The following is a 115,343-nucleotide window of genomic DNA, read 5'->3' as shown; positions in this document are numbered from 1 at the left end:
GTGTGTGGTGCTTGGATGCGTGAGCTTTGGATAGAAATTTATAGATTATTGGCTTGGTGCGTTAGCCTTGGTATTTTTGTTGTGCTATTTAATAGTGCGAAAGTGCAAAATCTCAACTGTCAAAATTTCTTTTACAGTTGTGATTGTGTGGTTTGATAGCGTGATGATGCGGAATGCTTGGACATGCTAGCTTTGGGCGAAATGCGTGGGAATTTGTGGATTGTTTCTCACTTGTGGTTAGGACATTACGAAAAATTACGAGGCAATTTAATATGCCTAGTGGTCTTTGTGTGGGCGTGCTAGCTATGTTGGCTTGGCTGGCGTGTGTGTTGGTTGGTTTGTGTGAGCTGCTTACTAGATCAAAGCTAGCTTAAAATCTTTGATAAAAAAAAAGGGGGGGGGCTATGAACCCATTTGGCCTGCGCCATACAATACTACAGTCACACTAAAAATTTTAAAATTTTTCAAACTTTTTTCATATTGTTGGCGGTTAAAATGGCGATAATATCCAAAAAACGCGCTTTAATCTAATCTGCTTATAAAAAAATAAGTAAAAATTTTCTTTGGGAAGCCAGCCACTTTGCCGCGCTAGCGTTGGAGCTTGCGATCAAGGTGGTTGCGTTAAATTTTTAGTGATCGTAACTAAACGCTCTTGTAGGTGTTTTAGTGGCATCAAAAAAAGATGTTTTTGATAAATTTATAGGGTGTGGCGAGTTCGCCACTTAGTTTTTATGATGTTTTACTTGGATTATAGGTTTGTATGCTGCGTAACCGCTAGCAAAAGAGTATTTGGATAAGCTAGCCTTGGGTCTTGGACTTTTTAGCATAATCATAGGCCATTATCACAAGCAAGATAACTATAGTAACTGCACTTATGGTTAAAATCGCATTCATGTTTGCCCACAATACTAAAAATTTAAAGCACCTTTTAAAATGCTTTAAATTTTTTACAATCTTAAACCCTAGGTGATGAGGCTGCTGACGCCTCAAGAAAGGCCATAATCTCGCTTGTAGAATAAAGTACATTCTTGCGAGTAACTGCGTATTTTCTAAATTTACCATCTCTGACGTAGCGCCACAAGGTTACGGCGTTGCACTTTAGAAGCTCGCAAGCTTGCTTAGTGGTGATAGGGTCTGTTATAGGTAGAAGCGGTGTCATTTTTTATCCTTTAGTTTTTATGGTAGTCTAAAGCCAAGCGCGTAAAGAGGGCTAAAGTCGCTAAAATTTGATAACTTTTCTACTATCTCGGCTCTCGTTGCACGATAATCCGTTTTATGCCAAAAGCCGTCTTCGTCTTTATACTCCCAATACCAAAGGATGTCGTCACAATAGACATAATCGTCTACGTTTCTTTCTCTTTTTATGTATGAGCTTTGGTAAAAATGACTTTTGGGATGTAGTGGCTCGCCTTCGCTTCGTTTCCAGATCATTAAACCGGTGCCCTCTGATTTTTGTATTTTGGGCTTTATACGATAGTCATTAAGCTGCCAATCCCAAGTGGGGGTAATCAATGTTTCCCAAGTAGTTTCTCCAAAAAGTTTAACCTCTATTGTCTCGCCTTTATCGTAAGCTTGCATTACTTCGATCATTTCTTGCGTCGTCATTGTTTATCCTTTAAATGTTTTCAATGTAAAAATAGGCAAGGCTTTGGCTGTCCTCGGCTTCCTTGCGGTATTTCGTATCATAGCTTTTGTTTAAGATGTAGGCTATCTTGTCTTTGTTACAAGCGTAAAACTCAGCTAGGATGGGAGCTAGACGCTGACCTTTGCGGTTGTTTGGTGCAAATCTTAGATAGAGCAGGTCGCAGGCAAGCTGTGGCGCTGTGGTGCTAAAGTCGCTTTTACAGATGCTAGCTTTGTTATCAAGGGCTGTTATCTGAAGATCTATGCGCTCTTTAAAGGCGTGATAGTGCTGCACAATAGGCGACATAATTGTAATCAACTCATCTATAAATTTGCTCGCTTTTTTGTTGATAAATAGCCCCAACTCCTGCGTGCTATCCATCTTTAAAAATGAGTAAGCCATCACAAAGATGGCTGCGTCTTTTAGCTCTGCTGTTGTCATTTGTTTTTTATAACTCCATAGTAGCAAGAATATCGCCTGGATCGTAGATAGTGTAGTCTTTGATAAAGGCATGCCTTATCTCTATGCTGATGCCTTCTGAGCCTAAGATGAGCCCTTTGTCGCAAGTTTTTTCACTTGGGACAAATAAAGCACCACAACTATCAAGCTGTTTTAGGCAGATAGCCATAACCTCGGGGTAGCTTAAATTTCTATAGGCGGAGTTGTTTAAAACTGGGCTAAAAAGCTCATACTTTTCATCGCCGTTAAAATACTCATTGGCTTCTGCTAGGGCTTTGATAGCTACTTCTCTAGCCTTTTTCTTGTCATCTTTAAAGACTGAATAAGGGCTACAAACGTAAATTTTAAAAGTTTTCATGCTAGTCCTTATGATAAGTATTGATAGCTTCTAGAAGAGCTTTTGCTACATCTTTGTCTAAATAGTAGGCTAAATCTCCAAGTGAGATCTCATCTAAAGAATCGATAGCTTTTGCTATATGTATGATTTTTTGCTTTTTTAAATTGCCACTTAGGATATCTAGAAAATCATCTACTTCACTTTCTTCTACATTTATTAAAATTTCCATATCGTCTCCTTAAAATGGTATCTCTTGATCATCTACGTAAAATGTAGTCTCGTCGCTAGGCGGCACATCTTGTTGCTCGTTTCGTCTAGGTGCGTTCCAAACAACGTCATATAGCACGCCCTCTTTGGCGTTTTCGCCAGCCTTAAAAAGAGCTATATATACTTTATAGCCTGGCACTGCTGGCGTCTGTATGTAGCCACTTAAAAAGCTTTTGGTGCCATCTTTGCTTTGTCTGCCCCATAGTGCGCCTATTATCTGTCTGCCACCTTCATAGCCTTTTGGCTTTTGAAGGGCTAGCTGAAAGCCTGGAAAGTCTTTATTTTTCTGTCTATCTTCTGCGCTAGTGCTAAGCATAACTACCTCTATGGGTCTTAAAAATGGAATCATGATAGTCCCGCCTGTGTAGCCGATCTCTTCGCCATCAGCGTTTTTGTAGCTTTTGCGTTTAAAATAGCCTACGTTCATCTTCTCTCCTTTATAAATTTGCTAAATTTTGAAATATCGCTAAAACAAAAACCAAGATAAAAGCCAGTAAAAACCTAAGAGCTAGCTTTTTCATCCTGCACCTCTGCGTCGATAACGTCATCTTCAAACTCGACCTTGACCCCATTTAGGCGAGATAAGAGCTGCTCGGCTGAAACCGCCTCTGGTGGCATGATGGCTAGGCGGTCAAGCATCTTTTCACTTCTGCCAGCTGAGAGGGTAGAGATAAATTTCGCTCTCTCAAAGTCCTCGGCGCTAAGTGTGCCAGTCTCTCTTTGTCTAGCTACGATGCGCTTTGCTTCGCTCTCCATGATCTCATAGCTAGCAGCTAGCAAGACGTTGTTTCGCTCGATATCAACCTTGGTGTTTTTAACTACCATTTGCAGGCTCGATCTTTGAAGTAAATTTCTAGTTTGCTTATCTTCGCTCATAGCTAGAGTTACTTTGTTTTGTAAAGCTTGCGCCCAGTTAAAGTCCTTTTTCCAGCGGTTTATAGAGCTACTTGATCCTTTTAGCCCTAGAGCCTCGAGCTTTGAAGCTAGTTGCTCTTCGCTAATAGGCTTATAATCGCTCTCAAACGTCGCACTTTCAAGGTATATCTCAAAAGCCTTTTGCTGAGTTTCATTCATCTGTTTCATGCTTTTTCCTTTTTTGGCTCACTTGGCTCACAATCACTAAAAAATCGTGAGCCACCCCAAACCCCTAAAAAACGTTATTTTATAAATTCTTTGGCTCATAAGTTTAAACTTCTTGAGCCAGCATCTAAATACGATATTATCGTTATTTAATAGCTTAAGAATTCTCTTTGGCTCACCATTTTTTATATATATAGCTATAAAAAAATTTTTAAAAAGAAAAAAAATAATTTCAAACCAATATAGGGGCAAAAATGGCGAGATTGTGAGCCAACAGCACGCCAAACCCCATAAATACAGCTTTTTGCTGGCTCAAGAAAAATAAAAATCGTGAGCCAGTTATGAGCCACATAGATGTAAAACATCTATCAAACGCCCTAAAATATGACGCTTTGTAGATATTTTTAGCTAAAATCATCGTGAGCCACAAAGAAAGATTAGTTTTCATCGGCTTTTGCTCCGTTTGCTTGGTAGTAACTTATCTGATTTATGATAAGCTCGCCACCATTTTCTATCTTTACGCTATCAAAGTCGAGATTGTCGCTGCTTACTCTAAAGCCAAAGAAGCATCTTGGTCTATCACCTATGCCAGCATAGTTTAGTGTCATCCTCTTTTGACCATAGGAGCAACTTATACCAGCAAGTGTTAGCTCATCACGCAGAGCTTGAGCGAAATTCTTTTGTGTGAGAGGCTTACCGCCTTTGTCGTTCATGTATGCTAGATAAACCTTATAAAGTGGCACTGACGGCACAAAGTAGTCAGGATCTGCAATGATCGCATCTTTAACAAATGTTCGAAGTGGATTTACGCTATCTTTATACTCTTCAAGTTCAGTTTGCATACGTTTAGAGCGAGTAAATTTGTTTTGTTTGATAAGGCGTTTTAACCCGGCAAGCGCCATGTTAAAGATGCCAGCTAGCTCATCATCAAAGCGGTCGCTAAGGCCACGGATCTTTTGGCTATCTTTTACCTCTTTGTCAAAAACGATAAGAAGCATACGTCTAAATACGCCATTATCGATGCCACTTTTTGGCTTTTCGTTGCCTGCAAATGCAAGCTTTGGCTTCTCGTTAGGAAGCAGTGAATAAGGCTCTTCATTTTTTGGGTTTATAGTAATGGCATCTTTTGTGCTGACGATGGCTTTTAAGTTCGCTAGCTGTCCTTTGTCGGTGCCGTTTTTATCGATCTCAGAGCCTATGTTTAAGAGCTTATTTGTAAGTGCGCAAAGCTGGTGTCCTTCAAACTGCTGAAGCTGAAGGGATGAGACGTTGTCTTCGCCAAAAAAGTTTCTGATGGTATCAAGTATAACGCTCTTGCCGTTTGCGCCACTTTTGCCATATAAAAATAAGAAGCTTTCAAACTCATGGCTAGGCAAAAAGCAGTAGCCTATAAACTCCATAAGCGTTTTCATGTCGTCCTCGTCGCTCATGATGTCACGTAAAAATTTATTCCATTTTGGACATTTAGCAGAGGTGTCATAGTTAAATTTTAAGATATTAGTAGCAGCGTCTTTATAGTCGTGCTTATCTTTAAATGTGATGATGCCATTTTTGCTTATAAAGATCGTGCCGTTTAATAAATTTATAACGCGCCGAGGTTCGTGAGATTTCATCTCATCTAAATTTAGAGATAAGCTAGTTAGATCTTCAACTATCTTATTGACATTTTCACGGCTTTGTTTTTTCTTATCTACATATGCAACTACCATCCAGTGCGTATGGATAAATTTAGCTAACGCATTTGTATCTATCTGCATGAAGTGGTTGCTAGCCCAGACGTGCAAATTCTTTTTATATTCGCCTAAGCGATAACCAAGCTTTAAAAAAGTCTGATTTAGACTTGCTACCATGTCTGTAACGTGTGTTTGATGGTAGTTTGTTCGCATAGTTTTGTTTATCTTAAAGGCATCACCAAAGGCTTTTGAGAAACGCTCAAAATTTTTCTCTTCTTCCTCAGTTAGAAGAAAATTTTTTATATAGGCCTTTTTAAACTCCTCGTATCTCTCACCCATTTTTTTCTCTATCTCTTTTGCAGTGTTTAAGACTTCATCGACATACTTGTCATCAAGTTCGCCTTTTACTGGGAAAATGTTTATGAAGTTGCCTTCACTATCTTGTGCCATGATCTCGGCTTTGATCTGGCGGAATTCTTTTATTGGTAAATTTTGTTTAAACTTTTCAAGCTTTGGCGAAAGCTCTGGGAAGTATTCGCAGATCTCGTCTATGATGATATTTGTCGGCTCAAAGCAGCTAAACGCCACCGTCTCAAGTGGGCTAGCGCTTTGAAATTTAAAGGCGTTGTCGTGTAGGTAGTCGCTGATGTCATAGCCTTTTGAAAGGTTTTTGCCTACCATATAAAATAGCACTATGCGAACGCTTCTAGCTACATCTTTGATCTCGTAAAATTTCTTTACTGCATTTTCATATCCAGCCTCATCGTGGTCAAACCAGATAAAGACGTGCTTATCTCTTAAAAGCTCTTTATACTCCTGCCAGCTAGCAGTCACGCCGCCAAGCGTTAGGGCGCAAGTGTTAAAGCACATTAAATTTAGTGCATCCTTTTCGCCCTCGCAGATGACTATGGTGCTGCCTTGATAGTCATTGTAAAAATTTAGCGGAAATGGGCTAGCATGTGCGCCACTCTCGCCTATCCATTTGCCAGACATTCGTTCGCTTGATAGCTCGCCTTTGCTAGCGTCATAGGCAAATTTCTCCCTATACTTGATATTTACCGGCGCGCCGTTAGCGTCTCTAATGATGATGGCTAGGCTTTTATGCTCAAAGCTATATCCTATAAGCTCACGGCTATATGGATCAAAGTTTTTGCCTGGTATCGGAAAGATGGCTGAGATTTGATCTTTGATGAGATCGTAATTTTTAAGCTTGTTTTCTACGAGCTGAGGGGCTATTTTGGCTAGTCTTGCTTTTAGGGCAAGCTCTTTTTTAGCTCTTTGCTCAGCCTCTTTTTTCATACGAGCCTCATTTTCAGCCTTTAAAATAGCTTGATGTGCTTCGTAGGCTGCTTTCTCTTCTTCGCTCATCTCTTTTGCATTGATCGTATTTGGTATACCAAAATGATCGCAAACTTTTTTGGCTGCTTGAAGTGGTGAGATATGCTCTTTTAACTCAACAAATTTTGTTATATCACCACTGGCATTGCATGCAAAGCATTTAAAAAATGCGCCATTAGAGTCAGAATTGATACCAAGACTTGGTGTATTATGATCATGATCATGAAATGGACAAAAAGCATTTCCACTTTTAAACTCTATGCCATAAACACTTTGCACAAAATCTTTAAAATCATGCTTAGATATTGTTTGTTTTATCGTTTGAAAAATGTTATCACTCATCACTTTGCCTATCTAACCAGTTTAAATTGTTTGATGCTAGCTTTTTGAATTTGCTTAAATATCATCTTTATAATATTGACGCTCATCGCATTTCCTGCTTGTTTATAAGTCTGCGTATCGCTCACTACGATTTTAAAGCCCTCAGGAAATCCTTGCAGGCGTAAGCACTCTTTGGGAGTTAGTTTGCGTATGCGCTCGTTCTTTAATAAATTATTGTGTTCAAAACTATTTGAGCTAATCGTAGGGCAAAGCTCAAACTCAGCGCCTTTATTAAAACCTCTAGAGCGCTGTAAAATCTTTGGCTCTCTGCCACCTCCACCCATAGTAGTGAGCGTAGGAGCTAACCCATCCGTATCATAGACGCGTTTTATGCAGTCCGCACCTTTTATATCAAGCTCACCTACAACTTTAATAAATGTATCTGTCCTACGGTGATTTGGTTTTGTAGTGAGAGTGTTGGCGATACTCTCGTTTGCGTTTTTAGGCTCGAATTTTCCGTTAAATTTAGGGTTCTTACTACGGAAATGCGTTAAAGCCTTATCGCTCAAAAAGTATTTTTCATCTACACTCGTATCCAAAAAATCAGCCAGTCGTTTGTAGCCAGTTTTTGGAGCGATGCAGAATGCGTGATACTCTTGCGCATCTAAAAAGCCTACGATATAGAGCCGCTCCCTATTTTGCGGTATGCCGTAGTCTTTGGTGTTTAAAATCTCGGCGTGGCAAAAATAGCCTAGCCCTCGCAAAGCATCTAAAAAACTTTGATAACTTTTGCCGCCATTTATTGACAAAAAGCCTTTGACGTTTTCGTAGATGAATACCTTAGGGTGGGCTTCGCTAACAATTCGGTAAAATTGCCATATTAAGTTGCCTCTCTCGCCATTCTCACCTGCACGTTGCCCTGCTGTTGAAAAGTCTTGACAAGGGCTACCGCCGATCAAAATATCTATTTGCTCAGCGTAAGCTTTGGCATCAAGGTCTCTTATGCCCTCATAAAAAGTTAGCGGAGCATCGTGGTTGGCTAGATAGCTTTTGCGAGCAAATTTGTCTATCTCGCAGGCAAATATCATTTTTACACTATCAAAGACTTTTTTGGCAGCAAATTCTGGTGCGCCTATACCTGAAAAAAGAGTAGCAAGTGATATTTTATGCATCATCCACATCCGCAAAGAGGTTGTTCTCTTTGATAAATTTCTTTAAAACTTCTATGACCTCTTGTGCAAACTCGGGGTTTTTGAAGCGAAAACGCCTAAAGTAAAAGTAGATAGCGGCTTTACTTTTGCCAGTATGTCTTGCGACGTAGTCAGCTATCTCGCTCTCACTTGATGCACATTCAAGGGCTTTATAGTATGTATCTGCCACTTCATCAAAGTGCGGGCAGAGGTAGTTTTGTTTCACAAAAAGGGCGTGCTCGTATATCATAAAGCGATCATGTCTGTCATGCTTGCGGTCTAAATAACTTAAATTTTGTAAATTTTTCTTGCAAGTCTCAAGTATGCTGGCGTGATCTACACGTATATACTCCCTCATCGCACTCATGCTAGCCCCTTTTTTTAAAAAGCAAAGCTAATATGCCAAGTGTCAGCATAGCACCGCCTACAAAAGCACAAACAACCACGGCAATAACGCTTAAGGCAAATTGCTCAGTCATTTTTAATCCTTTTTAATCAAATCACGAAACGAAACCCCAAAGGAGCCAAAACAATGAACGAATACGAAATAGCCCTAGAACTTGTAAAGCTCGCCGCGCAAGAAGGCGCCTTTAAACCGTCCGAAAAAGACGAACTCGCGCGAGATATCGCTAAAGCTTTTAACGATATCAAAGCCGCAATCTTTAAAGACGACGAGCGCGGCAAAACTGCCACTAAGACCGACGCTTAGAATAGTCATCCTCGACGGTAACGAAATACCCGTATAAAGCTAGTACCACGCGTCGGGCATCATAATCTCTAAAGCGCCTTAAGGCTCTGACCGTTTCGTAAAGAACCTGAGAGGGAGACTTCGCGGCCAGTTTTTCGTCCGCTTTTACTTCGTCTTTCGCCGTTTTCGTCTCCGCCTCCGTCGCGGTCTTGCCCGGCGTTTCGTCCGCGCCGTCTAGCTTGTCCATAAACTTTAGTAGCCGCGCTACTACGTCGCTCGGCGGCAATTGGACGTATTTTAACGCGTATTCTAGGAAGACTCTGGCGTCTTTCGTCTCTACGCCCACGACCTCTGGGTAGATAATATGGGCGGTTTGTTTTCGCTCGTTCGCATCCTTTAGCTTGGCTTCTAGGACGCTAATCTCAAACCTATATTTATCCAACTCGGTTTGTAAAAACGACCTTACGGCTTCTTGTTTTTCAAACTCACACATCGCTTCTCCTTTTACTAAAAATTTCACCTTCGCCTTGGTAGATCCAGTTTTGATTGAGGTTGTATTTTTCACTAAGTCTCATCACCCACTCGTAGGGGATGAGCTTGCGGCCGCGTTTGACCTCGTTAAAAAAGTATTTTGTAGTTTCAAGTAGTTCGCAAATTTCCGCGAGATCTAGTCCAAAAATCAGCCTAATGCCCTCGAGCCTTTCACCGACCTCGGTTAGAGAGATGTAATCACTTGCTTTACGCCTCATGAATAGTCCTTTTTTAGCCAAAAATGGCTATAATCTAGGGTTAAAACAAAAGTTTTAATTTTTAGGCTTGTTTTTAAAGCCTCTAAATCAAAAGTTTTTATTTTTAATGAGTGAATTATACTATCAAATAATAGTAAAGTCAAGAGTAATAATATCAAATTTTATCTTAAAAGGATGAAAAAATGGAAAATTTAGAAGCTATTTTGGCGAGAATGCGCGCTGTGCTCGGAGTAAAAACAGATAAGCAGATGTGTGAAATTTTAGAAATTCAATATGGAACACTCGATAATTGGAAAAATAGAAAAAAAATCCCGAGAGGGAGGCTTTTGGAAATCGCCACAAAGCTAAACGTAACGCCTGAATATCTAGAGAGCGGAATAAATATATCAGGTGGCAATAATCAAATCGGCAACTCAAATATACAAAACAATGGTTCAAATGAAAAAGAGAGAGGCGAGATATGGAGCGAGTTTGTAAGGCTCTTTGATGAATACGGCAGTAACGCTATGCTTAGAAAATTTATCGAGCGTCTAGAGGAAGAAAAAGAGAAATTTACTAAAGGAGAGTAAAAATGCTTGAGCAGGATAAATACTGGACAAAAAACATCGGTCTTAGTGTAAATGATAACGAAAATGAAATAAGTGTCTTTGAGGTAAAGGAGCTGATGCTTTTTAGAGAAGATGCTAAGAGTAATGCAGGGTATGGAGATGACAAAATGTTGGCTGCTCAAGAATTTCTAGAATTTTTGGATATAGAATATCATGAAATTTTAGATGCTGATTTTGTTATTAAAGATAAAGATGATCCTGTATGGCTGTGGGTAAAATTTTCTCAAGGAATTGGCAGAAAAAAGAGGGGCGATACAAAAATATATAACATACAAATCCACGGTGGAAACAATCAAATAGGCAACGGAAATACTCAAAATAATAATGGAAGTAAAGCGTGATAGATGAATTTTTAAAAATGCTTTGTGAAGCGATATTTGCCGGGATCGGTCATTGTGCTATTTTAGCTCGTGATGCGATGAATAATCTCTTTTTGTATATACTCTATCATCCAAATCCACAGATCTTATATTATCGCCTTTTCGGGGCTATGATACTTTTTATGATAGTGACTTTTTTGTTTTCAATATATATGAGCAGAAGAAGACGCAGACTGAATAGATCAAAAAAAGATGAACAGCATAAAATTTATGATGAAGATGGACGCACGATCATAATAACTGGTGGAAACAACCAAATCGGCAACGATAATACGCAGAATAATTACAAGATATAGAGATAATGAAAGAAGTGGTTTTACAAAATTTCGGTTTTATTTTACTTGCTTTTTCTGTGTTACTATTTATTTTAATATATCTAGTTTTAATTTTTATTGGTTATAAACCAAGAGAGACAATAAAAACAATATTAGCCACCATATCCTATATTATACTTTATTTGCTAATTGAAGCCATTCTTTGCCGTATTATTTTTGGCAAAGAATATGAGTATTATGTGGGATATTATTTATTTTATTTATTTGCAGCATATATAGACTATAGACCTCGTGACTTAATACGAAGTAGCTGCATAACTATCATTTTATCTATTATACTAGCTATTGGTGGCGACGGGAAAGAATCTTTTTATGAGTTTTTGATGAATTTTACAGTAGGTTTTATATCAATAAATTTTACCTCTATAGTTTTTCTATCATTGCAAAAATTGATAAATTTTACTAAAGAACAATGGATGCAACATAAAATTACAAATAACATAAATGCAAAAACTATATCTATTGACAATGAAAATGATGTTGCAATAGAGAACTCTCGTGTTCTTAATGCAGAAATCAATACTTTAGTAGATACTGGGAATATATCAGAAAGCAGCATTCAAAATAAAATTCCTGATGATTTTACAAAAAATGAAAAAATATAAATTTCAAATTTTAATTAGAATACATATTGGAACTAGGCAAGCAAGTTTAGAGAATAGAAATAAATTATGGCGAATTACAAACATATAAAAAGGAGAGGATATGGGCAATGAAAAACAATCTAATATAGATGTTGTTCAAAAAAGACTTATTTCTGTTTTTAAAGATGAAACAAAAATATCCGCACTGTCTGGATTGTTGGATATGATAGAAAATAACTCTTTTGCTACAGCAGTCTCTAATATTGAGAATTTTTATACTAACTATGGTGATTTTGCTACAAAAAAAGAAGAAATAGACGAAATTTTGGATGACGTAAAAGACTCCCAAGAAAAAATAAATAATGCTTATAGCGAAATTTACGATATAGACGATAGGAGCATAGCACTAAAAGACTCGAGTAGTATTTTAAATAATTTAAGGCAAGCCAATAATGATGCTGTAAAAATAAGAAAAACATATATAAATTTTTATGGACAAAAAGACAGCGAAGGTAACCAGACACAAGGTATTGTTTCTAAACTCGAGTCTGCTTGTAGCGAAATAGAAGAATCGGAATATAAAATAAATGAGCTAAAAGATTTTTATGACGAGGTGTTTAATGGGATTACGGATGATAATGATCCAAAAAACAATAAAAAGTCATGGGTAGACTTTTTGGATGAAAAAAAAGAATATGTAAATAATATGATTGAACATGGGGAAAATGACTTTAAAAATTTAAAGAATAAGATAAATTCATTGCTTCCTGGCGCAACTTCCGCTGGGTTAGCTAGGGCATATATGAGACAAAGAAGAATAACGGAAAAGAAAGTAGAAAAGTGGAATCGTATTTTTAATTGGGCTATAGTAACATTTGCTGTTGCTTTCTTGTTTTATTTTATTTTAGCTATATATTTAAACACTTTTGGTTTTGTTGATTTTTTTAAAAGTTTACCATTGTGGGTATTTAGTGGATTTTTTATTTATTACTCAACACAACAGATTTCTGAATACAAGAAAACAGCCGATGAATATAGGCACAAAGAAGCCTTAGCGTCATCTTATATTGGCTTTGAGCGTCTTATATTGGAATCTGGAAATATAGAATTGAGAGATAAGCTTTTAGAAATAGCTACTGATGCTATCGGTGTTAATCCCAGTGATAGAATAAATTCTAGTGGGCAAATTCCAAGTTTAACATTTTTAGAAAAAATTATAGATTTACTTCCATCTGAAAGTCTGAGGAAACTTTATGACAAAATAGGTAATTCTCTAAATATCGCAAAAAATTAATAACTTTATACATTTTTTAGGAAACTCATAATCTAAACTATCCGCAAAAAAGCGGAGAGTTTAGATGGATAACGATTTAGATTTAATCAGAAAAGCATTTTAGCGAATTTGAAAATCATAAGGCATCACAAACCTTGCAAAAAAGTTTTTCTAAATTTTATCCTATGCAAAATAATACATAATATCTTACGCATTATTTTACTAACTCATCTAAATAATCCGCCCACCACTGCATCAGCATCCTCATATCTGCTAAATTTTGAGCTCTATTGTAAGCTTCTCTTACTTTATCCTTGTCCTTGTGTGCAAGGCATCGTTCGATAATGTCGGCATGGCAACCGTGCTCATTTCTTTTTTCATTGGCCATAGTAGAAAACATCGCACGAAAGCCGTGAGAAACGATCTCATCTTTGCCGTATCCCATGCGCCTTAGTGCTGTGTTTAAGGTGTTTTCGCTCATTGGACGGCTTTTAGATAGTGCGCTAGGGAAAAGATAGCCTTCAGTGCTTCCGCAAATTTTGGCATAGTCTTTTAATAAATTTACTACTTGATCAGCTAAAGGCAGTCTAAAGGCCTCTTTCATTTTCATCTTGTTCGCTTTAATCGTCCAAATTTTAACGGATAGATCAAACTCATCCCACTGGGCGGCTCTAACGTTAAAAGGTCTCATGGCGGTGTAGATCGCAAGCTTTAATGCGACTTTTGTTTTTATGTCGCCATTATACCCATCTACTGACGCAAGTAACGTGCGTATCTCGTTTTCATCTGTGATAGTAGGGAAATTTTTAGGCTTTGCGGTTTTAAAGGCGTATTTGAAATTTATATCGGCTACGACATTGTGAGCGATTATCTCATAGGTGACTGCGTATCTAAAAATTTGATTTAGCAAGATAAATACACGCTTGATGGTTTCTAAATTTCCAGCTTTTTCTATGATCTTTAATACATCTATTATTTCTACTGCTTTTATATTATCCAATGGCCGATCGCCTAAATATGGCGCAATGTGCTTGTTAAAAATCAAATTTTGTTTTTTTAAGTAGTTTGGAGTTATGTTTGCGGATTTTATATCTAGCCATTTTGCAGCGATATCGTTTAGTGTCGTTTTTTCGCTTCTCTTGCTTATGAGCGGATCGACACCCTCTAATATCTGAGCTGCCAACTCTCTGCGCTTTTCTCTAGCGGCTGAGAGGCTAAGGTCTGGGTATCTTCCTAATGCCATGCGACGCATTTTTAATGTAAGCGGGCTTTTATACTCAAATGCAAAAAATTTACGACCACTTGGCTCGACAAATATAAATAAATTTTGTCCGTCGGACTTTTTATAAACTTTATCTTTTGGTTTTAAGGCTCTTATGGCTGTATCCGTTAAGGGAGGGTTGATCTTTGGCATTTTTGTCCTTTAAGTGTCCGCAAGCCCCTAAAAATCAAGCGGCGATTTTTTACGGACATTTTTTTACGGACAACGTTTTATCTTCTAAATTATCCGTAAAAAGTCCTTAAAGGCAATTAAAAAGATTTAAAAATATTGAAAACAATTTAAATAAATAATATATATCAAAGATTGTTCTTATCGTATTTCTTGAAAGGTTTTTAAAAGGATTGAAATGAATTAAAAAGTATAAGATGGTGGAAGCGAGGGGGATCGAACCCCTGTCCAAAAGCAAAATCCGTACAGCCTCTACACGCTTAGCAAAAGTGAAAATTTCATCTAAAAAGGCTCACTTTCCAAAACCAAAATTTAGACTAAGACTAGAATTTCAGCTAGCAAGCAGTCACTTTGCTGGCCTACTCTAGCTAAATTACTCGCTTACATCCTAGCTAGAATGAGACAAAGCGAGGCTCAACTGAACTTACGCAGCTTTAGCGTAAGCAGGAGCGAAATTAACGTTGTTTGCGTTTAAATTTAATTTGAGCTTTTTACGCTTTGCTCAAAGCGACGTGCCACCGTACACACTCTGCTCCTGTCGAAGCCAAGTCGCTCCCATAAAAAATGAAATGGTTTAGTTGGATTGTTTAGTCAAGCTTTGCAGGTACGTCAATGATCTTAGGCTCAAGGACGCTAAAATACTCTAGGTCTTTCTCGACGTCGCCTTTGTATTTATGAAACTGATCGCTAATAAGCAGCAACCAATCTATAAATTTATCATTTGCTGGACCTTTTAAGCTTCTAGCCTCTTGAGTGACCTCTTCAGCTAAAGTCGTTAGTTTCAAGATCGGGTCAAGATGCATAAAACCTGCTGCTGATTTGATATTGTGAAAGATCCTAGAAAGCTCTAAAATGCTCTCCTTATACTTATCAGCTCTTCCTAAATTTATTATCAAAGGCTCTAGTAAATCGCACATCAAAGTGTAGTGGGAGAGAAACTCCTCAACTATATCGTAAGAATAATCGACTTCAAGCCTTTTTAATATACCCATTTTCATGTCCTTAAGAAATTGGCGTAATTGTAGCAAAATTTTGATAAAATTGTTAGCATTATCACAAATTTTACCGGACTTAGCCATGAGAGATGAAAAAATCGCAAAGAAAAAACTCACTATAAATGATATAAAAAACAAAAAAGGCATCGAGCCTATCGTGATGATAACCGCCTACGATGCGCTATTTGCGAAGATTTTTGATGATTATGCTGATGTGATCCTTGTTGGCGATAGCCTAAACATGAGCTTTAATATGAAAGAGAGCACACTAAGTGCTGATATGAGCACCATGCTTTATCACACAAAGGCCGTTTGCGCCGGGGCTAAAAAGAGTTTTATCCTAGCTGATATGCCATTTGGCAGCTACACAAACGAAAAACAAGCGATCAAAAATGCGATGAAATTTTTCAAGCAGACAAATGCCGATGCGGTGAAACTTGAAGTTGGCATGCATCAGGTAAATTTAGTAAAACGCCTCTGCGAAGAGGGCATAAACGTGATGGCTCACATCGGACTAAAGCCGCAGTTTTTTAAATTTGAGGGCGGTTATAAGATAAAAGGCAGAAGCGAGCTTGAGGCAAAAAGGCTAGTTGAAGAGGCTTTGGCGTTTGAGCAAGCTGGTGCGTTTGGCATACTTCTTGAGGGCACGCTTAGCAACGTGGCAAGCGAGATAACAAGGCAGGTTCGTGTGCCAGTTATCGGCATAGGCTCTGGAGCAGACGTCGATGGTCAGGTGCTTGTCTGGTCTGATATGCTGGGATTTTTCGAGGACTTTAAGCCAAAATTTGTCAAGCGCTATCTTGACGGAGCCACTCTTGTGCGAAAAGGCGTGCAAAGCTACGCCAACGAAGTAAAAAACAAAATTTTCCCAAGCGAAGAGTTTTCGTATAAAGGTTAAATTTACATCCCAAATTTATAAAAACTCTGCAAAAAACACTAAGCAAAACCCAGTTCTAGCAACACCAAAGCGCTAGAGCATACTTTTTTATTTTAAAAAAGCTCTTCTGATTCAAGATAGTTTTGCGAGATGTTTCGCTCTTTTTCGTCAGTATTTACATGAAGGACGTAGTAGCCTATCTGAGTGTTGCTAGCATCAAGTAGCGGCACAACGCAAAAATAGTGCGTCTTATATACGTAAAATTCATACTTTTTAAGGTCGATATCGCGCAAAATTCCAACTATATTTAAATTCGCACTGCTTAAATTTTCGATGTAATAATCGCTTAAAATTTGATCACTCGGCACGCTTTTATGTGCTGGCATCTTATCTTTTGATAGGAGCACGAAAAGGTCTATGCCTTGCGTTTTATAAAAATTTCCAAGTGAGTCGTAGTTTAGCAAAACCTCGATGCTACCGATGTTTTTACCCTCATGCATCACATTTGAAACAGCCCTTATATGCACCCCCGCATACCACGCCTCGATGCCAACCATGGGCCTATCTTGCCGCCTTGACTCTTGGACTAAAAACCTGCCACTAGCGATCATATCGCCATATCTATTTAGATCCCAGCTTCTTACGTAGCTTTTTAGATCTTTGTCGTAAAGATGAAGTTTGATGTTGTTATACATCGACGCTGCGCCAAGAGTTTTGGTCAAATTTTCAATGTTTTTTACGCATTCGTCGCGGTTTTGACCTAGCAGGCACATCTGTATAGACTCATTTTGAGCAAGCAGGATCGAGATCGCCATTGATGAAAATTTCTCATCATCGATGCTTTTGTTTAGCTGCTTTACGTGGTAGTCAAAAAAGACACGCATATTGTTTTGCTTTTTTTCAGCCATGTATGAGCTATAAAGAAAATAAAAAAGGCTACCAAGCAGCGCAAAAACGACTAGGACGATATAGATATTAAAATATTTTTTATATTTACTCAAAACTAGACCTTAGTTTTTTTTCTAAAAATTTAGCAAATTCGTCAAATTTAGGCAGCTCAAGCTCGCTTTTTCTTCTGGAGCTAGCCCAAACGCTATCTGGGAAAAAAGCATCGTTTTCAAATCTCGCAATAACGTGAATATGCACGTGTGGCACGTAGTTTCCAAAGCTTGCGATGTTTATCTTAGTTGGTTTATAAAACTCAAGCATAGCCTTTTCAGCCACCAGCATAGCCTCAAAAAGTCTAGCCCTACTCGCCTCATCACAGTCACTTAGCTCCCTATATGGCTTTGCGCTAAAAATTTTCACCCACGGAAGCTCGTTCTTTTCGCGCTCAACTCTTATAAATTTATCTTCATATATCATTTTTGCCCCTATTTTATACGAAATTTCTCTCTCGCAAAAGCGTGTAAAGCTTGATCGTTGAAACAAAAAATGTCACGATCGCAGGTCCAAGTATCACGCCCCAGAAGCCAAACGTCGTGATACCAGCGATCATCGCAAAAAAGATGAGTAGCTCGTTTATCTTTGTTGGTATCTTGACTAATTTTGAGTTTATAAATTTAATAACAAGCGGCTTTAGCAAGGTATCAGCGCCAAACGAGATCACGATAATAGTGTAAAGTGCGATCGTGATAGCGGCTGCTGTGTTGCCATTTGCAAACTCATAGATACTAATAGGCGCCCACGCCAAAAAGCCGCCAACGACTGGGATGAGTGAAGCGAAGCTAAAAAATATGCCAGTTAGCACGCCGTCATAGCCGTAAAAACTGGTGATAATGGCAAACAAAAAGCCCTGAATGATCATATTTGCGATGGTTGAGTAAAAAACGACGCCCATCACGTTGCCAACCTCGCTTAGTATCGACTCAGTGTCCTCTTTTTTAAGGGGAAGCGCCTCTTTTAGGTAGTTTATAAGCTCGTTACCGTAAAGGTTGCAAAAGAAGAAAAAGACTAGGATGATGATCATATCAACACCAAATTTAAGGCTTAGCTTGCCTAAATTTGCAAGATTAGCAGCGACTTGCGAAAATAGCATCTTGATATCAAGCCCACCTATAAATTCCTTTATCTTTGGCTCTAAGAAATTTATCGACTCTGGCAGGCTAAAGTCGTAGTTTTTGATAAACTCGATCGTCTTTGTGACGTTGTTTATGTCAAAGCCAGCTGCGTATTTCGCGATCTCTACGACTGCGTAAAGAAGTGGTGCGATAAACAAACAAAGAAGCGCAAATGTCGTAAGACCTGACGAGAGCGTTTTGCGGTTTTTAGTAAGCGTTAAAAATGCGATCTGCACGTTTGCAACAGCCACCGCGAGCAGCGCTGCGATAAAAATATCAAGTAAAAATGGTTTAAAAAGATAGACCACCAAAGCCAAAGCACAAAACGCAAAAATTCCAAAAAACAGCCTATTATTCATCTTGCTCCCTTAAAATGGGGTAATTATAGCAGATTTATCAAAGCTACTCATTTGCTTGATAAATTTACTAAAACGCTCTGGTGCCAAATTTGCAAAGAGCTGGCTTTTGGCATTTTTAGCCTGCCACCGCTTAATAAATTTAGATAAATTTATGCCTTACGTAAATTTTCTAGCTCGAAAGCTCCTATAAATTTAGCCTTTTACGTGCACTGAAAATTTGCTCCGACAACCTCACACTCATCACAAATTTGCATATAGATCGTGCCCTCGCCGTCTATCAAGCCACCAAAAGGAATTTGCGCTAGATATTTCATCGTTTTACCACATTTTGGGCAGGCTAGATACTCGCTGTCTTGCTGCCACTGCGGATATCCTCCAAGTAAAATTTCACCATCGATCATAGCCGCATAGTGCATACAGACCTCGTTTGCTAGCTCAAATTTTTGCCCGTCAAGCGTTGCCACAGCCTCTCTTACATAGTCTTCGCTCTCACCCTCACCTACTACCTCTGTTTGCACATTATTGCCGTCATTTTGGCAAAAGTACTGCACAAAGCCAACACAGGTCGGGCAAAACTTAAGCACAGCGTCATTTTTAAGCTCCAAACCAAGCCGCTTTAGGCTCTCTTTTTTGATGGTGAGTTCTAGCATCTCGCCGCTACAAAATTTACACTTTTCATCACTTAGTGCTTTAAATTTAACGCTTGCCTCTGCGCTTTGGCTTGGCTGGCAGGTAAAGCACTTATCAAAAACTAGGCTTCTTCTCTTGCCACTGCTATCAAAACTCCAGCCAGCAGTCTGAACATATGCGTCAGTGTCGGCATAAAGCTTCGTCTTCCAAGGCTTTGACGTACCATAAAGCCTAAAAAATAGCTCTCTCACCACCTCATCGCCCTGCCATGCAAGTGCTGATAGGATGTGATTTAGCTTGACTATATTTTCTTCGCTTGAAAGCCTCTTTATAAGCTCATCTCTGATCTTTATTGAAGCCTTTTTGTAAATTTCAGGTGGGTAGTACCCGCTGTTTTTTGTCACTTCTTCGATGATCTGCTCGTCGCAAATGCCATGCAGATAAAAAATATATGTGAGGTCGCTGTAAATTTCATCATATTTATATAGCTCGTCAATGCGAGCGAGGATATCTTTCTGCCTCTTTTTGATCTCATCTTCGCTTAAGCCCTCGTAAAACTCCAGCTTCTCTTTTTGCCTGCACTCATAACAAATCCCGTCAAAGTAAATCGTCCTTTGCTTGCACTTAGGACAAAGATGTGGCTCGCCCATTTTTGCTCCAAATTTAAATTTCGCTACTCAAAAAGCCCTTTTTCGATGTCGATCTTGACGTTAAAGGTCTCAAAGCACTTCGCACTTGCGATCCTGCCCTTTGCTGTGCGCTCTATAAAGCCATTTGCAAGCAGATATGGCTCTATAACGTCCTCAACCGTGCCCTCGTCCTCACTAAGTGCCGCAGCGATCGTGCTAAGCCCCATCGGACGGCGCCTTGCTTGCATCAAAATTTCTAAATACCTAATATCCATCTCATCAAATCCAAGCGAATTTACGCCAAGCGCATTAAGCCCCTCTTTTGCGCGCTCGTGGCTGATGATTTGCTCGTCATTTACCTCGGCAAAGTCGCGGATACGCTTTAGCAGTCTAAGAGCAATCCTTGGCGTGGCACGTGAGCGTTTGGCGATCTCAAGCGAGGCATTTTTATCGCACTCTTTACCAAGCTTAGCTGAGGCGATCTGCACAATACGGCTTAGCTCGCTGCTTGTATAAAACTGCAGCCTAAAATCCATCCCAAAGCGATCTCTTAAAGGCGCTGAGATCATACCAGCACGTGTCGTTGCGCCAATAAGCGTAAATTTTGGCAAGTCTATCTTGATAGTCTGAGCTGCAGGCCCTGAGCCTATGATGATGTCTAGCCTAAAGTCCTCCATCGCAGGGTAAAGCACCTCTTCGATAGCTGGGCTTAGGCGGTGTATCTCATCGATAAAAAGCACGTCGCCCTCTTGTAAATTTGTAAGGATCGCTGCTAGGTCGCCACTCTTTTCTATCATCGGCGCTGCGGTCATTTTGATACTTACGCCCATTTCGTTTGCGATGATGTGAGCAAGGGTGGTTTTACCAAGTCCTGGAGGGCCGTAAAAAAGCACGTGGTCTAGGCACTCATTTCGCTTTTTGGCTGCTTTTATAAAGACGTCTAAATTTTGTTTTATCTTTTCTTGACCGATGTAGTCTTCAAATTTGCTAGGTCTTAGCGAGACTTCAAAGTCGTTTTCAAAGCTTACTTTTTCGATTTCAACGATTCTATCCAAAGTTTTTCCTTCTAAATTTAAGGCTTCATTTTACGCTTTTATGCTTAATCTAAGCTCGTTTAAATTTGTAGTAAAAGGTGCTGCCCTCGCCATAAACGCTATCAACGCCATATAAAATGTCATGTTTTTGGCAAATTTCACTGACGATATTTAGCCCAAGACCAAAACCGCCTTGAATTTCATCCTCTCTCACGTATCTTTTCCAGACCCTTTTGACGTCCTTTATCCCCTTGCCAAAGTCCTGCACGCTAAGCTTTATAAGCTCTGCTTCAAGCTCTAAATTTACTATTATCTCGCTCTCTTTTGAGCTGTATTTTATGGCGTTTGTAATGGTGTTATCGATGATGCGCTGAGCTTCGACCTTGCTTAGCATAGTAAATGCCTCGCTTGCTAAATTTGTCTTTACTACGATGTGCTTGACATCAGCCACGCTTGAGAGAAATTTCACTCGCTCTTTAACATACTCGCCTAAATTTAGCCTCTCAAGTGGAAATTTGATATAGCCACGCTTTATAAAAAACTCGACATCTTCGTAGGTTATTTGCATCTGTTTTAGGGCGTTTTTGATGCGGGTTATATACTTGTTTTCAAGTCCCAGCATCTCAAGGTTCATGCCAGCTACGCCAAGTGGGGTCTTGAGCTCGTGCATAGCGTCGTTAAAGAAGTTGTTCATATATTTTTGAAACTCTTTGTAAGGCTTAACGCTACTTAGATATAAAAAATAGACGATAAAAAGCACTGCCACAAGGATGACAAGCAGCATAAGAGCTGTTAAAAATATGTTCTTTTTGTTATCAAGCTCCTTTTCTACGACGATGTAGTAAGGGGTCTTATCTTTTATAAAAAAGCTCTTGTAAAAGAGATACCCGCTCTCTTCTAGAGTTACAAATTTAAAGCTGCTTGGCTCTTTGGTAAGGGTTGAGATGATGGGTTTAAAATTTACATCATAGATGGCAAATTTATATTTTAATGAGCTAGCTATATTTTCGTTTTTAAGAAATGAATTTTTGATGATGGTTTCATGCTTCATAGCACCAAAAAGGGCTTTTGAGCTGCTGTTTTTCTGGCTTAAATTTAAGATCACAAAGCTTTGAAAGCAAAAAAGCGACATTATGACAAATGTCGCTATGATCTGGATCTTAAAGCTCTTGTGCATCTATCTTGTAGCCTATGCGCCTCTTTGAGATGATAAAGTCGTTTGTTGTCTTGTTTCTTATCTTTAAAACGTGCATTCTTATATCAGCGCCCTCTATATCTTTGTCATTCCAGACAAGATCTCTAAGCTCCTCCATACTGACGTAAGAATTTAAGTGTGAGACTAAACACTCGACCAAAGCGACCTCTTTTGCACTAAGATCAACAGCTTTGTCGTTTTTATATAGCACACGCTTGTTTAGGTTAAAGCTAAACTCGTCATTTATCTTAACTATGTTTTTATCGTCAGTGCCATAGTATTTTCGCATAAGCTCAGCAACTCTAAATTTAAGCTCAGCTAGCTCAAATGGCTTTTTTAGATACTCATTACAGCCAAGCTCGTATCCGATCGCCATATCGTCTATATCGACTAGAGATGTCGTTATCATGATAGGAGCGTTTGGATTTAGACTTCTTATATACTTAATGACCTCGTGACCATTTACTCCAGGCACTTTTATGTCAAGTATAAAAAGGTGATAGAAATTTTTCTCTATCAAGTCGCAAGCCTCTTGACCGTCGCTCACCGCTGTAACTTCATAACCAAGCGTCTGCAAAAACTCACAGACGCTCTCTTGAAACCCCAAATCATCTTCTAAAAGCAAAATCTTCAAAATGCTCTCCTAAAAAACAAACTTTAATAAGATTTTTATCTATTGTAATACTTAATAGGTAAATTTCAAATTAAAATTCTTTTTTAAGTATTAAATAAAAATTTGTCCTGCATAGACTATGTAATATCTTAGCAAAAAGACACCACAAATGACTAAAATAGCGTTTAGCACGGCAAATTCGCGTTTGAAATCATGCACCTTTAAAACACTTAAATCTAAAATGATAGGCACAGCCATACCAAGACCTATGACGCCGATATAAAACATCAGCCCAAGAGAATTTGCGCTAAGTGCGTTTGCTACGGCATCTGCGCCGCTTGCACTTGCACCTTTTACGACCATGAAAAGAGCAACTATCAGCAAAAAATCGACTATTATCGCTAAAAAGTCAAATTTTAATAAAAAGTGTGCAGTTTGGTTTTGCGCTCTCTTTTCATCTTTTAGCACGCCAAGAAGCAGTGTAAATGCACCAGCACAGCTTAAGCCAGAAACTAAGAATAATAGTGGCAAAACTGGTGTGTTCCAAAGTGCGATCTTGTGAGCTGCGCTTAGCAAAAAGCCCGTATATGCGCCAACGCCGATGCCTAAGATGAAAAGCAAAACTCCAAGCAAACCTGAAAGCTTGCTAGCTAAATTTGCAAGCGCGTCAAAAAGAGAAATTTTAAGCGATGCTATCTCATTTTTAAATGCTCCAAGCGCGTATATAACGCTAAGAGGCGTATAAACTAGAAGTAGCGCAACGCCTATTGACATAACTGAGTCAAAGTTATAAAGCAAAAGTATCCAGTAAAAGCTAAGCGGCTTGCCAAGATCAAGCACCAAAAGGGCAAGTCCAAGGATGATCGCCACTGGAGCGATAAGGGCGGCTGCTTTAAAGTAGTAGTTATCCTTGCCAAATTTATTTGAGATAAGCACAGCAACGATGCTAGCACCTGCACTAAGTCCTGCTAAAAATAGATAAAAAGCTATCGGCCAGCCCCAGTAAATTTCTGTGTATTGAGCTAAGCTTCCTGACATGTTATTCATGGTGTGCTCCTTTTGTATTTGCGATCATCGCAAGTGAAGGTTTTGTGTTTAACTCCGCTTTTGGCAAGTAATATTTGCTCTCTTTTAGTTTCTTTGAAATTTTAGAGTTTTCATCATTTACGTCGCCAAAAGTTAGTGCATTTGTAGGGCAGACGCTAACACAAGCTGGGTCTTTGCCCTCTTCTAGCCTGCTCTCATAGCAAAATGTGCATTTGCCTATCTCGCCATCTGGCAAGACGTAGCGAGCGTCGTATGGACAGGCTAGGATGCAGTACTTGCAGCTAACGCAAATTCTATGATCAAGCAGTGTCACGCCATCAGCCGTTTTAAAGCTAGCGCCAGTTGGGCAAACCTCAACACAAGGTGCATCTTCGCACATAACGCAGCTTTGACGTAAAAAGTCAGTCTTTAAATTTGGAAATGTCCCACTCATCTTTGCATGCACCTGAAAGCGGTAAAGTCCCCTTGGCACGTTGTTTGCACTTCTGCAAGCTACCGAGCAGCCTTGACAGCCGATGCATAAATTTTCATCATGTATCATCATATATTTTTTCATTTTCTATCCTTACGCTTTACTTATGCTAACGCCAACATTTGTAACCATAGTCGCAGCCACCGGACCCTCAGCTGGATCAAGAAGCACGCTTGTGTTAAGCCCTACGTGATCTATACTCTTAAGGCCTGGCGTGATGTGTCCAAAGCCGTGATAGATAAAGAGTGTATCTTCTCTAATGCCCTCAGTCACCATAAGCTTGCCCTTTTGCTCGCCAAATTTATTTTTGACTAAAACCGTGTCGCCGTCACGTAAATTTTGCTTTTTAGCGGTGTTTGGATTGATCCAGATAGGGCTATCGCTCATAAGGTCATTTAAAAATGGCACTGCCTGAGTGTGGCCGTTGGTATGGATAGGCGTTTTGCCACAAGTTAAGCAAAGCTCGTGTCCGTCAAATGTGTCCATATCTTTGTCATTTAGCGCGCCATACCCTGCAAACTGTGCCTCGACATCAGGTAAAAATAGCTCTATCTTGCCGCTTTTTGTTTTAAGCTTAGCCATATCGTCCATCAAGCCATTTTCTCCTACAAATTTAGCAGCTGCTGGATATTTAGCGACAAATTTATCGATCAAACCTTTTTCTCTAAACAAAATTCCCGGCTCATCCCACGTGATAAAGCCATCTTTTTCTAGTGCGGCGAGTAAATTTACATCTCCACCAGCTTGTTGCATCCTAAACTCACGTATATCGTTCCAAGTGTAAAGCTCGTCTATCTTCATGCGGCGTGCTAGCTCTCTAAAGATAAACGCCCCGTCCTTCGTGTCGCCAACTGGATCAACGACTTTATTTCTTATCATATAAGCTGGTTTTAGACCTGACTTGTCCTCTATGCCCTCGTCGCGCTCAAGGTAGCTGCTCTCAGGTAAGATGACATCAGCAAAGGTCGCCATATCGTTTAGATAGACATCGCTTACTACGATGAGCTCAAGCTTCTTCATCGCCTCTATGCTCTTCATCGTCTCAGCCACATTTATGAGGTGGTTAAAGCGGATGTTAAACCAACCTTTTATGGCGTAAGGCTTCTCGTTTAAGATAGCGTTATCTATATCCATCAAAACGCCATGTTTTCTGCTTACAAATTTATGCGCTCCAGCCTCGCCAGCGAAGTCTAGTCTAGTGACTTTTGGCACTTTAAATTTCTCATCTGGGTTTTTAAGAACTGGGAATTTATCCTCGCCAACTAGCTTGTTAAAGGTCTTTGCGTTTTTGCCACCAAAAAGACCGCCCTTAACCTCCCAGTTGCCCATCATCGCATTTGCAACCATGATGGCTTTTGTCCTCATGTATTCAGCTCTTGTGGTAGTTGTCTTATGCCCAAAATCAAAAATAACTCTTGGAGCAGCTTTATAAATTTCATCAGCGATGCGTCTAACATCACTTGCTTTTATGCCAGTGATTGTCTCTTGCCATTCAGGCGTTTTGCCCTCTACGCTTTTAACAATCTCATCAAAGCCAGTTGTAAATTTTTCTATAAATTCTTTATCGTAAGTACCATTTTGTATCCAAGTGTTGATAAGCGCTAGCACAAAGGCAAGGTCGGTGCCAGGTTTAACTGGTAACCACTCATCGGCCTTTGAAGCCACAACGCTAAATCTTGGCTCAAGCACAAGTAGCTTTGTATCCTTGCTAGCTGCAAATTTAGCAAGCTTTTTAGCATCAGCTATGACGATACCCTCAAAGAGGTTGTGGCCAAAATTTACAACGTATTTTGCATTTGCAAAGTCTCTTTTTAGCTTAGCTATGCCATACATCTGCTCGCAGACCATTTGATAGGTGATCGGACAGCATGAAAAGTGTGAAAAGCAGTTTGGCGAGCCATAAGCTGAGGCAAAATTTACCATTAGCTTGTGCGTTTGCGAGCTTTTACAGGTAAAGACAAAGCTTTCAGGGCCATACTTTTGCTTGATCTCAAGCATCTTTGAAGCGACATAGTCAAGCGCCTCATCCCAGCTAACCTCACGCCATTTATTTTCGCCTCTCTCGCCAGCTCTGATTAATGGCTTTTTGATCCTATTTTTATCATAGAGCTGACTTAAGCCTGAGCCACCCCTTGCACAAAGAGAGGTTGCTGTACCGCCAGCTTTTGGATTGCCACTTAAAAAACGAACTTTGCCATCAACGACTTTTGCTTCGATAGGACACCTTGAAGAGCACATCTCACAAAAGCTATGAACGTGCTTTTCGCCTCCATTTGCAGCACCTTGCAAAGCACCACCTGATAGAGATGATGCAGCTGCGCTAACTCCTGCACTGAATTTTAAAAATTCTCTTCTATTTAAGCTCATCTTTCTCCCTTTAAAAGAAATTTTACTTTTGTTATTTTATTATTTAAAGATAAAACTAAAATTAAATTTTATTTAATAATTTTTTTTAATTTTAATTTTTTATGATATGTGAGATTAAATATCAAAATAGAGCAAATTTTAAAAATGATAAATTAAGAAGGATTAAATTTTAGTGCGATTTTTGCGTGAATTGTAAAAATTTAAAATTTAAAATTTAAAAAGAGATATTATTTAAGAATTTGATATAAAAATTGAAAATTTAAAGTGTGTTAAAAAGCCGAGAGAGATCTCGGCTTAAGTTTTATATAAGAACTGGAGCTACTATAAATCCAAGGATAACTGATAATGCAACCATTATAGTTCCTGGGATGAAGAATGAGTGGTTAAATACAAATTTACCAACTCTTGTAGTTCCTGTATCGTCCATCGCTATCGCACCTAGTGTTGTAGGATATGTTGGCAATACAAATAGACCAGAAACTGCAGCAAATGAAGCTACAAGTATCCAAATTTGACCTGAATTTTCAGGGCTAGTCATACCAAGAGCAGCAGCAACAGCAGGCATCATAACCTTTGTTGTAGCAGCTTGTGAGTATAGCAAGCAGCTTAAGAAATAAAGCGCAACAGCTAGGATAAATGGATACTGAGTAACGAAGTCTTTTGCAACCTCTTTGATAGCGTCAAGGTGTCCATTAACAAATGTTGTACCAAGCCATGCGATACCAACAACGCAGATGCACGCATTCATACCGCTTTGAAAAGTGCTAGTTGATAGAAGTTTGCCTGTCTCAACCTTGCAAGCTACTGCTATCGTAAAGCCGATAGTTAGCATAAAGCTAATGATAGCTGCATCTCTTGAAAGGATAGGTTTTTCTACTAAATTTAAGCTCTTTGAAATGCATAGCGCATAACAAACAACGATCAAAACGCCAACTGCAAAGATAGCAACTGATCTTTTTGCGTATGGTTTTGGCTCGTGATACTCGACATCCTTAACCTCTGCAACCAAACCTTTTGCAAGTCTATCTTGATAGATAGGATCTTTTGAAAGGTCAAGATCATAAAATTTATTGATAATAAACGCAGTGATAATCATAGCCACAAATGTAGTTGATATACAAATAAATAGCAACACTGGATAGCTAACACCTAGCTTTTCACATAGACCACTCATAGCAACAAACGCAGCTGAGATCGGGCTTGCAGTGATCGCTACTTGAGAAGAGACAACTGAAAGCGCAAGTGGAGCTGAAGGTTTGATATTTTGAGTTTTTGCAACCTCAACGATAACAGGGATCATAGAAAACGCAGTGTGTCCAGTACCTGCAAGGATAGTTAAAAAGTAAGTAACTATCGGAGCAAGAAAGTTGATCTGTTTTGGATTCTTGCGTAAAATTTTAGTTGCTACTTGAACTAAATAATCAAGTCCGCCAGCAACTTGCAAAGCTGTGATCGCTGAGATAACTGAAGCGATGATCAAGATAACATCCATAGGGATGTCTTTCATATCGACTTTCATACCAAGCAAAGCAAGCACAACAACGCCTAGACCACCTGCGTAGCCAACGCCCATACCACCTAGTTTGACACCAAGATAGATGCCGCCAAATAGGACTATAATCTGTAAGATCAGCATTATATCCATCGAAAACTCCTTTATTAAATTTTATTACTAAAATCACCACTTAAGCGTGCCAGAATTTTGGCACGCTTTTAATAATACTTTGCTTAAATTTTTACCTAACCATGCTCGGATTTAGCATATTTTTAGGCTCTAAAATCTTATCGATCTCTTCTTTGCTTAGATAGCCTCTCTCTAGGCAGATATCGCCAACTGCTTTACCTGTTTGAAGGGCTTCTTTAGCGATGCTTGCTGATTTTTCGTAACCGATATATGGGTTAAATGCTGTTACGATACCAACTGAGCCAAGAACTGATTTTAAGCAAGCCTCAGGGTTTGCAGTAAGTTTTTTGATAGCTTTTTCAGCTAATGTTTTCATCGCGTTTTCAAGGATAAATATAGAGTTAAATAGCGCATAAGCGATGCCTGGTTCAAATGCATTTAGCTCAAATTCGCCTCTTTCAGAGCAAAGCATGATAGTTACGTCGTTACCGATAACTTCATAGCAAGCCTCGCCTACAACCTCAGCGATAACTGGATTTACCTTACCTGGCATGATTGAGCTGCCTGGTTGCATTTGAGGTAAATTTATCTCGCCAAGGCCACATCTTGGACCTGAGTTCATTAGTCTTAAGTCATTTGCAATTTTTGAAAGTCTAACAGCAGCAGTTTTAAGCGCGCCACTTACATGGACAAAGTCTGCAGTATCTTGTGTAGCAGCGATGAAGTCATCAGCTTTTTTGAAATCAACGCCAGTGATCTCTTTTAGTTTTTTAACAACTACGTTTTTGTAGTCTGGGTGGCAGTTGATGCCTGTACCTATCGCAGTTGCGCCCATGTTTAGGTATGTCATTGACTCACGAGCTGCTATGATCTTTTCGATGTCACTTTTGATATAGCTTGCAAATGCGTTAAAAGTGTTGCCAAGTGTTGTAGGGACAGCATCTTCAAGCTCTGTTCTACCCATTTTGATGATATCTTTAAAGTCTTTTGCTTTTTTCTCAAGCTCATCTTTTAGCAAATTCATAGCAGCAAGCAAGTCAGTAAGCTTTGCATAAGTTGCTACCTTAATAGAGCTTGGATAAGTGTCATTTGTGCTTTGTCCAAGGTTTGTGTGATCGTTTGGATGAATAAATTGATACTCGCCTTTTTTGTGACCCATGCTCTCAAGTGCGATGTTTGTGATGACCTCATTTGAGTTCATATTTGTACTTGTTCCTGCACCACCTTGAACCATATCAACGACAAATTGATCTAAAAACTCGCCAGCTATTACTCTATCAGCAGCTTTTGCCAAAGCATCAGCTATCTTTGGATCTAAAACGCCAACCTCTTTATTTGCAAGCGCAGCAGCTTTTTTGATCTGCGCAAATGCCTTTACAAAGTATGGATACTCTTTTAATGTTCTACCACTCATGTGGAAGTTCTCAGTAGCCCTAAATGTTTGGACACCATAGTAAAAATCATCAGAAATTTCCAACTCGCCGATGAAATCATGTTCTTTTCTAGTTGCCATAACAGCTTCTCCTTAGTAAAAATTTGTTACCGAGTGAAATTATATAGGTATTTGAGGTTTTAAATATTAATGACTACTTATTTTTTTTAAGCTTTAAGATTTTTAGTTGATAAGACGACGTTTGGAGCAAAATTATATTTCATTTTTAAGCTAATTTTTATGATTTTACTCTTCTAAATTGTTATATTACTAATAATATCACTTTTTTATTATATAAAAAGGGTCAAAATAGCTCAGATTTGTCCTACACTTTAAGTTTAAAAGCCATTTTTGAGAAAATTTAACAAATAATTAATGTAAATTTAAAGTTTAAACAACACAAAAATAAAAAAATTAAGTTAAACTTTAATTATAATATTACTTCGTGACACATTTATATGATGAAAATTTAAAATTTGCGGTTCTGTCTAAATTTACAAACTCGTTATGAATGGTAAATTTAAGGGGATAAATTTAAGTTGCCTCTAGAAATTTCCTAGAGGCAAAGTGAATATTTAGCCTTCAAGTCCTAAATTTGCTCTATACTCTTCGTATGTGCCTTTAAAATCAACGACTTCGCCATTGCCTTTTAGGTGTAAAATTCTATTTGCAAAGGCATCTATCAGCTCCCTGTCGTGGCTTACGCAGATGACTGAGCCATTAAAGTTATAAAATGCCTCGCCAAGTGCGATGATAGCCTCAAGATCGAGGTGGTTGTTTGGCTCATCCATGACAAGTAAATTTGGCCTGTGAAGCATGAGCTGAGCTAGTCTTACTCGGTGTTTTTCGCCACCGCTTAGCGCGCCTACTGCTTTTTCTTGCTCAGCACCGCTAAAGAGCATCCTGCCAAGGCACTTTCTGATCTCGTCTATGTCCTTGTTTTTGGCATCTTGCAAATATTCATATAGCTTTAGCTCTCCATCTATCTTATTTACCGTATCTTGCGCAAAATATCCTAGCTCGATGGTCGCGCCTATATGCACCTCGCCCGCGTCAGGCTTTATCTCGCCCATTATGATCTTACAAAGTGTGCTTTTGCCAACGCCGTTATGACCGATGATGGCTAGCTTGTCGCCCTTTTCGAGCTTAAAGTTAAAGTTTTCAAATATCACTTTATCATCAAATTTCTTACTTACGTTTTTAAGCTCAATTAGCTCGTTTCCTATCTCGCGGTTTGCACGAAATAGAATGCTTGGATCACGCCTGCTTGAGACTGCGATCTCTGCGATATCTAGCTTTTCAAGCTGCTTTGCACGTGAGGTCGCCTGCTTTGCCTTGCTCGCATTTGCTGAAAATCTCGCGATAAATTTCTCCAGCTCCTCTTTCTCTTTTAGCTTCTTATCGCGCTCCATCTCATGCTGCTTTGCGATCAAATTTGCAGCCATATACCAGTCGTCATAGTTGCCTGAAAACTCGCGAATTTTCTTAAAATCCACATCCAAAATATTTGTGCAAACTCTATTTAAAAAGTGCCTGTCGTGACTGATAACCACAAGCGTGCCCTCGTGGCGGTTTAGCTCGTTTTCTAGCCATGCGATCGCGTCTATGTCAAGGTTGTTTGTCGGCTCGTCTAAGAACAAGATGTCTGGCTTTGGAAATAGCACTTGAGCCAGCAAAACTTTAACTTTATCTGAGTTTTCAACCTCGCTCATGAGCTTATCAAATTCATTTAGTCCAAGCGAGCTTAGGATTTTTTCTATCCTAGTCTCATACTCGTAGCTTGGGTCTTCTTCAGCGCTTATCATCTCAAGCTCGCTTAAACGCTCATTTATCTCATCGGTAAATTCCTCGCTCATATAGAGCTTTTCTTTCTCTTTGACAGCGTCATATAGGCGTTTGTTGCCATAAAGCACCGCATCTTTTAGCGTGAAATTTTCAAACGCAAACTGATCTTGTCCAAGCACGCCAACTTTTAGTCCATTTTCTATGATGATCTCGCCGCTAGTTGGCTCGATAGCTCCGCTTAAAATTTTTAAAAATGTCGATTTACCAGCGCCATTTGCACCGATTAGTCCGTATCTGTTGTGGCGATTTAGCTTTAAATTTACATCCTCAAATAGCAAACTGCTTGCAAATCTTTGAGTAAGTCCCCTAACTTCTAACATTATTTTTCCTTGAATTTATTTTTTTGCGATTTTGCCTTAAATTTGATTAAAAAGCCATTTGCTACTTTAGTCTAAAATGCCCCGTGATCTTGTAGCTATAAAGTATGTTTTCTTCTTGCACGCCAGAGCCGATATTGTGGATGACAAGCGGCGTTTGGCCTTCAAATTTATCTGAGATCACGCCGATGTGAGGCAAATTTCCTGGTAGCATCCAAGTGACGATATCGCCTGGCAAAAATTTATCATCACTCACCTCAAAACCTTTTCTTTTTAGATAGGTAGCGATGTTTAAAACACGCCTGTGATCGATGTTTTTATCAGCCTTTTTAAGGCCCCATTTTTTAGGATAGCTTGCGAAATTTCTACTCATATCTTCAAAAATGAGCCTTTGCAGATCCATATCCTGATGACGTAGCGCCCTTACCACAACGTCTGTGCAAACGCCCTTTTTGATATCCACGTCACCCATAGGATAGGCTAGCTTTTCGTAGCTTGGATCGTAGCTTAGCGTCACGTCGATCTGTGACCTAGCGTCATTTACAAATTTACTCGCCGAAAAGGCAAAAATTTGCGTGGCAAAAAGAGCTAAAAGTAGAAATTTTTTCATTTTTACTTTAAAAGCATTGTTTTTAAGATACGTTTTCCTATCTCAACGCCTGGTTGATCGTAGGTGTTGATGCCTAGCATGATACCAGTGGCCGAGGTTAGTAGCTCATAGTAAAAAATGAGCCAGCCAGCGTGAAACTCATCAAGTCTCTCAAGTGTGATCGTATCGACACTTATGCCCTCTTGCACCAGCGCCATAGCCGTCGCATCGCACTGCAAATTTATAAGCTCATTTAGGCTTAGACCCGCCACAAAATCGCACTCTTCAAGCCCTTTTAGGCTTAAATTTGGGATAGTCTTGTCGCTTGCGTGATCTTTTATCTTTATAAATGTCACGCTCTTATCTTTTACACCGTCCATGATAAGCTGCAAAAAGCTGTGCTGATCGCGGCTGCCGACAAGTCCAACTGGCGTAAGTCCGACCCTTTTATAGCCTCTTTTTTTACCAAGGCTCTCCGCCCAAAGCTGCACATACCAGTCGTTAAATTCAAAAAATCTATCGCAATAGCTAAAAATGACATTTATGCTGGCACTTCTGCTAGTGGCGTAGTGGTAGGCCTTAGCGATGATAGAGCTATCTTTTTGCTCGATGTATTGCTTCTTGCAAGCAAGTGCCCCTTCCAAAAGTGCTTTTATATCGTAGCCGCAGATACCAAGAGGCACAAGGCCGATCGCACTTAGCACGCTAAATCTCCCGCCCACATTTTTTGGGATATTAAAAAATTTAATCCCATTTTCTTTGGCGAAATTTTCTAAATTTGTGCCAGGATCTGTGATGATGAGGAAATTTTTGCCCAAATTTTGAGGTTTAAAGTCATCAAGCAAACACTTAAAAATAGTGATCGTCTCGATCGTATTGCCTGATTTTGAGCTTATTATAAAAAGTGTCTCATCAAATTTTAGCCCACTAAGCGTGCTTTTGTAGCTGCAAGGATCGACGTTGTCTAAAAATAAAAGCTCTCTTTTTATCCCCTTTGTGCCTTCAAGCATCGATTTTAGCGCCTTTACGCCAAGACTGCTGCCACCAATACCAACAAGTACTACATTTTTGATATGAGCTAGCCCTTTTTCATACTCTTCGATCTCGCCAAGCAAATTTTGCCCAAGCACTGGCAGGTGGTAGTAGCCTATCTCGCCGCTTTCGTACTCGTCGTTTATGCGTTTGGCGTAGGAGTCAATGACCTCGCTGCTTGCAAAGTTAAATTTAAATGAAGTCTCTATCATTTACTGCGCTCATAAAAGAAATTTGTAGCCTCGACAAAGCCATCGATGCTGCCGCAGTCAAACCTCTTGCCCTTAAATTTATAAGCTAGCACCATGCCATCTTTTGCCTGCGTTTTTAGTGCGTCTGTGATCTGAATTTCGCCGTTTTTGCCCGGTTTTGTTCGCTCTAAGATGTTAAAAATATCTGGCGTTAGGATGTAGCGGCCAATTATCGCTAAATTTGTTGGAGCCTCAGCAGGATCAGGCTTTTCAACCATATCATCAACCATTATGAGATCATCTTCTATAAACCTACCGCTTACGACGCCATAAGACTTGGTCTGCTCTTTTGGCACCTCCATCACTGCAACGACGCTGCAGCGATACTTTTCATAAATTTTAACCATTTGTGAAAGCACGCCCTCGCCATTTTCATTTATGCATAGATCATCTGCCAAAATGACCCCAAAAGCTTCATCTCGAACTAGCGTTTTACCCGTATAAATGGCGTGTCCAAGCCCTTTCATAGCATTTTGCCTAGTAAATGAAAATGTGCATGAGCTCATTAAATTTCTAACTTCGCTTAGTAGTGACTCTTTTGAACTGCCTGCGATCTCTTTTTCTAGCTCGTAGCTGATGTCAAAGTAGTCCTCAAGCGCCCTTTTTCCACGTCCTGTGACAAAGGCCATATTGTCCATGCCAGCCTCAAGCGCCTCATCAACGCCGTAGTGAATGAGCGGTTTTGTAAGGATCGGTAGCATCTCTTTTGGGAGTGATTTTGTAGCTGGTAAAAACCTCGTTCCATATCCAGCCGCTGGAAATAGGCAAGTTTGTATCATTTTAGTCCTTCATGAAAAATTGCAAAATTCTACTATCTTTTCCTTAATAATATAAATTTGTCTGAATTTACAAGGCTTTAATTAGCAAATTGATAAGATTTTTGAAATTTTAAAAAAAGAGCAAATTTGCAGACGATTGATAGGATTTTTAAAGCCCAGCTTGATATAAAAAAGTCAAATTTCTTAGCATTTTTATGCCCGATAAGCTCGTTTAAAAGCTTGCACGAACACCTAAAAGAGGAGCATTTTAAGGCTGTTCACGTAGTTTGGGCGACAAGGGAGCTAAACAAATACGGACAAATCGTTGAAAATCAAAGTGATGACGGCGAGCCAAAGGGCACTAGCGGCCAGCCAAGCCTAAACGCACTAAGAGGGGCGGGGCTTATAAACGTTGGGGTCTTGATAGTTCGCTACTTTGGCGGGATAAAGCTTGGCACCGGAGGGCTTGTTAGAGCCTACTCAGGAGCTGTGAATGAAGCGATAAATGAGGCGATAAAAGATGGTGGCGTGATTAAATTTGAGATAAAAGATGAAGTTAAATTTTTTACGCCATTTTCGCTGATGAGCCGCTTTGAACACTACTTCGCCACTAAAAATTTAAGCGAGTTTGAAAGAGAATTTAATGATCTTGGAGCGATTTGGAGCGTAAATTTAAACGAAGCCGAGTTTGCTGAGCTATTTAAATTTTGTAAAGAATTTGAAGCAAGCGAGTTTAAATTTCTAGCCTTGCCACTTGGCAGCAAAGCGCTGTTTATTTATTAATTGTAAAATCGCACAAATTTAAAAAGAAAGTAAAAAATGGAAATTTGGAACGACATTTATAACCACTTTAACCCAGTCGCCTTTAGCCTCTTTGGCTTTAGCGTGCATTGGTATGGGCTTATGTATATTTTAGCCCTTGTTTTAGCACTTGCCATGGCAAAGTATCTCGTTAAAAAAGATGATATCCCTATATCAAATCAGCTTTTGGACAACTACTTTTTTTGGGTAGAAATAGGCGTCATTTTAGGCGCTAGACTTGGCTGGGTTTTAGTATATTCAGGTGAAGCAAGCTACTATCTAACGCAGCCTTGGCAAATTTTTAATCCAATACACAACGGCGAGTTTATAGGAATTCGCGGCATGAGCTATCACGGCGCTGTGGTTGGCTTTTTGCTAGCTACGATTTTATTTTGCAAAAGATATAAGCAAAACGCTTGGCAGCTACTTGATCTTTGCGCCATCTGCATACCTTTTGGCTACACCTTTGGCAGGATAGGAAATTTCTTAAATCAAGAGCTTTTTGGACGCGTCACAGACGTGCCTTGGGCGATAAATGTCTTTGGTCAGCCAAGACATCCAAGCCAGCTTTACGAGGCATTCTTAGAAGGTTTAGTTATTTTTGTCATTTTATTTTTATATAGAAAATATAAGAAATTTAATGGCGAGCTCATAGCACTTTACGCCATTTTATACACATTTGCAAGATTTATTTGTGAATTTTACAGAGAGCCTGATTCTGGACTTGGATTTATTATTTTTAGTCTATCAATGGGGCAAATTTTATCACTTATTATGTGTGGGTTGGGAATTTTTGTCTATATTAAACTCTATAAGAGATTTACGAAAATTTAATGTCAATATTTAAAATTTATTAAAGTAAAGTTCTGATAACATTAGCTTTATCAATTAATGCTAATGTTTAAATTAGTATTAAGAAATGATAACTTATTTCAAATTTCTTAGGAGGGCTCATGACCGGGCTTATAGAAGGTTTTTTGGGGAAACGGTCGGACGGCAAAAAAAGCCGCACTCCAGCCGCTTGGGATAGATGGCAAAGTATTACAGGATTTATTCTAGCCTGTTTCATATTGTGCCATATGGTTTTTACTTCTACTATACTACTTGGCAAAGACGCATTTAACGCTGTCGTAGGATTTGCAGAGGCTAAATTTTTATTTGGCGAGGCTACTTGGTGGATCACAAATGTTATAGCTGCTGTTATCTTTGTAGTTTTTGTAACTCACGCCTTCTTGGCAATGAGAAAATTTCCTGCAAATTACAGACAATATCTAATGTTTAGAGGCCATAAAGACCGCATGAGGCACCTTGATACCACACTTTGGTGGTTCCAGTTTTTAACAGGCTTTGCTCTATTTTTTGCAGCAAGCGCCCACCTCATCGATATCATCTTTGGCGGACACATCACTGCTGACAAATCAGCTGCTGCTTTTCACAAACTAGAAATTTTCTACTTCGCACTACTTGTTTTCATGGTCGTTCACGCTAGCGTTGGCATGTACCGCTTATATGTCAAATGGGTAAGCATTGATGGCGTAAATAAACACGAAATGTTTGCTAAAAGAAATAAGGCAAAGACAGTTGTATTTGTCATTTATGGCATACTTGCTGTGATCGCTTTGATCGCTGATTTCGTGTGGATCAGCCATTAAAAAGGAGCTAGAAGATGAATGTAAAATATTATGACGCATTGGTAATTGGTGGCGGTCTAGCTGGTCTTAGAGCTGCTGTGGCTGCTGGAGAAAAGGGTTTAAGCACCGTAGTTTTGAGCCTCATCCCTGTAAAACGTTCTCACTCTGCTGCTGCTCAAGGCGGCATGCAAGCAAGCCTTGGTAACTCTAAAATGAGTGAAGGCGATAACGAAGATGTACACTTTGCTGACACAGTAAAAGGTAGCGACTGGGGTTGCGATCAACAAGTTGCACGTATGTTTTGTCAAACTGCTCCAAAAGCTATTAGAGAGCTTGCAGCTTGGGGCGTGCCTTGGACTAGGATCACAAAAGGCGAAAGAAGCGCTATCATCAACGCTCAAAAGACAACTATCGTTGAAAAAGAAGAGGTTCATGGCCTTATCCACTCACGTGACTTTGGTGGTACAAAAAAGTGGAGAACTTGCTACACAGCTGATGCAACTGGTCACACCATGCTTTTTGCTGTTGCAAACGAAGCGCTTAAGCACAATGTAGAAATTCACGACCGCAAAGAGGCGATCGCTTTGATACACCAAAATAACCGCTGCTACGGCGCGATCGTTCGTGACCTAGTAAATGGCGAGATCACAGCCTATGTTTCAAAAGGCACACTTATAGCAACTGGCGGTTATGGTAGAGTTTATAAACACACTACAAACGCTGTTGTTTGCGAAGGTATCGGCGCTGCGATCGCACTTGAGACTGGCGTAGCTCAGCTTGGTAATATGGAAGCTGTTCAGTTTCACCCAACTCCGATCGTCCCATCTGGCATTCTTTTAACAGAAGGTTGCCGCGGTGATGGCGGAATTTTACGTGACGTTGATGGATACCGCTTTATGCCTGATTATGAACCAGAGAAAAAAGAGCTAGCTAGCCGCGACGTCGTTAGCCGCCGTATCATGGAGCACATCCGTGCAGGCAAAGGTGTGCCTAGCCCTTATGGCTATCACGTTTGGCTTGATATCTCTATCCTTGGACGCGAGCACATCGAGAAAAATTTACGTGACGTTCAAGAAATTTGCGAAATTTTTAACGGCATCGATCCTGCTGACACTGAAGTATATACTGACGAGACAGGACATCAACGTGGCAAAGGCTGGGCGCCGATCCTACCTATGCAGCACTACTCAATGGGCGGCATCAAGACAAAACCAACTGGCGAGAGCCCAACACTAGCTGGTCTATTTAGCGCTGGCGAGGCTGCTTGCTGGGATATGCACGGCTTTAACCGCCTTGGTGGTAACTCAGTTTCTGAGACAGTCGTCGCTGGTATGATCGTTGGTGATTATTTTGCAGATTATTGCGCTAGCCACGAGATCGAGATAAACACAGCTGATATCGAGAAATTTGTTAAAAAACAAGAAGACTATCTAAATAGCCTCGTCACAAAAGATGGTAAATTTAACGTCTTTGATATCAAAAACAAGATGAAAGAGGTAATGTGGGAGCACGTTGCGATATTTAGAACAGGCAAAGGCCTAGAGCTTGCTGTTAAAGAGCTTGAAGCACTCTACAAAGAGTCACTTGATGTAAAAGTAAGCAACAAAGCACTATTTGGCAACCCAGAGCTTGAAGAGGCTTACCGCGTGCCAAAGATGCTAAAACTAGCACTTTGTATCGCAAAAGGTGCGCTTGATAGAACAGAGAGCCGTGGTGCTCACTGCCGTGAAGACTATCCAAAGAGAGATGACCTTAACTGGCTAAACAGAACGCTTACAAGCTGGAAAGAAGGCGACACTATGCCAACTATCACTTATGAGCCACTTGATATCATGAAGATGGAGATGCCGCCAGCATTTAGAGGTTATGGTGCAAAAGGAAATATCATCGAGCATCCAAACAGCGCTATCCGCCAAAAAGAGGTAGATGAAATTCGCGAGAAAATGCAAGCAGAAGGCAAGAGCAGACAAGAAATTCAAGAGGCTTTGATGCACTATGACCTTCAACCAAAATATAAAGCACCAAATGAAAGAGCAGGTATAGGAAATGAGTAGAAAAATAACCATAAAAGCTTTTAAATACAATCCTTTAAGCAAAGTTTCAAAGCCTCATTTTGCGACTTATGAGCTTGAAGAGACTGATGGTATGACGCTATTTATCGCGTTAAATCAAATTCGTGAGAAATTTGATCCAGATCTTAGCTTTGACTTTGTTTGTCGTGCGGGAATTTGCGGAAGTTGTGGCATGCTAGTAAATGGCAAACCAAGCCTAGCTTGCAGAACCCTAACAAAAGACTTTGAAAGCGGTGTCATCGAGCTTATGCCTTTGCCAGTCTTTAAACTACTAAAAGATCTAAGCGTAGATACTGGCAACTGGATGAACGCTATGAGTAAGCGTGTCGAGAGCTGGATACACACAGATCATGAGACTGATATCTCTAAGCTTGAAGAGAAAGTTGAGCCAGAAGTCGCTCAAGAAGTTTTTGAGCTTGATCGCTGTATAGAGTGCGGAATTTGCGTCGCATCTTGTGGAACAGCTATCATGAGACCTGATTTCATCGGCGCTGTTGGTCTAAACAGGGTTGCTAGATTTAAGATAGACGCACTTGATAAGAGAACTGATGAGGACTTTTACGAGCTAATCGGCGATGATGATGGCGTATTTGGTTGTATGACTTTGCTTGGCTGCGAAGACAACTGCCCAAAACACCTACCACTTCAAAGCCGCATAGCTTATATGCGTAGAAAAATGGCTGCTATAAAGTAGCAAAGGGGCTGTAAAAAGCCCCAAATTTATTTAAAAACTCTAAAAACAGAGACCAAGATACAGATACAAATATCTAGCGCTGCAAATAAGAAAAATACAAATATTAAAAGCGGAAACGACAAGACTATGCCCATTATATAGCCAAGCGGCAAGGTAATAAAAAACAAAAGACCAAACCCAGCACTAATGCAAAAAAATATCGCAAACAACGAAGCGATCACGTTCATAAATAAATTGATATTATCAGAGAAAAACTCTGTTAGGCTTACGTATTTCATGCGGTGATTATATCCATAAAAATATAAAAAACAAGAAATTTTTTGGTAAAAAATTTATATAATTTGACATCAAGCAACTTCATTTTTTAGGATATTAAATGATACCAAGCTATAAAGAGATGATGCTACCCATTTTAGAATTTGTAGCACAAAATAACAATACAAACAGAAGTGAAATTTACAAATTTATAATAAATCAGTTTAAGCTAAACGATGAAGACCTTTTGCAAAGGATAAAAAGAGGGACACCTACTTATATAAACCGTGCCGACTGGGCTCTAACGTATCTGGCAACCACTGCACAGGTAAAAGCAAAACCAAAGATGAAGCCTCTTGAGAAAGTTGGCAAAAGTCTGTTTTCTATAACAAATTTTGGCAAAGAGCTGATAAGTAGTAAGGATGCAAAAGAGAAATTTATATCTTGGTATGATGAAATTTACAAACAAGAGATCAAAAAAGAAAAGAAAGAAGCAGTAGAAAATACACCAGACGACAGCCTAAAAGATGCATATGAAAGGATAAAAGAAGAGCTAAAAAGTGAAATTTTATCCAGCATTTTAGAAAAAGAGCCTAGATTTTTCGAGCATCTAGTAACAGAGCTTTTAGAAAGGATGGATTATGGAACTGGAAGCCTTACAAACAAAGGTCCAGACGGTGGTATAGATGGCATAATAGACGAAGATGAGCTAGGACTTTCTAAAATTTACATCCAAGCAAAGAGATATAAAGATGGTAGCAACATAGGTAGGCAAGAGATACAGCAGTTCATCGGTGCTATCTCAAATAAAAATACCAAAAAGGGCGTCTTTATTACAACGGCAAAATTTACAAAAGAGGCCCAAATGTTTGCTAATGATAGTCAAAACTTTAGCGTAGTCTTGATAGATGGCGACAGACTGGCTGAGCTAATGATAAAGTATAAAGTAGGCGTTCAAACAAGCCAGATATATGAAATTTGCAAGATCGATACCGACTTTTTTGAGGAAAATAATTTTTAAAAATGCTAGCGAATTTAAAATTTGCAAGGCACTCACACATGCAGTTTGAGTTCAAATTTCATTTTAATATCACCGAACTCTCTTGCAGTTTTTCTAGCTTTAAAATTTGCTCTTTTGGCTTTGCCTTTAGGCGCTCAAGCATCGCTATTTTTTGGGCGTAAATTTCATTAAATTCGGTCTTTATATCAAGCAAAGTTTTATTTAAAAAAGAGTTATTTGAGCACATAAGATCGTCAAATTCATAAAGGCTAAAGGCGTTTAGCATGCGCTCAAAAACCTCTTTTGCGCTTGGGATGTAGAGTGGCGTGCTCATTTGCAGGTGCGAATTTAGCGAGTTTTCGATCTTTTGCTTTAGAAAATAAACCGCAAGTTTAAGCGCATTTTCGTAGTTTGATGCGACCTTTACATCAAGCTTTTCAAAAAAGAGCGATATCTTTTGCGTTGCCTTAAATTTGGCATTTTCATACTCTCTTAAAAAATTCTCATAGGTCCTGCCAGCGTAGGTATTTATCGATTTTGTCTCGTAGTTTGAGGCAAACTCATCAAATGGATTAAAGCTCTCATAGCGAGATTTGTAGATGAAAAGCTCATCTTCTAGGCTTTTATAAAGCTCATCAAAAGCCGATATGATCTCATTTTCAAGCTCTTTTAGATCTCTTTTGTAGCGTTTAAAAAATTTAGAAAAGACGATATCTTCGTAGATGAGCTTTGAAAAGACCTCGTCCGTGTCAAGGCTTATCATTTCAAAATTTTCTCGCTTATAAATTTCTTTGTTTAAAAGCGTCTTTGCTGGGTTAAATTTTGTCCTAGAAAATGGCTTAAGCAGCTTAAAAACTTCATCACTTGCAAGCTTGATAGCCTCGCTCATATCGCTGTATCTCAGAGCGATTTTAGGTTTAAACTCCTCTTTTATCGCCTCTAGTTTTTCTTCAAGAGTGGCATTAAATTTATCCAAAATTTCATCAGCTGCGCTATAAACTTTTAGGCGATTTTCTTGCTCGCTAATTAAAAAATTTACCATCTTTTTCGCCCTTGCTTTTATGAAATTTTCTTTAAAGCTCGCGTTTAAAAACGCCTCTTTTACAGCGCTTAGTGCTTTAGCGAAATTTGAGCTTTCTAGCTCGCTCTTGTTTTCATTTGTGATGCCATGGAGCGCTTGCTTTGACGAGATGGCGATGATATCTTCAAAAAGCTCGCCGTAAGTTTGCCTAGCGTGCTTTAGCAAGCTTTCAAGCTCATCCTCGCTTAGCTTATCCTTTTGGTTGATGAAGCAAAGAGCCTTTAGATCGTTTGTTCTTAAAATTTCTTCTACGCTTTCAAGCTCGCTAGCCTTTGCAGCGTTGTTTGCGAGGCTTAGCCAGATCGCGCCACAGACCTTTTTTAGCGTATTTTTAGTCTCTTTTGTGTCGGCATCTCGTAGCGAGTTTAGCCCTGGCGTGTCGATGAAATTTACCTCTTTTAAAATTTCACTTGGCGCATAAAGTGTCATGCTTTTTATCTGCTCGCTCATGGCGTTTAGCTCTGCAAGCTCGCTGCTAGCTAGCAAGCTCTCGCTGCCGTTTGTAAATTTCACGCTAAGAAGCGGCATCTTTGCAAATTTTAGCCGCACAGCCTTTGCCGTGACAGGCGTTAGACCTGATGGCAAGATGTTTTGTCCAAGCAGAGCGTTTAAAAATGTTGATTTGCCACTTGAAAACTGCCCTATAACAGCGATTAGAGGCGGCTCATTTAGCGTGTCGATTAGTAAATTTAGGCTCTCTTTTATCTCATCACTTGCGTGCAGGCTTGGATCATTTAGCTCATTTACCAGCTTTGCTAGCTCGCCCTTAAAGTCGCTTGTAAAAACCTTAAAATATCTCGCCTTATAGGCATTTATGAACTCATTAAACATTTTCTAGCTCCCCTAAAAGCGAGCAAATTTCATCTTGCAAGGCGTTTTGCTCTTTTAGTTTTAAAAGTGAGTTTTGATTTTGCGAGCTAAGCTTTTCTAGCTCACGATCTAGCTCTTTTAGCCTCTTATCAAGCGTGGCTTTTTGTGCGGTTTGGTAGGTTTTTATGAGGTTTAAAAGGCAATTTTTTTCGTGGTCAGTTAAAATTTCACAAAATTGAGAGATATTTTTATCTTTTAGTAAGCCCTCTTTTAAGCTTAAAAGTGCTTCACTTGCGTCACTTGAAATTTTAGCTCTAAATGCAGCTAAAAGCTCTTTGAATTCAAGCTTTACGCCCATTTGCTCTAAAAAGTCATTGATGTTAAAAACCTCGTTTTTACTCATCACATAATCATCAAAATTTAAAGCGATATTTTGCTCACACGCCCTTGTTTGCACCAAAGTCTCGTTTCTAGCCTCTCTCATAAGTGCCATCACGCTGTCACGAAGCGTTGTTTTTGCGATTTGCTCTAAGCGCTCTAAATTTAAACTTTGCTTTTTGCTTTTGCAGTAGGCTATCTCGCTTTTTACCTTGTCGTTTAGGTTTTGCAAAAGCGTCTCAAGCCCCATTTTATAGATCTTTTTGGTGTTGCTACTTTCAAGCTTTGTAAGCTCATTTTGAGTTAGGCTTTCAAGTTTAGAGAAATTTTCACTCAGTGCGTTTTTGACGTTTGCCTGCTCATTTTGAAGCTTTTTAAGTTCCACTTCATAAGCTTTGAGCGACAAAATTTCAGCCTTAGTGGCCTCAAGCTTGCTATTTAGGATATTTTTTAGCTCCTTTTGATACGAGCTTAAGATAAGGGCTGATTTTTTAGAATTTTTGCCAAAGAGCACCTCGTAAAGATAGTCCTTAAACTCCTCTACACCGCTATTTGCAGCACCTTCTAAGAAGCTTTTTGCACTAAGCGCAAAATAATCAATCTCCACGCCATTTATCTGCTCACCGATCGCTTTTTTTGTGTAGTTTAGCGTCTCATTTAGCTCTTTAGCGCTTAGCTCATCAGCGTGAGTTAGCACCACGGCGAGCCTTACGATATGCGAGTTTTCAAGGCATTTTTTTAAAAATAGAGCGTCCTTTTGCGTGGCGCTTTGTGAGGCGTTCATGAGGTGGGCTAAAAGGTCACACTCCCTCATAAAATTTGTAGTGATCTGCTCCCTTAAAACCACCGCATCATCGATGCCTGGCGTGTCTATGATGCAGACGTTGTCCTTTAAAAGCTCCAAGTCGTCATAAAGCTCGACGCTTTTTACGAGATTTGCTGTTTTTGAGTTTGAAGAGGTGTAGTTTTTTATCTCATCTATGCCGATATCTACACTTTTGCTTGGTAAATTTTCGCTTGGTACGCCAAGTGCTAAAAGCTCATCAATGCTGTAAAAATTTACCCTTGCAAAGCTATCTTTGGAGTATTTTAAAATGGTTAAATTTATCGTTTCTGGCACGTTTGAAGCGCCAAGGATGGGTTTGTTTAAAAGGGCATTTAAAAGGGTTGATTTGCCAGAGTTTATGACGCCACTTGCTGCTATGTTAAAAAGCGTTTCGTTTGATCTTTTTTTGGCAGCCGCAAGTGCCTCTAAAAATGTTTTATCGCTATCAAGTAAGCTTGCTTTTTCGTTTATCTCATTTAAAAACTCTAGGTTTTTATGGAAGTGATCTTTTGGCTTGGTATGAGAAATTTTAGCCTCATTAGCGCCTTTATTTTTGCTTATGATCTTTTCTAAAAAGGCAAATTTCTCATCATCTATGATCTTTTCATCATGTAATTTTTCTAGATATTTTACTATCTCATCACTTGAAATTTTAGCCTCATTTAGCGCTTTAAGAGTCGCAAGCTGTGCACTTTGTATGCTAAATATATCAAGCTCAACCTTAAGCCTTTTTAGCACCAGCCTAAACTCATCAAGCGCCATAAACTGATCTAAATTTCTCTCGTCGCAAACTATAAGAAGAGCTAGCAGATCTGGGTAAAATGGCACGCTAGCAGCAGCATTTGTATAAATTTTATTTGCACGCCAAGCCTGTTTTAAAAACTCATCCATAAAGACTCTTTTTATTGATATTTTTGGATTTTATTAAATTTTTACTTATGAAGCTATCAAAGAAGAGTTACGAGCTTTAGTAGATTATAAAATATAATTTTAACTTCTCAAAATAATAAATTTGTTCTTATCAAAATGATAAAAAGCGAGCATTTTAAAATGTAATACTTTTAAACTTAAAGATATTTATTTTAGTAGCAAAATTTATCTTGCATAAAACATCGCAACCAAACCGCGGTTTATATCTTTCGTATCGCCATCATCTATCTTTGTAACCTTTGAGATGCTCACACTTTTATCGCTATTTATCGTGAAAGTGAGCTCAATAACTCTCTCATTTACCTTTCTAGTGTTTTCACCAAAATAGATCACTTCTGGCTCTTTTTGCGAGTAGTAGGCGGCATATTTGCTTTGGGCTACGACGTTGTCAAAGACCCATTTTTGTTTGATATCTAAATTTTGAGCAAGCTCATTTTTAAACTCAAGGTCGCAGCTAACAGAGGCTAAGTAGCCAGCACTTTCTTTTGTCGGATCAAATTTACAGTGCTTGTTTGCGATTGATAAAATAGTCTCTTTATCTATGCTTTTACCACTTTTTAATATACTATTTGCGCTATCAAGTGCTAGCTCAAGGCTGTTATCAACTCTTTTTTGCTGAGCAGCTTTTGCATTATTTAGAGCTTTTATGTAGCCGCTATTTTTTCTTTCAAACTCATCTTCAAGTACATTTTTCCCTACCACGCAGCTTACTTTAACCACTTTTTTATCGTCACTACTGATGTCTTGCCACTGGGTGCTTGTACAGCCTTTAAAGCTATCTATCGCTGAGCCTATTGTTATTAATTTATTACCTTTTAAAATGTAGTTTTTAACAATACCTATGTTGCTTTCCTTGCAGCTCACTAATAATAAAAGTGCGCTAAATCCTAGAAATAGAGCCTTTTTCATCATTTTACCTTTTTGTAAATTTGACAAAATAGTACCAAACTAAAGTTTAAATTATTATGATTTTATTAAAATAAATTACATAAATATAATTTATTAAAATAATTATTGAAAATTTAAGCTTGAAATAGCGCAAATTTGTATTGTTTTAAAATTTAAAAATAGAAGATTTTAAACAAAAGGTTTTGAGGAATTTTACAAACCTAGCTCAATTTTCTTAAAACTAACCCTTGGATTTATAGTTAGCTTATCATGCGAGATAAACTCTTTTTTTAAGTATTTTTCACGTCCAGCTCTTGCTATCATCAGCGCATTATCAGAGCAAAACGCAAGTGGAGCTAGCAAAAGCTCGCACCCATTTTTTTGACAAAGAGTTTCAAGCCTTTTTCGTAAATTTAAATTTGCACTTGCTCCGCCAACCACGCCAAAACGCTTGAAATTTCTTAGCTTGAAAACCTTTTCAAGCTTATTTAAGATGTGCTCACAGGCCGTATTTTCAAAGGCGTAGCAAATATCTGAGATATCTTTTTGTGTGATAGTTTCAAGCTTTGAAATTTCAACCCTGACTTGGTTTTTAAGCCCTGAAAAGCTGTATTCAAGGCGTTTGTCGTGAAGAAGTGGGACGGTAAATTTAAACCTCTCTTTATCCTCGCACAAAAGTGCATTTTCCTGCACCACAGCACCTCCTGGATAGCCAAGATCAAGCATCTTTGCCACCTTGTCAAAGCTCTCACCAAAGCTATCATCGCTTGTGCTTGCAAGCTCTAAAATCTCGCCATTTTCGTTAATCTCAAGTATCATCGTATGTCCGCCACTAACTAGCAAAACTCCAAGCGGAAAGGTGGCTTCGCGGTCTAAAAATAGCGAGTAGATATGACCAACTAGGTGATTTACGGCGATTAGTGGGATATTTAGGGCGATACTTAGCGCTTTTGCCATGCTCACACCTCCTATCAGACTCACGCTTAGCCCTGGCTCGTTTGTCACGGCGATCGCGTTTATATCTTTTAAATTTGGCAATATATCATTTAAAAGTGCTGGCAGCGCCTTTGTATGAAGCCTTGCCGCAAGCTCTGGGACCACACCACCAAAGATAGCGTGCTCCTCTTCTTGTGAGATCTTTTTATAATAAATTTGCTCCAGCGTCTCTTCATCTATGAGCGCGACAGAGCTGTCATCACAGCTGCTTTCTATGCCAAGTATCATCTAAACTCCGCTAGTATCATGCCAGCAAATTTCTCTTTGCCACTTTCACTTTTGTAAAACTCAACTCGGTAAATTTTGCCATCTTTATCTATGCTATAGCTTTTGTTTAGGCTGTTTTTATCGATCTCTTGCTCGCTCTCATCAACACTTTTAGTGCCGTATCCTATGACATTTACGCGCGTGTTTTTGAGCGCTTTTATCTTAAAGCTCTTTTTAACGCTAAATTTATCGCCACTTTTTAGCACAAGCTCGTTGCCATCGCTCAAAAGAGAAATTTTATCAAGCGGCTTTGCAAACTCGAAGTATTGCGGCTTTAGCCTAGTGACAGAGCGGTTGCCATACTGCACTTTGTAAGTCTCTTTATCTTTTATAACGGCGATTAGCGGATTTGGCGAGTGGTAGATTAGCTCTCCTTTTTTAAATGGCACGAAGCTTATCACTGGCTTTAAATTTTTAAGGCTAAGAGCGTAGCTGTCAAATAGCTCAAGCCTGATCTCTTTTTCGATAGTTTTTTTCACGCTTTTGACATCGAGCTCAAAGGGCCTAGTAAAGCTAATGCCAGCCTTTTTCATATACTCCTCGATCGCCACTAGGTGATAATATGTCCTTTGCTCGGCGTTTAAATTTTTGCTAGCTTCGTTTGCAAAGGCGGACTTGTTTTGCGTGATCGCGTAGTAGGTGAGGCTTTTTAGCATCTCTTTGTCGCCCATCGCTGTGTGCGTATTTTTGACGTGATACTGATGTTTTGGATCTATGAGGTGCTTATTTAGCACGTCTTTTACGCTTGATGCGATGCTTTCAAGCTCTGGATACTTTGAGCCTGGCAGTGTGCTTTGGTCGATGATGCAGGTGTTGCCCCATTTGTCTGGATTTTCGTCCTTGCTTATAAATTTATCTCTATAATATCCGCTGCCATCGTGTAAATTTAAGATGAGCGTGACGTTTTTGTCGGTGATGACGTCTTTTATCTTCATCACCGAGTTGTAGTCTGGATCGTCTTTATCGACGTGGGCGAATTTTCTATTCATATCGCCCTTTGTGCCACGACTTCTCTCGATGATGCTTGGGAAATTTAAATTTGGCACGACCCAAAGCGAGCCTTTTGTGATGTTATAGTCAGTCGCCACGATAGAAGCCGCCAAAAAGCCGCCTGGCTCGTCGCCTTGTATGCCACCGATTAAGAGCATAGTATTGCTACTTGGCTCACCTTTTTTGATAAGTGCATAGTCCAGTGCGCTTGCATTTGCAAGGCTTGCAGCCGCAAGAGCTGCTAGAAAAAGTCTAAATTTACGCATTAATATCCTTCGTAATGCTTTGTTTTTGGTAAAAGCAAATTTAAAACTATACCAGTAACCGCGCCAAGTCCGATACCTGAAAATTTAACCGCTCCAAGGTCAAGCACCATGCCGCCGATGGCGAAGATGAAGATGAGGGCTACGATTATCATATTTCTAGGATCGGCTAGATCGACTCTGTTTTTTATAAGTGTCTCCATGCCAACGCTTGCGATGATGCCAAAAAGTAGCAGCATGATACCGCCGATGACTGGAGCTGGGATGGTCGAGAGCACCGCGCCAAGCTTGCCAACGAAGGCTAGCACGATAGCAGTGATCGCTGCAAAGGTCATGATCGCTGGATTATACGCTTTTGTAAGGCTAACTGCGCCTGTGACCTCTGAGTAGGTGGTGTTTGGCGGACCACCAAAGGCAGCAGCTAGCGAGGTGGCCAGACCGTCGCCTAAAAGGGTATTTTTAAGCCCTGGATTTTTTAAAAAATCCTCTTTTGTGACGTTTGAGATAGCGAGCATATCGCCGATGTGCTCGATCGCTGGGGCGATGGCGATAGGTATCATGTAGATGATCGCTTCAAGTTCAAATTTTGGTGCGCTAAAGCTTGGCACTCTAAACCAAGGGGCGCTTGCGATGGCGCTAAAATCAACCATGCCAAAGCAGTAAGCCACGATGTAGCCAGCGATAATGCCAAGCAAGATCGGTATAAGCCTAAACATCCCCCGTCCTAGCATCATGACAACGATAGTGGCGATAAGCGATGTGGCTGCTACGATCATCGCTACGTTTTGAGTGTAGGTTTCGGTAGCTGAAGTGGCCATCTTAACGGCATTAGGAGCTAGTATCAAACCTATGGTCATGATGACTGGACCAACGACAACTGGAGGCAAAATTTTATGCAAAATTTTCTCGCCGCCAAAGCGAACCACAAGACTTAGCGCGACATAGAAAAATCCAGCAAATATAACGCCGCCCATCGTCACTGGTATGCCCCATTTTTCGATGCCGTACTGAAGTGGAGCGATGAAGGCAAACGAGCTTGCTAGAAAGATCGGCGGGACATTTTTTCTAGTTATTAGCTGAAAAAGCAGCGTGCCAAGACCAGCTGTAAAGAGTGCTACGTTTGCATCAAGCCCCGTAAGGATAGGCACGAGCACGAGCGCGCCAAAGGCGACAAATAAAAACTGCACACCGATCAAGCTTTGCTTAAGATCAAATTTATACCCCTCATACCTTTGCATTTAGCATCCTTTTTGCGTATTCTCGAACCTCTTTATCAACTTCATAAATTTCATCTACGCTTGAAATTTTAAGACTCTTAAATTTTTTAGCTGAGCCCAAAATGAGCCTTGAGATATCTAAAAATGAGCACTTTTTCTCTAAAAAACTAAATACTCCAACCTCGTTTGCAGCGTTTATGACGACACCTAAATCAGGACTAGCTAAGACTTCATCTTTTAGAGAAAAGACTGGATATTTTTTAAGGCTGATCTTATGAAATTTGATATTTTTTAGATCAAGTAAATTTGCGTGAGAGACGATATTTTGCTCAACTTTTTCAAAGATAGCATGCGCGATAGCTAGCTTCATATCTGTGCGTGAGAGATGCATCGTGCTTGAGCCATCGATAAACTCGACTACGGCGTGGATGGCTGAGGTTGGCTCTATCACGGCCTCGATATCTTTGATGCCGTAAAGCCAGTAGGCCTCCATCACCTCAAAAAGCTTGTTTGTCATCGTCGCGCTATCAATCGTTATCTTTGCGCCCATATCCCAGTTTGGATGTTTCAAAGCATCGCTTGGCGTAGCATCTTTTAGAAATTTGATCGGCTTTTTATAAAATGCCCCGCCACTTGCTGTGATGATGAGCTTTTTGGCAGGAGTTTTGTTTTCTAGTAGAAATTTAAGCCCAAAATGCTCGCTGTCTATTGGCAAAATTTCTCTTGTTTTTAAAAACTTGCCGCCAACAACAAGGCTCTCTTTGTTTGCAAGGGCAAGTTTTTTACCAAGTGCTTGTGTCTTTAGGCTAGGAGCGAGTCCAGCAAAGCCTACAAGGGCGTTTATCACCTTTTTTGAGCTTGAAATTTCAAGCATTTCTAGCAGTCCAGCCTCACCAAAAAAGATGTTTTTAGCCTCAATGTTTTTTACATTTTTAACTAGCTTTTCGTCGCCCACACAGACAAATTTTGGCTTAAATTTTAAAATTTGCTCGTTTAGCAAAGCTACGTTTTTGGCGCAGCTTAATGCCTCGACGCTAATGTCAAATTTCTCGCAAAGCGCTAGAGCATTTTTGCCGATAGAGCCAGTTGAGCCAAGTATTACCACGATAGCGACCAAAGTAGCGCAACAACGCCAAATAAATAGCCATCTATCCTATCAAGCATGCCGCCGTGACCTGGGAAAAGTGTGCCGCTGTCTTTGACACCGCAAAGTCTTTTTAGATAGCTCTCAAAGAGATCTCCCCAGACCGCAAAGACGCAGACTAAAAAGCTTGAAAATAGAATTTGAAAAAATCCATCTGTTACGAAATTTCCAACGACGCAGCCAACTATGGTGCCTACTACCACGCCGCCAACTGCGCCCTCGATAGTCTTGTTTGGTGAGCTTGGGCTAAATGGGTGCTTGCCAAAGGCTTTGCCAACGAAAAATGCGCCACTATCGCTTGCAACGACGCTTAAGATAAGCCACGCAAGATAGCCCATGCCATACTCTGAGTAGAGCATCCACATCATAAAGATAGGTGTCGTCGGATATACAAAAGGGGCGACTAGCTTTAAATTTTCGCTTTTTATATGCGCAAGGATAGATGCTACCAGCATGATAGCTAGGATCGCGATGAAGATCGGATTTGTAAAATATGTAAGCACGTAAAATGCGAGTGCTGCATAAACTAGTTGTTTGTGATCGATGCCATAAAGCTTGAGCGACTCATTAAAGGCAAAGTAAAGCACAGCGCCAAGCAAAATAAAATTTAAAATATAATTATCTATAAAAAAAACTACCAAAATAGCAACAAACATCAAAACGCCAGTGATAATGCGTGAAGACATACACTCTCCTTAAAATCGTTATTTTGCCGTAATTATAACACTTAAAATTTAGACGGCGTTTATAAGAGTGAAATTTGGTTTAAAAAGTGTTTGAAAATTTGACACGAGTGCGGAATAATGTTTGATAGACCTTGTCATTGCTTGCGTTTTATTGAGACTCCAGCAAATTTTAAAATTTCATGAGCGAGTAATTTCGGCTCTAAAATTTGAGCTAAGCGATAAGCGAAGCCAAATTTTAGTAGTCAATTCTTGCGAGTGAAAGGAATTTTAAAATTTGCAAAAAAGCTTTATTGAATTTTAAAATTTAAATTTTTACATAAAACCTAAGCAAATCCCTACGCTATCTTACCTCTTGCCAAAACTGGCACTTTTTCGCAGACCTCATCGCCGCTTACGAGATAGGCGTAGTCATACAAATTTACCACCGGACAGATGTGATTTGGATAGATGCGAACAAGATCGCCCACGCGCACACTTTTTGCAAATTTCTCGTTTAAGATGATCGCATGCTCGTCAAATAGACTATCTATCCACACTTCATGCTCCGCGATGAGACCCATGCCAGGTGTCGTGCAAAAGCCCTCACTTCGCCTCTCTTTGGTTAGCGCCTTTGCCCCAGCATCAAGGATCGTGCGGGTCGCAGTCGGCCTTGAGATCACGACGCTAAGCACGCTAGCAGCGTTCATATCAAAGCTACCATAAGCATTTGCCTGCGACGCATCCATAAATATATATGTGCCAGGGCGCAGCTCCGTAACGCCTTTTGGTATCTCGAAGTCGTTTATCAGCGACGGAGTCGAGCCGATGCTAACGGTAAAATTTTTATATCCAAACTCACGCGCGATATCAGCAAATTTTAGCGTTCTCTTGGTTGCCACCCTAAAAATTTGCTCGCACTCACACTTATCTTTTGCCTTGTACGAGTGGCCATCATGCGAGAAAACGCCACAAAATTCCACGTTTTTACACTCTTTAAAAGCGCTCATCAAAGCTCTAAAATCGCCCTCTTCTATGACGCCCGAGCGGTTTTCACCAACCTCTATCTCGACAAGTAGCCTAGCTATCTCGCCAGCCTCTCCAAAGATCTCATCAATGAGCCTTAAAACGCCCACGTTATCGACGCCAAAGCTCACTTTTGCCCTCGCTAAATGCCTCTTCTCTGCCCCACTCTTTTGCAATGAGTCTTGCGATCTCGAAGTCGCTCTTGCTCTCGCCAAATGGCTTAACAAGCGGCTTAATGGCGAATAGATACTCACTAGTTGAGTTTGCCATCTCGATGTCCGTTCGCTCGCACTCAAGCGCAGCTGGCAGGACGATGTCGCTAAATTTAGCCGTGCTCGTCCAAAATGGCTCGCAAGTGATGATCGCACTAACTTTTTGCATAGCTTTTATCGCCCTGTTGGTCTCTGGATGCCTTGTAAATGTCGAGCCGTTGGCGTTAAACATCACTCTGATCTTTGGTAGCTTGTAGCTCTTGCCATTTCTAGTTATCTCCTTGCCAGGGCTTAAAAGCGCGTCTATGAGCCTTGAGTTTGGCAGCTCGTAGCCCTTAGTCTTTGGCACAAGGCCACTATCAATAAATTTTTGTGGCACCTTCGTCTCAAAAGCCGCTAGTTTAGGCGCTATGAAGCTTTCATCAGCGTTTTTGTGCATGCCGTCATTTGTGACAAAGCCACAACCCTCTTTGCCGATGTGTCCAAGCATCGCATTTAGCGTCACAAGCGCCCAGTAGGCCATCTCGCCGTGATCTTGCCTTTGGATGGCGTAGCCACTAACTATGACTGAGTCGTTTTTAGCTAGATCCTCGCTAAATTTCGCCAGCTCTAGCTCGCTCACGCCACAAATTTTGCTTGCCCAAGCTAGGTTTTTATTGACTCCGTCTTTTGTGCCAAGCATATACTCTTTAAATTTATCAAAGCCAACGGTGTATTTTTCTATAAATTCTTTGCTGTAAAGCCCCTTTTCAAAAAGGTAGTTGCACATACCTATCATCATCGCTGTATCGGTGCAAGGCACGACTTCAAGGTACTTTGCGCCAAAATATCTTGCGCTTTCGTTGTGATAAACATCGACGCTATAAATTTTCATCTCGCCGCTCTCGCCTTTTTTTCTGATCTCATCGTAGTATTTATATGAGTTGTGTAGCGGCACGCCAATGGCGATCTTGTTTGAAACGACTGGGTTTGTGCCCCAAAATACGATCGTTTTGGCATTTTTTAAGATAGCCTCCCACTTTGTTGGCGCTAGTGTTGGATCGATCGAGCCAGTGACGTGAGGCAAAATGACAGTTGCTGCGCCGTATGAGTAGCCACCAAGCTCATTTACATAGCCGCCAAGCACGTTAAGTAGCCTCTTTGCGGTCTTTTGGCTGTGGCCGACTTTACCAAGGCTACCCCACTGATAAACCTGTCCGTATATCGCTTCAGCGCCGTATTTATCAAAATTTTCTTTTAAAATTTTCGCACTTAGTTTTATCGCTTCGTCCCAGCTAACGCGCACAAACTCCTCTTTGCCACGAAGCTCTGGCTTTGGGTTGTTTGGGTCAGCCAAAAAGCTCTTTCTAACAAATGGATATTTTACACGGCTTTCGTTTTGGATATGATCAAGAAGTGCGTTGTTTAGCTCATTTGGGCATGCATCACCCTCAAATGGCTCAGTCTCTACAACGCGACCTGCGATAGTTCTTACATAAAATGGGCCAAATTTGTTTGCACTTAGTCCGCTTTGCTTGTCAAAAAGTGCCTGAGCTGCTCCGTCAAGCTCCTTTGCCTGAAGGCTTGCTGCGCTTAAGGCACCAAGCTTTAAAAAGTCTCGTCTTTTCATTTTTTCTCCGATTTTGGTTAAATTTATTGTTTTTGGTTGGTTTTATGAGTTATAAATTTAGTATTTTGTATCATCTAGTCATGAAAAGGCCTTGTAATGTAATACGCAAACTTGCGTCTAAATTGCGTTATTTTAGCCAAAAAAATATTAAAGGATAGGCAAATGGTAGGATTTTATGTAAATGTAAAGTTAAAAGCTGGATGCGAGGCGAAATTTGAAGAGATTTTAAAAGAGATCGTGCCAGCTTCAAGAAAAGATAAAGGCTGCATAAGCTACGAGTGTGGCGTAGTTGCAGGCACTAAAAGCGAATACTGCTTTATGGAGAGCTGGGAAAATTTAGAGAGCCAAAAAGAGCATATGAAGAGCGCTCACATGGTGAAAAATGCGGCTGCGCTGGAGGCTTGCAAAGAGAGCCAAGAAGTGAAAATAATAAATTTTGTAAGCGTAAAGGAATAATATTTGCTTAAAAAGGGACAAAATTTAGAAAAATGAGCGAAGAAAAGATGCTTGAGATGATAAACGCGACTGCCGATATTATGTTTATGGCTATACTTAGAGGACGTGTGAGCCTTGAAGCTTGCAAAAAGGACAAGGAGTTCATCGACGCTTTAAGAGAAGAGCTACTTAGCAAAAACCCAAACAAGCTCAAAGTCGCGCAAGACTCGCACCAGATGATCGCCATTTTCGAAAAATACCGCAATAAAAAATAATCCCACTTAAAATTTAAATTTATTTGCCGATATAGTGTTAAAGGATTTGACATGATAAACGCACTAAATGGATTTAATCAAAGCTTTAACTATCAAGACGCTTTTAATAAGCAGCCAACAACTATCGCAAATTTAGGCAAGGTAAAAATTTCTCCCAATGCCCTAGACTTCAAGCATCTATCACTCTCTGGCTACTCGTCAAATGATAAAATTTCTATCTGGGGCAAGATGAACGGGCTTGATAGCTCTATGGGTAAAGATGAAGTTGCTAGCCTTAAAAATTTCGTTGATAGCACGAAGCTTTGGCGAGTAAGCTCCATTCTAACCAGCGAGAAAAACGGCTTTAGCGTAGATGAGTTTAACAAAACTTACAATATATATGCTATTGCCACCGACAACCTGAAACTTCTAATCAACCACGCCAATGGCACACTTTATCTAAACCGCGAAGCTACAAATTTACTAGACTCTGATCTAAGCATAGATAAATTTAAAGACAAATGGCTGGAATTTACCGCCGAAAGGATACTTGGCGAGCATGCAAATGTGAAAATTTCTTTTAAAGACGGTGCCTTGCACTACGAGCAAACATCGGCTAAAAAGCGCATAGAAATCCTAGGTCAAGCGATGGCGCATCGTGTAAGCTACGCTGATAAAAATAGTAAAGATGAGTTTTTGAAATTTCTAAAAACAAGCTATGAAAAGGGCGAAAATATCGCTGATGTGCTGCAAAATATCGCCCTTGTGCCAGTTAGAGAAGATGGCGGTGAAGAGATAGAAGAAGAGAAATTTAAGCCTATGCAAGTTACCAAAAAGAGCGTGACCTACACGGATAAAGACATAAAACGTGAGTTTTTTGAGGAATTTATAAGGCGCGAGGTAGAAAACGGCGCAAGCTTTGATGATCTGGTGCAAAAGCTAAACAAGCTAAAGCCAAAGGATATACTGGCTTAGCTTTAAGTTTAAATTTTGGGGCTGGCTTAGCGCGCTAAATTTTATTCAGGCTCAAATTTAAAGAGCCAGCTTGGCTCCATAAATTTATATTCAGGATTAAATTTAAAAAGCCAGCCAGCCTAGCCCTCCAAAAAAATTTCTACTTTGGATTATTTATACTTATCACCATATTTTTCTCATCAAGATATAGCCTAGCAGCCTCTTTGATATCGTCATTTGTGAGCGCTTTGACCGCATCTAGATACTCATCAGCTGTGTAAAGTGGCGTGTTAAAAATTTTATTTGAGATGATGAGATTTTGCCAAAACTCAGGCTTTTCATAATCTTTTTTTATAGAAATTTCACTCTGCGCCTTAAAATCCTCCAAATGCTTTGGCATAAGCGCGCCATCACGCTTGATACTAGCTATTATCTCTTTTATCTCGGCGATGATCTTGTCCGTGTTTGCAGGGTCGCAAGTAAAGCCGATCACCGCTTTTGAGTGCTCATACGGATAGCGAGCGAGCCTAGCGTTTAGGCTAAAGCCGTATGTTTGACCTTTGTCTTCTCTGATCTTTTCTCGAAGCGCCGTTTTTAAGACCGAGCTTAGCGCTCTTAGCTTGACCACCTCTTTGAAGCTGTATTTTGTATCTAAATTTACGATATCCACGCTCACATCGCTTCTTTTTGTGCTTTGATACTCTCTTTTAAAGGTGTGCTGCCCTTTGATACTTCGCACGCCGTCATCTTTAAAATTTTCAGCCTCGCCAAGCTTTGGTAAGGTAGCGATATACTTTTTAACAAGTGGCAAAAGTCTCTCCTCGTCGGTGTCGCCGATGATTACGAAGGTGTATGAGGCTGCGTTTGTAAATTTATCTTTGATGATCTCTTTTAGCTCATTTAGCTTTAGCGCATCGATCTGCGCCATCTCAATGGGCGCTACACGCTTATTATTTTCGTAAAAAAACTTGCTAAATTCGGTGCTAAATTTATATTCAGGTAAATTTTGCTCTTTAGCTAGCTCATCTTTTGCTCTTTGCTTTATCCTCTCAAGCACGTTTGCATCGGCTCTTGGGAAGTTAAACTCTAAATTTATAACAGCTAGCAACGAGCTAAGATCACCACTGCTTGAAGAGCCGTAAATGCCCTGTGTAAGCGCCTCTATGCTCTTTTCGTAGCTTACTATCTTGTCGTTTAGCACCTTTGAAAGCTCGTAGTTGTTAAATTTGCCAACGCCACTTTCATTTGTAAGCGCAACCGCAAAGCCACCAAGCTTAGGATCGGCAAGATCTGAAGTGCCGCCCTTGCTAATGGCCGCAAACAAGATGCTATCTTTTTTGGTGGCTAGTGGCTTAAAGATGACTTGCGAGCCATTTGGCAGCTTATAAGTGTAGATGCCATGCTTTTGGTCAAATTCGCTAGAGACTATATCTTTTGGCTCTAAATTTTCATTGCCAAGGCTCTTATTTAGGCTCTGGCTAGCTGAATTTGTATCGTAAGGGCTAGCCTCATCTTTTAGCTTCAAAAAGGCCTCTTTGCTAAGTTTAAAGCCATCTTTGCTAAAGACCCTCACGCGCTCATCAGGTATGGCTAAAATTTGTTTAAATCTAGCATTAACATCCTCTAGCGTGATCTCGTTTAAGAGCTTTAGGCTAAGATTTTTGCTATCTTCATCGCTTAGCACAAAGCCTCCATTTTCGATCATATTTAAAATTTCACTTGCATAAACGCTTGATTTTTTAGTTTTTGAGCGTTTAAATTTAGCCTCTACATTTGCCACAAACGCCTTTTTCACATCGCTAAAATCGCCTTTATTAAAGCCAAATTTCTCAATGCCCTTTAAAACGCTTAACATATCTTTAAGGCTAGCGTTAAAATCATCTCCGATCACATTTGCCTCAAAGCTATAAATTTTTTGCTTTGCTTGAAGCGTTTGCGCCATAAAATCAACACTTAAATTTGATGAATTATTTGCATTTTTTTGCTCGTAAAGCATATTTATAAGGCTAGCTATTAGCGCATCTTTTAAATTTCGCTTCACGTCAGCCTCGTCTGAAACTGGCTTAAATTTATCAAAAAAGCTAAGCCTTACAAACTGAGCCGCCGTCTCGTTTGCGTCGTAGTTAAAGACATTTAGCCCATCTTTAAAAGCGATGCTTTTGTCTGGATGAACGTATGAGTTGCTGTTTTTTGCTGCGCTAAAGTTTTTCTCTATCAGAGCTTTTATCTCGTTTTTATCAAAGTCGCCAACTGCCACAAAGCTCATAAATCTTGGCTGATATAGCCTCTCATAAAACTCTTGCATGTGCTTAGCATCCACACTTTTTATCACGTTCATGTCGCCTATAGGCACTCTTTTTTGATAGATGCTGCCAGCAAAGATGTCCTTACTTTGGGCAAGATAGAGCCTATATGCTGGCGTGTTTCGCTGGCGCTCCTCCTCCATTATGACGCCACGCTCCTTATCAAGCTCGCCTGCGTCGATCTTTACGCCATCGATCCAGTTTGAAAAAACCTTAAAAACGTCCTTTAAATTTTTCTCATTTACATTTATGCTTAGCGTGTAGCTCGTCTGATCGTAGCTTGTTTGCGCGTTTAGATCAGCGCCAAATTTAACCCCGAGGCTCTCAAGCTGCTTGATAAGCTCATTTTTGCTAAAGTCACGGCTGCCATTAAACGCCATGTGCTCCAAAAAGTGCGCAAGCCCCTGCTCACCGTCTTTCTCATCAGTCGAGCCTGAGTTTACGACTAGGTAAAATATGGCCGTTTTTTGCGGGAGTTTATTCTCTTTTATATAGTATTTAAGCCCGTTTTTTAGCTCGCCACTTAGCATATCTTTGTCATTTTGCAAGGCAAAGAGGCTAAGTGCTAAGCACAAAAGTAGCAGAATTTTTCTCATAATCCGTCCTTTAAATTTCTATGTAAAAGCGGATTTTAGTATAAATTTTAAAATGCAAGATAAAGCTAGCCTGCTAAATTTGCAGGCTAGTTGAGAGGTGTTATTTTAGTTCGTATTTTTTAAGCAGTGCGTCGTAGCTGCCGTCTTTTTTCATCTCATCTAAAATTTGATTTATCTTAGCGATAAGTTCGCTCTGCTTATTTTTATCAAAAGCGATTGAAAAGCCCTCGCTACCATCAACCTCTTTGAAAAATGCCTCTACTTCAGGGTTTTTCTTAATAAAGCCATAGCCGATCGAGCTATCAAGGATGACTGCGTCAAATTTGCCAACTTTTAGCCCCATTATAAGTGGCACAGTATCTTCTGAAGGCACTACTTTTGCGCCATTTATCGCATTTGCAGCTAGCTCTTGGATGGTGCCTTGTTGCACGCCTACTTTTTTGCCAGCTAGCTCCTCTTTAGCTTTTAAAGCGTCGTTGCCTTTTTTCTTTAGGTAGATGTTTTCAGTTAGATAGTATGGCTTTGTAAAGTCAATCGACTTTAGTCTATCGGGAGTCGCGCTCATCGCACTTATGATGCCATTTATCTTGCCAGCTTTAAGCGCTGGGATGAGACCATCAAAGCTCATATTTATGATCTTGTATGAAAAGCCAGCACGCTTTGAAATTTCATCTATCAGATCGATGTCAAAGCCTGTTATTTTGTTATTTTCATCGATGTATTCAAATGGCGGGTAGTTTGCCGCTGTACCAAATTTTAGCTCGTTTGCACAAAGAGCAACAAAAGCTGTCAGTAAAAGAGCAAAGATCTTTTTCATGTCTATCCTTTAAGGTGATTTAAAGCCCTAATTATCGGCATTTATCTATTAAAATTTGTTTAAATTTAGCGCAATGATAGAAATTTACATAAGCTTGTAAAGTGTATAGGCAAGTGCTCTAGAAAGATTTTGATCAAATTTTAAACGAGCAATTTCGGCTCTAAAATTTGAGCTAAGCGGTAAGCGAAGCCAAATTTTAGTAGTTAATTCTTGTGGGTGAGTGAGAGTTTAAAATTTGTAACTACAAACTAAAATATTTAATTTTTACAAAAATGTTCAAGCAAATTTTAAAATTAGAGCTGGCATATCACGGCTCTAAATTTAGTAGTCTGCTAAGGCGAGTGAATGTAATTTTAAAATTTGAAAAACGCAGTAAATTTAAAGAGTAGCTAAATTTGAAGTAGCCAGCTGCAAATGTAGCAGCCAGCTAAGATTTTAGTTTTTATGGATGCGTAGGTAGCTATTTAGTGCGCCGACATAGGCCTTAGCGCTTGCCATCATCGTATCGATATCAAGTCCGTGACCCATTACGGCTGTTTTGCCCTCAAACTCGACTTTTACATCGACCTTTGCAAGAGCGTCTTTGCCCTGAGAAACAGCTGTGACCTTGTAGTCTTTTAGCGTGCCATTAATGCCGCTGATGCGATCAACTACCTTAAATATCGCATCAGCAGTGCCATTTCCAAGGGCTGAGTCGCTAACGATCTCGTCGTTATGTCTGATGCTCATAGAGGCACTTGCTAAGCTGCCACCGCTACTTTGAAGCAAGTCTGTGATCTCGTAAGCCTGCGGGATCTTGGTGATCTCCTCTGCAACAAGCGCCCTGATATCATCGTCAAATATCTCTTTTTTCTTATCTGCCAAGTCTTTAAATTTCTCAAACGCCTTATTAAGCGCATCACTATCAAGGTCAAATCCAAGGCTAACAAGCTTATCTTTAAACGCATGGCGGCCGCTGTGCTTGCCAAGAACGAGCGAGTTTTTCTCTAAGCCGATGCTCTCAGCACTGATGATCTCATAGGTCTCTTTGTGCTTTAGTACGCCGTCTTGATGGATGCCACTCTCGTGTGCAAAGGCGTTTTTACCAACGATTGCTTTATTTGGCTGTGGCTCGATACCTGTGATGCTAGCGATCAGTCTTGAAGTTGGATAAATTTCTTTTGAGATGATGCCTGTGTAAAGCGGCGCAAAGACGTCCTGGCGAGTTTTTATGGCCATCACGATCTCTTCAAGTGCAGCGTTTCCAGCACGCTCGCCGATGCCATTTATCGTGCCTTCAACCTGCCTTGCACCAGCTTTTATAGCAGCTAGTGAATTTGCTGTTGCCATGCCTAGATCGTTGTGGTTATGCACCGAAACTACCGCTCTATCGCCTATAAATTTTACTATTTCGCTAATGCGAGCTGTGATCTCCTCTGGATACAAGTAGCCAACCGTATCTGGGATGTTTATGGTTTTTGCCCCTGCGTTTATCGCTGCGTCGCAAATTTCTTTTAGAAAGTTCATCTCGCTTCTGCATGCATCCTCGCAGCTAAACTCCACGTTATCGCAAAATGTTTTTGAGTATTGCACTGACTCAACTGCACGCCTGATCACCTCGTCTGGGCTCATTTTTAGTTTATACTGCATATGGATCGGACTTGTTGCTATGAAGGTGTGAATTCTTTTGTTTTTTGCTGGAGCTAGTGCCTCGCCAGCTGCCTTAATATCACGCTCAACTGCACGTGCAAGCGAACAGACAGTGATATTTGAAGCTTGCTTTGCGATCTGATTTACCGCGTCAAAGTCTCCAGGGCTAGCCGCTGCAAATCCAGCCTCCATCACATCCACACCAAGCCTTTCAAGCTGAAGTGCGATCTGAAGCTTTTCAGCTGTGTTCATAGAAGCTCCTGGGCTTTGCTCGCCATCTCTTAAAGTCGTATCAAAGATTATAATTTTATTTTTATCCATTTTTTGTCCTTTTATAATTTTTTATATTTAAATTTAATGAGTTAAGTAAAGAAGAATTTGCTACCTAAGTAGCAGCAGTAGAGAGTTTTTGATTTCGATTTTTGGTAAAAATTTACGCGATTTTATTATGCCATTTTCGCTCATTCGCTCTCCTTTTTTTTGTGATTTTTGCTAAACATTATCGCCGCTCTAATAATACCATAAAGCACGTAAACACTCATTACTAAAGTTGCGCTCTCGAATGGATATAGATAAAGCATAGAAAAAACAACTACAAGTGCTACTAAAATTCGTATAACATGAGTTTGTTTTAAGTTCATCTTTTTAAAGCTTGGATAGCGGATGTTGCTAACCATCAAGATAGCTAAAACTGCTTCAAGCAATATCAAGCACCACTCAAAACCCTCTAAGAATGTGCAGTCTACATAAATGCCGATCCAAAGCACACTTACAATCGCTGCTGATGGTATAGGAAGTCCGATGAAAACATTTGGTTCGTATGTGCCGGTAGTGACGTTAAAACGAGCTAGTCTAATAGCTCCAAAGACTACAAACATAGCTGCTATTAGTGCACCAAATCTGCCAAATTTTGCACCAACTGTTAGATAAAACAAGATCGCCGGAGCCACGCCAAATGCTACAAGGTCCGCAAGGCTATCAAACTCTACTCCAAATTTGCTTGTAGTCTTTGTAAGTCTTGCTACGCGTCCATCAAGTCCGTCTAAAATCAGTGAAAGAATGATGTAAATAATAGCTTTAAAATAATTTCCCTGAATAGATGAAATAATGCTTATAACGCCCAAAAAAGCGCTTGCTGCGGTAAATAAATTTGGCAAGATATACATTAACTGCATTTTTTGTAAGCTATTCATTTTATTTTTCCTCTTCAAAGTATCCAAGAAGTGAAGCAGCTTTAACGCTCTCGCCAACGCTTACGCAAATTTTAGTATCTCTTGGCAAGTATAAAATCACTTCTCCGCTTCCTAAAAAGCCAAATTTTCTAGAGGCTTTTAGACTAGTAATGTTATAAATTTCCAAACTTCTGCTAAAAACTCCAGCTATGATCTTCATAGCAAATTTGATATTTCCTTTTTCAAAACGAATTATCGCTCTTTCATTTAGCATTTCTGAAATTTTCATCGCCTGACACAAAAATAGTCCGTGCCTTCTTTTTATATCAATAACTTTTGCATCGCTCACCGCTCTTAGCGTGCCGACACCAAAAAACGGCTTTGAGATAACTATCTTAGCTACTTCTTTGTCATCAAAATTTGAAACACTGATCTCTTTTATCTTGCCATCTATAGGTGAAAGTAAAGCTAGTTTATCGTCAGTAAATGGCTCTCTTTCAGGATCTCTAAAAAAATAAAGAATTAAAAGAAGTAACGCTAGAAAAAATAGCGGCGCAATACCAAATAACACAGATATAACAAATAAAATCAAAAAGAATAATATAAATTTATACCCTGCTTTTGCGATGTAACCACTCATTTTATTCCTCTTTTTTGCCTTTTTCCTCTTCTTCAAGCTCTACAAGCCTGCTTTCAAGACCATTTTCTTCCTCGTAGTTTTTGATGATCTCTCTAACTCGTTTTCCCTCGATAGTCTCTTCTTCATAAAGTGCTGAGACCATGTTTTCAATGGCACCTTTATAAATTTCAAGAAGACCAAGCACAGCCGTATATCTCTCATGAAGAAGTGCTTTTACAAATTCATCGACCTTTTCGGCCATCTTGTCGCTATAGTCTTTTATGCTTTGTCCGCCATTTAAAAATGTTGCGCGTTGCTTCTCAAGTACCATAAGGCCGGCAACATCACTCATACCATACATACTAACCATAGCTTTTATGATATCAGTTGCACGCTCTAGGTCATTACTAGCTCCAGTTGATATCTCTTTTATAAAGACCTCTTCGGCAGCCCTACCAGCCAAAAGTACATCCACTTCTGCAAGCAACTCATGCTTTTGCATCATAAATTTATTTTCTTCAGGTGTATTTAGCGTATAGCCAAGCGCTGCAAGACCGCGTGGTACGACTGAGACCTTTGTCACTCTTTTTGCACCTTTTGTTAGCTCAGCTACCAAAGCATGGCCGCTTTCATGGTAAGTGACTATCTTCTTCTCTTTTGGATTTACGCGGCGTGATTTTTTCTCTAAACCAGCTATCGATCTCTCGACAGCCTCCACTAGATCAGCCTGCTCAACAAAAGTTTTTGACTTACGTCCTGCAAGAAGAGCTGCCTCATTTATGATATTTTCAAGATCAGCCCCTGCTAAACCAGTAGTAAGCCTTGCGATATCTTCGATATTAACGTCTTTACCGATTTTCACATCTTTCATATGGACTTTTAAAATGTCGCAACGTCCTTTAAAATCAGGCTTATCAACAAGCACTTGCCTGTCAAATCTACCCGGTCTTAAAAGTGCAGCATCTAAAACTTCAGGTCTATTTGTCGCTGCTATAACGATGACTGGTGACTTATCCGCATCAAAGCCGTCCATCTCAGAAAGAAGCTGATTTAGCGTCTGCTCTCTCTCATCATTTCCTCCCATCGGACCAGAATTTCTGCTCTTACCGATCGCATCGATCTCATCTATAAAAACAATCGCTGGAGCCTCTTTTTTTGCATTTTCAAAAAGATCTCTAACTCTACTTGCACCAACGCCAACAAACATCTCTATAAAGCTTGATGCCGACATAGAGAAAAATGGCACACTAGCCTCGCCCGCAACAGCTCTTGCAAGAAGCGTTTTACCAGTACCTGGAGGGCCAACTAACAAAATACCTTTTGGAATTTTAGCTCCAAGTCTTAGGTATTTATCTGGGCTCTTTAGATAATCAACTATCTCTTGAACCTCTTCTTTTGCCTCTTCAACGCCTGCGACGTCGTCAAATTTAACTTTTGGTTTTTCAGAATTTATAAGCTTTTTCGCACTTCCTATGCCAAGTATGCCACCGCCGATATTCTTTTGCATACGACTAGCGATAAACATCCAAATAGCAAAAAATATAAATACCGGTATGATCCATGAAAATATAAGATCTCCAAACCAGTTATTTTCGCTATAAACGCTGTAAGTTATGCCATTTTGCTCAAGTATGCCAATGAGTGTTGGATCATTTATGCGCTTTGCGAGGTAGATGGTTTTGTCATTACCAACGCCTTTTATCGTGGTTTCAGATATCGCAACTTCATTTAGTTGCTTATTTTTTAGCATATCCTTGAATTCAGAATAAGCTATCATCTTGCTTTGAGCGTTGCTACCAAGCCCAAAAGTACCGCCTAGTCCGTCACCACTAAAGCTTCTAAAAGCTAGAACTATAACTATCGCAAAAATAGCAAAGATAAAGATGGGGTTTTTGTTGAAAAACCCGTTATTGTCGCCATTATTTTGGTTATTATTTTGGTTATTCATCCATTTCCTTATAAACAAAGCTAACCCAATCATTAGCCTGTTTTATCTCAACTAGCTCCAAATCCTTAAACGTATCTTTAATCCTATCTTCGTATTTGTTTAAAATTCCAGACAATACTAAATAGCCGCCTTTTTTAAGCGATTTTTTTAAGTCATTTGAGAGCATAAAAATGACATCAGCAATAATGTTTGCTACGGCGATGTCATATTTTTGCTCTAAATTTGCAATAGAACCTGTCCAAATTTTATTAAATTTAACCTCATTTAGCTGGGCATTGCTAAGCGAGCTTTGCGTGGCCTGCTCGTCTGTATCGCAAGCATCGACCTTGCAGCCAAGCTTTGCTAAAGCTATGCTTAATATCCCGCTTCCACATCCCACATCTAAAGCGCTATCGCCACTTTTTGCATATTTTTGTAAAAGTTGCAAGCAAGAATTTGTGCTTTCATGATGCCCTGAGCCAAAGGCTAGCGCTGGGTCGATTATGATATTTGTTACACCATTAAGTGGCTCTTCCCAGCTAGGTCTAATATAAATTTTATCAACCAAAATAGGCTTAACTGCCTTTTTATATTCGCCTAGCCAGTCTTTATTTTCTTTTAAATTAAGAGAAATTTTTAAATCATTTGGAATTTTACGAACGATAGAGAGCCCTTTTGCATACTCTTCTACGCCCCAAGCTATATCTTTTAGATCATACTCTTCCCTGATGATGATCTCATGATCTAGCTCTTCTACACAGGTGACCCCAAAAGAGAAAACTAACTCTAAAATTTCATCATAAAAATTTGATGTTTTGATGCTTAATTCGTAAAATTTATCTTTCATTAACCAAGAACGTCTTCAAGCTTCTCTTTTAAAACTTGTGGCGTAAAAGGTTTAACGATGTAGTTATTAACACCTGCTTTTAAAGCTGTTATAACCTCGGCTTTTCCGCCCTCTGTTGTTACCATTATGATAGGCATATCAACATATTTTTGCTCAGCTCTTACCTTTTTAACAAGCTCAAGACCGTTCATCTCAGGCATGTTCCAGTCAGTAATAAGAACCTCAATACCCTCGTTTTGCGTCAAGATATTCCAAGCTTCAAGCCCGTGCTCAGCCTCGAGAATTTCTTGATGTCCTAACCTTTGCAAAGTATTTTTTATGATCCTTCTCATTGTTGAGCTGTCATCTACAACCAAAATCTTCACATAATATCCTTTTAGTAAAAATTGCCCTATTCTAGCTAATTAAAATTTATAAAAGCTTTAACGCTAGCCAACTTGTTTGAAAGCATCTTTTAAATCAAGTCGTCCCTCATAGTAAGCTTTACCAACGATCACACCAGCTATCTCATTTGTCTCTTTAAGTGCTAAAATGTCGTTCATATCGCTCACACCGCCACTTGCTATGGTCTCAAGCTTGCTGCTTCTAGCTATTTGCAAGCTAAAATCAACATTAACTCCGCCAAGCATTCCATCTTTGTTAATATCGGTGCAAATCACAGCTTCTACACCCACATCTGCAAATTTTTTTGCAAGATCGACCGCTTTTATACTTGAAACCTCGCCCCAGCCTTGCACTGCCACATAGCCATCTTTGGCATCTATGCCAACTACGACCCTATAAATTCCAGCCATTTTTGCTGTAAATTCTGGATCACGAAGGGCAACTGAGCCAAGGATCACTCTGCTAACTCCAAGGTCTAAATAGCGCTTTATACGCTCTTCATCCCTTATGCCACCGCCAACTTGCACCTTTAAATTTGTAGCTTTTACTATCTTTTCGATCGTGTTAAAATTTATAGTTTCTCCTACAAATGCTCCATCAAGATCAACCACATGCAGCCATTTTGCGCCGTAGCCTTCAAACCTCTTAGCAAGCTCACTTGGCTCACTGCTATAAATTTTAGCGCTTTGCATGAGCCCTTTACTAAGCCTAACCGCCTGCCCCTCTTTTATATCTATCGCTGGGAAAATTTCCATCACAACCTCGCAAAATTTTCTAAAATTTTAAGCCCGACCTCGTGGCTTTTTTCTGGATGGGGCTGAAAGCCAAAGAGATTTTCATGCTGCACCGCGCTTGTAAATTCATATCCATAAGTTGTCTTTGCAAGCGCAAATTTATCATCGCAAACCACGTGGTAGCTATGCACAAAGTATAAATACTCAAGCTCTTTTAGCCCTAAATTTAAAGGACCATTTTGTTTAAAGCTAAGTGTGTTCCAGCCAACGTGTGGGATCTTTAGTGGCTTATCAAATTTAGCTTCATCAAATTTAACGACCTCTCCTGGCAAAAGAGAAAGCCCCTCATGCTCGCCAAATTCAAAGCTTTTTTCAAACAAAAGCTGCATGCCAAGGCAAATTCCTATAAAGGCTTTTCCACTTTTTACAGCCTCTTTTATCGCCTCGTCCATGCCGTTCATCTTTAGCTTTTTCATCGCCTCACCAAAAGCTCCAACGCCTGGCAAAACGATGTGTGAGTGCTCTTTTAAACTATCAGGCTCACTTACTAAGACGCATTTTTTATCAAGAAATTTAAAAGCATTTATCACGCTTTTGATGTTGCCCGCACCATAGTCGATCACCGCTATCATCTATTTTCTTGTCTTTTTACACTAAAGAGATAAAAGCTAAGTGCCGCCATTAACATCGCTACACCGCCTATTAGATAGATAGCGTTTATGATATTTTCAGGTGCGGTGATAGCAAATTTAAACACAAGCATAAGCGCCTCAATGGCAAGTGCGATGATGATAGAGCCGATAAATCTAACCATCGTCTTATAAATAACGCTATTTTCTTCGTGATTTTTGCCTAAAACTTCTTCTTCAAATATCGTCTTTACAAGGTCAAAAATGGCAAGAGCCAGCGTTAAAATAATGGTTGATTCAAAAATTTCTTCTACGTTTATATGCTCGATACTCTTTGAGATAAAGCTCTTTACGCCGTGCCAAAATAAAAATGCGCAGATCATAAAAAGCGATGCGCAAAAGAGTGCATAGACTGTCTTTAAAAATCTACCAAAATGCTCCTCGACAAAGCCGCTATCGACCATATTTAGGATATTTTCTAGGCTTATGTCGATGCAGGCGATAAATTTAAGCTCATTTTTTTCATTATAGATAGGCACGCTTGCTGTGACACACAAACCTCCATTTAGACTTGATGGATATGGATCACTTAAAACGCACCTTTTCTCGCGCACAGCGGTGTAGTAGTAGGCTTTGTTTGCGCGGTTTTCACCTTTTGGAATTTTGTATTTTTCATTTAGGCTGATCGAGTCTTCGATCTGTATGCCATTTTCGTCTAAGATATATAGTGCGTCAAAATTTTCTATCTCGTGGCTGATCTTATCAAAGCCAGCTTTTATGTTTTCTAAGCACACTCCAGGCAGTCTGTTTGGCAAATTTCTACTAAATAAATAGCAGATATACGCCCTTGCCTTATATCTCGTGTCACTAAATCTCTTAATATCTTTTATAACCAAAACTAGCCTTTTAAATTTAATGCATGATTAAACTCTGGCACGATCACCTTAAGAGCAGGTGCCACCTCGTCATCTTCAAGCTGCAAAAGCCCATTTATCTGTGAATTTAAAAGGGTCAGATCATAAGGCTGTGAGTGTGTCACGAAGATCGACTCATACTTAGTTTGAACGTCATCTTTGTTGATAAGTAGCTCTTCATAAAGCTTCTCGCCAGGTCTAAGCCCCACAAATTCGATACCCAGATGCTCTTTATTTGAAAGCAGAAGCATCTTTTTAGCAAGATCGACGATCTTAACTGGCTCGCCCATGTCAAGCACGAAAAGCTCTCCGCCTTTTGCGATAGAGGCTGCTTGAAGGACTAGCTGACACGCTTCAGATGTAAGCATAAAGTATCTTGTGATCTCTGGGTGCGTGACACTTAAAGGCTTGTTTGCAGCGATCTGCGCTTTAAATTTAGGTATGACTGAGCCACTTGAGCCAAGGACATTACCAAAGCGCACACAAACTATCTCGCAGACACCTGCTTCGTTTGAATTTAGCGCATAAAGCTCGCAAACACGCTTAGTTGTGCCCATGATATTTGTTGGGCGCACTGCCTTGTCCGATGAGATCATGACAAATTTCTTAGCACCATATTTTTTAGAAAGATCAACTGCATTTTTTGTGCCAAGGATGTTGTTTTCAACTGCTGAGCGAGGGTTTAGCTCGCAAAGTGGCACGTGTTTATATGCAGCTGCGTGGATGACGATCTCTGGTCTAAATTCTTCAAAAACCTCTTCAAAATCTTTTAAATTTGTGATATTTACGAGTTTGCTAACAGTTCTTTTATCTCTTGTATCTTCGCCTATTTTATAGAGGTTAAACTCGCTGTGCTCAACCATTATAAGCTCGCTTACGCCGTATTTCAAGCACTGCTTACAAATTTCGCTTCCTATACTACCGCCAGCTCCAGTGACAAGCACTTTTTTATCTTTTAAGAAATTTGAAATGGCTTCTGGATTAAGGTCTTTTGGCTTTCTAGCGAGCAAATCTTCGATCGAGATATCTTTGATCGGCTCATTTTCGATAAGCGAAAAGAGCTTCATATCTCTTATGCCATATCCAGTTAGCTCATCAACTAAAGCTTGAAGCTCGTCTTGATCAAGTGCTAGTGCGATGATAGCAGTCTTTGCGTCGTAGTCTTTTATAAGGCTTGGTATATCTTTTTTATCTTGAACTAAAAATCCATCACAATATGTGCCAACAAGGTCGCTTCTGCCATCTACCACACCAACTGCATAGTAGTCAAGATAGCCCTGTTTTAAGCCGCGCAAGACGTGAAGCGCCTTTGAGGTCGCGCCTATAACGATACAAGGCTCGCCTTTGTGGGGTCTGTTTGAAAAGTCAAGTGCCATTCGTTTTGAAATTCTTAATATTCCGATAAGCAAGCACGATATTAGCATATCTATTAAAATTACACTTCTTGGATACATTGCAAAAATATCTTGCAATATAAAAAAAAGTGGTGTAAATAAGATCGCCGCACAAACGTGAGCTAGGAAAATTTTACGAGCCTCATTTAAGCCAAAAAATCTCCACGGTACCTTGTAAATTTTAAACATCCACATGAAAAAGAGCTTAAAAACGATCAAAAATCCAGCCGTTACAAAAAGCCCTTGCACGTAGATATCTGGGATGTCGGCGTTAAATCTTAAAAGATAAGCCGCATATATCGAAAAAACAAATATAAAAACATCACCAAGAAGGAAAAATACGAGCCTTTTTAACTTCGTTGCATGAAACATTTACGCATTTTCCTTGACTATTTTTATCACTCTTTCTTGTGTCTGCTCGCTCATATCGCTGCCGCTTGGCAAGCAAATTCCTCTTGAAAATAGATCTTCACTATATCCATCAACAAAGCTTAACGCACCTTTAAAGACAGGCTGCAAGTGCATAGGCTTCCAAAGTGGGCGGCTCTCGATATTTGCATCAGCTAGTGCTTTTATAACCTTTAAATGCGCATCTTTTTTAGCAAAAACGCCAGTTGTGAGCCATCTGTTTCCACGAGAATTTGGTAGCTCTGGCATAAATTCTAAAATATCGCCAAGCTCTTTTTCATAGATATCAAATACTCTTCTCTTTTGCTCGACTCTCTTTTCTAAAACCTCCATCTGAGCCACGCCAATAGCGCCTAGGACGTTACTTAAGCGGTAGTTGTAGCCATAATCCTTGTGCTCATAGTGAAGCAAAGGTTCTCTTGCTTGTGTGCTGTAAAATCTAGCTTTTTCTACAAATTCGCTATCTCCAACTAGCATGCCGCCACCTGAAGTAGTGATGATCTTGTTGCCATTGAAGCTATATCCGCCCATCACGCCAAATGTGCCAAGTGCCTTGCCGCCGTAAAATCCACCAAGCGCTTCAGCTGCATCTTCAACCAAGGCGATGCCCTCGTTTTGGCAAATTTCACAAATTTCTTTCATCTTTGAAGCTTGTCCATAAAGATGAGTGACGACTAACGCTTTTGGCTTTTTAGGTAAATTTGAGATCGCTTTTTTAAGTAGCTCTGGGCTTAAATTCCAGCTCTCGTCGCAGTCGATGAAGACTGGAGTTGCCTTTTCATAAAGTATCGGCGAGACTGAAGCCATAAAAGTAAAGCTAGAAGCTAGCACAAGATCGCCCTCTTTTACGCCAAGGACGCGCAGTGCTAGGTGAAGTGCCGCAGTTCCAGCGCATAGTGCAAGCGCATCTTTGGCACCAGTATAGGCCTTTATGCTATCTTCAAATTTATTGACATATTCGCCAAGTGGCGCTATGTAGTTGCTTTCAAAAACTTTTTTTATATATTCCTGCTCTTTTCCACTCATGTTTGGTGGAGATAAAAAAACCCTATCCATTTTCATACCTTTCGTGATTTTTTGGCGATTTTAGCACTTATTTTTAAATTTATATCTTAGCGCGCTCGCATGCAGGCACGCCATACGCCTTTATGCCATCTTTTATATCTCGTACAACCACGCTTCCAGCGCCAATGACGCAGTTTTTACCGATACTTATGCCTTGAATGACGCTTGAGCCAATGCCAACGTGCGTAAATTCGCCCACGCTAACGTTTCCAGCAAGGGCTGCATTTGGGCTGATGTGAGCAAATTTACCTATCACGCACTCATGCTCTATCACTGCACCAGAGTTTATGATAGCGCCCTCTTTTATGCGAGCTTTTGCGTTTATCACGGCATTTGGCATGACCACTACACCTTTTTCTATCACAGCGCTTTCGCTCACAACCGCACTTTTATGGATCAAATTTACTATCTCAAAGCCAGCGGCCCCCACCTTTTGGCTGATCTTTTGCCTTGTTTTATTATCACCTATGGCTATTATGATGTCAGCTTTTTCAAGCTCTGGGCTAAATTTACGCTCACTAGCATCGTCTAAAAAAACTATCTCATCATAGCCATTATCTCTAGCAATGTCAGCGATCACAAGCCCGTGCCCACTCGCTCCGTAGATGTAAATTTTCTTAGTTTTTGCCATTAAATTTCTCCGTCGTCGCCTGCCCCTCTTTGCTGACGCCACTTCGTTTTAGCACCTTTTCTATTGTCTGCAAAGCGATCTTTACATCAAGCATAAAGCTTAAATTTTTAGCGTAATAGACGTCGTATTCAAATTTTTTCTCCCAGCTTATGGCGTTTCTGCCATTTACCTGCGCTAGACCCGTGATACCAGGGCGCACGTCGTGGCGGTGCTTTTGCGTTTCGTTATAGATGGGTAGATACTCGACCAAAAGCGGCCTTGGTCCGATAAAACTCATATCGCCCTTTAGCACGTTAAAAAGCTGTGGTAACTCATCGAGGCTAAGTGAGCGGATCAGTTTGCCAAATTTACCAAGACGCTGATCATCTGGCAAAAGCTCGCCATTTGCGTCACGCTCATCGCTCATCGTCTTAAATTTATAAATTTTAAAAATTTTCTCATTTAGTCCTGGTCTTGCCTGTGTAAAAATGACATCACGACTTACCTTAAAATATATAAATATCGCCGTTGCTATGATGATGGGCGACGTTAAAATAAGCAAAAACAAAGCCCCCAAAATGTCAATCACCCTCTTTAAAAAATTTCTATACATCTATAAATTTCCTATAAATTTCTATATATCTTTTCGCGATTTGCTTCTCGTCGAATTCACTAACTGCCCAGTCTCTGCCATTTTGCCCAAGTTTAGCGCAAAGCGCTTCGTCATCAAGCAAAATTTTTATCTTACTAGCAAGATCACTTGCGTCTTTTACCTTGCATAAAAGTCCGTTGTAGCCGTCCTTTACTGCCTCATTACAGCCTGTCACGTCGCTTGCAACGACTGCTTTAGCCATGCTCATCGCCTCTAAAACCGTTCTTGGAAAGCCCTCTTTATAGCTTGGCAAAGCCAGCAAGTAAGAAGCTTTTAAAAGCTGTGGTATGTCGTTTCTAGCGCCAAGATATCGCACCTTGCCACCTTTTAAAAAGCTCTCGTCTGCGGTTGATTTATTACCAGCAAAGCCCTCGCCCACAAAGACAAATTCGCAGTTTTTATAGCCATTTAAAATTTCAGCTGCCTCGTAAAATTCACGAACACCCTTGTGCCACATGGCTCTGGCGATCATCAAAATGACCTTTTTTTCACCCAAGTCCGCTGCCTGCGTGATAGCTGGGTCAAATTTAGCAGTATCGACGCCGACACTTTTTATGCGGTACACCTTGCTTTTATCTATCAAATTTTTTGAGATCAGATAGTCTGGATCTGCGTTATTTACGAAGATGCAAGCATCAGCCTTTGAAAAAGATAGCTTATAAAGGCTCTCCATGACAAAACGCACAGCCTTTGTCTTAATATCATCATCGATATAAAAGCTACCAAGGCCTTCGACCAAATTTATCACGTGCTTTATGCCAGCGTTTTTAGCAGCAAATGTGCCAAAGACATTTGACTTGTGAGCGCCAGTTTGAAGCAGGTCTAAATTTAGCTCGCCTAAAATTTGAGATAATTTTTTTGAGTTATTTATCACGGTTAGCGGATTTAGGCTCGCCTTATCAAGCTCGTAGGTGACGGTGTGAAAGCTTTTAGCAAGCTCATTAGTGAAATTTCCTTTTGGAGCGATAGCAAAAACCTCATGCCCCATATCTTTTAAAGCCTGCATTATAGGGCGTCTAAAAAAGTGTATGCTCATATCAGCGTGGCTTAAAAATCCTATCCTTGCCATCTCTACCTCTTTAGCCTATAAACTTTTGCCGCCCCATCAAGTATAACTGGCTCAAAGACTTTTGGATCGTATCTTTCAAGCACGAAAAGCTGTATGTAGGCGCTATTTAAAATGCTCTCATCAAGGATGATAAATCTACCATAATCCCTCATAAAAATGACAGAAATGTTTGAGCTTTCATTATTTTTATACTCTTTTACATTTAGCTTGCCAGCCTCGTTGTAGTCGGTCTCTATGAAAGATCTTAGCGGTAAGACATTGCCATCATAGATCAAATTTGTGACATCGCTTGTTAGAGTAAATCCGCCACTTAGCCTAATGCCCTTTTCGCTTTGCGAGATCGCTCTTGTGGTGATGAAAAGTCCATTGTTTAAATTTTTACCACTTTTTAGATCGATCTTGCTAAACTGCAAAATGGTCGGGAAAATGCTAAGCATCCTATCTGGCAGGTAATAATATATCTCTCTGCTCTTTGCTGGTAGGCTAAAATTTGCCTCTTTTATCTCGCTAAAAAACTGATCAACGCTTAAATTTCTATCTTTTAAAATTTGAGCCAAGTTGCCATTAAAGTGCTCTTTGAAATTTCGCTCAGTGTATTCTACATCAAGCCTTGCCATATTTGCCGAGCTCATCTCGTCGCTTCCAAGCGCAAAGCTCACGGCAAAATTTTCACGTCCAAGGTGCTTTCCGCCGTCAATTAGCGTCTTAACATCGCTGTAATATCTAATCGGATATCCATAATCCCACCATGCAACCACGTAGTCCTCGCGTCCTGCGATGCCTTTTAGCTTGTTTAAAATTTCAACCTCTTTATTTACAAAGACTGGCTCAGCCTTGTAGCCATAGATGTGAATGAGCGCTGGAGCAAGCACGAGAGCTGCTATGAAGGCTCTTATGAGATTTAGCACGGCCCCTTTTAGCTTTAAATTTGCAAGCACAAACTCTACTAAGTATCCAAAGCCAAGCGCCATAATAGGCACAGCATAAATAGTAAATCTAAGGCCGCTTTTAAAGGCCAAAAAGCCAAGTGCGAGCATGCCAAGCGAGACGGTAAATGAGCGGTGCTTGTAGCAAAATAGAGCGACGCCAACAAGCGAGATCAAAAATGTGATGACATTTGCGCTGATCCTCTCGCAAAATAGCGTAAAATCAACGACGCTTGACTCTTGGATGGTTTGATTGACATTAAAAAAGTGAAAGCTCATGCCGCCAACTTCAGGCGCATCTCTAAAGACGTAAAATTTAAGCTGAAAGATTATCGGATTTAGCCCACCACGGATGACAAAAATGACAAAGATAACCGCCAAAATGCCAAGAGTAAATTTTAAATTTATCACCTCTTTTTTAAATAGGCAAAGTGCATAAATAACGATAACAGCGATAAATTTAAGCGTTAGATCAAGGTTTGAGATAGCAAGCAAAAGCAGCGAAATTTCAAGGTAAAAAAGTGGATTTTTACTATCAAAAATGAGCGTGTAAAGTAAAAATAGCCCAGTTAAAATGCTAATAAGCGAAAAGGCGCTCATATACCACCACATATAAATAAGCACGCTTAAAGGTGCTATTATCAGGCTCTTTGCGTCCTTTTTCTCAAGCACCCTAACAAGCCCCCAAACGACAAAGATACTAAGAGTGATGATGAGCATGTCGGTGTCGTAGTAACCTGCCATCGTGCGGTTGTAGTAGCTGTTTGCGATCACTGCAAGAAGTGCAGCGATAAAGCCAGCCATTTTTACTTTGTATTCATTTGCGATCAAGATAACAGGCACGGCCACAAGCGACGAGAAAAATACACTCATATAAATCATCGCTGTCTCAAGCTTGACGCCTAGGAATTTCACGATCCAGTAAGTAAGCGTCGAGAGCGGATAGCCGTAATAGCTAAGATCGTTTTCTTGATGAAAGCCAGCTAGCATGTCCCTTGCCCCCTCGGCAAATGCGTAGCCGTCGTTTGTGCTGATCATCAGCTCGTTGTTCCAAAAAAAGACTGGATACTCACTCGCCCAAAAGACCCAGTAAAGCCTGCAAACCATGCCAAAGATGACCGCGGCAAATATCATAAGGTATAAAGAGTAATTTTTAAAAAACAAATTTCTATTCATTAGGATTTTCCAAAAAATTTATAAGCTCGCTCGCTATGTTTTCACTATCAAAAAATTTAGCCCGATTATACGCAACATTTTCAAAATTTTGCCTTATTTCACGCTCGTTAAGCACTTTTATCATCGCCTCTTTCATCGCATTTTCGTCATCAACAGGCACTAAGATGCCAAACTCACTCTCGCCCAAAAGCTCCTTTGCGCCGCTCTTGTGTTCGGTTGAGATGATAGTTTTTTCGCACGCTAGTGCTTCAAGCAAGACATTTGAAAAGCCCTCAAAACGTGAAGCACAAAGTAAGCAAGAGGCGTTTTTTATATGCCTAAAAGGATTTTTATCAGTGCCAAGAAGCTTTACTCGATCACTCACACCAAATTTGTCTATCAAATTTTGTAACTCATCTTTTAAAGGCCCTTTGCCAAGGATGCCAAGCGTGGCGCGAGGGTCGCTAATAGAAGCTATTATTTTTATTAGCATGGCTTGATTTTTACCGCTATCAAGGCGGCCTATGTTTATGAAAAATGGCTTAAAGTCGCTCTCAAGCGGCTCATCTTTTAGCAAATTTATAGTTTTTAGATCAAGGGCGTTATAAAGCACCTTTGTCTTTGCCTCGCTCATACCAAAATTTCGCACCAGATCCTCTTTATTGCCAGCTGCATTTGCGAGGATTAGATCAGCTTTTTTATAAAGATGAGTGAGTAAAAATTTATTAACTCGCCCGCTTAGATCGTTTTTATATAGGATCGACGGACAGCTTCGCTCGCTGATAACTAGCCTAGCCCTTAGCCCTAAAATCCTAGCAAGCCCAGCGATATAGCAAGGGCGGTTCATCAGCACAAACTGCGTGTCGATGTTTAAGCTTTGACAGAGCTTTTTATACTTAAAGGCAAGCATTGGCATCGCTAAAAAGAGCCTTGCAAGCTTCTTTATCCCGCTCTCGTAAGGATCGCTATTTTCTATAAAGTGGATTTGCACCTCGCTTGGAATCTCATAGGCGATGACCTTGCTCATTAAGATGAGATGAACTTCATAACATTTGATCAAAAATGGCAGTAAATTTGCCACATTTCGCTCAGCCCCGCCAGGCCCCATCGAGTATAAAAAAACGGCTAATTTTTTCACTTGCTAACAACCTTTTTTATAAATTCTCGCCACTGCTTGATGATATTTTCTTTGCTAAATAAATTTGCACTTTCACTGGCGTTTTTTGCTAGTTTTTGCCTTAAATTTTCATCTTTTAAAAGCATCTCAAGCTTATTTTTTAGATCATTGCTGTCGCCGTTTTTAAAGATAAGCCCGTCTGTGCCGTCATTTATAAGCTCTCTTGCGCCCACAGTGTCGCTACTTAGCCTAGCGCAGCCAAATGCGCCTGATTCTATTAGCACATTTGAAAGCCCCTCGCTTCTTGAGCAAAGAGTAAAAATTTTTGCCTCGCTGTAAAGCTTTGCAACGTCGCTCATATGACCTAGAAATTTGACATTAAGCCCTAAATTTAAAGCCATCTCTTTTAGCTGCACTTCCTGTCTGCCACTGCCTGCGATCTTTATCTCCCAGCCATCAAGCAAGCCCTTATCCACCTTGCTAAGCGCCTCAAAATAGATATCATAGCCCTTTACCGCCTCCAGCCTTGCCACGCTTAAGATGACGTTTTGCTTCTCGCAATTTTCAGGCACGTCGATAAAAAGTGGATTATGTATGACCTCGCGATTTTTGGCAAATTTATAGTAGTCGTAGTCGCTTTTACTTAGCACGCTTAAACCATCTACAAATTTATACGAAAAGTCACGCATAGCGCTTGCGACTTTACTTTTTAAGTAGCTATGCTCGTGGTGCTCGGTTGCTATTAGTTTGCTCTTTAGCCCCAAATTTGCCAGCACGCAAGCGACGTTTGTCCAGTCGATAAAGCTAATTATGAGATCAGCTTTTTGCTCCTTAAAAAGCGCTCTAAGAGCGAGGATTTTTTTAAATTTTAAAGCCAGCCCAGAGCCACTCACATTAAGGTTTATGATCTTTGTCTTTTCACTAAATTTATAAAGTCCAAGATCCTCTTCAAGCAGGGCGATAGTGATCTCATTGTCTTTGCAAAGCTCATTTGCAAGCACGTTTAGCACGCGCTCGGCCCCACCATTTCTAAGTGCAGCGATGACAAAAAGAATTTTCACTTCACACCTCCAAGTCTTAAAAGCTCCAGCCATTTTTTATAAATTTGCTCCACGCTAAACTCATCAAGTCTAGCTCTTGCATTTTTAGCAAATTCACTCATCTTTGCCTCATCTTGCAGCAAATTTGCAAGCTTTTTACTCATATCATCAACGTCATTTATCTCACAAAGCAAGCCATCAAAACCATCTTTTATAAGCTCTTTTGCCCCACTAGTTCTTGTCGCAACCCGCACGCAGTCATAGTTTATCGCCTCTATCAATGTGTTTCCAAGACCCTCGAAATTTGAGCAAGAGAGCAGCACCTTTGCCCTTTTATAAAGAGAGGCGATGTCGCTTACATTTCCTAAAAACTCCACCTCTGCACCCAAATTTTTAGCTAATTTTTCTAAATTTGCCCTCTCGCCGCCATCTCCAGCGACAGCGAATTTATAGCCGCTTTGCTTTAAGTTTGCAGCCACTCTTACAAACATTTCGCAGTTTTTTATCTTATTTAGCCTGCCAACAAAGATGACTAAATTTTCTTTATCAAAGCTCTCACTGCGTATCTCTTCAAAGAGCGGGTTGTAAATTTTCATCACATTTTTGCAAAATTTCGAGTAGTAGCCAAGATCCTCGTCGCTTAAAACGCTAAGTGCGTTTGCAAATGGATAACTAAGGCGTCTTAGCACCTTAAAAATGGCTCTTTTTGGCGCAAGGTAGTTTGTGTGCTCGCTTATTATTATAGGCGTTTTTAGTCCTGCTGAGCTAAAGAGTACCAAGGTATTTACGGCGTCTAAAAATGATATCACAGCGTCAAATTTGCCCTCTCTTATGAGCGCTCTTAAAGCAAGCACCTTTAAAACTCTCTTTTTTAAATTTCCAACCAAGCCAAGCTCATCAGCCCCAACGCCTAAATTTATGAGCTTCACGCCACTTGCCAGCTCGTAAAATGGCTCGTCCTTATCAAATTTAACAAGGCTTACATCGTGATCCATGCTAAATCTTGATGCGATCACCGCGCAAACTCGCTCCGCACCGCCACTTCTAAGCGTTGATGTGACAAATAATATCCTCATACGCCAAACCTTTGTTTTATCTTTACTCTAAGTCTTGAAAGTGCTGGTAAAATGCCACTTGGAAGAGGGCTAAGCAGCAAAAATATAAGTGCCTCTTTACTAAATTTAATGCTAAGACTTTTAAAGATACACCTTAACATAAGGCCATATTCGCCTGCTATTTTGGCGTAGTAAGCGGCATTTTTATACTGCATAGCTAGAAATTTTGGCTCATTTTTTATAGCGATGTCGTAGTGCAAATTTGCTGTTTTGATGTAAGCGTTTGCCACATTTAGCGCGTGTTTGCCGGCATTTAACGTCGCACTATCGCTTCTTGCGATGCGGTAGATGTAAAGTGGCTTCTTAAGATAGAAGACATTTTTTTCAAAAAAGCGGATATAAAGCTCATTTTCGCCGCCAAAACTGCTCTCATCAAACCTAAAATCATCTATAAATTCACGTGAAAAAAGCTTAAAGTACTCGCCATTTATCCGCCCGCAATGATAATCAACCTTGCTCATCGCCCCACTCTTGTTATACGGGCTTCTACCAGCCACGACCTCTGTCATCACGCCATCTTTCTCGCAGATCGCGTCTGCAAAAACGCACGAATACTCGCCACTTTTTAAAATTTCATAGCACTGGGCAATCGCCTCTGGCAAAAGCTCGTCATCATCATCAAGCAAGCAGACAAACTCGCCTGTTGCGTTGTCAAAGCCGTTATTTTTGTTACCATTTGGGCTTTTTTTGTGAGCACTGTTTTTTACAAATTTGATCCTTGCGTCGTTAAAACTCTTGCAAATTTCACTCGCACTCTCGTCATCGCCGTCATCGGTTACAACTATTTCTAAATTTTTATAGCTTTGAGCTAGAGCGCTTTTTATGGCCTTTTTTAAAAGCTCTGGACGCTTATAAGTCGCGGTTACGATGCTGATTAATGGCTCGCTCATTTAGCCCCTTTTAAAAATTCTCTCATAGCCTTGAAGCTTCTCAAGCCTTGAGAAAAGTATAAATTTAAATGTTTTTATGTAGGCCTTTAAATTTGCGCTGTATCCCCTCTCAAGGCGCTCACCCTCGATGTTTGAGCCACTTAGATCAGTTGGGTGCGCAAAAAGATCGCAAAAATACATCTGCATATCATTAACGCCAAGCAAATAGTCCCAAACATCGGTCGTGCAAAGCGCACGCTTATGAATTTCAAGCAAATTTTTAGCGCTTTTTTTAGTTAGCACATAAGCCCCTGCTCTATAAATGCTTGAAAATGAGTGCTTTGAGACCTGCCAAAGCGGCTTACTTAGGCTAGTATCCACCTTTTTGCCAAAGGCGCTAAACCTGCCCTCTAGCCCATCTTGCATGCCACATATGAGCACGCTATTTTCAGGCATCTTGCTGGCTGCTAAAAAGGCATCTTTTATAGCCTGATCATCTCCTATCACGTCATCTTCAAAGATGAGAGCAAATTTGGCTTCACTCGCCAAAAACGCCTCGTAAGCCTTCACGTGCGAGAGCGAACAGCCAACCTCAGCCGGGCTTAAAACCTTGCCGTAAGCTTTAAATGATGGCGAAATGATCTTGTAGTACTCCCTCGCGTTTAGCTCCCTGCCATCAACTGCGTCTATTAGTTTAAAGCTATCATAAGAGCCAAATTTCTGCTGCAAAAGCTCGCGCCTTTTGGTGTCTTTTGCCAAAGAGATCAAGTAAATTTCATTCATTTAAGACCTTTTAAATTTTTTTAAAATTTTACGCCAGACTATGCCTCGCTCGAAGGCATTAAAAAACAAAAAATATCCCAAAACATAAGCTGCGCTGGCGTATATCGCAGCAAAGATAGCAAATTTTAGCCAGTTATCTAAGCTCACAAAGTCCTTGCAGGCAAACATCGCAAGCACGCAAAGCGCAAAAACGGCTAAATTTTTAAAATAAACCCCGTAAAATGTGGTGAGTTTCACCTCTAAATTTAAAGCAGCATTTATGAGGTCAAAGCCGAGAATTCTTATGCTATAAAAAATGGCTGCGACGATGACGATACCATAAACGCCGTAGTCACTAAATTTAAGCAGTGCGATCTGCGCTATGATCGTGCTAACGCCAAGGATAGTGTTGGCAATGGCTGGTCGGCGAAGCTTGTTTGTCGCGCTATCAAGGTTAAAAAGCGAAAAGACAAAGCTTATAAAGACGATCGGCACAAGCGTGATCATCGAGACGTTGTAGATAAATTTAACCTCATCTGCGCTTTTAAAAGGTAGCCAAAGCGTGTAAAAATCAAGCCCAAAAACGACGAAAAATGCAGCCGGAGCGCTCATCACAAAGGCGATCACCTTCATCGAAAATTTAGCCTCTTTTATGAGGTCCGTGATCAAATTTTTAGAGTAAAGCTCGACAAATTTTGGCGCAAAGATACCGCTAAGCTGCGCCACAAAGCTCTCCAGTATGATAGGGGCGGCCTTGGCGACTGAAAGAAGGCCAGTGGCATTTGCATTTACGAAAATGTTGCAGATAAATAGGTCCATACCTGTTAAAAGTATACGGTTTAGCGCATTAAAGCTGTTCCAAATGCCAGAGCTTAAAAGCTCTTTTATCTTTGAAAAGTCAAATTTACTAAGGCTAAATTTTAGCTCTGGTGTGATGCGAGCTGACATAAAAATGGTGCTAAAAAAGACAAAAAGGCTAGCAACTAGCGCTGAGATGGCGATGTATGAGATAAATGGCTTAAAAAAGAAAAAGAGCGCCACGATGAGGGCTGCTAGGATCGCGCTTGAGATGGCGTTTCTGATGGAGAGTAGGTAGAGCTTGTTTGTCACAAACGCACAAACCGTCAAAACGCCGTTAAATAGCCCAACGCAGAAATTTATAAAGTAAAAGACAAGGGTCATTCTCACATCATATAGCAAATTTTCAGGGACGTTTAAAAAGCTTTGCAAATTTAGTATGAAAACAGAGCTAAGCACCACTACAACGGCGCAAAAGAAGATATTTACAACAAGCACTGATGAGTAGTAGGTGTTTGCAAGGCTTAGGTCTTTTTTGTGCCACGCATGAGCGACAAAGCGCCCACTGACCGAGTTGATCGCCACGCTTACGACCGCTGCGTAGCTAACGATGGCGTTGCTAAGACCCACAAAGCCAAATGCCTCGTTGCCAAGACTTTTTAAGATAAATGGCGTAAGAAAGAAATTTATGCCCATTGATACGACAAAAACGACGATCGAGCTTATTAGATTGATTAGCATTAGACTTTTAACCTTTGAAATTTAGCCCAAAAGCTAAATTTAAAAAGAAAAAACCAAAAAAATTAGCCGCCAAGCCAAATGGCAAGGCAGCTATGTAAATTTTAAATTTAACGCTCACTTACAGCCTAGCGTCAGCCTCTGGGTAGATATTTTTTATATCATAAACCAAGCGGCCTTTTAGGTTGAGCTTTTTAAATTCATTGTGCGCTACTGCGATCACGATGCAGTCGTAGTCGTCTAGGTTATACTCTTTTACTAGATCAAAGCCGTACTCGTGTTTTACCTCAGCGCTATCAGCCCAAGGATCAGTCACATCGACCTTGCAGCCAAAGTCTTTTAGCTCATCAACCACGTCTATAACGCGAGAGTTTCTTATATCTGGGCAGTTTTCTTTAAATGTCATACCAAGAACAAGCACGCGCGCTTTGTTTATAAGCACACCCTTTCTTATCATTAGTTTTATCACTTGATCGGCTGCGTATCTGCCCATATCATCGTTGATGCGGCGACCTGCTAGGATCATTTCAGGGTTGTAGCCTACCTCTTGAGCTTTGTGAGTTAGATAGTATGGATCTACGCCGATGCAGTGACCGCCGACTAGACCTGGGCGGAAATTTAAGAAATTCCACTTCGTACCTGCAGCCTCAAGCACGTCGATAGTGTTGATGTGAAGCTTTTCAAATAGCATCGCAAGCTCGTTTATAAAGGCGATGTTGATGTCGCGCTGAGTGTTTTCGATGACCTTTGCTGCTTCTGCCACTTTGATGCTTGAAGCTTTGTGAGTGCCAGCTGTGATGATAGAACGATAAATTTCATCGACCTTGTCTGCGATCTCTGGGGTTGAGCCACTTGTGATCTTTTTGATCTTTGTAACAGTGTGCTCTTTATCGCCTGGGTTTATGCGCTCTGGAGAGTAGCCGCAGAAGAAGTCTTTGTTAAATTTAAGCCCACTCTTTTCAAGAAGTGGCACGCAAATTTCTTCTGTAACGCCTGGATAAACGGTGCTCTCATAGACAACGATGTCGCCTTTTTTAAGCACTTTTGCCACGCTCTGGGTCGCTTTTACCACTGGGGTTAGATCAGGGCGTTTGTTCTTATCTATCGGAGTTGGGACGGTTACGATAAAGAAGTTGCAACTTCTGATGTCATCTAAATTTAGGCTAAATTTCATGCCATTATCGATCGCTTTTTTCATCTGCTCGTTGCTAAGTTCAAGCGTTCTATCATAGCCACTTTTAAGCTCTTCTATACGTTTTGCATTTACGTCAAAGCCTACTACTTCGTACTTTTCACTAAAAGCTGCTGCTAGTGGAAGTCCCACATATCCAAGTCCTACTACTGCTATTTTCATTTCTCTTTCCTTTTTAAAATTTTTGGTTTTATTGTTTCTACACGTTCATAAATTCTTATCTCTGCGCCCACGCCTTGTGGGGTTACGATCTTAATGGGGCTAATGCCAGGCAAAATTTGGGTAAATTCATAATAAATTTGCCTCTTTTTATTTTTGCCATTGCAAGGCTTAAGCGGTTTATCGTCTGCATTAAATTCATAACGAACCCCGCTTTTATCCTCTTTTTTATCTAAGTCTCCGCCCTCTAGCATAGCAAATTCGCAATCCGTTTGCATCTCTTTAAAAAATGCAGCTTCATATTTAAAATAATCATTCGGCATCTTTGAGACGGGCAGCTCAAAAACCTGTTTTTGCGTCTTTGCTTCGCTTTTACCTGAAGCCTCGCTAGCAAAAAGCGTAAAAGGCAATAAACAAGCTATGAGAGATAAAATTTGCTTCACGATTTGACGCCTATCTGAAAATACTTAAATCCATGCTCAGCCAAAGCTTTAGCGTTATACTGGTTGCGTCCGTCAAATATGACAGCGTTTTTTAGCCTCTCTTTGATCTCCATAAAATCAGGCGATCTAAACTCGCTCCACTCTGTAACAAGCACCATTGCATCGGCGTTATCAAGAGCGTCATATTTATTTTTAGCGTATTTCACATCTAAATTTGGCATATATTTTTTAGCTTCTTCGCTTGCTTTTGGATCGTAAGCGACCACTTTTGCGCCAGCTTCATATAAAAGCTTTATCAAAGTTAGCGAGCTAGCCTCTCTCATATCATCGGTATTTGGCTTAAACGCAAGTCCCCAAAGTGCGATCGTTTTGCCCTTTAGATCGCCGCCAAAGAAGTTATAAATTTTATCAAATAGCACTCTTTTTTGAGCCTTATTTCTTGACTCGACCGCGTTTAAAAGCTCTGGTTCAAAGCCATTTTGTCTAGCTGTGTAGATGAGCGCCTCGACGTCTTTTGGAAAGCAGCTACCACCATATCCGCAGCCTGGGTAGATGAAGCTATATCCGATCCTTGAGTCGCTGCCGATGCCTTTTCTCACTAAATTTACATCAGCGCCCACGCGTTCGCAGATATTTGCTATCTCGTTTATAAAGCTTATTTTGGTTGCCAGCATCGAATTTGCAGCGTATTTTGTCATCTCGGCTGATTTTACATCCATGCAAATGAGCCTGTCGTGATTTTTCATAAATGGCTCATAAAGCTCCCTCATCACGCTAAAGCCCCACTCGCTACTAGCTCCGATAACAACGCGATCTGGCTTTAAAAAGTCCTCAACCGCCGCACCCTCTTTTAAAAACTCTGGATTTGAGACGACTTCAAATTTAACCTCTACATTTCTCTTTTTAAGCTCAGCCTCGATCACCTCATGCACCTTGGCTCCAGTGCCCACTGGAACGGTTGATTTATCGACAACTATTAGCGGTTTGCTTAAATTTTCTCCGATTGACTTGGCAACTGATAGGACATATTTTAAATCAGCCTGCCCATCAGCACCCATAGGTGTGCCAACTGCGATAAATAGCACATCTGCATGCTCTAGCGCCTCAGTTATCTGCGTGCTAAATTTAAGCGAGCCATTTTTATAGCACTCACTCACGATATCAGCAAGCCCTGGCTCATATATAGGCACGACGCCGTTTTTTAGCGCTTCGATCTTTTTGCTATCGACATCGACGCAGATCACGCTGTTGCCCATCTTAGCAAAGCATGCGCCACTTACTAGTCCAACATATCCGGTTCCGATTACTGCTATTTTCATGCTTATCCTTAAATTCTCTTTTCCCACTCAAGGGCAGTTTTTATGATGAGCGCTAGATCGTCTCTTTTTGGCTTCCAGCTTGTTAGCGAGCGCAGTTTGCTTGCGTTTGAGATAAGGATAGCTGGGTCGCCGTCCCTTCTTGGCGCATTTAGCACCTTAAAATTTACTCCGCTTACTTTTTTTGCGGTCTCGATGACCTCTTTTACGCTAAATCCCCTGCCATATCCCACGTTAAAAGTTTCGCTACCGTTTTGGCCGATATACTCCAGCGCGCTTATGTGGGCGTCCGCTAGGTCGCTAACGTGGATGTAGTCTCTTACGCATGTGCCATCTTTTGTCGCGTAGTCATCGCCAAAGATACCCATACTCTCGCGCTTGCCAAGTGCAGTTTGCACAGCTACTTTGATAAGGTGCGTGGCGTTTGGATAGTTTTGACCGATAAGCCCCTCCTCGTCTGCACCTGCGACGTTAAAATAGCGCAAAATCGCAAATTTGAAATTTTCATTTGAAGCGGCGTAATCTTTGATGATCTGCTCGCTCATGAGCTTACTTCTGCCGTATGGATTTATCGGGTTTGTAGGCGTTGCCTCGCTCACCTCCGCCACGTCTGGCTCGCCATAAACCGCGGCAGTTGAGCTAAATATAAATTTATTTACATTGTAAGTTTTTGCGTATCTTAGCACCCTTGCAACGTTTGCGGTGTTGTTTAGATAGTATTTTAGCGGCTCGCTCATACTTTCAAAGACCTCGATAAACGCTGCAAAATGGATGATCGCATCAAATTTACCATTTGCAAAAATTTCGCTCAAATCATCTTCTAAATTTGCATTTATAAATTTGAAATTTCCTATCTTTTGGAGTGCCTCAAGTGCTTTTTGTGAGCCCTTACAGAGATTGTCGATGATGGTTATCTCATCTTTGCCTTGCTTTAAAAGTGCTTTTACTACGTGGCTGCCGATGTATCCAGCTCCACCTGTTACTAAAATCTTCAAGTTTAAGCCTTTCATTAAAAGTGTGTAATTTTATCAAAAATAGAGTAAAGCAAAAGTAAAGCAAGGTTAGTTTTTAAATTTTGCTTGAAGGCTGTGTGAATAGATCTTTGACTATAAATTTAAAATAGACTTACAATTTATTTTAAATTTAATCTTTATAATCCCTCATCTACAAAATAAAAAAGGATAAAAAATGAATCTCTCAATATTAAATTTACTACCGATAAAACAAGGCGGTGACGCAAAAGCCGCCATAGACGCAGCCGTTAGACTGGCTAAATTTGCCGAGGATATCGGCATAAATCGCTACTGGGTTGCCGAGCATCACAACATGCAAAATTTAGCAAGCTCAGCCACGCAGCTCATCATCACACACATCTTAGAGCATACAAAAAGCCTGCGAGTGGGCTCTGGTGGCGTGATGCTACCAAACCACAGCCCCTACTCCATCGCCGAGCAGTATGCCACTCTTGAGACGCTATTTCCAAACCGCGTCGATCTTGGGCTAGGCAGAGCTCCAGGGACCGACCAAGAGACAGCTGCGGTGCTTAGACGAGGCGCAAGAGAGGTGGAATTTGATATGCAAATAAACGAATTAATGGACTATTTTAACGCCAAAAGAGCCGTAAAAGCCTATCCAAAAGTTCAAAATTTTCCGCCTATTTACATACTTGGCTCAAGCATATATAGCGCATACGTAGCGGCTGAGTTTGGTCTGCCTTATGCCTTTGCGTCGCACTTTGCACCACGTGCGCTAGAAAAAGCGGTAGAAATTTATCGTCAAAATTTCAAACCATCGCCCTTTTTAAAAGCGCCCTATGTCATCGCAGGAGCAAATGTGATAATAGCCCAAAATGACGAGCTAGCAAAGAGTTTAGCCACTACACAAACGCAGTTTTTCTTAAACATAGTAACTGGCGAAAAAGAGTATTTGCAGCCGCCAAAAAAAGATAACGACGAAGTATTTGCTGCGTCTTACAAAACAGGTGCCAAGGCTCCACATTTTGGACCGATCGACTTTAGGCAGATAGAGCTAAAAAATAGAGAAAGAAGTGTCACAGAAGAGATGATGGCGTGCTCTTTTATAGGCTCAAAGCAAAGCGTTAAAGAGCAAATTTTAGAGTTTCAAAATAGACTTGAAGTCGATGAGATCATGGCTCAAAGCTTTATTTTTGATGAAAAGGCGCAGCTTGACTCTTTTAGGGCATTAAAAGAGATCGCGGATGAAATTTAATCCTCTCTAACCCTTAAAAATATAGGAAATCTTGGCTTGCCATTAGAGGTTAAATTTTGAAATTTATATGTGATGATAGAGCCTATCTTTGGGGGCTCTTGACGGTTTTTATCACTTAGTCCTGAGCCTATTTTAAAGATAGTGCCCTCTTTTGGCTCGCCAGCTCTTTTTTTATCATCTTTGCCGCCAAGTGCCTTGCAGGTGAGCGAGCCAGCAAAATTTGCGTATTTGCCGCTGCCTTTATTTATTGAGATCACCTCACACTCGGCATCTTTAAATTTCTTAAATTTGAGCGCATTTTTACTTCGTTTTCGCTCGTATGGCGCATTTGGCTCACGCACCACAGCTCCTTCGCCACCCTTTGCGATGATACTTTCAGCAAATTTTAAAAAGTGAGCGTTATCACGCATTTTTATCTGCTTTATGATGATCAAATTTTGATTTGGCTCATTTTTTAGAAATTTAGCCAAGACTTCAAGCCTAGCAAGCAAGCCACCGCTCGCCTCTGGCATGTCAAAAATATGAAATTTAAGCCTGCTCCACGCCTTTTCATCTGGCAGCTTACCCATAACGCTTGCTTGAATCTCTTCAAATTTAAGCTCCTTTGCGTAAAGCTCGCCATCAAGTGCAAATTTAGGGAAATTTTTAGTAAAACTTGGCGGTGCATTTAGTTTTTTGCCCTGCCTTGAGAGCAAATTCTCTCCGTCCCAGTAGGCACGCACGCCATCAAGCTTCTCGCTAGCTAGCCAGCCACTGACGTTTTGCTCTTTAAATTCGCTAAGGCGTAGCAGATCAAGAGAAAATGCAAAATTTAAAAGCACCAAAAGTGCAAAAACTATCCTAATCAGACTTTTGCCTTGCAAAAACAATAGTCCATATGATCATCCACCACGCCCACGCTTTGCAAAAAGGCATAGGTGCTAACAGAGCCTAGAAACTTAAACCCTCGCTTTTTTAGCTCCTTTGCCACAAAGTCAGACATCGGCGTGGTTGCTGGCACTTGCTTGATATTTTGATAGTGATTGATGATCTGTTTGCCGTCAAATTTGGGGTCAAATTTCTTTAGCAAATGCCCCCACAAATAGTCATAAAAGCTGCCAAATTCTTGCGTTACTGATAAAAATGCAAGGGCGTTTACAGAAAGCGATTTTAGTTTTAGTCTATTGCGTATCAGCCCTTCGTTTTGCATAAATTTAGCTATCTCAGCCTCGCCATAAAGCTTGATCTTTTCAGGGTCAAAGCCATCAAACGCCGCTCTCATAGCCTCTCTTTTTTGAAGCACTCCATGCCACGAAAGTCCTGCTTGAAAGCCCTCTAAAACTATCATTTCAAAAAATTTTCTATCATCTTTTATGACTTTGCCCCACTCATTATCGTGGTAGGCTATATCAAGCTCACCCTTGGCCCACTCGCAACGTCTCATTTAAATTTTGATCCCGTAAAACTCGCTATACCACTCGACAAATTTAGCCACGCCGTCATTTACTTTTGTATTTGGCTTGTAGTCAAAGTCAGCCACCAAGTCGCTCACGTCTGCAAATGTCGCTGGGACGTCGCCTGCTTGAAGTGGGAGAAAATTTTTCTTGATCTCACGTCCGATCTTTATCTCAACTGCCTTGATGTAGTCCATGAGCTCAACTGGGCTGTTGTTGCCGATATTATAGACCTTAAACGGCGCCTTTGAAGTGGCAGGGTCTGGGTGCTTTGCATCCCAAGCTGGGTTTGGCTTGGCTGGGTTGTCGATACACTTGATGATGCCCTTTACGATGTCGTCCACGTAGGTAAAGTCACGCTTCATCTTGCCGTAGTTAAAGACGTCGATGGTTTTATCTTTAAGCGCGGCATCAACAAACAAAAATAGCGCCATATCAGGGCGTCCCCACGGTCCATAAACCGTAAAAAAGCGAAGTCCAGTCGTTGGCACGTTAAATAGGTGGCTATAAGTGTGCGCCATCATCTCGTTGCTCTTTTTGGTCGCTGCGTAGAGGCTTATAGGGTGATTGACCCCCTCGTGCGTAGAAAATGGCATGTTCTCATTTAACCCATAAACCGAGCTAGAGCTTGCATAGACTAGGTTTTTGATCTCATTGTGGCGGCAGCACTCAAGGATATTCATAAAGCCTGTGATGTTGCTGTCTATATAGGCTTTTGGGTTTATGAGCGAGTAGCGAACGCCAGCTTGTGCGGCTAAATTTACCACTACGTCAAATTTCTCTTTAGCAAAAAGCTCTTTCATTGTCTTTTCATCAGCAAGGTCTGCTTTTATAAATTTTAAATTTGGATGTGTTTTTGAGGTGATAAGTTTGCCATACTCTATCTCGCTCACGTCAAAGCCAGCCGTTTTTAGGCGTGCAAGCTTTAAATTTACGTCGTAATAGTCATTTATCACGTCATATCCAACAACCTCATCCCCGCGCGCCATAAGGGCATTTGCAAGGTGAAATCCTATAAATCCAGCTGTTCCAGTTACTAAAATTTTCATATTTTTCCTTTCATTTTGACTTATTCGTCGTCTAAATTTATCTCAGGCACTTTCTCTTCAAAAAGTGTCTTGCTCTTTGGCTCTTTTGGCTTTAGATCGCTTGCTTTTTTAAGCAGACCGCCCAGCATATCGCGGTTTAGCTCCTCTTTGCTAATGGGCCTTACATCATCAAATTCACTAAATTCCAAAGCCTCTTTATCTACCTTTATCTCATAGTCTAGCTGCCCGCTAAGCCTTGCTAGCTCGTCGCTTATCGCAGAGCAAAAAACCTCACTATATCCCCTGTGAGTGCAGTTTTTGGCTAGAAATTCGCTCATTACGCTTAGGTGATTTATGTAGTCATCTTGCAAGATATTTGCCTGCAAAAGCTCAAATTTCAAAAATAGCCAGTAGGTGTTAAGCACGTCGCTTTCGCAGTATTCGTTTATCTTATCAAGCTCGCCTGCGTAGTAAAGCTCAAGCACCTGATCGCCGTGCACATCGTATTTGCCAGGTAAATTTAAGCTAGCGCAAAGCGTATCGAGCTTTAGTCCCCTAACGCTTCCAAAATCGCTTATAAAATCAAGCAGATCAAGGTGAAATTTAGGCGAATACCTTGCCCTATAATTTTCCCATTTGTTTTTGTTTAGCTCTTTGTTCTCGCTCTCGTAATATGCCGCCGCGTTTAGGTTGTAGCGCATCGCACGCACCATTAGCATAGGCAGGTCAAAGCCGCGACCATTAAAGCTAACAAGCCTTGGATTATAATCATTTATAAATTTTAAAAATTTAGCGATGATCTCGCGCTCGTCCTTGCCCTCCATCGTGCTAACTTTTAAAAATTTGCCGTACTCATCGGCCATCACCGCAGAGATCGCGACCACTCTATGAAACATCACAGGCAAAAAGTCGCTACCACTGGCCTCTTTTTGCAAGGCCATCGCCTGCATGCTCACATCTTCGTCGCTTCCGTCAATGCCGTAAATTTTTCTTATCAAATTTGCATCAGGTATCGTCTCGCAGTCAAAGACGCAGATGTAACTTTTCGCCATTTTAGCCCTTTTTTAAGCATTTTTTTTTAAAATCATACCAAAAATTTATATTTAAAGTAGCCAATGCAAGATAAAAATCAACTAAAAATAGCCATCGTAAAGCTTTCGGCACTTGGGGACATCGTCCATGCAGCCATCGTGCTTCAGTTTATCAAAAAGCACTGCCCAAATGCTCACATCACATGGCTCGTTGACGCCCGTTTTGCAAGCCTTTTAAAAGATCATCCCCTAATCGACGAGCTAGTCGTTTTGCCGCTTAAAGAGAGCTTTAAAAAGAGCTACAAGATCATAAAAACGCTTGGCAAATTTGATAAGATCATCGACTTGCAAGGACTTTTTAAATCAGCTGTCGTCGCAAAACTACTTGGCAAAGAAATTTACGGCTTTAGCAGAGAAAGCGTCAAAGAAAAGATTGCAGCCAGGCTTTATAGGCATAAATTTAAGATCGACTACAACGAAAATATCATAGTTAGAAACCTAAGCCTTGTTGGATACGCTCTAAATTTTGGCTTTGATAGAGGTGAAATTTTAGAAAAATCGCCCTGCTTTGAAATTTGTAAAAAATTTAAAAATGAAAGCGGAAAAAAACGCGTTTTAATCGCTGCCTTTGCAAGCGAAGAGAGTAAAATTTATGACAAATTTAAAGATGTGATCAGACTTCTTGATGATTGTGAAATTTACCTTTGCTACGGGAGTGAGAGCGAAAAAACAAGGGCTGAGGCGATCATTTCAGGCACATCTGCAAAACTGCTTGAAAAACTAAGCATAAAAGATATGATAGATTACATAGCAAGCTGTGATCTGGTAATCGGTAACGATAGCGGTCTAACGCACCTTGCATGGGCTGTAAATAGGCCTTCTATCACGCTTTTTGGCAACCGACCAAGCCACCGCAATGCTTTTGTGACGGAGATAAACCTTGTTGTTGATATGGGCAAGGAGATAGATGCTAGAAGTATCGATAAAAACGACTTTTGCATAAGAGAAATTTACCCTGAAACGGTTGCAAATTTCGCAAAAAGGCTGCTAAATGGATAGGCTCTATCTAGCTGGCTTTTATACCTTGAAATTTCTTATATTTATAATGCCTTGCTCGCTTCAAAACATGCTTACTAAATTTTTAGCATTTGCGTTTATGAAGCTTAAAAAAAAGAGATTTCATATCGTGATGACAAATTTAGATCTTGCTTTTGGCGAGACAAAAACTAAAGAAGAGAAGCTAGAAATCGCCAAAAAATGCTACTACAACTTTGCAAAATACCTCGGTATAAATTTCATCCTGAACCAAAACACAACAAAGCAAAAGATACTAGAGCAAGTTGTTTTTAAAAATGAGCACTTTTTACTTGACGCGATAAAGTCTGGCAGGCCTATCATTGTCACAACTGCACATTTTGGGCAGTGGGAGATATTTGGCCTAGCTGTCGCGGCTCGCTTTGGGGCCTCTTCGGCGCTTGGCAGAAGGCTTGATAGCAGCGTCATGGATAAAATTTTAAGAGCCAACAGATCGCAGTTTGATGTGGAGCTAATCGACAAAGATGGCGGTGCAAAAGATATCTTAAAAGCGCTGAAAGCTAGGCGAATAGTAGGAATTTTAGTTGATCAAAACACCGCACCAAAAGATGGCATAAAGGTGCAGTTTTTTGGTAAAGATGTGCTTCACACGCCAGCAGCAAGCGTGCTAGCGCAAAAGACAAATGCTTTAATCATAAACGCATTTATCTACCAAAAAGGTGAAAATTTAAATGAAATTTGCTTTGAGCAGCCTATCGATATAAACACGTTTGACAAAGAAGATGCCGTGCAAAAAGCGACGCAAATGCAGTGCAGCGCATGCGAAGAGATGGTTAGAGCAAAGCCAGAAGAGTACTTTTGGTTTCACCAAAGGTTTAAGAGATTTTACGAAAAAGAGTACAAATGCTAAGCGTTGTCATTTTGACTTTTAACAGCGAAAAGTACCTAAAAGAGGTGTTAGAGAGTGCTAAATTTGCTGATGAGATCATCGTGGTTGATAGTGGCTCAAAAGATAACACAAGGCAAATTTGTGATGGCTTTAGCAACGTGAAATTTCACGAGCAAGCTTGGCTTGGATTTGGCGCGCAAAAGCAAAAGGGCGTGGATCTAGCCAAAAACGAGTGGGTCTTTGTACTTGATAGCGACGAAGTGATAACAGACGAGCTTAAAAATGAGATCATTAGCACGCTAAAAGAGCCTAAATTTATGGCTTACAACGTTGCTAGGCTAAATTTTTTCTTTGGCAAAGCGATAAAAAACATGGGGCTATATCCAGACTACACAGTGAGGCTTTTTAACAAAAATTTTGCCAAATTTGATGGCAGAGCTGTGCATGAAAAGGTCGTTTTAAATGACGGCTCACAAAGACTTGGCGCGCTTAAAAATCACTTCTTGCACTACGCGTATGAAAATATCGAGCAGTTTATCGCCAAGCAAAATCGCTACTCAAGCATGGGTGCAAAAAGAAATTTACTAAAGGCACTTACAAGTCCTGCTTGGACATTTTTTAAGCTTTTTGTGCTAAAAGGTGGCTTTAAAGAGGGCTTTGCAGGCTATGTTATCGCTAGACTTTACGCCCAGTACACATTTTGGAAATATATAAAATGAAAATACTTGTGATTAAATTTAGAAATATCGGCGACGTGCTTTTAACAACACCGCTCATTGAAAATTTGCACCACTACTATCCAGACGCTACCATCGACTTTGCCCTAAATAAAGGGACAGAAGCGATGATAGAAGGCAACCCTTACATAAATAAAATCCACATTTACGATAGGCAAAGTGCAAATTCTGGCTTTTTTAAAAAGCTAATGACCGAGCTAAAATTTATAAGAGCGATCAAAAAAGAGAAATACGATATGGCGGTGCAAACGACCACTGGAGACCGCGGCGTCATCATCTCAAAATACGCCAAGATAAAAAAAATAGTTGGCTTTTTAGGCAAGCACAAGGCGATAAACAAGTTTTTAAGCGTAAAGGCAAAATACTACGAAAATTTCTCTCACACGGTTGATCTAAATTTAAACGCACTAAGAGCGTTAGGATTTGAGCCGATGAGCAAAAAGGTGAGCATTTTTTCAGATGAGAGCGTGGAGCATCTAAATTTACCAAAACGCTTTGTGCATGTGCATCTAACAAGCCGCTGGATGTTTAAATGCGCAAACGACGAGAGCATGGCGGAGCTCATCGACTACTGCGAAAAAGAGCTAAATGCAAAAGTCGTGCTAACAAGCGATAACAAAGAAAATGAACTTGAAAAACTTGCAAATGTGCTAAAAATTTGCAAAAGTGAGCCTATAAATTTAGGCGGCAAACTAAGCCTAAAACAAACGATAGCCCTCTCAAAGCGCTCAAGTCTCTTTATCGGCGTCGATACTGCTATCATGCATATAGCTGCTGCTAACGACGTGCCAGTGATCGCCTTTTTTGGCCCTAGTGGAGCTTTTGAGTGGGGACCATGGGATAATGGCTTGATGCAAAATGGCTACACAGCGCAAAATGGCATCCAAGGCATGGGCAAGCATATCGTATATCAAAAGGACTGGGACTTTGTGCCTTGTGACAAAGAGGGCATTACAAAATACAACGTGGAAAAAACGCTGATGGATTTTAGCGACGAAATGCCAAAAATAAAAGCGAAAATCAAGCAAAATTTAGGACTATAGCGATGAATATACTTCACACAGAGACGCTTTTTAAATGGGGTGGACAACAAAATAAGATCATGAATGAGATGCGTCATATGCGTGAGCTAGGACACGGCACAACGCTATTTTGCAACCCAAATTCTGAAATTTCAAAACGCGCTCAAGAAGAAAATTTTAAAGTTATCGAATGTGAGATGAATAAGAAAAATTTTCATAAAACAGTGCCTATATTTTGCAAAATTTTGTGGCAAGAAAATATAGACGTGGTCATATCAAATGGCTCCACAGACAGCTGGGTAGCTGCTATATCAAAAATTTTTACCAGAAAAAAAGGTGTTAAATTTATACGCGAAAGGCATAATGAGTTCCCAATAAAAGGCTCTTTGAGTAAATTTTTACACACCACACTTTTTGATAAGATCATAAGCGTAAGCCCAAATGTAACGGAAATTTTGCAAAAAATAGGAGTAAAAAATGAAAAGATATTTTTTATCCCGACTTTTGTGGACCACGAAGCTATAAATGCGGTGCAATCAACATTTAAAGAAGAATTTAACATCCCAAAACAAGCGATAACAGTAGGTATGTTTTCCTCGCTAAGTCGCCAAAAAGGTGTTTTTGAATTTGCAAATGCACTAAAAATTCTCATGCAAAAAAACAGCGATATATACGGCATTTTCGGTGGAAATATCAACAAAAACACAAAAGATCAAATTTTAAGCATCTTTGATGATGATATGCGAGAAAAATTAGTCTTTACTGACTTTAGAAGTGATATAGCAAACGTGGTAAAAGGTATAGATTATTACGCGTTTCCTTCTCACACAGAGGGCCTTCCTACCGCTTTACTAGAAGCTATGGCTCTATCTCGCCCAATAGTCGCTTTTGATATTGCACCTATGAATAACTTGCTTGCAAATAACAGGGGTCAATGTGCTAAATTTTTAGACGCGCAAGATATGGCGAAGAAAATAAATGCGTACATACAAGATGACGATCTAGCCAAACAATGCGCAGAAAACGCCAGCATCTTTGTCAAAGAGAATTACGACACACAAATTCTAAAAAGATATATCAAGAGATTATTGGAGAGTCTATGAATAGTCCAGTCTGCATACTAACAGTTCACCACTGCAACAATAACAAAAACGACTTTGCTATAAGCCCAGAGCTTTTAAAAAAAGCGCTTCGCATGGCACTTGATGAGGAGTATAAATTTATAAATTATGCCCAGTTTAAAGATATCGTAGCTGGTAGGTTAAAAGCCTCCAAAAAGAGCATTTTGCTAACTTTTGATGATGGATATTTTGATAATTACAAATTTGCATATCCCATCTTAAAAGAGCTAAATATCCCAGCTGTTTGTTTTTTGATAACAGACAAGATTAAGGATTTTAAAAGGCAGGATTACGATTTTGCATTTAAAATGCACAAAGATATCGACTACGACAAAGACGCGGAGTATTTTTTAAATTTAGATGAAATCAGGCAGATGCAAGAGAGTGGGCTTTTTGAATTTGACAGCCACACAGCGAGCCACTTTTCTTGCAAAAGTGACGATGAGACAAGGCTAAGAGAGGAATTTTCTAGCTCACTTGCTAAGATAAAAGAGCTTTTCCCAGAAAAAAAAGAATTTGGCTTTTGCTTTCCAAAAGGGCATTTTAACGAGCTTTCGCAAAGGATAGTTAAAGAGTATTACGGCTTTGCTTTTAGCGTGATAGATGGCGGATTTTGCGCAGGAGATGATAAATTTAAAATAAGACGTATAGATATCTCTAGCAGCTCAAAAAACGATGATGACTACGTTTTTAGGGTTAAAAAGAAGCTTTTTATCTATTCAACGCCAATAATAGGAAATTTATATTCAAATTTTAGGAATAGAGGCTATAAATAATGCTAGAAGCGTTAAATTCAGCTTGCAAAGAGATATTAAAAGTAAAAAAACGGGTGCTTATCGCTCTTACTGGGCTTCATGGTAGCGGCAAAAGCACACTTGGTAAAGAGCTAAGACGCAAAGGCTTTGGCGACTTTAAACCATATCAGATCGCCGTCATAGACGATGGTGTGATGAGTGTAAATCTCTTTTTTATCCGCCCAAGGGTAAAAATCAAGTGTAATCAAAGAGACGAGCTAAGGCCATTTTTTAAATTTATCATGCCATTTGTAAAGGTTGTGATCTACGCAAGCGCCAACCCTCTTACACGCATCAGCAAATGCGATATACTCTGTATTTTGAGCATGGACGAAGAAGAGAGAATCGCTGGAATTTACAAAAGAAACTCCAGCAAAGATCCAGACAACACTCAAAAACATATAGATAAAAAAGAGCTTGATCTAACAGGCCTTGAGTATAAAATTAAATTAGAATTTAAATCACCAATAAAAAGAAATACTTAAACACAAGCCATTCTCTAAATCTTATGAAAAACATCTAGCAAAAAACGAGAAAATTTTTACTAAATAGTTTGGCTCACTAGGACCTTATCGCCGCATATATCGATCCCAAAAAGTCATTTTGGTAGATAAACATAGTCTTTTTAAGCCATTTTTCATCACGTTTTGTCACTATTCGTTTTATCTCCTCTAAATTACCATCGGCCTTGTTTATGCCGCGTTTCGTTGTGAAAAATGCCTTGTAACCATGCTTTTTAGCAGCACTTAGATACTCGTCACTATATTTGCCTCTTGGCCAGCAAAGCGCCTCATCTTCAAAGCCAAAATTTTTCTTCATAAACTCACGGCAAAGACCAAATTCCTCATCCAAGCTAAGCTGCCCAAAATATCCATCAAAATGCCCGTGCGTATGCGAATGAAAATAAAAGCAGTCCTTCATCTTCTCGATCTGCTCTAAATTTAAGATCACATCTTGCGGCCTACTTGGAGCAAGCCTCTTGCACTCGTTGTGATCAACGTTTAAAAAGCTAGCAGACCTCATCTCATGAGCTTTTTGCGCTGCCTCTATCCAGCCAGTTATTATAAATATATTTGCTTTTAGTCCAAATTCTTTCACGATAGGATAGGCATAGATATAGTTATCCATCCAGCCATCGTCAAATGTTATGCAAACACTCTTTTTAGGCACATCAAGCTCGCCTTTTTTATATGCGATAAATTCATTTATGCTTAACGTTTTATAGCCATTTTCGGCTAAGAATTTCATGTGCGATCTAAACTCATCCACGCTACTAGCGATAAATCCACTCTTTTCAAGTACGTGGTGATACATCAAAACTGGTACGCTCATTTTACAAGCTCCATATATAAATTTTGTGTATTTTCTATCATTTTTTCGATGCTAAATGCCTCTTTGACGTACTCTCTGCCAAATTCACCCATCTGCTTTCTTAAATTTTCATCTAAAATGAGCCTTTCAAGCGCCTTTTTTAGCTCCTCTTTGTTGCCATTTTCAAATAAAAATCCGCTTTTGCCATTACTCACTGCCTCGCCAAGGCCGCCCACATCGCTTCCGATGGTAGCTAGCTTGCACGAAGATGCCTCAAGTAGCGCCCCACCGATAGCCTCCATGTCTGAAGGCAACACGCAGATATCAAGCGAGCCTAAAAAGTCGCTCACGTCGGTTCTGTTGCCAAGCATGAAGATATTTTTCTTATCTTTTATATACTCGTGTAAATTTTTATTTTGAGGACCGTCGCCCACGATAAAAAGGGCTGATTTTTCTAAATTTAGCTCGCTAAATGCATCGATTAAGAGCTTATGATTTTTAGCAGCTCTTAGCACTGCAACGATGCAAACGCCAACCACATCGTCACTTAAGCCAAATTCTTTTTTCATATTTATTTTAAATTCTGGCATATATTTTTGCGTGTCGATGCCAGTGTAGATTTTTAGCACCTTCTCTTTTTTCACACCTCTTTTGATAAGATCAGCGCAAACCGAGTTGCAAACGCCAACCACTTTGGTGCTTAGGTTATATGGCAAGGGCGATGTAATAGGTAGCTGCAAATGCCTAGTGCGAACCACGCTAACTCCACAAATTTTGCCCACGATAGCGCCTATGGTGCCGTCTTTGCCTGAGTGAGTTGAGATGATTTTTATATTATTTTGCTTTACAAATTTGCAAATTTTTAAAATTTCAAAGATATTAAAAGACTTTTTGAGATTAAACTCTACAAATTCACATTCTATCTGCTTTTCAAGACTTTTTGAGCCAGGGTTTAGACCATAAAAAACTTTAAATTTGCTCTTGTCTAATCCATTTATAACACGCTGTGTGCGGTGCTCTTGCCCACCAAATCCTAAAGAGCTTTCAAGCTCAAGTATGTTTATCATTTTTTACTCTTTAAATTCTTTCATTTTTTTATTTGATAAAAAGCCATTTATTGTATTAAATATTTTTAAAATTTTTGATACATTTTCGTATGATTTTACATTTTTTAGCATTTTTATCAAAATTCTATGTTTTAGTCTAAGCTTTAAAAAACCAGCCGAGTTTATAATGCTATCAATATCTTTATAGAAAAGATCAAGCGCCTTTACATAGCTACTATTTTTTAAATTTGGCCTTGATAAAATAGCTGGCATATAGACACTTTTGATCTTTCTAAACTCTAGATCTGGCACCATCTCAAGAGCTAAATTTTTATTTTTTAAAATTGAGATTATGTCCTCATAGACAAATTTATGATCCACCACAGCTTTTAGCTTTTCAAAGCCACTAGTGTTATTTTCTCCGATATTGTAGTTATAAAACGCTCTATTTAGCTTCACAAGAGTCTTTGAAGCGATAACATTTCTTACTAAGGCATGAAAATCTTCAGCCTGTGTAATCCCAACTGGAAACAAATTTTCTTTTAAAATTTCTGTTTTAATAGCTTTATTCCATGTATTATGCAAGACTTTATTATGTCTTGAAGCAAGCAATCTCCTTAAATACTCATCTTTATCTATAGTGCATTCATCTTTTGTCTCAAAGTCTTTTAAATATACTTTTTTATTACCATAAATTTTAAATGCATCTGTTATTACTATATCTGCCTCAAACCTCTCTGCAACATCATATACGCTTGAAGCGTAATCCTTTTCTACGTAATCATCAGCATCAATACAAATAGTGTATTTTCCCTTAGCTAGCAATATACCGTCATTTCTAGCAGCACTTACGCCTGCATTGATCTTTGTTTTTAATATTATTTTATCTTCATACTCTTTTAAAATTTGTGGTGTATTATCACTACTTCCATCGTCTATAACTATTATCTCAATGTCAGTAAAATCTTGGGATATTAGCGAATTTAAACAATTTCTAACATGCTCCTCTTTGTTAAAAACAGGCACTATAAAGCTTATTTTCACGCCAGACACAATACTTCCTTTTAACTTTTTGTTTAATTGTATATTATTTTTAGTTCATCAATGATAAAATGCAAACTTAAATTTTAAAGGATATGCATGAAAAATGAGATTGCGTCAAAACTCTACAACTTTTTTTTGCTTGTGATGCTGTTTACACTACCAGTTACCGAAGGATTAAAACAAATTTCATTAACGCTTTTTGTCTTGGTTGGAATTTATATCTGTGTTAAAGAAAAAAGGCAATTTAAATTTGATGTTATAAATGTCTCCTTCTTTATCTTTGTTTTGGCCACTTTTATAAGCTGCCTTGTAAATGGGGTTTCGCCTTCAAGAGTGCTTGATCCATTAAGATGCATGTTGTTTTTCTTTGTAGCTAGAACTGTTGGAACAGAAAAAATAAATTTTAAATTTATGTTTTATGCACTATTTGCTGGTTTTATTGTCGCTTTTATACCAGCTTGCATAGAAAAATTTAGTGATCCAGATCCAGAGGCTTTTTTAATATTAAAATCAATTGGACATGTAAATCATAGTGCTATTTACATATTTTTAATTTTTCTAACAGCACTATTATTTATATCAAATAAAAATAAAAATAGATCAATACATATTTCCATATCTATAATTTGTATTTTAGCTCTTGCTATCGCTGGTTCAAGATCGACTGCTTATATGATTCCATTGGTTAGTGTTTTAATTTTTTCATATTTGATATATAAAAAAGAGGTTAGTTTTAAGCTCTCACTAACACTATCCATTTTATTTTGCGTAGTATTTTTTACATACTTATATATAACCGTAGCCTTTACTGCAGATGAAAGAATATATGATCAAATGTCAAAAGGGGTGCAAGGCGGTGAATTTAGATTTCTCATATTTGAAAGTGCATTTAAAACATGGCAAGACAATATCTTTTTTGGCATAGGTAGTGGAAATTTTAAGAGTATAGATTTGACGCACTTTTTTCCACAAAGTGCAAAAGCACATGTATCTCATGCACACAACACCTTTTTAACATTCTTAACCGAAAAAGGCATCATCGCCCTGCTTGCATATTTAGTATTTCAACTATCACTTTTTGTAAAATTCATTAAAAATTTCAGGCAAAACAGCATAGTTTTTCTAGCGCTTTTGATGCTTGTTTTTCAAAACGTAATTTCACTTGTAAACACGACATTTCACCATGAAAACGCACTTTTGATGCTCTTATTTTGGGCACTGGCTTTAGGAGTTATCGATGAAAAAAATAGTATTTTTAAGAACTAATCCAAACGCAGTTGGAGGTGCTGAAAGATACTTAAGAAGGCTTGTTAAGGCCCTAAATGAGCTTGGTATCCAAACAGAAATTCGCTCATATCTTGGAGATGTTAGCATCTCTTCTTGGAAAAAAGCTCTAAATTTTAACCGCCAAGTAAAACGCCAAAAGAAAGAGGACGAGTTTTACTTTAGCCTAGAGCGAGTAAGCTGCGCCGATATCTACAGGGCAGGAGACGGCGTGCACAAGGTTTATAGGGCGACAAAGAGCTTTTGGTGGCTAAACCCCCTAAATTTCGTCTATCCATACTTAGAGAAAAAGTGCTTCAAAAACTCCCAAAAGATCATCACAAACTCAAATTTCATCAAAGAGCAGATCATCGCGACTTACGGCATAGAGCCTGAAAAGATCACGACCATTTATAACGGCGTAAATTTACCCCAAAGGGTGCAAAAAGCCGAGGCAAAGCTCGCACTTTGTGAGGAATTTGGACTTAAATTTGAGCTTGCGACCCTGCTTTTTGTGGGAAATGGCTTTAAAAGAAAGGGGCTAAAAGAGTTTTTACTCCTTACTTCAAAGCTAAAAACACCCGTAAATACGCTCATTGTAGGCAAAGACAAAAACATCTCAAGCTACAAACGCCTAGCTAAAAAACTTGGGCTAAACGCATACTTTGTCGGCGAGCAAAAGAGCACGGCTAAATTTTATGAGGCGAGTGATATTTTTATCTTTCCAACGCACTATGAACCATTTTCAAATGTCGTACTAGAGGCACTTAGCTTTAAAAACGTGGTCTTTACGACGGCTCAAAATGGCGCTAGCGAGATATTAGAAGATAAATTTATACTTCAAAGCCCAAGTGACGAGAGCGCGATAGAGTTTATAGATGAAATTCTCACAAACCATAAGCTTTTAGCGAGCCTGCAAGAGAAGGCCTATCAGCTTTCTTTAAATTTTAGCATCGAAAAAAATGCTGCTCTTACGCTTGATGTTGTAAAAGATGCCTTAAAATGAGAGTTTTTATCGAGCTTCCAACCTGGCTTGGTGATAGCGTGATGGCGAGCGCTGCGATCGAAAATTTAGTGCAAAATGAAAAGAATTTAAAAATCGTTTTTTTTGGCTCATTTGTAGCTTGCGAGCTTTACAAAAGCCATCCAAACTGCGAAAAAGTGGTCGTTGATGAGAGCAAAAAGGCTAAATTTAGATTTTTATCTCTTGCTAAAAGTGCAAAAAACCTTGGTAAATTTGATCTAGCGCTTAGCTTTAGAAGCTCATTTGCTAGTAAATTTTTGCTATTTTTTATAAACGCTAAGAAAAAAGCCATCTTCAAAAAGAGCAAAACCGTCCTTCATCAGGTGCTAAAATATGCAAATTTTGTAAAAAATGCCCTTGGCTTGGGCAAAATTTCTACTCAGCTAAAGCTACATTTTACACCTCAAATTTCAGCTAAAAAAACACTAGCTCTAAATCCAGGTGCGAGCTACGGAAGTGCGAAAAGATGGTACCCAGAGTATTTTGCACAGGTGGCTTTAAATTTTAAAGATGAGTTTGAGATAGTTATCTTTGGTGGCAAAGGTGAGCAAGAAATTTGCGAAAAAATAGAGCAAATTTTAAAAGAAAATGGCGCAACTTGCCAAAATTTAGCTGGCAAAACCAGCGTCAAAGAGCTTTGTGAGCGCATAGCTGGGCTTAGTAAAAATGGTATTTTCGTCACAAACGATAGCGGTCCTATGCACGTAGCTGCCGCCTTTCTTGTGCCAACGATCGCTCTTTTTGGACCGACAAAATTTAGCGAAACCTCGCCATGGGGTAATGAATTTGCAAAGCTAGTGCATCTAAATTTAGCTTGTATGCCCTGTATGAAGCGAGTTTGCCCACTGAAAACGCATACTTGCATGAAAGAACTCAAGCCACAAATGGTAATAGATGAGATAAATTTACTAAGAAAAGAGCTAGATTATTAAGCTAAGCGCCTAATAACCAAGCCAAAAAGTTTATAATTTCGCGGAGACGCCTGTTAGCCTATTTAGCTCATCAAATGTAAAACTTACTTTGTCTTGAAAATTAGCTACGATCTCATCTTTGCTTTCGCTAAATTTTATATCGCAACCCAGTAAAAGCCCTTTTATAAAAAGCTTGTGATCAAGCTCATAGGCGCTTATGCACTCATTTACTACGCTTACTAACTCGTTTGCTAAAACGGGCTCTTTAAAGATGGCCTCCGCCCTAAATGCCACGTATGCAGCACCTCCGTCGTAATCAATCTTATAATAGCTTAGCTCCTCGCCAAGTGCCACGCAAGCAACCATGCTGAGCGTATGACCATTTACATTTTCGTCCAGGTCAAACTGCGCCGTGCTAAACGCTTCAAGCCCAAATTTCTCGCCAAACTCACGTGCCCTATTTGCAAGGCTAAGCAAGAGCTCATCAAAGCCATTTACATTTTCATAGCCCCAAAGCCAAGTATTTGATGAAAAGCTCTCAGAGCCGATAAACTGCATATCAAACTCCTGCTTGTCAAAGCAAATTTTGCCGCTTTCAAAGTCAGCCTGCCACTTGCTAGCCTCAACCACTTGCTTAAAAAGCCGTTTTTGAAGCAGCATCGCTCTGCCAACGCAAGCGCTAAAAAGCTCACTCCAGCTAGACTTATCAAGACCAAGCTCGTCTAAAAAATGGCTCTTTTTTCTAAAAATATCAAACATTTCTTGTCCTTAAATTTACGCTGATGCAGCGAGCTTTTCTATCTCTTCGCCCACATCATCGCTTACGATAAAGTCAGTCTTATAGATGAAAATTTCGCCAGTTGCTTCATTTTTTATCTTCAAAATTAGCCGTTTTTGATTATTTGGAGCATTTTTGCTAAAAACTAGCGAGTAAATTTGCTCCAGCTTTTGCCTGCTAAGCTCACTAAGGCTTAAAAGCACCTCCAGCTCGGCATACTCTCTTACCTTTTGAGGGGCGCTCACCTCTTCATTTTTGCTAAATTTAGAGTTTTGCCTTAGTTTTCTCGTCTTAAAGTCTAAATTTTGCGCATCTTCTAGGCTATAAACCTCGTTTAAATTTGTCCTTACAAACTGATCGTCGCGCGAGATATTTATCCTAAATGCGTAAGGCAAATCGCGTTTAGTCTCGTCTTTTACGATATCTTCGATGTTGCCAAGCTCCCTTTCAAAGACGGCGATCTCGATGTTGCCGTGAAAGTCCAGCACATTTATCGTGCCCATTTTCTTGCCGCTTTTAGTTATCCTAGTAGCAAAGTCCTCGATCTTGCCGACCACTAAGATTTCAGCACTCTGTGGCAAGCTCTCAAACTCCGAGCTTAGCGTGTATTTGATCTTATTTATCTCGTCTTTATAGTCATCAAGCGGATGTCCTGAGAGGTAGATACCAACGCTCTCTTGCTCAAATTTTAAGATCTGTTTAATGTCAAATTCATCATCTATAGTGACAAAATTTATCTTCACATCATTCATGCTATCATCTTCGCCAAAGAGACTCTCAGCCGCATTTTTACGTATCTGGGCTGCATTTTTGCAAGCTTCTACGATATTTTCTACATTTTGTAAAAGCATCTTGCGACTAAAGCCAAACTCATCGAAGCAGCCAGCTTTTATGAGGCTTTCAAAGACCTTTTTATTGACCTTAAATGGATCGATCCTTGAGACAAAGTCGTCCATGCTCTTAAACTCGCCCTTTGCGTCACGCTCAGCGATGATGTTCTCAATAGCCGCTCCACCAACACCCTTAATCGCTCCAAGTCCAAATATAATGCCATCGTGACCCTCATTTTTAACGACGCTAAATTCTTTGGTTGATTTGTTGATAGATGGTGGCAAAGTATCGATATTTATGCGTTTTATCTCATCGATGTAGCGAACGATCTTATCGACGTTGCTCTCCTCGCTTGTTAGAAGTGCCGCCATAAATTCAGCTGGATAGTAAGCCTTCAGATAAGCCGTCTGAAATGTGACATAAGCGTAGGCTGCGGAGTGAGACTTGTTAAAGCCATATCCTGCAAATTTAACGATCAGCTCGAAAAGATCGTCCGCTTTTTGGCCATTTAGCCCTTTGGCTTCAGCACCTTTTACAAACTCGCCCTTTAGCCTGTCCATCTCTTCTTTGATCTTTTTACCCATCGCACGGCGCACAAGGTCCGCACCGCCTAAGCTAAAACCGCCTATGGCTTGCACGATCTGCATAACTTGCTCTTGATAGACGATGACGCCGTATGTTGGCGCAAGGATCGGCTCAAGCTCCTTAAATGCGTATGTTATCTCCGCCTCGCCATGTTTTCTTTTGACGAAGTCATCAAGCATACCACTCTCCATCGGTCCTGGGCGGTAGAGTGCTAGCATCGCGACGATATCCTCAAAGCAGTCTGGGCGCAGGCTAGTTCCTAGTTTTCTCATGCCCTCGCCCTCTATCTGAAAGATGCCGATGGCTTGGCCACTTTGTATCATTTTATAAACGCCAGAGTCGTTTTTATCGACCTGCTCCCAGATGATGTCTCTGCCAGTGCGCTGTTTAACGAGCTTGATCGCGTTGTCGATAACCGTTAGCGTCTTAAGTCCAAGAAAGTCAAATTTTATTAAATCCACGTCTTCAAGATATTTGAGGCTATACTGAGTGACAAAGCGATCTTCTGGGCTGTTTGGCTGGCGAAATAGCGGAGTTTTGTTCCAAAGCTCTTCGTTTGAGATGACGACACCTGCTGCGTGCTGACCGGCGTTTCTGTTTAACCCCTCAAGGTCAAGGGCAAATTTCCAAATTTTAGCCGCCTTTGGGTTTTGACTTATTAGCTCAGCTATCTTTGGCTCTTTTTCGTAGGCGTCTTTTAGCGTGATGTTAAGCTCATCAGGGATAAGCTTTGCCATCGCATCAGCCTCCGCATAAGGCATGTCGCAGACTCTAGCGACATCTCTAATGACACCTTTTGCGAGCAATTTACCAAATGTAATAACGCCAGCAACGTTAAATTTGCCGTATTTTTGCGTGACGTAGTCGATGATCTCGCCGCGTCTGCTCTGGCAAAAATCCACGTCGATATCTGGCATGCTAACGCGCTCCGGGTTTAGAAATCTCTCAAAAAGCAGGTTGTATGGGATAGGATCAAGGTCGGTGATCTTTAGCGAGTAAGCGACCAAGCTACCAGCCGCGGAGCCACGCCCTGGACCAACTGGCACGCCTCTACGCTTGGCCTCGTTGATGAAGTCCCAAACGATCATCATATATCCTGGGAAATTCATCTTATTGATGATGCCGATCTCTATCTCAAGGCGCTTTCTATACTCTTCGTGTAAATTTTCAGGGACAAATTTCAGCCTCTCTTCAAGACCCTTTCTACACTCGTGTTCGAAAAATACAGCGTCATTTTTGAAGCTATATCTGTTTTCTGGCTCTGGGAGGGTTAAATTTCTCTCCTTAGCGCACTCAAGAGTAAATTTAAAATTTGGCGGAGTTGGGTTGCCAAGCTTGATCTCAAGGTTGCACTTATCCACGATCTCTTGGGTATTTTCTATCACTTCAGGAATGTCTAAAAATAGCTCATTCATCTGCTCTTTGCTTTTGACAAAAAACTCATGGACGCTGTGGCGAAGGCGGTTTGGATCGTCTAAGGTTTTGTTCATCGCGATGCACATAAAGACCTCGTGCGCAGCGGCTCTTTCTTTAAAAGTGTAGTGGGTGTCGTTTGTAGCGATGACCTTGATGCCAGTCTCTTTTGCGATACGCAAAATGTCATCGTCTATGCGCCTTTGATCGCCGATGCCGTGGCGCATGATCTCAAGGTAAAAGTCATCTCCAAAAATTTCTTTATACTCAAGCGCGACCTCTTTTGCCCGCTCGTAGCCTTTAGCACCAAATTTAACGTTACGCTCGCTTAAATTTAGATGCCAGCTCACCTCGCCCTGCAAGCAAGCAGAGCTGCAAACTAGGCCCTCGCTATGCTCTTTTAAGATTTTTTTATTGATACGAGGATAGTAGTAAAAGCCCTCGATGTAGCTCATGGAGCTAAGATACATCAAATTTTTATAGCCAGTCTCGTTTTTGGCGATTAGGATGAGGTGAAAGCGCTGTTTGGTGCTCTTGTCATCGAGCTGCTCGCCGTTATGCACGTAAGCTTCGATGCCAATTAGCGGTTTTATCCCATTTTTTTTCATCTTTTTGTAAAAATCAATCGCGCCAAACATGTTGCCGTGATCCGTGATCGCTGCTGCTGTGTCGCCTCTGTCATGGAGCGTATGAGCTAGCTCTTCTATCTTGTTAGCTCCGTCTAGTAGGGAGTATTCGGTGTGTAAATGTAGGTGTGTAAAGCCAGAATTTTCACTCATTTTTTATCCTTTTTAATGAGCGGATTTTACAAAATTTTGGCTAATAAGGCGCTTGATGAAAGCTTAATGGGAGCTTTAAAATTTGCAAAAACAGCTTGATTGTTTTGCAAATTTCTTTTATCCAAAAAGGGGAGACAAGGGGGACTTAAATTACGAAGCCGTCCCCTTATCTCCCTTTAAATCCCACAATCCCCTCGCACGTTCAAGGTGCATGCTTCAGTGCTAAAGCACTGCATGTGATTTATTTTTAAGAAATTTCTAGCAAATTTTAAAATTTCATGAGCGAGTAATTTCGGCTCTAAAATTTGAGCTAAGCTATAGCGAAGCCAAATTTTAGTAGCCAACTCTTGCGAGTGAATGAAAGTTTAAAATTTGCCTAAAGGTTGCAAATTTATCTAGATGCAGACAAGTGGCTTAAATTTAATAAGTTGCTAGAGTTACCGAGCAAATTTCACCTCACCTTATAATGCACGCTACCGCTATATGCGATATCTTCGGCTTTTACGTCATCGCTTGTTAAAATTTCACTTATCTTGCCGTTTGCTTCAAGCCTCTCTCTATTCTCTTGAGCGTCTTCTTGATAGCTATAAACCATCGCAACGCTCACCACGCCGCTAATGCCCTCTATCATCTTAAAAACTCTGATCTCATCTTCGATGCTCTCTGAGCTAACGACCACCACGATCCTATCTTCTGCGTCAGTGATGATCTCGCACTCTTTTAGCTTGCTTATCTCGCCTTTTACGCTCTCATTTTTATTATCTGTATAGACTATCAGGCTTGAAATATTCATCTAACTCTCCAAAATAAAATTTTCTTCTCATAAGCAGAGGTTACGACCTCGTTGTCGCTTATGAAAACTATGCTATTTATCGTGCTTTGACCAGTTTTTAGCATCGCGATCTTATCCAAAGTGACACTATCAACCAAATTTACATCGCTCATCTCATCGCTCATATAGGCTGAGATCTTGCCGTCACTACTAAGCCCCACGCCATAAACCAAAAAGCCAGTGTTTATCTTTTTTAGCGTCCCAGCTGAGAAGATGCCAGCGATCCTGTCGGTGCCTCCGCTGATCACGACGCCATTTTTATAGGCGATGTCGTAGATATTATCAGTGTGGATGTCTAAAATTTTGTCCATCTTTTTAGTGTGAACGTTGTAAAAATAGACCTTGCCACTCTCACAAGCGATCGCTAGCGTGCCTCTATCTTCGCTTATCTCCATGTCTGAGAGCATTGCGATAGAGATCTTAAAACTATCATAAATTTCGCCACTTTTTAGGTTTAAAAAGTAAATTTCATTGCTAATTGACGCAAGTGCTATATGCTCATCATCTAAAAATAGCGCCTTTTTTGTCGCTTGATTAGCCATTTTTATGCTTCTCATCTGCCCATTTTCTCTTATATAAAGCACCTTTGTAGCGTAGTCGCCCTCGCTTAGGATGAGTATCTTGCCATTTAGCTCATCGACATTTAAAATTTTTGGCCTCTCATGGTCGCTTACGTAGGTTTTTATATCATCCATTTTGATGATCTCATCAAATTTAGACTCTTTTGGATCGTAAATTTCAACCGTGCCACCATCAGTTGCGATAAAAAGTTTGCCATTTATCAGCGTGGTATTAAGCACATTTGCACTAGCTTCTATCTCTTTAATAGGCGTTGTGATCTCATTTGCAAAGACAAAATTTACCAAGCAAAAAAGAAAAAATAAAACTCTCATAAAGCCTCCATCTCAAGCGAATTTTTAAAACAAACATCAAAGCACTCACCGCAGCTGACGCAATTTTGATTGATTATAGGGCGAAAAACACCAAGAAACTCAACCGCTTTAAATTTACAAGCGTCAAGGCAGTTGTAGCAAATCGTGTCATTCCACGCTAGGCAGCTAGCGACGTTGATGCTAACCTTTGCGTTTATGCTCTTTGGTGAGTTTAAGCTTAGTGTCACGTGAGCGCTACTTTGACAAGCTTTCGCGCACTCTTCGCAAAAGTCGCAGCCTAGCTTTTTAACTTTAAAAACAACTCTTTCATTTTCAAAGCTAAGAAGCTCTTTTTCACAGGCACTTACGCAGCTAGCATCGCATCCTGCGCAGTCAAATTCTCCGCCAAAAAATGGTGGATTTATAAATTTGGGAGCAGGTTTTGCCCCCAAAATTTTGCTAAAAAGCTCTCGCCTGCTTTGCATTACTTAACGCCGTCATTTAAAACGTCTAGTAAATTTGACTTATGTGAGCCGTTTTTATCTCTAAAGTCAGGCTTAAATTTATTGCCAACAAGCTGAGTTACGCCATTTTGTTGCTCGACGTGGCAAGTTGTGCAGTTATATCTCTCATCATCAAGCTTGCCAGCAAGATCTTTTTTATTTCTGATGTCATAAAGGTGAGAAGCTGGGATAGGAGTAGCTCCGCTATCTTTTGCAAACTCAGGCATGTGGCAGGTTACACACATATTTGAATCTTTTGTGATAGGCACCAAACCCTCAGTGTCGTGTGGGATAAATGGAGGTGCATTTTCAAAAGATCTGTCAAATCTCTTCGCCATACCTGCTGGCTCTTTTGTATAGTTGATGTCTTTTAAAACAACGTCTTTATCATCTAACAAATCAACATTTCTAAGGCCGATTTGCGAATCACTAATGCTTGGATTATTCAATGCACATGCCGCTAAAAAGGCAGCGCATAGTGCTCCAAGCGCCATTATTTTCATTTTCATTTTTCTCTCCTTAAATTTCTAATACTAAAATTTAGCGCCCCGTCGCCGCAAACGTCGATGCATCTACCGCAGCTTATGCACTCGCTTGAGCTAACCGCGCGGCTCTCTTTGCCGATCATATCTAGCACTTGCACCTCTGGGCAGACGAGTTTGCACTTCATACATTTTGTGCAGGCATTTGCGTCGTGTTTTACTCTGATGAGTGCAAATTTTGATATCACCGCGTAAAATGCACCAAGTGGGCAGACGTGTGAGCAAATTCCGCGCTTTAGCACGAACATATCAAATGCAACTATGCCAAGGGCGATGCCAATGGCACTAGCTGAGCCGTATATGATGCCACGCTGGATGATACCAACAAAGCTAATGCTCTCAAACGCTGGCACTGAAAGAGCAAGGCTTAAGATAAGAGCAAGCGCTAGCAAGTAGTAGCGCAAATTTTTACTTACGTTTAAAATTTTCTCACCCTTAAAGCCAAATTTCTCTCTTAGCTTGTAAGCAATGTCGGTTAGTAAATTTACTGGGCAAACCCACGAGCAAAATGCCCTAGGAGCGATGAGCGCGTAAAATGCAAAGACGATGATCGCGCCAATTATCGCATTTATGCCTACGCTAAAGCCTGCTAGTAAAATTTGAAGCACCGCAAATGGATCGCTTAGTGGAATTTGTCCAAAAAGCAAAGATGAGCTTAAATTTCCGCTAAGTATCTTAACTCCATAAACATTCCCTAGGATAAATAGCACTAGGATGGAAATTTGAGTTATTCGTCTTAAGATTAAAAATTTCATAGCTCACCACCATTTAGATACTCAGTCGCCTTTTTGATGTCGAGCTTTATCTTGCTGTCGGCATCATCCACGCGCCTTTCATCTTCTTTTACCCAGCCTTTGACGTAGTTGTCGCCAACTTTGCCAAGCACAACTTCGCGGTTTAGCACGGTAATGGCTGCTTTTTCGGTGATACAGGCTCGCTCGCACACGCCGCATCCTGTGCAGATATCGCTATCAACTACTGGGAGTAAAAACGCATGCTTTTGCGTCCTTTCATTGCGGCGATACTCAAGATATAAGGCCTTATCTATGAGTGGACAGGATCTGTAGCAAGCATCGCACTGTATGCCCCAGTATGCCACGCAGTTTTTCATATCAACCACTGCAACGCCCATTTTGGCTTTATTTATGTCTAGTTTGCCAGCTGTGCTAACTAAATTTGCATCCAGCGCACCAGTCGGACAGGCTGGCACGCAAGGGATATGCTCGCACATATGACAAGGAATTTTTCTAGGCTCAAAATAAGGCGTACCGACACTTATACCATCTTCAAGAGTAGCAAGCTTTAGCGTATCAAATGGACAGGCCTCTACACAAAGCCCACATCTAATACAGCTTTTCAAAAACTGCTTCTCCGCTTTCGCACCAGGCGGTCTAAGAAGTACAAGCGGTGAGGCTTTGGCACTAAGTGACCATATAAAGCCTCCGCCAAGAGCTAAGATCGCTGCCTTAGCTCCAAATTTCAAAGCTTCACGCCTACTTGAAAATTCCATATCAGCCACTTTTATGCCTTGTAAATTTTAACCGCGCACTTTTTATAGTCTGTCTCTTTTGAGATCGGGCAAGTAGCGTCAAGGCAGACTTTGTTTATAAATACGTTTTCGTCAAAGAAAGGCACATAAACAAGACCTACTGGTGGCTTGTTTCTACCTTTTAGATCTACTCTTGCTTTTACCTTGCCACGGCGTGACTCGACCCAAACGATCTCGTTTTGAAGCACGCCAAGCTTTTTAGCGTCATCTTCGTGCATGTAGCAAAGCGCCTCTGGGACGGCTCTATAAAGCTCAGGAACACGCATAGTCATCGTACCTGTATGCCAGTGCTCTAGAACACGGCCAGTACATAGCCAGAATGGATAATCCTTGCTTGGCATCTCGCATGGATCCATGTAAGGGCGGAAGAAAATTTTTGCTTTGTTTGCAAGAGGAGTTTTCTCTTGATTTTTCACGCCTTTTAGATCGCCTGTTGGAAGGGCTGCGTTTTTGTTGCCGTAGAATGCAAATTTATCATTTGGAGCGGCTTTTTTAGCGTATGGGTCAAATTTGGTGTTAAATCTCCACTGAGTCTCTTTACCATCGACAACTGGCCATCTAAGACCTCTTACTCTGTGGTAAGTGTCAAAGTCAGCTAGGTCGTGGCCGTGGCCAACGCCAAATTTTCTATACTCTTCCCAAAGATATTTGTGGATGAAAAATCCATATCCTTTAAATTCTTTACCATCAGAGCCGATCACTTTTCTGCTGTCGCCAAAGACTTCTGTGTTGTCATAGTTTTCCATGATCGGATCGTTTGCGCTAAATTTCTTAGCATCTTCATTTGCAAAAAGCACGTCAAATAGCGTATCTTCTTCGCTATATCCCATAGCTTTTGCAGCCTCAAGCACGCTTGGAAGTGTCACTTTGTCATTTAGCTTTTTCTCGCCCCAAACATCTTTTAGCTTAAAGCGCTTACTAAACTCAAGCATCTGCCAAATATCAGGCATCGCTTCGCCAACAGGGAGTACTTGCTGCCTCCAGTGCTGTGTCCTTCTCTCAGCATTGCCGTATGCGCCCCATTTTTCGTAAATCATCGCAGTTGGGAGGATAAGGTCAGCTACTTTTGCAGAAATTCCTGGATAAGGGTCACTTACGACGATGAAGTTGTCCATTTCGCGAGCTGCTTTGATCCAGTGGTTTGCGTTTGCAGTGTTTTGCCATGGGTTATTTACTTGAACCCAGATAAATTTAACCTTGCCATCTTCAAGATCACGCATCATTTTTACGTAGTGTGAGCCTGGTACGGCATTTAGTGTGCCAGCAGGTAGTTTCCAAAGTTTTTCAGTGATCTCTCTATGTTTTGGATTGCCGACAACCATGTCAGCTGGCAAGCGGTGAACGAATGTTCCAACCTCTCTTGCTGTTCCGCACGCACTTGGCTGACCTGTTAGAGAAAAGGCACCTGAGCCTGGAAGTGCTTGCTTGCCAAGTAAGAAATGCACCATATAAGCTTGCTCATTTACCCATGTGCCGCGTTGGTGTTGGTTAAAGCCCATCGTCCAGAAGCTAACGACTTTGCGATTTTTCTCGATGTAAAGATCAGCAAGCGCTTTTAATTTTTTCTTAAATTCATTGATATCTTCGTTTGGATCGCCTTTTGCCACTTTTGCAGTAAAGTCAAGTGTGTAAGGCGCAAGAGCTTTTTTGAACTCTTCAAATGTTATTTGCCAGTGATCGCCAGCTTTTGCAGCATTTTTGTTTTCTAGCGTATCGCCAGCCTTTAGACCAAGATAAGAAAGTGTAACGCCCTCAGCCTCGCTTAACACCTTTGACTTCTCAGTAGCAGCTGTGTCTAGCTCGCTTGGAGCATATTTTTTGTGGTGGATGTCTGGACGAAGACCATATCCGATATCAACTGGGCCAGCTGTGAAGACGCAGTGTTTTTTGACAAATTCTTCATCTATCATCTCTGGGTGATTATAGACTATCTCGCGAGCGATGTAGTTCCAGATAGCAAGGTCAGATGACGGAGCAAAAATGATCTCGATATCGGCTAAATTTGATGTTCTAGTTGAGTAGGTGCTTAAATTTACGACCTTTACTCTATCAGGATCACTAAGCTTTCTATCGCTTACGCGCGCCCAAAGGATCGGGTGCATCTCAGCCATATTTGCGCCCCAAGCTATGATGGTATCTGTTAGCTCGATGTCATCAAAGCAGCCTGATGGCTCATCGATACCAAAAACTTGCATAAAACCAAGAACCGCACTTGCCATACAGTGTCTTGCGTTTGGATCGATGCTGTTGCTTCTAAAGCCACCTTTCATAAGCTTAACAGCTGTGTAGCCCTCTGGGATAGTGTATTGACCAGAGCCAAGCACGCCAACGCCGTGAGGTCCTAGCTCATCATAAGTCTTTCTAAACTGAGCTTCCATCACGTCAAATGCTTGTTTCCAGCTTACTTGCTTGAATTTACCTTTTTTGTCAAATTCGCCCTTTTCATTTACGCGTAAAAGTGGATGAGTGATCCTATCTTCTCCGTACATGATCTTAGCGTTAAAGTAGCCTTTGATACAGTTTAGACCGCGGTTTACTGGTGCTTCTGGATCGCCTTTTACAGCTACTATCTTGCCCTCTTTTGTAGCAACCATGATGCCACATCCAGTTCCACAAAATCTACAGGCAGCCTTATCCCAACGCCAGCCTTTTTCAGCTTCGTTTGCCGCATTTAGCGAGCTTGGCACAGCGATACCGGCACTAGCACAAGCAGCACTAGCTGCAGCACTTTTGATGAAATCTCGTCGATTCATTTTTTCTCCTTAAAAGATTTAACACAAAGTTAAATAAATATTAACTTTGCAAAGCTTAATTTACGCCTGATTTACATCGACTATTTTGTCAAAATCTTAAATTTTAAAATTACAAATTATTTCCAAGATTTTTTATAAAAAAGAGCCTTGCCAAGAGCGCAAAATCATAAAAGTAAAATTAAAAATATAGATGATTATATAGTCTTATTTTTTATTAATCTTAAAAAAATATATTAAAAGTTTTATTAAATACTGTGTAGAAAAGTAACATATATAATAGGCCAAATTTATCTTTTATTTAATTAAAATCTCGAAAATGTAATAAATATGAAGCTAAAAATTTACAACTAAGATGTTTTTAATATTTAGCAATGTTTGTCACAATTATATATGTTTTGTGACAGAAAACTTTATAGCAAATTTTAAAATTTATGAATGAGTAATTTCAGCTCTAAATTTAGTGATATACTCGTTCATAAAATTCTAAAATTTGGTAAATAAATTTAATAAAGTAGCTATATAAAGCATTAAATTTAAAAGACATTTTATTAAATTCCAACCCAGCTTAAACCAGGTTGGAATTTATTGAGTGGTTTTGCTTTAAACAAACAAGAGCTTATTTAAAACTCTAAATAAGAAGTTTTTTAAAATTTATTCTTCCTAACATCTTCAACTATGGCTTTAGCCATCTCATCTACTTCTGATGTTACTT

Annotated in this window: 113 protein-coding genes, 1 other RNA gene and 1 pseudogene; 29 read left to right on the top strand and 86 right to left on the bottom strand. The window is 40.0% G+C overall.

Annotation, left to right across the window (positions count from 1 at the left end; translation table 11 throughout):
* Positions 1-955 precede the first annotated feature (955 nt).
* From UNSWCS_RS03730 to UNSWCS_RS03685, 11 genes are all read right to left on the bottom strand, one after another.
* Positions 956-1,159, bottom strand: coding sequence for a helix-turn-helix domain-containing protein (locus tag UNSWCS_RS03730; RefSeq protein WP_021087281.1), 204 nt, complete (start codon positions 1,157-1,159; stop codon positions 956-958).
* A gap of 17 nt (positions 1,160-1,176) precedes the next feature.
* Complete coding sequence (locus UNSWCS_RS03725; protein ID WP_035143419.1) at positions 1,177-1,605, bottom strand: hypothetical protein; 429 nt, start codon at positions 1,603-1,605, stop codon at positions 1,177-1,179.
* Positions 1,606-1,615: 10 nt separating this feature from the next.
* Complete coding sequence (locus UNSWCS_RS03720; protein ID WP_021087372.1) at positions 1,616-2,065, bottom strand: hypothetical protein; 450 nt, start codon at positions 2,063-2,065, stop codon at positions 1,616-1,618.
* Positions 2,066-2,072: 7 nt separating this feature from the next.
* Positions 2,073-2,441, bottom strand: a complete 369-nt coding sequence (locus UNSWCS_RS03715) for a hypothetical protein (RefSeq protein ID WP_021087357.1) — start codon at positions 2,439-2,441, stop codon at positions 2,073-2,075.
* 1 nt (position 2,442) lies between these two features.
* A complete protein-coding gene (locus UNSWCS_RS03710) occupies positions 2,443-2,649 on the bottom strand; it encodes a hypothetical protein (protein WP_021087363.1) in 207 nt (68 codons plus the stop codon).
* A 9-nt stretch (positions 2,650-2,658) separates the two neighbouring features.
* Positions 2,659-3,114, bottom strand: coding sequence for a DUF736 family protein (locus tag UNSWCS_RS03705; RefSeq protein WP_021087394.1), 456 nt, complete (start codon positions 3,112-3,114; stop codon positions 2,659-2,661).
* Between the two features lie 74 nt (positions 3,115-3,188).
* Positions 3,189-3,770 (bottom strand): hypothetical protein, encoded by a 582-nt coding sequence (locus UNSWCS_RS03700; protein WP_021087341.1) that lies wholly within the window; start codon positions 3,768-3,770, stop codon positions 3,189-3,191.
* A 229-nt stretch (positions 3,771-3,999) separates the two neighbouring features.
* Complete coding sequence (locus UNSWCS_RS11785; RefSeq protein WP_155242293.1) at positions 4,000-4,215, bottom strand: hypothetical protein; 216 nt, start codon at positions 4,213-4,215, stop codon at positions 4,000-4,002.
* Positions 4,205-7,120 carry a phage/plasmid primase, P4 family gene (locus tag UNSWCS_RS03695; protein WP_021087371.1) on the bottom strand — a complete coding sequence of 972 codons (2,916 nt, stop codon included), beginning with the start codon at positions 7,118-7,120 and terminating at the stop codon, positions 4,205-4,207. The genes UNSWCS_RS11785 and UNSWCS_RS03695 overlap by 11 nt, the downstream gene beginning before the upstream one ends.
* Before the next feature lie 8 nt (positions 7,121-7,128).
* Positions 7,129-8,274, bottom strand: a complete 1,146-nt coding sequence (locus UNSWCS_RS03690) for a DNA cytosine methyltransferase (protein WP_021087306.1) — start codon at positions 8,272-8,274, stop codon at positions 7,129-7,131.
* Positions 8,264-8,656, bottom strand: coding sequence for a hypothetical protein (locus UNSWCS_RS03685; protein WP_021087340.1), 393 nt, complete (start codon positions 8,654-8,656; stop codon positions 8,264-8,266). Before UNSWCS_RS03685 ends, UNSWCS_RS03690 begins: the two co-directional genes overlap by 11 nt.
* 165 nt (positions 8,657-8,821) lie before the next feature.
* Between UNSWCS_RS03685 and UNSWCS_RS11780 the strand changes: the two genes are divergently transcribed.
* Positions 8,822-8,998 carry a hypothetical protein gene (locus UNSWCS_RS11780; protein ID WP_021087282.1) on the top strand — a complete coding sequence of 59 codons (177 nt, stop codon included), beginning with the start codon at positions 8,822-8,824 and terminating at the stop codon, positions 8,996-8,998.
* On the opposite strand, the gene UNSWCS_RS03680 is transcribed toward UNSWCS_RS11780, so the two are convergent.
* Positions 8,982-9,470, bottom strand: a complete 489-nt coding sequence (locus UNSWCS_RS03680) for a hypothetical protein (RefSeq protein ID WP_021087287.1) — start codon at positions 9,468-9,470, stop codon at positions 8,982-8,984. The genes UNSWCS_RS11780 and UNSWCS_RS03680 overlap by 17 nt on opposite strands.
* Positions 9,463-9,726 carry a helix-turn-helix domain-containing protein gene (locus tag UNSWCS_RS03675; RefSeq protein ID WP_021087353.1) on the bottom strand — a complete coding sequence of 88 codons (264 nt, stop codon included), beginning with the start codon at positions 9,724-9,726 and terminating at the stop codon, positions 9,463-9,465. Before UNSWCS_RS03675 ends, UNSWCS_RS03680 begins: the two co-directional genes overlap by 8 nt.
* A 182-nt stretch (positions 9,727-9,908) precedes the next feature.
* On the opposite strand from UNSWCS_RS03675, the gene UNSWCS_RS03670 reads away from it, so the two are divergent.
* The 5 genes from UNSWCS_RS03670 to UNSWCS_RS03650 all read left to right on the top strand — a co-directional run bounded on the left by UNSWCS_RS03670 (position 9,909) and on the right by UNSWCS_RS03650 (position 12,927).
* Positions 9,909-10,295 (top strand): helix-turn-helix domain-containing protein, encoded by a 387-nt coding sequence (locus tag UNSWCS_RS03670; RefSeq protein WP_035143415.1) that lies wholly within the window; start codon positions 9,909-9,911, stop codon positions 10,293-10,295.
* A 2-nt stretch (positions 10,296-10,297) separates the two neighbouring features.
* A complete protein-coding gene (locus UNSWCS_RS03665; protein ID WP_021087408.1) occupies positions 10,298-10,675 on the top strand; it encodes a hypothetical protein in 378 nt (125 codons plus the stop codon).
* Between the two features lie 191 nt (positions 10,676-10,866).
* A complete protein-coding gene (locus UNSWCS_RS11775) occupies positions 10,867-11,010 on the top strand; it encodes a hypothetical protein (RefSeq protein ID WP_162142141.1) in 144 nt (47 codons plus the stop codon).
* 5 nt (positions 11,011-11,015) lie between these two features.
* Complete coding sequence (locus tag UNSWCS_RS03655) at positions 11,016-11,654, top strand: hypothetical protein (protein WP_021087406.1); 639 nt, start codon at positions 11,016-11,018, stop codon at positions 11,652-11,654.
* Positions 11,655-11,754: 100 nt separating this feature from the next.
* Entirely contained in the window at positions 11,755-12,927 is a 1,173-nt protein-coding gene (locus UNSWCS_RS03650; RefSeq protein WP_021087365.1) for a hypothetical protein, read from the top strand.
* Between the two features lie 193 nt (positions 12,928-13,120).
* On the opposite strand, the gene UNSWCS_RS03645 is transcribed toward UNSWCS_RS03650, so the two are convergent.
* The 3 genes from UNSWCS_RS03645 to UNSWCS_RS03640 form a co-directional block, all read right to left on the bottom strand.
* On the bottom strand, positions 13,121-14,320 hold the full coding sequence (locus tag UNSWCS_RS03645; RefSeq protein ID WP_021087342.1) for a tyrosine-type recombinase/integrase: 1,200 nt from the start codon (positions 14,318-14,320) through the stop codon (positions 13,121-13,123).
* A 234-nt stretch (positions 14,321-14,554) separates the two neighbouring features.
* Positions 14,555-14,913: a transfer-messenger RNA gene (gene ssrA / locus UNSWCS_RS11645) on the bottom strand.
* Between the two features lie 30 nt (positions 14,914-14,943).
* Complete coding sequence (locus UNSWCS_RS03640; protein ID WP_004317574.1) at positions 14,944-15,348, bottom strand: hypothetical protein; 405 nt, start codon at positions 15,346-15,348, stop codon at positions 14,944-14,946.
* 85 nt (positions 15,349-15,433) lie between these two features.
* Between UNSWCS_RS03640 and panB the strand changes: the two genes are divergently transcribed.
* Positions 15,434-16,249 carry a 3-methyl-2-oxobutanoate hydroxymethyltransferase gene (gene panB, locus UNSWCS_RS03635; RefSeq protein WP_021087289.1) on the top strand — a complete coding sequence of 272 codons (816 nt, stop codon included), beginning with the start codon at positions 15,434-15,436 and terminating at the stop codon, positions 16,247-16,249.
* Between the two features lie 92 nt (positions 16,250-16,341).
* Here panB and UNSWCS_RS03630 read toward each other — a convergent pair whose 3' ends face one another.
* From UNSWCS_RS03630 to UNSWCS_RS03620, 3 genes are read right to left on the bottom strand one after another with little or no spacing between them, the layout of a single operon-like run.
* Positions 16,342-17,229: a cache domain-containing protein gene (locus tag UNSWCS_RS03630; RefSeq protein WP_021087420.1), complete on the bottom strand. Its 888-nt coding sequence runs from the start codon at positions 17,227-17,229 to the stop codon at positions 16,342-16,344.
* Positions 17,222-17,593, bottom strand: coding sequence for an HIT family protein (locus UNSWCS_RS03625; protein WP_021087311.1), 372 nt, complete (start codon positions 17,591-17,593; stop codon positions 17,222-17,224). Before UNSWCS_RS03625 ends, UNSWCS_RS03630 begins: the two co-directional genes overlap by 8 nt.
* Before the next feature lie 13 nt (positions 17,594-17,606).
* Positions 17,607-18,647 carry an AI-2E family transporter gene (locus UNSWCS_RS03620; protein ID WP_021087361.1) on the bottom strand — a complete coding sequence of 347 codons (1,041 nt, stop codon included), beginning with the start codon at positions 18,645-18,647 and terminating at the stop codon, positions 17,607-17,609.
* A gap of 55 nt (positions 18,648-18,702) precedes the next feature.
* On the opposite strand from UNSWCS_RS03620, the gene UNSWCS_RS12630 reads away from it, so the two are divergent.
* Complete coding sequence (locus UNSWCS_RS12630) at positions 18,703-18,837, top strand: hypothetical protein (protein ID WP_021087396.1); 135 nt, start codon at positions 18,703-18,705, stop codon at positions 18,835-18,837.
* Positions 18,838-18,847: 10 nt separating this feature from the next.
* Here UNSWCS_RS12630 and UNSWCS_RS03610 read toward each other — a convergent pair whose 3' ends face one another.
* The 13 genes from UNSWCS_RS03610 to galU form a co-directional block, all read right to left on the bottom strand.
* Positions 18,848-19,927, bottom strand: coding sequence for a hypothetical protein (locus tag UNSWCS_RS03610; protein WP_021087303.1), 1,080 nt, complete (start codon positions 19,925-19,927; stop codon positions 18,848-18,850).
* Between the two features lie 23 nt (positions 19,928-19,950).
* A complete protein-coding gene (ruvB, locus tag UNSWCS_RS03605; RefSeq protein ID WP_012140129.1) occupies positions 19,951-20,961 on the bottom strand; it encodes a Holliday junction branch migration DNA helicase RuvB in 1,011 nt (336 codons plus the stop codon).
* A 49-nt stretch (positions 20,962-21,010) separates the two neighbouring features.
* On the bottom strand, positions 21,011-22,117 hold the full coding sequence (locus UNSWCS_RS03600) for a sensor histidine kinase (RefSeq protein WP_021087292.1): 1,107 nt from the start codon (positions 22,115-22,117) through the stop codon (positions 21,011-21,013).
* Positions 22,101-22,769 carry a response regulator transcription factor gene (locus tag UNSWCS_RS03595; RefSeq protein ID WP_021087309.1) on the bottom strand — a complete coding sequence of 223 codons (669 nt, stop codon included), beginning with the start codon at positions 22,767-22,769 and terminating at the stop codon, positions 22,101-22,103. Before UNSWCS_RS03595 ends, UNSWCS_RS03600 begins: the two co-directional genes overlap by 17 nt.
* 90 nt (positions 22,770-22,859) lie before the next feature.
* On the bottom strand, positions 22,860-23,795 hold the full coding sequence (gene nrfD, locus UNSWCS_RS03590; RefSeq protein ID WP_021087330.1) for an NrfD/PsrC family molybdoenzyme membrane anchor subunit: 936 nt from the start codon (positions 23,793-23,795) through the stop codon (positions 22,860-22,862).
* Entirely contained in the window at positions 23,788-24,351 is a 564-nt protein-coding gene (locus UNSWCS_RS03585; protein ID WP_004317626.1) for a 4Fe-4S dicluster domain-containing protein, read from the bottom strand. Before UNSWCS_RS03585 ends, nrfD begins: the two co-directional genes overlap by 8 nt.
* Before the next feature lie 9 nt (positions 24,352-24,360).
* Positions 24,361-26,634 carry a thiosulfate reductase PhsA gene (gene phsA, locus UNSWCS_RS03580; RefSeq protein WP_021087401.1) on the bottom strand — a complete coding sequence of 758 codons (2,274 nt, stop codon included), beginning with the start codon at positions 26,632-26,634 and terminating at the stop codon, positions 24,361-24,363.
* Positions 26,635-26,935: 301 nt separating this feature from the next.
* A complete protein-coding gene (locus UNSWCS_RS03575) occupies positions 26,936-28,279 on the bottom strand; it encodes an anaerobic C4-dicarboxylate transporter (RefSeq protein WP_021087407.1) in 1,344 nt (447 codons plus the stop codon).
* Between the two features lie 91 nt (positions 28,280-28,370).
* Complete coding sequence (locus UNSWCS_RS03570) at positions 28,371-29,771, bottom strand: aspartate ammonia-lyase (protein WP_021087358.1); 1,401 nt, start codon at positions 29,769-29,771, stop codon at positions 28,371-28,373.
* Positions 29,772-30,265: 494 nt separating this feature from the next.
* Positions 30,266-31,855 carry an ABC-F family ATP-binding cassette domain-containing protein gene (locus UNSWCS_RS03565; RefSeq protein ID WP_021087380.1) on the bottom strand — a complete coding sequence of 530 codons (1,590 nt, stop codon included), beginning with the start codon at positions 31,853-31,855 and terminating at the stop codon, positions 30,266-30,268.
* Positions 31,856-31,916: 61 nt separating this feature from the next.
* Positions 31,917-32,462, bottom strand: coding sequence for a DUF1287 domain-containing protein (locus UNSWCS_RS03560; protein ID WP_021087387.1), 546 nt, complete (start codon positions 32,460-32,462; stop codon positions 31,917-31,919).
* Positions 32,463-32,464: 2 nt separating this feature from the next.
* Positions 32,465-33,685, bottom strand: a complete 1,221-nt coding sequence (locus UNSWCS_RS03555) for a glucose-6-phosphate isomerase (RefSeq protein WP_021087402.1) — start codon at positions 33,683-33,685, stop codon at positions 32,465-32,467.
* On the bottom strand, positions 33,682-34,503 hold the full coding sequence (gene galU / locus UNSWCS_RS03550) for a UTP--glucose-1-phosphate uridylyltransferase GalU (protein WP_009294249.1): 822 nt from the start codon (positions 34,501-34,503) through the stop codon (positions 33,682-33,684). Before galU ends, UNSWCS_RS03555 begins: the two co-directional genes overlap by 4 nt.
* 126 nt (positions 34,504-34,629) lie before the next feature.
* Between galU and UNSWCS_RS03545 the strand changes: the two genes are divergently transcribed.
* The 5 genes from UNSWCS_RS03545 to UNSWCS_RS03525 all read left to right on the top strand — a co-directional run bounded on the left by UNSWCS_RS03545 (position 34,630) and on the right by UNSWCS_RS03525 (position 39,680).
* Positions 34,630-35,265, top strand: coding sequence for an IMPACT family protein (locus tag UNSWCS_RS03545; protein ID WP_021087298.1), 636 nt, complete (start codon positions 34,630-34,632; stop codon positions 35,263-35,265).
* Between the two features lie 36 nt (positions 35,266-35,301).
* The gene (gene lgt / locus UNSWCS_RS03540; RefSeq protein WP_021087350.1) at positions 35,302-36,117 is read left to right on the top strand and encodes a prolipoprotein diacylglyceryl transferase; all 816 of its coding nucleotides are present in this window, start codon (positions 35,302-35,304) and stop codon (positions 36,115-36,117) included.
* A gap of 119 nt (positions 36,118-36,236) precedes the next feature.
* The gene (locus UNSWCS_RS03535; protein WP_035143411.1) at positions 36,237-36,935 is read left to right on the top strand and encodes a fumarate reductase cytochrome b subunit; all 699 of its coding nucleotides are present in this window, start codon (positions 36,237-36,239) and stop codon (positions 36,933-36,935) included.
* A 14-nt stretch (positions 36,936-36,949) separates the two neighbouring features.
* Positions 36,950-38,968 carry a fumarate reductase flavoprotein subunit gene (locus UNSWCS_RS03530; RefSeq protein ID WP_021087339.1) on the top strand — a complete coding sequence of 673 codons (2,019 nt, stop codon included), beginning with the start codon at positions 36,950-36,952 and terminating at the stop codon, positions 38,966-38,968.
* Entirely contained in the window at positions 38,961-39,680 is a 720-nt protein-coding gene (locus tag UNSWCS_RS03525; protein WP_004317555.1) for a fumarate reductase iron-sulfur subunit, read from the top strand. The genes UNSWCS_RS03530 and UNSWCS_RS03525 overlap by 8 nt, the downstream gene beginning before the upstream one ends.
* Positions 39,681-39,706: 26 nt before the next feature.
* Here UNSWCS_RS03525 and UNSWCS_RS03520 read toward each other — a convergent pair whose 3' ends face one another.
* Complete coding sequence (locus UNSWCS_RS03520; protein WP_021087378.1) at positions 39,707-39,958, bottom strand: hypothetical protein; 252 nt, start codon at positions 39,956-39,958, stop codon at positions 39,707-39,709.
* A 98-nt stretch (positions 39,959-40,056) separates the two neighbouring features.
* Here UNSWCS_RS03520 and UNSWCS_RS03515 point away from each other — a divergent pair, with 98 nt between their 5' ends.
* Positions 40,057-40,956, top strand: a complete 900-nt coding sequence (locus UNSWCS_RS03515) for a restriction endonuclease (protein ID WP_021087377.1) — start codon at positions 40,057-40,059, stop codon at positions 40,954-40,956.
* Positions 40,957-41,014: 58 nt separating this feature from the next.
* Here the strand turns inward: UNSWCS_RS03515 and UNSWCS_RS03510 are convergent, their stop codons facing one another.
* The 10 genes from UNSWCS_RS03510 to UNSWCS_RS03465 all read right to left on the bottom strand — a co-directional run bounded on the left by UNSWCS_RS03510 (position 41,015) and on the right by UNSWCS_RS03465 (position 54,234).
* Positions 41,015-42,847 carry a dynamin family protein gene (locus tag UNSWCS_RS03510; RefSeq protein WP_021087395.1) on the bottom strand — a complete coding sequence of 611 codons (1,833 nt, stop codon included), beginning with the start codon at positions 42,845-42,847 and terminating at the stop codon, positions 41,015-41,017.
* Positions 42,840-44,921, bottom strand: coding sequence for a dynamin family protein (locus UNSWCS_RS03505; RefSeq protein ID WP_021087284.1), 2,082 nt, complete (start codon positions 44,919-44,921; stop codon positions 42,840-42,842). Before UNSWCS_RS03505 ends, UNSWCS_RS03510 begins: the two co-directional genes overlap by 8 nt.
* Positions 44,922-45,125: 204 nt before the next feature.
* Entirely contained in the window at positions 45,126-45,869 is a 744-nt protein-coding gene (locus UNSWCS_RS03500; protein WP_035143409.1) for a hypothetical protein, read from the bottom strand.
* 192 nt (positions 45,870-46,061) lie between these two features.
* On the bottom strand, positions 46,062-47,072 hold the full coding sequence (gene tsaD / locus UNSWCS_RS03495) for a tRNA (adenosine(37)-N6)-threonylcarbamoyltransferase complex transferase subunit TsaD (protein WP_021087278.1): 1,011 nt from the start codon (positions 47,070-47,072) through the stop codon (positions 46,062-46,064).
* Complete coding sequence (locus tag UNSWCS_RS03490) at positions 47,069-48,367, bottom strand: M99 family carboxypeptidase catalytic domain-containing protein (protein ID WP_021087386.1); 1,299 nt, start codon at positions 48,365-48,367, stop codon at positions 47,069-47,071. Before UNSWCS_RS03490 ends, tsaD begins: the two co-directional genes overlap by 4 nt.
* Complete coding sequence (locus UNSWCS_RS03485; protein ID WP_021087301.1) at positions 48,367-49,602, bottom strand: uracil-xanthine permease family protein; 1,236 nt, start codon at positions 49,600-49,602, stop codon at positions 48,367-48,369. Before UNSWCS_RS03485 ends, UNSWCS_RS03490 begins: the two co-directional genes overlap by 1 nt.
* Entirely contained in the window at positions 49,589-50,698 is a 1,110-nt protein-coding gene (gene dxr, locus UNSWCS_RS03480; RefSeq protein ID WP_021087370.1) for a 1-deoxy-D-xylulose-5-phosphate reductoisomerase, read from the bottom strand. The genes UNSWCS_RS03485 and dxr overlap by 14 nt, the downstream gene beginning before the upstream one ends.
* The gene (locus UNSWCS_RS03475; protein ID WP_009294260.1) at positions 50,680-51,411 is read right to left on the bottom strand and encodes a phosphatidate cytidylyltransferase; all 732 of its coding nucleotides are present in this window, start codon (positions 51,409-51,411) and stop codon (positions 50,680-50,682) included. Before UNSWCS_RS03475 ends, dxr begins: the two co-directional genes overlap by 19 nt.
* 335 nt (positions 51,412-51,746) lie before the next feature.
* Positions 51,747-52,544 carry an alanine racemase gene (locus UNSWCS_RS03470; protein ID WP_021087348.1) on the bottom strand — a complete coding sequence of 266 codons (798 nt, stop codon included), beginning with the start codon at positions 52,542-52,544 and terminating at the stop codon, positions 51,747-51,749.
* Positions 52,525-54,234 carry a molybdopterin-dependent oxidoreductase gene (locus tag UNSWCS_RS03465; RefSeq protein ID WP_021087384.1) on the bottom strand — a complete coding sequence of 570 codons (1,710 nt, stop codon included), beginning with the start codon at positions 54,232-54,234 and terminating at the stop codon, positions 52,525-52,527. The genes UNSWCS_RS03470 and UNSWCS_RS03465 overlap by 20 nt, the downstream gene beginning before the upstream one ends.
* Before the next feature lie 162 nt (positions 54,235-54,396).
* Here UNSWCS_RS03465 and UNSWCS_RS03460 point away from each other — a divergent pair, with 162 nt between their 5' ends.
* From UNSWCS_RS03460 to UNSWCS_RS12730, 4 genes and pseudogenes are all read left to right on the top strand, one after another.
* Positions 54,397-54,690, top strand: coding sequence for a putative quinol monooxygenase (locus UNSWCS_RS03460; protein WP_012140151.1), 294 nt, complete (start codon positions 54,397-54,399; stop codon positions 54,688-54,690).
* A gap of 32 nt (positions 54,691-54,722) precedes the next feature.
* On the top strand, positions 54,723-54,944 hold the full coding sequence (locus UNSWCS_RS03455; RefSeq protein ID WP_002941152.1) for a hypothetical protein: 222 nt from the start codon (positions 54,723-54,725) through the stop codon (positions 54,942-54,944).
* 51 nt (positions 54,945-54,995) lie between these two features.
* Complete coding sequence (locus tag UNSWCS_RS03450) at positions 54,996-55,898, top strand: hypothetical protein (protein ID WP_021087413.1); 903 nt, start codon at positions 54,996-54,998, stop codon at positions 55,896-55,898.
* A 38-nt stretch (positions 55,899-55,936) separates the two neighbouring features.
* Positions 55,937-56,080 (top strand): annotated as a pseudogene (locus UNSWCS_RS12730) (hypothetical protein); the annotation flags it as partial.
* On the opposite strand, the gene UNSWCS_RS03445 reads toward UNSWCS_RS12730, so the two are convergent.
* The 27 genes from UNSWCS_RS03445 to galE form a co-directional block, all read right to left on the bottom strand.
* Positions 56,038-58,776 (bottom strand): M16 family metallopeptidase, encoded by a 2,739-nt coding sequence (locus tag UNSWCS_RS03445; RefSeq protein ID WP_035143406.1) that lies wholly within the window; start codon positions 58,774-58,776, stop codon positions 56,038-56,040. The pseudogene UNSWCS_RS12730 and the gene UNSWCS_RS03445 overlap by 43 nt on opposite strands.
* 100 nt (positions 58,777-58,876) lie before the next feature.
* Positions 58,877-59,593 carry a basic amino acid ABC transporter substrate-binding protein gene (locus UNSWCS_RS03440; protein ID WP_012140154.1) on the bottom strand — a complete coding sequence of 239 codons (717 nt, stop codon included), beginning with the start codon at positions 59,591-59,593 and terminating at the stop codon, positions 58,877-58,879.
* 435 nt (positions 59,594-60,028) lie between these two features.
* Complete coding sequence (locus UNSWCS_RS03435; protein WP_021087381.1) at positions 60,029-61,543, bottom strand: 2-isopropylmalate synthase; 1,515 nt, start codon at positions 61,541-61,543, stop codon at positions 60,029-60,031.
* Between the two features lie 140 nt (positions 61,544-61,683).
* Complete coding sequence (gene pssA / locus UNSWCS_RS03430; RefSeq protein ID WP_021087403.1) at positions 61,684-62,415, bottom strand: CDP-diacylglycerol--serine O-phosphatidyltransferase; 732 nt, start codon at positions 62,413-62,415, stop codon at positions 61,684-61,686.
* A 1-nt stretch (position 62,416) separates the two neighbouring features.
* Positions 62,417-63,034, bottom strand: coding sequence for a phosphatidylserine decarboxylase (locus UNSWCS_RS03425; RefSeq protein WP_021087307.1), 618 nt, complete (start codon positions 63,032-63,034; stop codon positions 62,417-62,419).
* A gap of 1 nt (position 63,035) precedes the next feature.
* A complete protein-coding gene (ftsH, locus tag UNSWCS_RS03420; protein ID WP_021087314.1) occupies positions 63,036-64,961 on the bottom strand; it encodes an ATP-dependent zinc metalloprotease FtsH in 1,926 nt (641 codons plus the stop codon).
* On the bottom strand, positions 64,954-65,787 hold the full coding sequence (locus tag UNSWCS_RS03415) for a 50S ribosomal protein L11 methyltransferase (RefSeq protein ID WP_021087369.1): 834 nt from the start codon (positions 65,785-65,787) through the stop codon (positions 64,954-64,956). The genes ftsH and UNSWCS_RS03415 overlap by 8 nt, the downstream gene beginning before the upstream one ends.
* A complete protein-coding gene (locus UNSWCS_RS03410; RefSeq protein WP_002939933.1) occupies positions 65,787-66,152 on the bottom strand; it encodes a chemotaxis response regulator CheY in 366 nt (121 codons plus the stop codon). Before UNSWCS_RS03410 ends, UNSWCS_RS03415 begins: the two co-directional genes overlap by 1 nt.
* 63 nt (positions 66,153-66,215) lie before the next feature.
* Positions 66,216-66,926 carry a 1-(5-phosphoribosyl)-5-[(5-phosphoribosylamino)methylideneamino]imidazole-4-carboxamide isomerase gene (gene hisA, locus UNSWCS_RS03405; protein WP_021087295.1) on the bottom strand — a complete coding sequence of 237 codons (711 nt, stop codon included), beginning with the start codon at positions 66,924-66,926 and terminating at the stop codon, positions 66,216-66,218.
* A complete protein-coding gene (hisH, locus tag UNSWCS_RS03400) occupies positions 66,926-67,537 on the bottom strand; it encodes an imidazole glycerol phosphate synthase subunit HisH (RefSeq protein WP_021087294.1) in 612 nt (203 codons plus the stop codon). The genes hisA and hisH overlap by 1 nt, the downstream gene beginning before the upstream one ends.
* Complete coding sequence (locus UNSWCS_RS03395) at positions 67,534-68,430, bottom strand: PDC sensor domain-containing protein (RefSeq protein WP_009294679.1); 897 nt, start codon at positions 68,428-68,430, stop codon at positions 67,534-67,536. The genes hisH and UNSWCS_RS03395 overlap by 4 nt, the downstream gene beginning before the upstream one ends.
* Positions 68,431-68,432: 2 nt before the next feature.
* Positions 68,433-70,214 carry a UDP-N-acetylglucosamine 4,6-dehydratase (configuration-retaining) gene (gene pglF / locus UNSWCS_RS03390; protein ID WP_021087320.1) on the bottom strand — a complete coding sequence of 594 codons (1,782 nt, stop codon included), beginning with the start codon at positions 70,212-70,214 and terminating at the stop codon, positions 68,433-68,435.
* Entirely contained in the window at positions 70,215-71,306 is a 1,092-nt protein-coding gene (gene pglE, locus UNSWCS_RS03385) for a UDP-N-acetylbacillosamine transaminase (protein ID WP_021087360.1), read from the bottom strand.
* Positions 71,307-71,355: 49 nt separating this feature from the next.
* Complete coding sequence (gene pglD / locus UNSWCS_RS03380; RefSeq protein ID WP_021087334.1) at positions 71,356-71,946, bottom strand: UDP-N-acetylbacillosamine N-acetyltransferase; 591 nt, start codon at positions 71,944-71,946, stop codon at positions 71,356-71,358.
* Complete coding sequence (gene pglC, locus UNSWCS_RS03375; RefSeq protein WP_012140183.1) at positions 71,933-72,538, bottom strand: undecaprenyl phosphate N,N'-diacetylbacillosamine 1-phosphate transferase; 606 nt, start codon at positions 72,536-72,538, stop codon at positions 71,933-71,935. Before pglC ends, pglD begins: the two co-directional genes overlap by 14 nt.
* Positions 72,531-73,646, bottom strand: coding sequence for a N,N'-diacetylbacillosaminyl-diphospho-undecaprenol alpha-1,3-N-acetylgalactosaminyltransferase (gene pglA / locus UNSWCS_RS03370; RefSeq protein WP_021087411.1), 1,116 nt, complete (start codon positions 73,644-73,646; stop codon positions 72,531-72,533). Before pglA ends, pglC begins: the two co-directional genes overlap by 8 nt.
* Before the next feature lie 2 nt (positions 73,647-73,648).
* On the bottom strand, positions 73,649-75,748 hold the full coding sequence (locus UNSWCS_RS03365) for an STT3 domain-containing protein (RefSeq protein ID WP_021087368.1): 2,100 nt from the start codon (positions 75,746-75,748) through the stop codon (positions 73,649-73,651).
* Positions 75,741-76,865, bottom strand: coding sequence for a glycosyltransferase (locus tag UNSWCS_RS03360; RefSeq protein ID WP_021087359.1), 1,125 nt, complete (start codon positions 76,863-76,865; stop codon positions 75,741-75,743). The genes UNSWCS_RS03365 and UNSWCS_RS03360 overlap by 8 nt, the downstream gene beginning before the upstream one ends.
* Positions 76,862-77,905: a glycosyltransferase gene (locus tag UNSWCS_RS03355; RefSeq protein ID WP_021087419.1), complete on the bottom strand. Its 1,044-nt coding sequence runs from the start codon at positions 77,903-77,905 to the stop codon at positions 76,862-76,864. The genes UNSWCS_RS03360 and UNSWCS_RS03355 overlap by 4 nt, the downstream gene beginning before the upstream one ends.
* Positions 77,902-78,960, bottom strand: coding sequence for a glycosyltransferase (locus UNSWCS_RS03350; protein WP_021087300.1), 1,059 nt, complete (start codon positions 78,958-78,960; stop codon positions 77,902-77,904). The genes UNSWCS_RS03355 and UNSWCS_RS03350 overlap by 4 nt, the downstream gene beginning before the upstream one ends.
* Positions 78,957-79,889 (bottom strand): glycosyltransferase family 2 protein, encoded by a 933-nt coding sequence (locus UNSWCS_RS03345; protein WP_021087344.1) that lies wholly within the window; start codon positions 79,887-79,889, stop codon positions 78,957-78,959. Before UNSWCS_RS03345 ends, UNSWCS_RS03350 begins: the two co-directional genes overlap by 4 nt.
* Positions 79,890-80,651: a glycosyltransferase family 25 protein gene (locus UNSWCS_RS03340; RefSeq protein ID WP_021087335.1), complete on the bottom strand. Its 762-nt coding sequence runs from the start codon at positions 80,649-80,651 to the stop codon at positions 79,890-79,892.
* Entirely contained in the window at positions 80,652-82,169 is a 1,518-nt protein-coding gene (locus UNSWCS_RS03335) for an MATE family efflux transporter (RefSeq protein ID WP_021087318.1), read from the bottom strand.
* A gap of 118 nt (positions 82,170-82,287) precedes the next feature.
* Positions 82,288-83,520, bottom strand: a complete 1,233-nt coding sequence (locus tag UNSWCS_RS03330) for a nucleotide sugar dehydrogenase (RefSeq protein ID WP_021087412.1) — start codon at positions 83,518-83,520, stop codon at positions 82,288-82,290.
* Positions 83,517-83,960, bottom strand: coding sequence for a hypothetical protein (locus UNSWCS_RS03325; RefSeq protein ID WP_021087375.1), 444 nt, complete (start codon positions 83,958-83,960; stop codon positions 83,517-83,519). Before UNSWCS_RS03325 ends, UNSWCS_RS03330 begins: the two co-directional genes overlap by 4 nt.
* Entirely contained in the window at positions 83,957-85,279 is a 1,323-nt protein-coding gene (locus UNSWCS_RS03320) for a UDP-glucose dehydrogenase family protein (protein ID WP_021087405.1), read from the bottom strand. Before UNSWCS_RS03320 ends, UNSWCS_RS03325 begins: the two co-directional genes overlap by 4 nt.
* A gap of 8 nt (positions 85,280-85,287) precedes the next feature.
* On the bottom strand, positions 85,288-86,271 hold the full coding sequence (gene galE, locus UNSWCS_RS03315; RefSeq protein WP_021087338.1) for a UDP-glucose 4-epimerase GalE: 984 nt from the start codon (positions 86,269-86,271) through the stop codon (positions 85,288-85,290).
* Between the two features lie 193 nt (positions 86,272-86,464).
* Between galE and UNSWCS_RS03310 the strand changes: the two genes are divergently transcribed.
* The gene (locus tag UNSWCS_RS03310; RefSeq protein ID WP_021087323.1) at positions 86,465-87,505 is read left to right on the top strand and encodes an LLM class flavin-dependent oxidoreductase; all 1,041 of its coding nucleotides are present in this window, start codon (positions 86,465-86,467) and stop codon (positions 87,503-87,505) included.
* Here the strand turns inward: UNSWCS_RS03310 and UNSWCS_RS03305 are convergent.
* From UNSWCS_RS03305 to UNSWCS_RS03290, 4 genes are read right to left on the bottom strand one after another with little or no spacing between them, the layout of a single operon-like run.
* Complete coding sequence (locus UNSWCS_RS03305) at positions 87,502-88,350, bottom strand: DNA ligase (protein ID WP_080655741.1); 849 nt, start codon at positions 88,348-88,350, stop codon at positions 87,502-87,504. The two genes, UNSWCS_RS03310 and UNSWCS_RS03305, sit on opposite strands and share 4 nt — an antisense overlap.
* Entirely contained in the window at positions 88,350-88,928 is a 579-nt protein-coding gene (locus UNSWCS_RS03300; protein ID WP_021087349.1) for a DNA-3-methyladenine glycosylase I, read from the bottom strand. The genes UNSWCS_RS03305 and UNSWCS_RS03300 overlap by 1 nt, the downstream gene beginning before the upstream one ends.
* Positions 88,929-89,987: an NAD-dependent epimerase gene (locus tag UNSWCS_RS03295; RefSeq protein ID WP_021087383.1), complete on the bottom strand. Its 1,059-nt coding sequence runs from the start codon at positions 89,985-89,987 to the stop codon at positions 88,929-88,931.
* A 20-nt stretch (positions 89,988-90,007) separates the two neighbouring features.
* A complete protein-coding gene (locus UNSWCS_RS03290) occupies positions 90,008-91,018 on the bottom strand; it encodes a 3'-5' exonuclease (protein ID WP_021087346.1) in 1,011 nt (336 codons plus the stop codon).
* A 63-nt stretch (positions 91,019-91,081) separates the two neighbouring features.
* Between UNSWCS_RS03290 and waaC the strand changes: the two genes are divergently transcribed.
* From waaC to UNSWCS_RS03255, 7 genes are read left to right on the top strand one after another with little or no spacing between them, the layout of a single operon-like run.
* Positions 91,082-92,056 carry a lipopolysaccharide heptosyltransferase I gene (waaC, locus tag UNSWCS_RS03285; RefSeq protein WP_021087388.1) on the top strand — a complete coding sequence of 325 codons (975 nt, stop codon included), beginning with the start codon at positions 91,082-91,084 and terminating at the stop codon, positions 92,054-92,056.
* Positions 92,049-92,942 (top strand): lipid A biosynthesis lauroyl acyltransferase, encoded by an 894-nt coding sequence (locus UNSWCS_RS03280; protein ID WP_021087410.1) that lies wholly within the window; start codon positions 92,049-92,051, stop codon positions 92,940-92,942. The genes waaC and UNSWCS_RS03280 overlap by 8 nt, the downstream gene beginning before the upstream one ends.
* A complete protein-coding gene (locus UNSWCS_RS03275) occupies positions 92,936-93,640 on the top strand; it encodes a glycosyltransferase family 2 protein (RefSeq protein WP_021087322.1) in 705 nt (234 codons plus the stop codon). Before UNSWCS_RS03280 ends, UNSWCS_RS03275 begins: the two co-directional genes overlap by 7 nt.
* A complete protein-coding gene (gene rfaQ / locus UNSWCS_RS03270) occupies positions 93,637-94,701 on the top strand; it encodes a putative lipopolysaccharide heptosyltransferase III (protein ID WP_021087317.1) in 1,065 nt (354 codons plus the stop codon). The genes UNSWCS_RS03275 and rfaQ overlap by 4 nt, the downstream gene beginning before the upstream one ends.
* A 2-nt stretch (positions 94,702-94,703) precedes the next feature.
* Positions 94,704-95,783, top strand: a complete 1,080-nt coding sequence (locus UNSWCS_RS03265) for a glycosyltransferase family 4 protein (protein ID WP_021087416.1) — start codon at positions 94,704-94,706, stop codon at positions 95,781-95,783.
* On the top strand, positions 95,780-96,577 hold the full coding sequence (locus tag UNSWCS_RS03260; protein ID WP_021087305.1) for a polysaccharide deacetylase family protein: 798 nt from the start codon (positions 95,780-95,782) through the stop codon (positions 96,575-96,577). The genes UNSWCS_RS03265 and UNSWCS_RS03260 overlap by 4 nt, the downstream gene beginning before the upstream one ends.
* Complete coding sequence (locus UNSWCS_RS03255) at positions 96,577-97,080, top strand: hypothetical protein (RefSeq protein ID WP_021087299.1); 504 nt, start codon at positions 96,577-96,579, stop codon at positions 97,078-97,080. Before UNSWCS_RS03260 ends, UNSWCS_RS03255 begins: the two co-directional genes overlap by 1 nt.
* 76 nt (positions 97,081-97,156) lie before the next feature.
* On the opposite strand, the gene UNSWCS_RS03250 is transcribed toward UNSWCS_RS03255, so the two are convergent.
* Genes UNSWCS_RS03250 through UNSWCS_RS03240 form a run of 3 tightly spaced genes read right to left on the bottom strand, consistent with a single transcriptional unit; the run spans position 97,157 to position 100,005 of the window.
* Positions 97,157-97,927 (bottom strand): polysaccharide deacetylase family protein, encoded by a 771-nt coding sequence (locus UNSWCS_RS03250; protein ID WP_021087351.1) that lies wholly within the window; start codon positions 97,925-97,927, stop codon positions 97,157-97,159.
* Positions 97,924-98,973 (bottom strand): glycosyltransferase family 4 protein, encoded by a 1,050-nt coding sequence (locus UNSWCS_RS03245; protein ID WP_021087391.1) that lies wholly within the window; start codon positions 98,971-98,973, stop codon positions 97,924-97,926. Before UNSWCS_RS03245 ends, UNSWCS_RS03250 begins: the two co-directional genes overlap by 4 nt.
* 3 nt (positions 98,974-98,976) lie before the next feature.
* Positions 98,977-100,005 carry a glycosyltransferase family 2 protein gene (locus tag UNSWCS_RS03240; protein WP_021087310.1) on the bottom strand — a complete coding sequence of 343 codons (1,029 nt, stop codon included), beginning with the start codon at positions 100,003-100,005 and terminating at the stop codon, positions 98,977-98,979.
* Between the two features lie 87 nt (positions 100,006-100,092).
* On the opposite strand from UNSWCS_RS03240, the gene UNSWCS_RS03235 reads away from it, so the two are divergent.
* From UNSWCS_RS03235 to waaF, 3 genes are read left to right on the top strand one after another with little or no spacing between them, the layout of a single operon-like run.
* The gene (locus UNSWCS_RS03235; protein ID WP_021087355.1) at positions 100,093-101,262 is read left to right on the top strand and encodes an O-antigen ligase family protein; all 1,170 of its coding nucleotides are present in this window, start codon (positions 100,093-100,095) and stop codon (positions 101,260-101,262) included.
* Positions 101,234-102,265: a glycosyltransferase family 4 protein gene (locus UNSWCS_RS03230; protein ID WP_021087283.1), complete on the top strand. Its 1,032-nt coding sequence runs from the start codon at positions 101,234-101,236 to the stop codon at positions 102,263-102,265. Before UNSWCS_RS03235 ends, UNSWCS_RS03230 begins: the two co-directional genes overlap by 29 nt.
* Positions 102,262-103,215, top strand: coding sequence for a lipopolysaccharide heptosyltransferase II (gene waaF / locus UNSWCS_RS03225; protein ID WP_021087288.1), 954 nt, complete (start codon positions 102,262-102,264; stop codon positions 103,213-103,215). Before UNSWCS_RS03230 ends, waaF begins: the two co-directional genes overlap by 4 nt.
* Before the next feature lie 30 nt (positions 103,216-103,245).
* Here waaF and UNSWCS_RS03220 read toward each other — a convergent pair whose 3' ends face one another.
* The 9 genes from UNSWCS_RS03220 to napA form a co-directional block, all read right to left on the bottom strand.
* Entirely contained in the window at positions 103,246-103,953 is a 708-nt protein-coding gene (locus tag UNSWCS_RS03220) for a DUF6882 domain-containing protein (protein ID WP_021087336.1), read from the bottom strand.
* A 15-nt stretch (positions 103,954-103,968) separates the two neighbouring features.
* Positions 103,969-107,580: a DNA polymerase III subunit alpha gene (gene dnaE, locus UNSWCS_RS03215; protein WP_021087316.1), complete on the bottom strand. Its 3,612-nt coding sequence runs from the start codon at positions 107,578-107,580 to the stop codon at positions 103,969-103,971.
* Between the two features lie 451 nt (positions 107,581-108,031).
* Entirely contained in the window at positions 108,032-108,373 is a 342-nt protein-coding gene (locus tag UNSWCS_RS03205; protein WP_021087324.1) for a chaperone NapD, read from the bottom strand.
* Positions 108,370-109,305, bottom strand: coding sequence for a WD40 repeat domain-containing protein (locus UNSWCS_RS03200; RefSeq protein ID WP_021087385.1), 936 nt, complete (start codon positions 109,303-109,305; stop codon positions 108,370-108,372). Before UNSWCS_RS03200 ends, UNSWCS_RS03205 begins: the two co-directional genes overlap by 4 nt.
* Entirely contained in the window at positions 109,302-109,769 is a 468-nt protein-coding gene (locus UNSWCS_RS03195) for a Ferredoxin-type protein NapF (periplasmic nitrate reductase) (protein ID WP_021087293.1), read from the bottom strand. The genes UNSWCS_RS03200 and UNSWCS_RS03195 overlap by 4 nt, the downstream gene beginning before the upstream one ends.
* Positions 109,769-110,296 carry a nitrate reductase cytochrome c-type subunit gene (locus UNSWCS_RS03190; protein WP_012001478.1) on the bottom strand — a complete coding sequence of 176 codons (528 nt, stop codon included), beginning with the start codon at positions 110,294-110,296 and terminating at the stop codon, positions 109,769-109,771. The genes UNSWCS_RS03195 and UNSWCS_RS03190 overlap by 1 nt, the downstream gene beginning before the upstream one ends.
* Positions 110,293-111,084, bottom strand: a complete 792-nt coding sequence (gene napH / locus UNSWCS_RS03185) for a quinol dehydrogenase ferredoxin subunit NapH (RefSeq protein ID WP_021087356.1) — start codon at positions 111,082-111,084, stop codon at positions 110,293-110,295. The genes UNSWCS_RS03190 and napH overlap by 4 nt, the downstream gene beginning before the upstream one ends.
* The gene (napG, locus tag UNSWCS_RS03180) at positions 111,081-111,839 is read right to left on the bottom strand and encodes a ferredoxin-type protein NapG (protein WP_035143437.1); all 759 of its coding nucleotides are present in this window, start codon (positions 111,837-111,839) and stop codon (positions 111,081-111,083) included. The genes napH and napG overlap by 4 nt, the downstream gene beginning before the upstream one ends.
* An 11-nt stretch (positions 111,840-111,850) precedes the next feature.
* A complete protein-coding gene (gene napA / locus UNSWCS_RS03175; RefSeq protein ID WP_021087397.1) occupies positions 111,851-114,631 on the bottom strand; it encodes a nitrate reductase catalytic subunit NapA in 2,781 nt (926 codons plus the stop codon).
* Between the last annotated feature and the right edge of the window lie 712 nt (positions 114,632-115,343).

It is taken from the genome of Campylobacter concisus UNSWCS, assembly GCF_000466685.1.
Lineage (GTDB): Bacteria > Campylobacterota > Campylobacteria > Campylobacterales > Campylobacteraceae > Campylobacter_A > Campylobacter_A concisus_A.
Note: the sequence above shows the minus strand (reverse complement) of the source record. Positions and strands in the feature narration are given on the sequence as shown.

Coding starts and splice junctions, on each gene's coding strand:
- UNSWCS_RS03610 (WP_021087303.1), bottom strand. CDS start 19,927: ATGGGCGAGCCACATCTTTGTCCTAAGTGCAAGCAAAGGACGATTTAC.
- UNSWCS_RS03655 (WP_021087406.1), top strand. CDS start 11,016: ATGAAAGAAGTGGTTTTACAAAATTTCGGTTTTATTTTACTTGCTTTT.
- UNSWCS_RS03695 (WP_021087371.1), bottom strand. CDS start 7,120: ATGAGTGATAACATTTTTCAAACGATAAAACAAACAATATCTAAGCAT.
- UNSWCS_RS03335 (WP_021087318.1), bottom strand. CDS start 82,169: ATGCTAATCAATCTAATAAGCTCGATCGTCGTTTTTGTCGTATCAATG.
- pssA (WP_021087403.1), bottom strand. CDS start 62,415: ATGAATAGCTTACAAAAAATGCAGTTAATGTATATCTTGCCAAATTTA.
- UNSWCS_RS03645 (WP_021087342.1), bottom strand. CDS start 14,320: ATGCCAAAGATCAACCCTCCCTTAACGGATACAGCCATAAGAGCCTTA.
- UNSWCS_RS03530 (WP_021087339.1), top strand. CDS start 36,950: ATGAATGTAAAATATTATGACGCATTGGTAATTGGTGGCGGTCTAGCT.
- UNSWCS_RS03260 (WP_021087305.1), top strand. CDS start 95,780: ATGAATAGTCCAGTCTGCATACTAACAGTTCACCACTGCAACAATAAC.
- UNSWCS_RS03525 (WP_004317555.1), top strand. CDS start 38,961: ATGAGTAGAAAAATAACCATAAAAGCTTTTAAATACAATCCTTTAAGC.
- UNSWCS_RS03445 (WP_035143406.1), bottom strand. CDS start 58,776: ATGAGAAAAATTCTGCTACTTTTGTGCTTAGCACTTAGCCTCTTTGCC.
- UNSWCS_RS03195 (WP_021087293.1), bottom strand. CDS start 109,769: ATGCAAAGCAGGCGAGAGCTTTTTAGCAAAATTTTGGGGGCAAAACCT.
- UNSWCS_RS03690 (WP_021087306.1), bottom strand. CDS start 8,274: ATGATGCATAAAATATCACTTGCTACTCTTTTTTCAGGTATAGGCGCA.
- rfaQ (WP_021087317.1), top strand. CDS start 93,637: ATGAAAATACTTGTGATTAAATTTAGAAATATCGGCGACGTGCTTTTA.
- UNSWCS_RS03320 (WP_021087405.1), bottom strand. CDS start 85,279: ATGAAAATAGCAGTAATCGGAACCGGATATGTTGGACTAGTAAGTGGC.
- UNSWCS_RS03455 (WP_002941152.1), top strand. CDS start 54,723: ATGAGCGAAGAAAAGATGCTTGAGATGATAAACGCGACTGCCGATATT.
- napG (WP_035143437.1), bottom strand. CDS start 111,839: ATGGAATTTTCAAGTAGGCGTGAAGCTTTGAAATTTGGAGCTAAGGCA.
- napA (WP_021087397.1), bottom strand. CDS start 114,631: ATGAATCGACGAGATTTCATCAAAAGTGCTGCAGCTAGTGCTGCTTGT.
- UNSWCS_RS03350 (WP_021087300.1), bottom strand. CDS start 78,960: ATGAGGATATTATTTGTCACATCAACGCTTAGAAGTGGCGGTGCGGAG.
- UNSWCS_RS03255 (WP_021087299.1), top strand. CDS start 96,577: ATGCTAGAAGCGTTAAATTCAGCTTGCAAAGAGATATTAAAAGTAAAA.
- UNSWCS_RS03500 (WP_035143409.1), bottom strand. CDS start 45,869: ATGAAAAAGGCTCTATTTCTAGGATTTAGCGCACTTTTATTATTAGTG.
- UNSWCS_RS03730 (WP_021087281.1), bottom strand. CDS start 1,159: ATGACACCGCTTCTACCTATAACAGACCCTATCACCACTAAGCAAGCT.
- UNSWCS_RS03600 (WP_021087292.1), bottom strand. CDS start 22,117: ATGCACAAGAGCTTTAAGATCCAGATCATAGCGACATTTGTCATAATG.
- tsaD (WP_021087278.1), bottom strand. CDS start 47,072: ATGATACTTGGCATAGAAAGCAGCTGTGATGACAGCTCTGTCGCGCTC.
- UNSWCS_RS03685 (WP_021087340.1), bottom strand. CDS start 8,656: ATGAGTGCGATGAGGGAGTATATACGTGTAGATCACGCCAGCATACTT.
- UNSWCS_RS03715 (WP_021087357.1), bottom strand. CDS start 2,441: ATGAAAACTTTTAAAATTTACGTTTGTAGCCCTTATTCAGTCTTTAAA.
- UNSWCS_RS03295 (WP_021087383.1), bottom strand. CDS start 89,987: ATGAAAATTTTAGTAACTGGAACAGCTGGATTTATAGGATTTCACCTT.
- UNSWCS_RS03535 (WP_035143411.1), top strand. CDS start 36,237: ATGACCGGGCTTATAGAAGGTTTTTTGGGGAAACGGTCGGACGGCAAA.
- UNSWCS_RS03425 (WP_021087307.1), bottom strand. CDS start 63,034: ATGAGTGGTTACATCGCAAAAGCAGGGTATAAATTTATATTATTCTTT.
- UNSWCS_RS03705 (WP_021087394.1), bottom strand. CDS start 3,114: ATGAACGTAGGCTATTTTAAACGCAAAAGCTACAAAAACGCTGATGGC.
- UNSWCS_RS03675 (WP_021087353.1), bottom strand. CDS start 9,726: ATGAGGCGTAAAGCAAGTGATTACATCTCTCTAACCGAGGTCGGTGAA.
- UNSWCS_RS03700 (WP_021087341.1), bottom strand. CDS start 3,770: ATGAAACAGATGAATGAAACTCAGCAAAAGGCTTTTGAGATATACCTT.
- UNSWCS_RS03330 (WP_021087412.1), bottom strand. CDS start 83,520: ATGAAAATAGCAGTAGTAGGACTTGGATATGTGGGACTTCCACTAGCA.
- UNSWCS_RS03300 (WP_021087349.1), bottom strand. CDS start 88,928: ATGAGACGTTGCGAGTGGGCCAAGGGTGAGCTTGATATAGCCTACCAC.
- UNSWCS_RS03725 (WP_035143419.1), bottom strand. CDS start 1,605: ATGACGACGCAAGAAATGATCGAAGTAATGCAAGCTTACGATAAAGGC.
- UNSWCS_RS03220 (WP_021087336.1), bottom strand. CDS start 103,953: ATGTTTGATATTTTTAGAAAAAAGAGCCATTTTTTAGACGAGCTTGGT.
- UNSWCS_RS03670 (WP_035143415.1), top strand. CDS start 9,909: ATGGAAAATTTAGAAGCTATTTTGGCGAGAATGCGCGCTGTGCTCGGA.
- UNSWCS_RS03555 (WP_021087402.1), bottom strand. CDS start 33,685: ATGATAGAGACTTCATTTAAATTTAACTTTGCAAGCAGCGAGGTCATT.
- UNSWCS_RS03520 (WP_021087378.1), bottom strand. CDS start 39,958: ATGAAATACGTAAGCCTAACAGAGTTTTTCTCTGATAATATCAATTTA.
- dnaE (WP_021087316.1), bottom strand. CDS start 107,580: ATGAGTGAAAATTCTGGCTTTACACACCTACATTTACACACCGAATAC.
- UNSWCS_RS03450 (WP_021087413.1), top strand. CDS start 54,996: ATGATAAACGCACTAAATGGATTTAATCAAAGCTTTAACTATCAAGAC.
- UNSWCS_RS03475 (WP_009294260.1), bottom strand. CDS start 51,411: ATGTCTTCACGCATTATCACTGGCGTTTTGATGTTTGTTGCTATTTTG.
- UNSWCS_RS11780 (WP_021087282.1), top strand. CDS start 8,822: ATGAACGAATACGAAATAGCCCTAGAACTTGTAAAGCTCGCCGCGCAA.
- phsA (WP_021087401.1), bottom strand. CDS start 26,634: ATGAGCTTAAATAGAAGAGAATTTTTAAAATTCAGTGCAGGAGTTAGC.
- UNSWCS_RS03280 (WP_021087410.1), top strand. CDS start 92,049: ATGGATAGGCTCTATCTAGCTGGCTTTTATACCTTGAAATTTCTTATA.
- UNSWCS_RS11775 (WP_162142141.1), top strand. CDS start 10,867: ATGAGCAGAAGAAGACGCAGACTGAATAGATCAAAAAAAGATGAACAG.
- UNSWCS_RS03680 (WP_021087287.1), bottom strand. CDS start 9,470: ATGTGTGAGTTTGAAAAACAAGAAGCCGTAAGGTCGTTTTTACAAACC.
- UNSWCS_RS03290 (WP_021087346.1), bottom strand. CDS start 91,018: ATGGCGAAAAGTTACATCTGCGTCTTTGACTGCGAGACGATACCTGAT.
- UNSWCS_RS03720 (WP_021087372.1), bottom strand. CDS start 2,065: ATGACAACAGCAGAGCTAAAAGACGCAGCCATCTTTGTGATGGCTTAC.
- UNSWCS_RS03560 (WP_021087387.1), bottom strand. CDS start 32,462: ATGAAAAAATTTCTACTTTTAGCTCTTTTTGCCACGCAAATTTTTGCC.
- UNSWCS_RS03585 (WP_004317626.1), bottom strand. CDS start 24,351: ATGAAAAAATATATGATGATACATGATGAAAATTTATGCATCGGCTGT.
- UNSWCS_RS03245 (WP_021087391.1), bottom strand. CDS start 98,973: ATGATAAACATACTTGAGCTTGAAAGCTCTTTAGGATTTGGTGGGCAA.
- UNSWCS_RS03510 (WP_021087395.1), bottom strand. CDS start 42,847: ATGTTTAATGAGTTCATAAATGCCTATAAGGCGAGATATTTTAAGGTT.
- UNSWCS_RS03575 (WP_021087407.1), bottom strand. CDS start 28,279: ATGGATATAATGCTGATCTTACAGATTATAGTCCTATTTGGCGGCATC.
- waaC (WP_021087388.1), top strand. CDS start 91,082: ATGCAAGATAAAAATCAACTAAAAATAGCCATCGTAAAGCTTTCGGCA.
- UNSWCS_RS03340 (WP_021087335.1), bottom strand. CDS start 80,651: ATGAATGAAATTTACTTGATCTCTTTGGCAAAAGACACCAAAAGGCGC.
- UNSWCS_RS03640 (WP_004317574.1), bottom strand. CDS start 15,348: ATGGGTATATTAAAAAGGCTTGAAGTCGATTATTCTTACGATATAGTT.
- UNSWCS_RS03235 (WP_021087355.1), top strand. CDS start 100,093: ATGAAAAATGAGATTGCGTCAAAACTCTACAACTTTTTTTTGCTTGTG.
- UNSWCS_RS03515 (WP_021087377.1), top strand. CDS start 40,057: ATGATACCAAGCTATAAAGAGATGATGCTACCCATTTTAGAATTTGTA.
- napH (WP_021087356.1), bottom strand. CDS start 111,084: ATGAAATTTTTAATCTTAAGACGAATAACTCAAATTTCCATCCTAGTG.
- UNSWCS_RS03200 (WP_021087385.1), bottom strand. CDS start 109,305: ATGAGAGTTTTATTTTTTCTTTTTTGCTTGGTAAATTTTGTCTTTGCA.
- ftsH (WP_021087314.1), bottom strand. CDS start 64,961: ATGAATAACCAAAATAATAACCAAAATAATGGCGACAATAACGGGTTT.
- lgt (WP_021087350.1), top strand. CDS start 35,302: ATGGAAATTTGGAACGACATTTATAACCACTTTAACCCAGTCGCCTTT.
- UNSWCS_RS03440 (WP_012140154.1), bottom strand. CDS start 59,593: ATGAAAAAGATCTTTGCTCTTTTACTGACAGCTTTTGTTGCTCTTTGT.
- UNSWCS_RS03310 (WP_021087323.1), top strand. CDS start 86,465: ATGAATCTCTCAATATTAAATTTACTACCGATAAAACAAGGCGGTGAC.
- pglE (WP_021087360.1), bottom strand. CDS start 71,306: ATGGATAGGGTTTTTTTATCTCCACCAAACATGAGTGGAAAAGAGCAG.
- UNSWCS_RS03460 (WP_012140151.1), top strand. CDS start 54,397: ATGGTAGGATTTTATGTAAATGTAAAGTTAAAAGCTGGATGCGAGGCG.
- UNSWCS_RS03570 (WP_021087358.1), bottom strand. CDS start 29,771: ATGGCAACTAGAAAAGAACATGATTTCATCGGCGAGTTGGAAATTTCT.
- UNSWCS_RS03710 (WP_021087363.1), bottom strand. CDS start 2,649: ATGGAAATTTTAATAAATGTAGAAGAAAGTGAAGTAGATGATTTTCTA.
- nrfD (WP_021087330.1), bottom strand. CDS start 23,795: ATGAATAACATGTCAGGAAGCTTAGCTCAATACACAGAAATTTACTGG.
- waaF (WP_021087288.1), top strand. CDS start 102,262: ATGAGAGTTTTTATCGAGCTTCCAACCTGGCTTGGTGATAGCGTGATG.
- pglF (WP_021087320.1), bottom strand. CDS start 70,214: ATGTTTCATGCAACGAAGTTAAAAAGGCTCGTATTTTTCCTTCTTGGT.
- UNSWCS_RS03250 (WP_021087351.1), bottom strand. CDS start 97,927: ATGAGCGTACCAGTTTTGATGTATCACCACGTACTTGAAAAGAGTGGA.
- pglD (WP_021087334.1), bottom strand. CDS start 71,946: ATGGCAAAAACTAAGAAAATTTACATCTACGGAGCGAGTGGGCACGGG.
- hisH (WP_021087294.1), bottom strand. CDS start 67,537: ATGATAGCGGTGATCGACTATGGTGCGGGCAACATCAAAAGCGTGATA.
- UNSWCS_RS03230 (WP_021087283.1), top strand. CDS start 101,234: ATGAAAAAAATAGTATTTTTAAGAACTAATCCAAACGCAGTTGGAGGT.
- UNSWCS_RS03465 (WP_021087384.1), bottom strand. CDS start 54,234: ATGAAAAGACGAGACTTTTTAAAGCTTGGTGCCTTAAGCGCAGCAAGC.
- pglA (WP_021087411.1), bottom strand. CDS start 73,646: ATGGCAAGGATAGGATTTTTAAGCCACGCTGATATGAGCATACACTTT.
- UNSWCS_RS03625 (WP_021087311.1), bottom strand. CDS start 17,593: ATGATATATGAAGATAAATTTATAAGAGTTGAGCGCGAAAAGAACGAG.
- UNSWCS_RS03565 (WP_021087380.1), bottom strand. CDS start 31,855: ATGTTAGAAGTTAGGGGACTTACTCAAAGATTTGCAAGCAGTTTGCTA.
- UNSWCS_RS03505 (WP_021087284.1), bottom strand. CDS start 44,921: ATGGATGAGTTTTTAAAACAGGCTTGGCGTGCAAATAAAATTTATACA.
- galU (WP_009294249.1), bottom strand. CDS start 34,503: ATGATACAAACTTGCCTATTTCCAGCGGCTGGATATGGAACGAGGTTT.
- UNSWCS_RS03435 (WP_021087381.1), bottom strand. CDS start 61,543: ATGGATAAAAATAAAATTATAATCTTTGATACGACTTTAAGAGATGGC.
- UNSWCS_RS03415 (WP_021087369.1), bottom strand. CDS start 65,787: ATGAAAGATAAATTTTACGAATTAAGCATCAAAACATCAAATTTTTAT.
- UNSWCS_RS03490 (WP_021087386.1), bottom strand. CDS start 48,367: ATGCGTAAATTTAGACTTTTTCTAGCAGCTCTTGCGGCTGCAAGCCTT.
- UNSWCS_RS03345 (WP_021087344.1), bottom strand. CDS start 79,889: ATGAGCGAGCCATTAATCAGCATCGTAACCGCGACTTATAAGCGTCCA.
- UNSWCS_RS03205 (WP_021087324.1), bottom strand. CDS start 108,373: ATGAATATTTCAAGCCTGATAGTCTATACAGATAATAAAAATGAGAGC.
- UNSWCS_RS03665 (WP_021087408.1), top strand. CDS start 10,298: ATGCTTGAGCAGGATAAATACTGGACAAAAAACATCGGTCTTAGTGTA.
- UNSWCS_RS03365 (WP_021087368.1), bottom strand. CDS start 75,748: ATGAATAGAAATTTGTTTTTTAAAAATTACTCTTTATACCTTATGATA.
- pglC (WP_012140183.1), bottom strand. CDS start 72,538: ATGTATAGAAATTTTTTAAAGAGGGTGATTGACATTTTGGGGGCTTTG.
- UNSWCS_RS03190 (WP_012001478.1), bottom strand. CDS start 110,296: ATGAAAATGAAAATAATGGCGCTTGGAGCACTATGCGCTGCCTTTTTA.
- panB (WP_021087289.1), top strand. CDS start 15,434: ATGAGAGATGAAAAAATCGCAAAGAAAAAACTCACTATAAATGATATA.
- hisA (WP_021087295.1), bottom strand. CDS start 66,926: ATGGAAATTTTCCCAGCGATAGATATAAAAGAGGGGCAGGCGGTTAGG.
- UNSWCS_RS03650 (WP_021087365.1), top strand. CDS start 11,755: ATGGGCAATGAAAAACAATCTAATATAGATGTTGTTCAAAAAAGACTT.
- UNSWCS_RS11785 (WP_155242293.1), bottom strand. CDS start 4,215: ATGAAAACTAATCTTTCTTTGTGGCTCACGATGATTTTAGCTAAAAAT.
- UNSWCS_RS03485 (WP_021087301.1), bottom strand. CDS start 49,602: ATGCAAAGGTATGAGGGGTATAAATTTGATCTTAAGCAAAGCTTGATC.
- UNSWCS_RS03620 (WP_021087361.1), bottom strand. CDS start 18,647: ATGAATAATAGGCTGTTTTTTGGAATTTTTGCGTTTTGTGCTTTGGCT.
- UNSWCS_RS03275 (WP_021087322.1), top strand. CDS start 92,936: ATGCTAAGCGTTGTCATTTTGACTTTTAACAGCGAAAAGTACCTAAAA.
- UNSWCS_RS03265 (WP_021087416.1), top strand. CDS start 94,704: ATGAATATACTTCACACAGAGACGCTTTTTAAATGGGGTGGACAACAA.